This is a genomic window from Stappia sediminis, assembly GCF_009826895.1.
Classification (GTDB): Bacteria; Pseudomonadota; Alphaproteobacteria; order Rhizobiales; family Stappiaceae; genus Hongsoonwoonella; species Hongsoonwoonella sediminis.
This window is the reverse complement of record NZ_WUMV01000007.1, coordinates 1-112932: the sequence shown is the minus strand read 5'-3', so window position 1 is coordinate 112932 and position 112932 is coordinate 1. Positions and strand designations below refer to the sequence as shown.

107 protein-coding genes, 1 pseudogene and 2 riboswitches are annotated in these 112932 nt (G+C 62.1%); of the genes and pseudogenes, 56 read left to right on the top strand and 52 right to left on the bottom strand.

Going from position 1 to position 112932, the window contains the following annotated elements; translation table 11 throughout:
- Positions 1 to 3: 3 nt before the first annotated feature.
- On the top strand, positions 4 to 1380 hold the full coding sequence (locus GR183_RS14870; RefSeq protein ID WP_160776448.1) for a TRAP transporter large permease: 1377 nt from the start codon (positions 4 to 6) through the stop codon (positions 1378 to 1380).
- Complete coding sequence (locus GR183_RS14865; RefSeq protein WP_160776447.1) at positions 1356 to 2762, top strand: DUF3422 family protein; 1407 nt, start codon at positions 1356 to 1358, stop codon at positions 2760 to 2762. The genes GR183_RS14870 and GR183_RS14865 overlap by 25 nt, the downstream gene beginning before the upstream one ends.
- A 97-nt stretch (positions 2763 to 2859) precedes the next feature.
- On the opposite strand, the gene GR183_RS14860 is transcribed toward GR183_RS14865, so the two are convergent.
- Together GR183_RS14860 and GR183_RS14855 are read right to left on the bottom strand one after the other, a co-directional pair.
- Positions 2860 to 3261, bottom strand: coding sequence for a c-type cytochrome (locus GR183_RS14860; protein WP_160776446.1), 402 nt, complete (start codon positions 3259 to 3261; stop codon positions 2860 to 2862).
- A 357-nt stretch (positions 3262 to 3618) separates the two neighbouring features.
- A complete protein-coding gene (locus GR183_RS14855; protein WP_160776445.1) occupies positions 3619 to 4557 on the bottom strand; it encodes a LysR family transcriptional regulator in 939 nt (312 codons plus the stop codon).
- Positions 4558 to 4771: 214 nt separating this feature from the next.
- Here GR183_RS14855 and GR183_RS14850 point away from each other — a divergent pair, with 214 nt between their 5' ends.
- From GR183_RS14850 to glcF, 4 genes are read left to right on the top strand one after another with little or no spacing between them, the layout of a single operon-like run.
- Positions 4772 to 6268, top strand: a complete 1497-nt coding sequence (locus GR183_RS14850; RefSeq protein ID WP_160776444.1) for an FAD-linked oxidase C-terminal domain-containing protein — start codon at positions 4772 to 4774, stop codon at positions 6266 to 6268.
- Positions 6268 to 7485, top strand: coding sequence for a glycolate oxidase subunit GlcE (glcE, locus tag GR183_RS14845; RefSeq protein WP_160776443.1), 1218 nt, complete (start codon positions 6268 to 6270; stop codon positions 7483 to 7485). The genes GR183_RS14850 and glcE overlap by 1 nt, the downstream gene beginning before the upstream one ends.
- Positions 7486 to 7536: 51 nt before the next feature.
- On the top strand, positions 7537 to 7902 hold the full coding sequence (locus tag GR183_RS14840) for a DUF4870 family protein (protein WP_160776442.1): 366 nt from the start codon (positions 7537 to 7539) through the stop codon (positions 7900 to 7902).
- A 27-nt stretch (positions 7903 to 7929) separates the two neighbouring features.
- A complete protein-coding gene (glcF, locus tag GR183_RS14835; protein ID WP_160776441.1) occupies positions 7930 to 9252 on the top strand; it encodes a glycolate oxidase subunit GlcF in 1323 nt (440 codons plus the stop codon).
- A gap of 14 nt (positions 9253 to 9266) precedes the next feature.
- On the opposite strand, the gene clcA is transcribed toward glcF, so the two are convergent.
- The 5 genes from clcA to GR183_RS14810 all read right to left on the bottom strand — a co-directional run bounded on the left by clcA (position 9267) and on the right by GR183_RS14810 (position 14340).
- Positions 9267 to 10616, bottom strand: a complete 1350-nt coding sequence (clcA, locus tag GR183_RS14830) for a H(+)/Cl(-) exchange transporter ClcA (protein ID WP_160776440.1) — start codon at positions 10614 to 10616, stop codon at positions 9267 to 9269.
- Between the two features lie 138 nt (positions 10617 to 10754).
- On the bottom strand, positions 10755 to 11216 hold the full coding sequence (locus GR183_RS14825; protein WP_160776439.1) for a c-type cytochrome: 462 nt from the start codon (positions 11214 to 11216) through the stop codon (positions 10755 to 10757).
- A 312-nt stretch (positions 11217 to 11528) separates the two neighbouring features.
- Entirely contained in the window at positions 11529 to 12341 is an 813-nt protein-coding gene (locus tag GR183_RS14820; RefSeq protein WP_160776438.1) for a hypothetical protein, read from the bottom strand.
- Positions 12342 to 12641: 300 nt separating this feature from the next.
- Complete coding sequence (locus tag GR183_RS14815) at positions 12642 to 13349, bottom strand: L,D-transpeptidase (protein ID WP_160776437.1); 708 nt, start codon at positions 13347 to 13349, stop codon at positions 12642 to 12644.
- A 247-nt stretch (positions 13350 to 13596) separates the two neighbouring features.
- Positions 13597 to 14340 carry a DUF2927 domain-containing protein gene (locus GR183_RS14810; RefSeq protein WP_160776436.1) on the bottom strand — a complete coding sequence of 248 codons (744 nt, stop codon included), beginning with the start codon at positions 14338 to 14340 and terminating at the stop codon, positions 13597 to 13599.
- Positions 14341 to 14571: 231 nt separating this feature from the next.
- Between GR183_RS14810 and GR183_RS14805 the strand changes: the two genes are divergently transcribed.
- The 6 genes from GR183_RS14805 (at position 14572) to GR183_RS14780 (ending at position 20010) form a co-directional block, all read left to right on the top strand.
- Positions 14572 to 15294 carry a protein phosphatase CheZ gene (locus GR183_RS14805; protein ID WP_160776435.1) on the top strand — a complete coding sequence of 241 codons (723 nt, stop codon included), beginning with the start codon at positions 14572 to 14574 and terminating at the stop codon, positions 15292 to 15294.
- A gap of 152 nt (positions 15295 to 15446) precedes the next feature.
- Positions 15447 to 16085: a DNA-3-methyladenine glycosylase I gene (locus tag GR183_RS14800; protein ID WP_160776434.1), complete on the top strand. Its 639-nt coding sequence runs from the start codon at positions 15447 to 15449 to the stop codon at positions 16083 to 16085.
- Between the two features lie 184 nt (positions 16086 to 16269).
- Positions 16270 to 17268 (top strand): TRAP transporter substrate-binding protein, encoded by a 999-nt coding sequence (locus GR183_RS14795; RefSeq protein ID WP_160776433.1) that lies wholly within the window; start codon positions 16270 to 16272, stop codon positions 17266 to 17268.
- A 63-nt stretch (positions 17269 to 17331) separates the two neighbouring features.
- Positions 17332 to 17850: a TRAP transporter small permease gene (locus GR183_RS14790; RefSeq protein WP_160776432.1), complete on the top strand. Its 519-nt coding sequence runs from the start codon at positions 17332 to 17334 to the stop codon at positions 17848 to 17850.
- Positions 17847 to 19121, top strand: coding sequence for a TRAP transporter large permease (locus GR183_RS14785; protein ID WP_160776431.1), 1275 nt, complete (start codon positions 17847 to 17849; stop codon positions 19119 to 19121). The genes GR183_RS14790 and GR183_RS14785 overlap by 4 nt, the downstream gene beginning before the upstream one ends.
- 19 nt (positions 19122 to 19140) lie before the next feature.
- A complete protein-coding gene (locus GR183_RS14780) occupies positions 19141 to 20010 on the top strand; it encodes an isocitrate lyase/PEP mutase family protein (protein WP_160776430.1) in 870 nt (289 codons plus the stop codon).
- A gap of 260 nt (positions 20011 to 20270) precedes the next feature.
- On the opposite strand, the gene GR183_RS14775 is transcribed toward GR183_RS14780, so the two are convergent.
- From GR183_RS14775 to hisS, 4 genes are read right to left on the bottom strand one after another with little or no spacing between them, the layout of a single operon-like run.
- On the bottom strand, positions 20271 to 21701 hold the full coding sequence (locus GR183_RS14775; RefSeq protein ID WP_160776429.1) for an amidase: 1431 nt from the start codon (positions 21699 to 21701) through the stop codon (positions 20271 to 20273).
- Between the two features lie 36 nt (positions 21702 to 21737).
- A complete protein-coding gene (gene hisG, locus GR183_RS14770; protein ID WP_160776428.1) occupies positions 21738 to 22700 on the bottom strand; it encodes an ATP phosphoribosyltransferase in 963 nt (320 codons plus the stop codon).
- 7 nt (positions 22701 to 22707) lie between these two features.
- On the bottom strand, positions 22708 to 23817 hold the full coding sequence (locus GR183_RS14765; protein ID WP_160776427.1) for an ATP phosphoribosyltransferase regulatory subunit: 1110 nt from the start codon (positions 23815 to 23817) through the stop codon (positions 22708 to 22710).
- A 1-nt stretch (position 23818) separates the two neighbouring features.
- A complete protein-coding gene (hisS, locus tag GR183_RS14760) occupies positions 23819 to 25453 on the bottom strand; it encodes a histidine--tRNA ligase (RefSeq protein ID WP_160776426.1) in 1635 nt (544 codons plus the stop codon).
- Positions 25454 to 25758: 305 nt separating this feature from the next.
- Here hisS and GR183_RS14755 point away from each other — a divergent pair, with 305 nt between their 5' ends.
- The 4 genes from GR183_RS14755 to GR183_RS14740 all read left to right on the top strand — a co-directional run bounded on the left by GR183_RS14755 (position 25759) and on the right by GR183_RS14740 (position 30212).
- A complete protein-coding gene (locus tag GR183_RS14755; protein WP_312846843.1) occupies positions 25759 to 26829 on the top strand; it encodes a glycosyltransferase in 1071 nt (356 codons plus the stop codon).
- 14 nt (positions 26830 to 26843) lie between these two features.
- Positions 26844 to 28349 (top strand): glycosyltransferase family 39 protein, encoded by a 1506-nt coding sequence (locus GR183_RS14750; protein ID WP_160776424.1) that lies wholly within the window; start codon positions 26844 to 26846, stop codon positions 28347 to 28349.
- A 73-nt stretch (positions 28350 to 28422) separates the two neighbouring features.
- The gene (locus GR183_RS14745; RefSeq protein WP_160776423.1) at positions 28423 to 29211 is read left to right on the top strand and encodes a ChbG/HpnK family deacetylase; all 789 of its coding nucleotides are present in this window, start codon (positions 28423 to 28425) and stop codon (positions 29209 to 29211) included.
- 311 nt (positions 29212 to 29522) lie between these two features.
- Positions 29523 to 30212: a Crp/Fnr family transcriptional regulator gene (locus GR183_RS14740; RefSeq protein WP_160776422.1), complete on the top strand. Its 690-nt coding sequence runs from the start codon at positions 29523 to 29525 to the stop codon at positions 30210 to 30212.
- 68 nt (positions 30213 to 30280) lie between these two features.
- Here the strand turns inward: GR183_RS14740 and GR183_RS14735 are convergent, their stop codons facing one another.
- Both GR183_RS14735 and GR183_RS14730 read right to left on the bottom strand, forming a co-directional pair.
- On the bottom strand, positions 30281 to 30622 hold the full coding sequence (locus GR183_RS14735; protein WP_160776421.1) for a hypothetical protein: 342 nt from the start codon (positions 30620 to 30622) through the stop codon (positions 30281 to 30283).
- 80 nt (positions 30623 to 30702) lie between these two features.
- On the bottom strand, positions 30703 to 31143 hold the full coding sequence (locus tag GR183_RS14730) for an Rrf2 family transcriptional regulator (protein WP_160776420.1): 441 nt from the start codon (positions 31141 to 31143) through the stop codon (positions 30703 to 30705).
- Between the two features lie 97 nt (positions 31144 to 31240).
- On the opposite strand from GR183_RS14730, the gene GR183_RS14725 reads away from it, so the two are divergent.
- From GR183_RS14725 to GR183_RS14715, 3 genes are all read left to right on the top strand, one after another.
- A complete protein-coding gene (locus GR183_RS14725; RefSeq protein ID WP_202396117.1) occupies positions 31241 to 31702 on the top strand; it encodes a group III truncated hemoglobin in 462 nt (153 codons plus the stop codon).
- Positions 31695 to 31913 (top strand): hypothetical protein, encoded by a 219-nt coding sequence (locus GR183_RS14720; RefSeq protein ID WP_160776419.1) that lies wholly within the window; start codon positions 31695 to 31697, stop codon positions 31911 to 31913. Before GR183_RS14725 ends, GR183_RS14720 begins: the two co-directional genes overlap by 8 nt.
- A gap of 217 nt (positions 31914 to 32130) precedes the next feature.
- The gene (locus GR183_RS14715; RefSeq protein ID WP_160776736.1) at positions 32131 to 32550 is read left to right on the top strand and encodes an acyl-CoA thioesterase; all 420 of its coding nucleotides are present in this window, start codon (positions 32131 to 32133) and stop codon (positions 32548 to 32550) included.
- A 354-nt stretch (positions 32551 to 32904) separates the two neighbouring features.
- A riboswitch (SAM-I-IV-variant riboswitch) is annotated at positions 32905 to 33011 on the bottom strand.
- Positions 33012 to 33025: 14 nt separating this feature from the next.
- Here the strand turns inward: GR183_RS14715 and GR183_RS14710 are convergent.
- The 4 genes from GR183_RS14710 to groES form a co-directional block, all read right to left on the bottom strand.
- Positions 33026 to 34339: an MFS transporter gene (locus GR183_RS14710; RefSeq protein WP_160776418.1), complete on the bottom strand. Its 1314-nt coding sequence runs from the start codon at positions 34337 to 34339 to the stop codon at positions 33026 to 33028.
- 159 nt (positions 34340 to 34498) lie between these two features.
- Positions 34499 to 34711 carry a SlyX family protein gene (locus tag GR183_RS14705; RefSeq protein ID WP_160776417.1) on the bottom strand — a complete coding sequence of 71 codons (213 nt, stop codon included), beginning with the start codon at positions 34709 to 34711 and terminating at the stop codon, positions 34499 to 34501.
- 161 nt (positions 34712 to 34872) lie between these two features.
- The gene (groL, locus tag GR183_RS14700) at positions 34873 to 36510 is read right to left on the bottom strand and encodes a chaperonin GroEL (protein ID WP_160776416.1); all 1638 of its coding nucleotides are present in this window, start codon (positions 36508 to 36510) and stop codon (positions 34873 to 34875) included.
- A gap of 228 nt (positions 36511 to 36738) precedes the next feature.
- The gene (gene groES / locus GR183_RS14695; protein WP_160776735.1) at positions 36739 to 37026 is read right to left on the bottom strand and encodes a co-chaperone GroES; all 288 of its coding nucleotides are present in this window, start codon (positions 37024 to 37026) and stop codon (positions 36739 to 36741) included.
- A 410-nt stretch (positions 37027 to 37436) separates the two neighbouring features.
- On the opposite strand from groES, the gene GR183_RS14690 reads away from it, so the two are divergent.
- A complete protein-coding gene (locus GR183_RS14690; RefSeq protein WP_160776415.1) occupies positions 37437 to 39038 on the top strand; it encodes a TadE/TadG family type IV pilus assembly protein in 1602 nt (533 codons plus the stop codon).
- Positions 39039 to 39062: 24 nt separating this feature from the next.
- On the opposite strand, the gene GR183_RS14685 is transcribed toward GR183_RS14690, so the two are convergent.
- The 3 genes from GR183_RS14685 to GR183_RS14675 all read right to left on the bottom strand — a co-directional run bounded on the left by GR183_RS14685 (position 39063) and on the right by GR183_RS14675 (position 41560).
- Positions 39063 to 39641: a hypothetical protein gene (locus GR183_RS14685; RefSeq protein WP_160776414.1), complete on the bottom strand. Its 579-nt coding sequence runs from the start codon at positions 39639 to 39641 to the stop codon at positions 39063 to 39065.
- A 112-nt stretch (positions 39642 to 39753) separates the two neighbouring features.
- Positions 39754 to 41226 (bottom strand): sigma-54-dependent transcriptional regulator, encoded by a 1473-nt coding sequence (locus tag GR183_RS14680; protein ID WP_160776413.1) that lies wholly within the window; start codon positions 41224 to 41226, stop codon positions 39754 to 39756.
- Positions 41227 to 41353: 127 nt separating this feature from the next.
- Positions 41354 to 41560, bottom strand: a complete 207-nt coding sequence (locus GR183_RS14675; RefSeq protein ID WP_160776412.1) for a heavy-metal-associated domain-containing protein — start codon at positions 41558 to 41560, stop codon at positions 41354 to 41356.
- Positions 41561 to 41830: 270 nt separating this feature from the next.
- Between GR183_RS14675 and GR183_RS14670 the strand changes: the two genes are divergently transcribed.
- Positions 41831 to 43297 carry an EAL domain-containing protein gene (locus GR183_RS14670; RefSeq protein ID WP_160776411.1) on the top strand — a complete coding sequence of 489 codons (1467 nt, stop codon included), beginning with the start codon at positions 41831 to 41833 and terminating at the stop codon, positions 43295 to 43297.
- 138 nt (positions 43298 to 43435) lie between these two features.
- On the opposite strand, the gene GR183_RS14665 is transcribed toward GR183_RS14670, so the two are convergent.
- The 8 genes and pseudogenes from GR183_RS14665 to GR183_RS14630 form a co-directional block, all read right to left on the bottom strand.
- Positions 43436 to 44812, bottom strand: a complete 1377-nt coding sequence (locus GR183_RS14665) for a M16 family metallopeptidase (RefSeq protein WP_160776410.1) — start codon at positions 44810 to 44812, stop codon at positions 43436 to 43438.
- Between the two features lie 30 nt (positions 44813 to 44842).
- Positions 44843 to 46303, bottom strand: coding sequence for a M16 family metallopeptidase (locus GR183_RS14660; RefSeq protein WP_312846835.1), 1461 nt, complete (start codon positions 46301 to 46303; stop codon positions 44843 to 44845).
- A gap of 165 nt (positions 46304 to 46468) precedes the next feature.
- Positions 46469 to 47200, bottom strand: a complete 732-nt coding sequence (locus GR183_RS14655) for a hypothetical protein (RefSeq protein WP_160776409.1) — start codon at positions 47198 to 47200, stop codon at positions 46469 to 46471.
- A 112-nt stretch (positions 47201 to 47312) separates the two neighbouring features.
- A pseudogene (lspA, locus tag GR183_RS21995) lies at positions 47313 to 47834 on the bottom strand (signal peptidase II); the annotation flags it as partial.
- A 1-nt stretch (position 47835) separates the two neighbouring features.
- Entirely contained in the window at positions 47836 to 50823 is a 2988-nt protein-coding gene (ileS, locus tag GR183_RS14645) for an isoleucine--tRNA ligase (RefSeq protein WP_160776407.1), read from the bottom strand.
- 365 nt (positions 50824 to 51188) lie between these two features.
- Positions 51189 to 52184, bottom strand: a complete 996-nt coding sequence (locus GR183_RS14640; protein ID WP_208999864.1) for a DMT family transporter — start codon at positions 52182 to 52184, stop codon at positions 51189 to 51191.
- Positions 52184 to 53197: a bifunctional riboflavin kinase/FAD synthetase gene (locus GR183_RS14635; protein WP_160776406.1), complete on the bottom strand. Its 1014-nt coding sequence runs from the start codon at positions 53195 to 53197 to the stop codon at positions 52184 to 52186. The genes GR183_RS14640 and GR183_RS14635 overlap by 1 nt, the downstream gene beginning before the upstream one ends.
- A 128-nt stretch (positions 53198 to 53325) precedes the next feature.
- Positions 53326 to 53781, bottom strand: a complete 456-nt coding sequence (locus GR183_RS14630; protein WP_160776405.1) for a MaoC family dehydratase — start codon at positions 53779 to 53781, stop codon at positions 53326 to 53328.
- Positions 53782 to 54076: 295 nt separating this feature from the next.
- Between GR183_RS14630 and GR183_RS14625 the strand changes: the two genes are divergently transcribed.
- Positions 54077 to 54460, top strand: a complete 384-nt coding sequence (locus tag GR183_RS14625; RefSeq protein WP_160776404.1) for a response regulator — start codon at positions 54077 to 54079, stop codon at positions 54458 to 54460.
- 97 nt (positions 54461 to 54557) lie between these two features.
- On the top strand, positions 54558 to 55235 hold the full coding sequence (locus GR183_RS14620; RefSeq protein ID WP_202396116.1) for a protein phosphatase CheZ: 678 nt from the start codon (positions 54558 to 54560) through the stop codon (positions 55233 to 55235).
- Between the two features lie 16 nt (positions 55236 to 55251).
- On the opposite strand, the gene GR183_RS14615 is transcribed toward GR183_RS14620, so the two are convergent.
- Entirely contained in the window at positions 55252 to 56124 is an 873-nt protein-coding gene (locus tag GR183_RS14615; RefSeq protein ID WP_160776403.1) for a TIGR01459 family HAD-type hydrolase, read from the bottom strand.
- 161 nt (positions 56125 to 56285) lie between these two features.
- Here GR183_RS14615 and mutL point away from each other — a divergent pair, with 161 nt between their 5' ends.
- The gene (gene mutL, locus GR183_RS14610) at positions 56286 to 58148 is read left to right on the top strand and encodes a DNA mismatch repair endonuclease MutL (RefSeq protein WP_160776402.1); all 1863 of its coding nucleotides are present in this window, start codon (positions 56286 to 56288) and stop codon (positions 58146 to 58148) included.
- A gap of 3 nt (positions 58149 to 58151) precedes the next feature.
- Here the strand turns inward: mutL and rsmD are convergent, their stop codons facing one another.
- A complete protein-coding gene (gene rsmD, locus GR183_RS14605) occupies positions 58152 to 58712 on the bottom strand; it encodes a 16S rRNA (guanine(966)-N(2))-methyltransferase RsmD (protein WP_160776401.1) in 561 nt (186 codons plus the stop codon).
- Positions 58709 to 60283: a pseudouridine synthase gene (locus GR183_RS14600; protein ID WP_160776400.1), complete on the bottom strand. Its 1575-nt coding sequence runs from the start codon at positions 60281 to 60283 to the stop codon at positions 58709 to 58711. The genes rsmD and GR183_RS14600 overlap by 4 nt, the downstream gene beginning before the upstream one ends.
- A gap of 476 nt (positions 60284 to 60759) precedes the next feature.
- On the opposite strand from GR183_RS14600, the gene GR183_RS14595 reads away from it, so the two are divergent.
- The gene (locus GR183_RS14595) at positions 60760 to 61200 is read left to right on the top strand and encodes a nucleoside deaminase (RefSeq protein WP_202396140.1); all 441 of its coding nucleotides are present in this window, start codon (positions 60760 to 60762) and stop codon (positions 61198 to 61200) included.
- Positions 61201 to 61287: 87 nt separating this feature from the next.
- Here the strand turns inward: GR183_RS14595 and GR183_RS14590 are convergent, their stop codons facing one another.
- Both GR183_RS14590 and GR183_RS14585 read right to left on the bottom strand, forming a co-directional pair.
- A complete protein-coding gene (locus GR183_RS14590) occupies positions 61288 to 62334 on the bottom strand; it encodes a permease (protein WP_160776398.1) in 1047 nt (348 codons plus the stop codon).
- Between the two features lie 173 nt (positions 62335 to 62507).
- Positions 62508 to 62822 carry an ArsR/SmtB family transcription factor gene (locus GR183_RS14585; protein WP_160776397.1) on the bottom strand — a complete coding sequence of 105 codons (315 nt, stop codon included), beginning with the start codon at positions 62820 to 62822 and terminating at the stop codon, positions 62508 to 62510.
- Positions 62823 to 62976: 154 nt separating this feature from the next.
- On the opposite strand from GR183_RS14585, the gene GR183_RS14580 reads away from it, so the two are divergent.
- Positions 62977 to 63321: an antibiotic biosynthesis monooxygenase family protein gene (locus GR183_RS14580; RefSeq protein ID WP_160776396.1), complete on the top strand. Its 345-nt coding sequence runs from the start codon at positions 62977 to 62979 to the stop codon at positions 63319 to 63321.
- Positions 63322 to 63333: 12 nt separating this feature from the next.
- On the opposite strand, the gene GR183_RS14575 is transcribed toward GR183_RS14580, so the two are convergent.
- From GR183_RS14575 to GR183_RS14555, 5 genes are all read right to left on the bottom strand, one after another.
- Positions 63334 to 64137, bottom strand: coding sequence for an MBL fold metallo-hydrolase (locus tag GR183_RS14575; RefSeq protein WP_160776395.1), 804 nt, complete (start codon positions 64135 to 64137; stop codon positions 63334 to 63336).
- An 82-nt stretch (positions 64138 to 64219) separates the two neighbouring features.
- A complete protein-coding gene (locus GR183_RS14570) occupies positions 64220 to 65080 on the bottom strand; it encodes a patatin-like phospholipase family protein (protein WP_160776394.1) in 861 nt (286 codons plus the stop codon).
- 16 nt (positions 65081 to 65096) lie between these two features.
- Positions 65097 to 66107 carry a fatty acid desaturase gene (locus GR183_RS14565; RefSeq protein WP_160776393.1) on the bottom strand — a complete coding sequence of 337 codons (1011 nt, stop codon included), beginning with the start codon at positions 66105 to 66107 and terminating at the stop codon, positions 65097 to 65099.
- Between the two features lie 229 nt (positions 66108 to 66336).
- The gene (ubiA, locus tag GR183_RS14560; protein ID WP_160776392.1) at positions 66337 to 67260 is read right to left on the bottom strand and encodes a 4-hydroxybenzoate octaprenyltransferase; all 924 of its coding nucleotides are present in this window, start codon (positions 67258 to 67260) and stop codon (positions 66337 to 66339) included.
- Positions 67261 to 67339: 79 nt separating this feature from the next.
- On the bottom strand, positions 67340 to 68635 hold the full coding sequence (locus tag GR183_RS14555; protein WP_160776391.1) for a GGDEF domain-containing protein: 1296 nt from the start codon (positions 68633 to 68635) through the stop codon (positions 67340 to 67342).
- Between the two features lie 193 nt (positions 68636 to 68828).
- On the opposite strand from GR183_RS14555, the gene purD reads away from it, so the two are divergent.
- The 3 genes from purD to GR183_RS14540 all read left to right on the top strand — a co-directional run bounded on the left by purD (position 68829) and on the right by GR183_RS14540 (position 72233).
- The gene (purD, locus tag GR183_RS14550; RefSeq protein WP_160776390.1) at positions 68829 to 70109 is read left to right on the top strand and encodes a phosphoribosylamine--glycine ligase; all 1281 of its coding nucleotides are present in this window, start codon (positions 68829 to 68831) and stop codon (positions 70107 to 70109) included.
- A 118-nt stretch (positions 70110 to 70227) separates the two neighbouring features.
- Entirely contained in the window at positions 70228 to 71145 is a 918-nt protein-coding gene (locus GR183_RS14545; protein ID WP_160776389.1) for an alpha/beta fold hydrolase, read from the top strand.
- Positions 71142 to 72233: a phosphotransferase family protein gene (locus tag GR183_RS14540; protein ID WP_160776388.1), complete on the top strand. Its 1092-nt coding sequence runs from the start codon at positions 71142 to 71144 to the stop codon at positions 72231 to 72233. The genes GR183_RS14545 and GR183_RS14540 overlap by 4 nt, the downstream gene beginning before the upstream one ends.
- A 9-nt stretch (positions 72234 to 72242) precedes the next feature.
- On the opposite strand, the gene GR183_RS14535 is transcribed toward GR183_RS14540, so the two are convergent.
- Positions 72243 to 72839 (bottom strand): DUF6101 family protein, encoded by a 597-nt coding sequence (locus tag GR183_RS14535; protein ID WP_202396115.1) that lies wholly within the window; start codon positions 72837 to 72839, stop codon positions 72243 to 72245.
- Between the two features lie 275 nt (positions 72840 to 73114).
- Here GR183_RS14535 and GR183_RS14530 point away from each other — a divergent pair, with 275 nt between their 5' ends.
- The 6 genes from GR183_RS14530 to lpxK all read left to right on the top strand — a co-directional run bounded on the left by GR183_RS14530 (position 73115) and on the right by lpxK (position 78668).
- On the top strand, positions 73115 to 74458 hold the full coding sequence (locus GR183_RS14530; RefSeq protein WP_160776387.1) for a TldD/PmbA family protein: 1344 nt from the start codon (positions 73115 to 73117) through the stop codon (positions 74456 to 74458).
- Complete coding sequence (locus tag GR183_RS14525; RefSeq protein WP_244313760.1) at positions 74445 to 75239, top strand: 3'(2'),5'-bisphosphate nucleotidase CysQ; 795 nt, start codon at positions 74445 to 74447, stop codon at positions 75237 to 75239. Before GR183_RS14530 ends, GR183_RS14525 begins: the two co-directional genes overlap by 14 nt.
- A 30-nt stretch (positions 75240 to 75269) precedes the next feature.
- Complete coding sequence (locus GR183_RS14520; RefSeq protein ID WP_160776386.1) at positions 75270 to 75512, top strand: DUF4170 domain-containing protein; 243 nt, start codon at positions 75270 to 75272, stop codon at positions 75510 to 75512.
- Between the two features lie 65 nt (positions 75513 to 75577).
- Positions 75578 to 76267 carry a lysophospholipid acyltransferase family protein gene (locus tag GR183_RS14515; protein ID WP_160776385.1) on the top strand — a complete coding sequence of 230 codons (690 nt, stop codon included), beginning with the start codon at positions 75578 to 75580 and terminating at the stop codon, positions 76265 to 76267.
- Positions 76267 to 77595 (top strand): 3-deoxy-D-manno-octulosonic acid transferase, encoded by a 1329-nt coding sequence (locus tag GR183_RS14510; RefSeq protein ID WP_160776384.1) that lies wholly within the window; start codon positions 76267 to 76269, stop codon positions 77593 to 77595. Before GR183_RS14515 ends, GR183_RS14510 begins: the two co-directional genes overlap by 1 nt.
- Entirely contained in the window at positions 77595 to 78668 is a 1074-nt protein-coding gene (lpxK, locus tag GR183_RS14505; RefSeq protein ID WP_160776383.1) for a tetraacyldisaccharide 4'-kinase, read from the top strand. Before GR183_RS14510 ends, lpxK begins: the two co-directional genes overlap by 1 nt.
- On the opposite strand, the gene GR183_RS14500 is transcribed toward lpxK, so the two are convergent.
- Positions 78634 to 78855, bottom strand: a complete 222-nt coding sequence (locus GR183_RS14500) for a DUF2093 domain-containing protein (protein WP_160776382.1) — start codon at positions 78853 to 78855, stop codon at positions 78634 to 78636. The genes lpxK and GR183_RS14500 overlap by 35 nt on opposite strands.
- Before the next feature lie 65 nt (positions 78856 to 78920).
- Positions 78921 to 79367: a MerR family transcriptional regulator gene (locus GR183_RS14495; RefSeq protein WP_312846833.1), complete on the bottom strand. Its 447-nt coding sequence runs from the start codon at positions 79365 to 79367 to the stop codon at positions 78921 to 78923.
- Between the two features lie 85 nt (positions 79368 to 79452).
- On the opposite strand from GR183_RS14495, the gene GR183_RS14490 reads away from it, so the two are divergent.
- Entirely contained in the window at positions 79453 to 80112 is a 660-nt protein-coding gene (locus GR183_RS14490) for a cation efflux transmembrane domain-containing protein (protein WP_160776380.1), read from the top strand.
- Between the two features lie 6 nt (positions 80113 to 80118).
- Here GR183_RS14490 and GR183_RS14485 read toward each other — a convergent pair whose 3' ends face one another.
- The 5 genes from GR183_RS14485 to GR183_RS14465 form a co-directional block, all read right to left on the bottom strand.
- A complete protein-coding gene (locus GR183_RS14485; protein WP_160776379.1) occupies positions 80119 to 81912 on the bottom strand; it encodes a monovalent cation:proton antiporter-2 (CPA2) family protein in 1794 nt (597 codons plus the stop codon).
- A gap of 145 nt (positions 81913 to 82057) precedes the next feature.
- Positions 82058 to 82774, bottom strand: a complete 717-nt coding sequence (locus GR183_RS14480) for an aldolase (RefSeq protein ID WP_160776378.1) — start codon at positions 82772 to 82774, stop codon at positions 82058 to 82060.
- Positions 82775 to 82875: 101 nt separating this feature from the next.
- On the bottom strand, positions 82876 to 83493 hold the full coding sequence (locus GR183_RS14475; protein WP_160776377.1) for an HAD-IA family hydrolase: 618 nt from the start codon (positions 83491 to 83493) through the stop codon (positions 82876 to 82878).
- A gap of 12 nt (positions 83494 to 83505) precedes the next feature.
- Positions 83506 to 84930 carry a metalloprotease TldD gene (tldD, locus tag GR183_RS14470; protein ID WP_160776376.1) on the bottom strand — a complete coding sequence of 475 codons (1425 nt, stop codon included), beginning with the start codon at positions 84928 to 84930 and terminating at the stop codon, positions 83506 to 83508.
- Between the two features lie 195 nt (positions 84931 to 85125).
- Positions 85126 to 85617, bottom strand: coding sequence for an invasion associated locus B family protein (locus tag GR183_RS14465; protein WP_312846842.1), 492 nt, complete (start codon positions 85615 to 85617; stop codon positions 85126 to 85128).
- 603 nt (positions 85618 to 86220) lie between these two features.
- Between GR183_RS14465 and coxB the strand changes: the two genes are divergently transcribed.
- The 8 genes from coxB (at position 86221) to GR183_RS14430 (ending at position 92872) form a co-directional block, all read left to right on the top strand.
- Positions 86221 to 87162, top strand: coding sequence for a cytochrome c oxidase subunit II (gene coxB / locus GR183_RS14460; protein WP_160776374.1), 942 nt, complete (start codon positions 86221 to 86223; stop codon positions 87160 to 87162).
- A gap of 71 nt (positions 87163 to 87233) precedes the next feature.
- Complete coding sequence (gene ctaD, locus GR183_RS14455; protein WP_160776373.1) at positions 87234 to 88832, top strand: cytochrome c oxidase subunit I; 1599 nt, start codon at positions 87234 to 87236, stop codon at positions 88830 to 88832.
- 104 nt (positions 88833 to 88936) lie between these two features.
- Positions 88937 to 89884 carry a heme o synthase gene (locus GR183_RS14450; protein ID WP_160776372.1) on the top strand — a complete coding sequence of 316 codons (948 nt, stop codon included), beginning with the start codon at positions 88937 to 88939 and terminating at the stop codon, positions 89882 to 89884.
- Positions 89881 to 90039: a cytochrome c oxidase system small membrane protein gene (locus GR183_RS21690; RefSeq protein WP_512700726.1), complete on the top strand. Its 159-nt coding sequence runs from the start codon at positions 89881 to 89883 to the stop codon at positions 90037 to 90039. Before GR183_RS14450 ends, GR183_RS21690 begins: the two co-directional genes overlap by 4 nt.
- Before the next feature lies 1 nt (position 90040).
- Positions 90041 to 90682: a cytochrome c oxidase assembly protein gene (locus GR183_RS14445; RefSeq protein ID WP_160776371.1), complete on the top strand. Its 642-nt coding sequence runs from the start codon at positions 90041 to 90043 to the stop codon at positions 90680 to 90682.
- 49 nt (positions 90683 to 90731) lie between these two features.
- A complete protein-coding gene (locus GR183_RS14440) occupies positions 90732 to 91604 on the top strand; it encodes a cytochrome c oxidase subunit 3 (RefSeq protein WP_160776370.1) in 873 nt (290 codons plus the stop codon).
- 94 nt (positions 91605 to 91698) lie between these two features.
- A complete protein-coding gene (locus GR183_RS14435) occupies positions 91699 to 92091 on the top strand; it encodes a DUF983 domain-containing protein (RefSeq protein WP_160776369.1) in 393 nt (130 codons plus the stop codon).
- Entirely contained in the window at positions 92081 to 92872 is a 792-nt protein-coding gene (locus GR183_RS14430; RefSeq protein ID WP_202396113.1) for an SURF1 family protein, read from the top strand. Before GR183_RS14435 ends, GR183_RS14430 begins: the two co-directional genes overlap by 11 nt.
- A 339-nt stretch (positions 92873 to 93211) precedes the next feature.
- Here the strand turns inward: GR183_RS14430 and GR183_RS14425 are convergent, their stop codons facing one another.
- Entirely contained in the window at positions 93212 to 93697 is a 486-nt protein-coding gene (locus tag GR183_RS14425; RefSeq protein WP_160776368.1) for a peroxiredoxin, read from the bottom strand.
- 128 nt (positions 93698 to 93825) lie between these two features.
- Positions 93826 to 94665, bottom strand: coding sequence for a protein-disulfide reductase DsbD domain-containing protein (locus GR183_RS14420; RefSeq protein ID WP_160776367.1), 840 nt, complete (start codon positions 94663 to 94665; stop codon positions 93826 to 93828).
- Positions 94666 to 94929: 264 nt separating this feature from the next.
- Here GR183_RS14420 and GR183_RS14415 point away from each other — a divergent pair, with 264 nt between their 5' ends.
- From GR183_RS14415 to GR183_RS14390, 6 genes are all read left to right on the top strand, one after another.
- Positions 94930 to 95526 (top strand): YqgE/AlgH family protein, encoded by a 597-nt coding sequence (locus GR183_RS14415; RefSeq protein WP_160776366.1) that lies wholly within the window; start codon positions 94930 to 94932, stop codon positions 95524 to 95526.
- Positions 95527 to 95703: 177 nt separating this feature from the next.
- Positions 95704 to 97110 carry a threonine synthase gene (gene thrC, locus GR183_RS14410; RefSeq protein ID WP_160776365.1) on the top strand — a complete coding sequence of 469 codons (1407 nt, stop codon included), beginning with the start codon at positions 95704 to 95706 and terminating at the stop codon, positions 97108 to 97110.
- Positions 97111 to 97112: 2 nt separating this feature from the next.
- Positions 97113 to 98399 carry a M16 family metallopeptidase gene (locus GR183_RS14405; protein WP_160776364.1) on the top strand — a complete coding sequence of 429 codons (1287 nt, stop codon included), beginning with the start codon at positions 97113 to 97115 and terminating at the stop codon, positions 98397 to 98399.
- 19 nt (positions 98400 to 98418) lie between these two features.
- Positions 98419 to 99075, top strand: coding sequence for a GNAT family N-acetyltransferase (locus tag GR183_RS14400; RefSeq protein ID WP_160776363.1), 657 nt, complete (start codon positions 98419 to 98421; stop codon positions 99073 to 99075).
- Between the two features lies 1 nt (position 99076).
- Positions 99077 to 102007 carry an EAL domain-containing protein gene (locus GR183_RS14395; RefSeq protein ID WP_160776362.1) on the top strand — a complete coding sequence of 977 codons (2931 nt, stop codon included), beginning with the start codon at positions 99077 to 99079 and terminating at the stop codon, positions 102005 to 102007.
- 63 nt (positions 102008 to 102070) lie between these two features.
- Positions 102071 to 103165: a flavin monoamine oxidase family protein gene (locus GR183_RS14390; protein WP_160776361.1), complete on the top strand. Its 1095-nt coding sequence runs from the start codon at positions 102071 to 102073 to the stop codon at positions 103163 to 103165.
- A 28-nt stretch (positions 103166 to 103193) separates the two neighbouring features.
- Here GR183_RS14390 and GR183_RS14385 read toward each other — a convergent pair whose 3' ends face one another.
- From GR183_RS14385 to ispH, 4 genes are read right to left on the bottom strand one after another with little or no spacing between them, the layout of a single operon-like run.
- Positions 103194 to 104099, bottom strand: coding sequence for a diacylglycerol/lipid kinase family protein (locus GR183_RS14385; RefSeq protein ID WP_208999863.1), 906 nt, complete (start codon positions 104097 to 104099; stop codon positions 103194 to 103196).
- Positions 104100 to 104158: 59 nt separating this feature from the next.
- On the bottom strand, positions 104159 to 104641 hold the full coding sequence (gene rnhA / locus GR183_RS14380; protein ID WP_160776359.1) for a ribonuclease HI: 483 nt from the start codon (positions 104639 to 104641) through the stop codon (positions 104159 to 104161).
- A complete protein-coding gene (locus GR183_RS14375) occupies positions 104625 to 105590 on the bottom strand; it encodes a homoserine kinase (RefSeq protein ID WP_160776358.1) in 966 nt (321 codons plus the stop codon). Before GR183_RS14375 ends, rnhA begins: the two co-directional genes overlap by 17 nt.
- Positions 105591 to 105595: 5 nt before the next feature.
- Complete coding sequence (ispH, locus tag GR183_RS14370; RefSeq protein WP_160776357.1) at positions 105596 to 106603, bottom strand: 4-hydroxy-3-methylbut-2-enyl diphosphate reductase; 1008 nt, start codon at positions 106601 to 106603, stop codon at positions 105596 to 105598.
- Positions 106604 to 106829: 226 nt separating this feature from the next.
- Between ispH and GR183_RS14365 the strand changes: the two genes are divergently transcribed.
- The 6 genes from GR183_RS14365 (at position 106830) to gcvPB (ending at position 112782) form a co-directional block, all read left to right on the top strand.
- Positions 106830 to 107384, top strand: a complete 555-nt coding sequence (locus tag GR183_RS14365) for a hypothetical protein (RefSeq protein ID WP_160776356.1) — start codon at positions 106830 to 106832, stop codon at positions 107382 to 107384.
- A gap of 113 nt (positions 107385 to 107497) precedes the next feature.
- Positions 107498 to 107585: riboswitch (glycine riboswitch) on the top strand.
- Positions 107586 to 107758: 173 nt separating this feature from the next.
- Positions 107759 to 108907, top strand: coding sequence for a glycine cleavage system aminomethyltransferase GcvT (gcvT, locus tag GR183_RS14360; protein WP_160776355.1), 1149 nt, complete (start codon positions 107759 to 107761; stop codon positions 108905 to 108907).
- 66 nt (positions 108908 to 108973) lie between these two features.
- Positions 108974 to 109345 carry a glycine cleavage system protein GcvH gene (gene gcvH / locus GR183_RS14355; protein ID WP_160776354.1) on the top strand — a complete coding sequence of 124 codons (372 nt, stop codon included), beginning with the start codon at positions 108974 to 108976 and terminating at the stop codon, positions 109343 to 109345.
- 4 nt (positions 109346 to 109349) lie between these two features.
- Positions 109350 to 109850 (top strand): OsmC family protein, encoded by a 501-nt coding sequence (locus GR183_RS14350; protein WP_160776353.1) that lies wholly within the window; start codon positions 109350 to 109352, stop codon positions 109848 to 109850.
- Entirely contained in the window at positions 109850 to 111196 is a 1347-nt protein-coding gene (gcvPA, locus tag GR183_RS14345; protein WP_160776352.1) for an aminomethyl-transferring glycine dehydrogenase subunit GcvPA, read from the top strand. The genes GR183_RS14350 and gcvPA overlap by 1 nt, the downstream gene beginning before the upstream one ends.
- Positions 111193 to 112782 (top strand): aminomethyl-transferring glycine dehydrogenase subunit GcvPB, encoded by a 1590-nt coding sequence (gcvPB, locus tag GR183_RS14340; RefSeq protein WP_160776351.1) that lies wholly within the window; start codon positions 111193 to 111195, stop codon positions 112780 to 112782. The genes gcvPA and gcvPB overlap by 4 nt, the downstream gene beginning before the upstream one ends.
- Positions 112783 to 112932 lie beyond the last annotated feature (150 nt).

The following is a 112932-nucleotide window of genomic DNA, read 5'->3' as shown; positions in this document are numbered from 1 at the left end:
TCGATGAGTGCTGTGGAACTTCTCCCGCTCTTCATGTTCGTTGCGCTGGGGCTATTGCTTTTCACCGGTTTTCCGGTCGCCTTCACGCTCGGCGGCATCGGTCTCGCCTTTGCCGTTATCGGCGACATGGCGGGTGTCCTGAACTGGGCACGGCTCAATGTCCTGCCGAACCGTATCTTCGGCCAGACCATGGAAAACCCGGTCCTGGTCGCCATTCCCATGTTCATCTTCATGGGCACGATGCTGGAAAAATCGGGCGTCGCGAAGGATCTCCTGAACTGCCTTCAGGTGCTCACGCGCCGCGTGCCGGGCGGCCTTGCGCTCTCCGTCACGCTGATGGGCACCATCATGGCGGCGACGACGGGCATCATCGGCGCTTCGGTGGTCATGATGACGCTGCTGGCCTTGCCCGTGATGCTGGAGCGCAATTACCACCTGCCGCTCGCTACAGGCACCATCGCGGCCTCGGGAACGCTCGGCATTCTCATTCCGCCGTCCATCATGCTCGTCATAATGTCCGACCTCATGTCGATCCCGGTCGGAACGGTCTTCATCGCGGCCGTCGTTCCGGGTCTGCTTCTTTCGGCGCTCTACTGCGTTTACATTCTCGGGCTTTGCACCTTCAAGCCGCATCTCGCCCCGCCGCTGCCCGAAGACATCGGGCCGAAATCGCGCGGCGAGTTCTGGTTCATGATCGTGCGCAGCTTCGTGCCGCCGGTCATCCTGATCGTGCTCGTGCTCGGTTCCATCTTCCTCGGCTTCGCAACGCCCACGGAAGCCGCCGGCGTCGGCGCTGTCGGTGCGACGCTCCTTGCGATATTCAACCGCAAGCTTTCGCGGGACGTGCTTGTCGACGTCAGCCACCGTTCGGCGCTGACGACGGCCATGCTCTTCGGCATATTCCTCGGTGCCACCTGCTTTTCGCTCGTCTTCCGCACGCTAGGCGGCGATCACGTGATCGACGAGTTCATCGCCTGGGCGGGGGTCGGGCCTTGGGGCATCCTCTTCGTGCTGATGGGGATGATCTTTTTCCTCGGCTTCTTCTTCGACTGGATCGAGATCACGCTGATCGTGCTTCCCGTTTTCGGGCCCATCGTCTCGAGGCTTGATTTCGGCACCCATCTTGCCGGTTTTGAGAATGTCGGCGAAGTCGCGCTCATCTGGTTCACGATCCTGGTTTCCACGAACCTGCAGACTTCCTTCCTGACACCGCCTTTCGGTTTCGCGCTATTTTACATGAAGGGCGTGGCGCCGCCGGAAGTTCAGATCCAGCACATTTACCGCGGCATTGTGCCCTTTGTGCTCCTCCAACTCATCGGTCTGGCCTTGTGCATGCTCTTCCCCGGCATCGTGCTATGGCTGCCGCAAGTGCTGTTGTAGCGGTGGAAAAAGGGGCGCTGCCGGCAGGTTTTGCGAAGAGGGCGCAAGTTGTGACGGAAACGGACAAGGATGCCGAACGGCCGGGCGGTCTGCCCGCCTTCGAGGCGCATCCCAATCGCGATCTCGTCCTGGGCGAAGTCCATGCGCGCCCCTTTCGCATGGTGGAAACGCCGCGGGTCTTCCTGCGCTACGGCTTTACGACGGATGAAGAGGCGACGGCGCGCGACAGGGAGTGGTTCTCCGGCTTTTGCCGGTCGCATGGTGCCCCCGTGCCGGATGCGTCCGCGCGATATCATGTCATAGACCTGCAGACGGGAGCGCTGCGGTGGGAGCGGCACGGCGAATTCACCACCTACACGTGGGACGGTCCGGGCCAGGGCGTGACGGGCGTGTTCGATGCGCCGCGCGGTCACCCTTTCGGTGCCGGATTTCGCGCGCCGGGGCCGCAGATCGTTGCCGCAAGGCTTGATCTCGTGCGCGTGGAGGATGCCGATTTCGAGCCGCTGATCGAGCGTTTCGACCGCACGAGCCTTGCCGTTTCCAGCATTCACGGAGACGCCGCGCGCATCGTGACGGATTTCCGTCAGGACAAGGACGGCATGACGCGTATCCTGATCGTGGACGACCGTTTGCGGCCTCATCAGGCGGGCGCGCTGGCGCAGCGCCTGCTGGAGGTCGAGACCTATCGCACATTGGCCTTGCTGGGTCTTGCGGAGGCCAACCGCCAGGCGCCGAGCGTGGCGCGCATAGAGGCCGGCCTTGCCGATATCGCTGAGAAGATGCGCTCCAGCGAAGGGGTGGAAACCAACCGGGTTCTTCTGGACGACCTCACTCGCCTTGCCGCTGAGCTTGAAGCCGGGGCGGCGGCAAGCGCCTATCGCTTCGGCGCAAGCCGGGCCTATGAAGCGATCGTCGAGCAGCGCCTGCTTGCCATTGAGGAAAGCCCGGTTGAAGGCTATTTCACTTTCCACCAGTTCCTGAACCGGCGGATGGCGCCCGCCATGCGCACCTGCCGGACGCTGGAGGAGCGGCAGGCAAATCTCTCGCGCAAGCTTGCCCGTGCGGCGACGCTTCTCAGAACCCGTGTCGATGTGGAACTGGAGCGCCAGAACCGGGACCTGCTGGTTGCCATGAACCGCCGCGCCCGTTTGCAGCTGCGTTTGCAGCAGACGGTCGAAGGCCTCTCCGTGGCGGCCGTCAGTTACTATGTCGTCGGCCTGATCTCCTATCTCGCCAAGGCGGCCAAGGAGAGCGGCTTGCATCTGCCGTCAACTGAGGTCGTGACCGGCATTTCCGTACCTGTCGTCGTCATCGCCATCTGGATGATGGTCAAGCGCATCCGCGCCCATCACTCCGATCCGGAAAAGGACGACAGCTCCTGAAAATAGCTGTTCTGCGCCTTGCACGGATGGTGATCAAAGAAAAAAAGCCGGGCGCGGGCCCGGCTCCTTTCAATCGGCAAATCGACGGTGCGACGGCTCAGTTGGATTCCGCGCCGTTTGCGTCGAACTGCTCGAGATAGGCGATGACGTTGTTGACGTCCTCTTCCTTCTTCAGCCCGGCGAAGGCCATCTTCGTGCCCTTCACGGTGCCGCGCGGGTCCATCAGGTAGACCATCAGGGTCTCTTCGTCCCAGACCTTGCCGCCTTCGCCGAATTCCATCATGCCCTTGGAATACTTGTAGTCGCCAACGGTCGCGACTTCCCGGCCGACGACGCCGTTCAGCACCGGGCCGACGCGGTTCTTCGCCTTCTCGCCGACCATGTGGCAGGCCTTGCACTTGCGGAAGACCTTCTCACCGGCCGCCGCATCGCCCTCGGCATGCGCGCCGGAGATCATTGCGACGACGGCGGCGCCCGCGATCAGCATCAGTTTTTTCATTACGTTTTCTCCCATTCCTCGGGTGGTTCGCAATTGCCGGGATGTTTCCCCGGCAACTTATCCCTCGAATTGCGGCAGCAAGCCAGTGATGTGAATTTGAAACACGCCTCATTCTGGCAGCTGTCTCCAGAACGTGCTTCAAATTCGAAAACCACACTGGCAACACAGATTCACCAGTCGCCCTTTTGAATCCGAAGTTCGTTCGGAGCATGGCGCGAACAGGACGAACTTCAAACTCGGGTGACTGGCACACCGGCGGACAACATCTCTAACACGCCGTCCCTAGTGAAGGGCAAGCGATGTCAATTTGTCGCACGCTACAACACATCGGCGTTATTGAGGGCCTTGTCGGAGGCGTTACTCAGCGGCATCCGCCATGCTGAGCCACTCGCTCAATCCCTCGTCCCAATAGGGCGAGGGGCCGTAGAGGCCGGCGAGGAAGTCGATGAAGACACGCACCTTTGCGGGCAGGAACCTTCGGCTTGCGTAAACGGCGTAAAGCCCTACGTCCTTGGACGCGCGATAGGCCGGCAGGATGATGCGCAACTTGCCGTCGCGCAGTTCCGGGCCGATGTCCCAGGTAGAGCGCAGGGCAATGCCGGCGCCCGAAATCAGGGCCTCGCGCACCACTTCGCTGGAGTTGGTTCGGATCGGCCCGTTGGTGCGCACGATCTCCGTCCCGTGCGGCCCCTGCAGACGCCACGGGTCCTGATTCTGCGCGGCAAGGGAGACGTGCTTTTCGCAAAGTTCGGCGATCGTATCGGGCTCGCCGTGGCGGGCGATATAGTCGGGGCTAGCGCATAAAACCCGGTGAATGGGAGCAAGGCGCCTTGCGACAAGGCTGGAATCGGCAAGCTCCGCAATCCTGATCGCAAGGTCGTAACCGTCGCCGACAATGTCGACGAAATCGTCCTCAAGGTCGAGGTTTATGGAAAGCGAGGGGTTTTCGGCAAGGAAGGCTGGAAGGTGCGGGGCGATGTGCAGGCGGCCGAAGGAGGTGGGTGCCGTCACGCGCAGGGTTCCGCGCGCCAGCGCCGACTTTCGGGTGACGAAGGATTCCGCCTCCTCGATCGACGCCAGGATCGCGATAACCCGTTCGTAGAAGCCCTGGCCTGCTTCGGTGAGTGCGATCTGCCGGGTCGTGCGCTGCAAGAGGCGGGTGCCGAGCCGTTCTTCAAGCCGGCGCAGCCGCTTGGAGACGACGGCGGGTGAAAGGCCCATTTCCCGGCCTGCCGCCGACATGCTGCCCGCCGATACCACGCGGGCGAAAATTTCCATGTCCGTGAATGCGTTCATTTTCAACCGTGCGGAAAGAGTGAATGGTCACCTTAGGGGATTTCGAAAGCTCAGGGAATTTGTCAAGATCATTCGTACGAATTCGACGAGATGATGCTCGATAATTTTCGCCGGTACTCATGCGCTCAAGATCAGCCTTCCGATTGTCCATATGCGCCATCCCCGTTAAATACGAGGGAACCAGGAAAACGGTTCATATCGGGAGGGATCGGCCATGAGCGGCATTGCCATGCCCAAGCCGTCGGATGCCGTATTGGCAAGACGGCGCGAGATTGTCGCGGCGCTCAGCGAGATCGTACCGGGCGAGGGCGTGATCGACGCGGATACGGAAATGCGCGCCTATGAGACGGACGGGCTGACGGCCTACCGCCAGCTTCCGCTTGTCGTCGTCCTTCCCGAAACGGTCGATCAGGTCTCCCGCATCCTGCGTTACTGCTATGAAAACGACGTCAAGGTCGTGCCGCGCGGCGCGGGCACCTCGCTTTCCGGCGGCGCGCTGCCGCTTGCCGACGGCGTGCTGCTGTCGATGATGAAGTTCAACCAGGTGCTTGAGATCGACTACGAAAATCGCGCCGTCGTCGTTCAGCCGGGCGTGACCAACCTCGGCATTACGCGCGCGGTGGAGGAGGAGGGCTTCTATTACGCGCCCGATCCTTCCTCGCAGATCGCCTGTTCCATCGGCGGCAACATCGCGGAAAATTCCGGCGGCGTGCATTGCCTGAAGTATGGGCTGACGACGAACAACGTGCTCGGCCTCCAGATGGTGCTGATGACGGGCGAGGTGATCCGCATCGGCGGCAAGCATCTCGACAGCGAAGGCTATGACATGCTCGCCCTCATGACGGGGTCGGAGGGCCTTCTCGGCGTCGTTACGGAGGTGACGGTGCGCATCCTCCAGTCGCCGGAAACGGCGCGCGCCGTCCTCATCGGCTTTCCCTCGAGCGAGGACAGCGGCAAATGCGTCGCCGACATCATCGGCGCGGGAATAATTCCGGGCGGCATGGAGATGATGGACAAGCCGGCGATCCACGCGGCGGAGGATTTCGTCCATGCCGGTTACCCGCGTGAGGCGGAGGCCCTTTTGATCGTCGAACTTGACGGGCCGGAGGCGGAGGTCGACCACCTCCTGTCGCGCATCGAGGAAATCGCGAAAGCCAACAAGGCGGAGACGATCCGCGTTTCGAATTCCGAGGAAGAGCGCATGACCTTCTGGGCGGGCCGCAAGGCGGCGTTCCCCGCGGTCGGGCGCATTTCACCGGATTACCTTTGCATGGATGGCACGATCCCGCGAAAGGAACTGCCGAAGGTTCTTGCCGGCATGCGGGCATTGAGTGAAAAGCACGGCCTTCGCGTCGCCAACGTCTTCCATGCGGGCGACGGCAATCTCCACCCGCTCATACTCTATGACGCCAACAAGCCGGGCGAGCTTGAGGCGGCGGAGGCTTTCGGCGCGGATATCCTGAAGCTTTGCGTCGAGGTCGGCGGCGTGCTGACGGGCGAGCATGGTGTCGGCATCGAAAAGCGCGACCTCATGGGCGAAATGTTTTCCGAAGACGATCTGAAGCAGCAGCAGCGCGTCAAATGCGCGTTCGACGAAAAGCACCTGCTCAATCCTGGCAAGGTGTTTCCCACGCTGCACCGCTGTGCCGAACTTGGCCGCATGCATGTGCACAAGGGCAAGCTGCCTTTCCCGGACATTCCGAGGTTCTGATGGGCGAAACGCTTAAACCGCGCGATGAAAAGGACCTCGTCGAAGCCGTGCGCTGGGCGATCTCGGAAGATCATCCTCTGGAGGTGATCGGCCAGGGTTCGAAGCGGGACCTCGGACGCCCGGTTCAGGCGGGCCATGTGCTTGACCTGTCCGCAATTTCGGGCGTGGAAACTTACGAACCGGCGGAGCTTGTCCTGACGGTCAGGGCCGGCACGCCGATTGCCGAAGTCGAGCGTCTGGTGGAAGAACACGGCCAGGAACTCGCCTTCGAGCCGATGGACTATGGCCCGCTCCTGGGCCGCGAGCCGGGCCTTGGCACGATCGGCGGTGTCGTCGGTGCAAATCTTTCCGGTCCCAAGCGCCTGAAGCATGGGGCCGCGCGCGATCATATCCTGGGGCTTCAGGCCGTTTCCGGGCGTGGAGAGGTGTTCAAGGCCGGCGGCAAGGTGGTGAAGAACGTCACGGGCTACGATCTTCCCCGTGCCCTTTGCGGCTCGTGGGGTACGCTTGCCCTTGCCACCAGCGTCACCTTCAAGGTGCTGCCGCGCGCCCAGACGGAAGCCACCGTTCTTCTGCCCGGCCTTTCTGACGCGGAAGCCGTAAGATCCATGACGCGGGCCATGGGCTCCTCGGCGGAGGTGTCGGCAGCTGCCCACCTGCCGCGGGAGGCTGCCGAAAAGATCGGTGTCGACGGCTTCGACGGCACGAAAGACGCAACGCTCCTGCGGCTCGAAGGGTTCGGTCCCTCCGTCGACTATCGCTTCGATGCGCTCAGAAAGCTTTTCGGCGACGCGATTGCGGCCGAACGGTTGGAGGCGGACGTCTCACGGGCGCTTTGGCGCGCGGTGCGCGACTGTCTTCCCTTCGCCGGCGATGATGCGCCGGTGTGGCGCGTGTCGCTCGCACCCACGGCCGGGCCGGCCTTCGTTGCCGATCTCTCGCGGGTTCTCGCGTTCGAGGCGTTTTACGACTGGTCGGGCGGGCTTGTCTGGCTTCGTCTCAAGGACGGCGATCCCCAGGCGGAAGCGTTGCGCGAAGGTGTGAAACGCGCCGGCGGCGGGCATGCCACGCTCGTTCGTGCCAGCCATGCGGTGCGCACAAGTGTGCCTGTCTTCGAGCCCCAGCCGAAGCCGCTTGCCGGGCTGTCCCGCCGCCTCAAGCAGCAGTTCGACCCCTCCGGCATCCTCAATCCCGGGCGCATGGCGTCCGGGCTTTGAGGTTATCTCTTTCCTGACGTAAAGATAGGGCGTTCAAACGGAGGGAATGACATGAGCATGCAGGAAGAAAATGTATCCGCAAGCTACGTGGAACCCGGCGGCAAGAACGTAACGCTTATCTACATTCTCTATCTTGTCGGCTTCGTGGTCGGCCTCACGGCGCTTGTCGGCGTCGTCTTCGCTTATATGAACCGCGACAAGGTCGAAGGCTGGATCAACAGTCACTACACGTTCCAGATACGCACCTTCTGGCTGGGGCTTATCTTCGGGCTCCTGTCGTTCCTGCTCATGTTCGTCGGGATCGGCTTCATCCTGATGGTGGTGGCCGCCGTCTGGGTGATCGTGCGCTGCGTGAAGGGCCTGCAAATGGCAGGCCGCGGCGAACCGGTGCCCGATCCGCTGACCTGGCTTTTCTAGTTCAAAAAGAAGATCGGACGGTTTTCGATGCAGACAAACTTCTCGCTCGCGCAGCTTGCCGACCCGGATGTGGCGGAATCGGAGAAGATCCTGCGCAAATGCGTGCATTGCGGCTTCTGCACGGCAACCTGCCCGACCTTCGCCCTTCTGGGCGATGAGCTCGATTCCCCGCGCGGGCGCATCTACCTCATCAAGGACATGCTGGAAAACGACAGGCCGGCGGATGAAAAGACCGTCAAGCATATCGACCGCTGCCTGTCGTGCCTGTCCTGCATGACCACCTGCCCCTCGGGTGTGCATTACATGCATCTGGTCGACCATGCCCGCGCCTATATCGAAAAGACCTACAAGCGTCCGCTGTCGGACCGTCTTGTGCGAGAGGTGCTCGGTTTCGTCCTGCCCCATCCGGGGCGCTTCAGGCTTGCGCTTTTCGGTGCTTTCCTTGCCCGTCCCTTTGCCGGTGCCTTCAAGGCGCTGGGCGGGCCGATGAAGCGCCTGGGCGCGATGCTGGAGCTTGCGCCTTCGCGCATTCCCGGCCGCTCGGCCATGGAGGCGCCGGGCGTCTTCAAGCCGGAAAGGCAGGAGCGCAAGGGAAGGGTGACGATCCTTTCCGGCTGCGCGCAGACGGTGCTCCAGCCCTCCATCAACGAAGCGACGATCCGTCTTCTCAACCGCGCGGGTTATGAAGTGACCCTGCCGGAAGGCGAGGGGTGCTGCGGCGCGCTGGTCCACCACATGGGCAAGGAGGATCAGGCGCTGGACGATGCAAGGCGCAACGTCGATGCATGGACGCGGGAGATCGAGGGAGAAGGGCTGGACGCCATCCTGATTACCGCTTCGGGCTGCGGCACGACGGTGAAGGACTACGGCTTTATGCTGCGCGAGGATCCGGCCTACGCGGATAAGGCCACCAGGGTCTCGGCCCTGACGAAGGACATAACGGAGTTCCTCTCCGGCCTGGAGCTTGGCGCGCCCGCGCGCGATGGCGCCATGACGGTTGCCTATCACTCGGCCTGTTCCATGCAGCATGGCCAGAAGATCACGCGTGAGCCGAAGACGCTCCTGAAGGCGGCGGGCTTCACGGTGAAGGATGTTGCAGAGGGCCATCTGTGCTGCGGTTCCGCCGGCACCTACAATATCCTCCAGCCCGATATTGCGCGCCGCCTGCGCGACCGCAAGGTCGCCAATATCGCGAAGACGAAGCCGGACCTCATCGCCACCGGCAATATCGGCTGCATGACGCAGATCGGCGGCGGCACGGACCTTCCGATTGTCCATACGGCCGAGCTGCTCGACTGGGCCTATGGCGGGCCTGCGCCGGAAGCGCTTGAAAAAGCGGGACTGGCTTAGGCCATAAACAGGCGTTATTTCGTCGTGTCGTCGAATCCGGGGATGACCGGCGACTTTTCCACTTCCGGCGGCCCGGCAATGCCGGCTTTTGCCAGCGTGCGCTCCAGCAGGACTTCATAGATCGGCCGGCCTCCCAGTTTTTCGGCGAAAACGGTGGCGCAGGCGCAGGTGATCAGCACGGGAAGCAGCAGTTCGTAAGCGCCCGTCAGTTCCAGCACCAGCACGACACCGACCATCGGCGCGCGCACCGATGCCGCGAAAAGCCCGCCCATCGCGGCGATCGCGAAGGCCTTGGGCAGTTCGCCTGCGTCCGGCAGGACGAATGCGAGCGCCGTTCCGCCGGCAAGGCCGAAACAGGTCGCGATTGAAAGCATCGGCGCGAAGATCCCTCCCGGCACGCCGGACGCGTAGGAGATCATTACCCCCGCGAAGCGCAGCATCGTCAGGCCGATCAGCAGAAAGAATCCGTGCCTTGCGGCAGCCAGGCTTTCGATCAGCGTTTCGCCCCCCTTCGTCGCATCGGGCGCCAGGATCATCAGTGCGCCGGACACCGCGCCGATCGCCGTTGCCGGCAGCCACCATCTGCCCGGCGGCAGGTTCGCGAAAGCGTCGAGGGTCGCCACCAGCGCGCGGTTGAAGAAGACGCCCAGCCCTCCCAGCATGACACCGAGCATGATGAAGCCGGGAAGCAGGTAGACGGGTACGGTGCTTGCGCTGATTACGAGCGAGGGGCCGACGCCTGCGATCCATTCGGTCACGACGGCGCTCGCGGCCGAGGCGGTGATGACCGCGACATACGTCCGGTAGCCATAGGGAAATTGCCGGCGTGTTTCTTCCACGATGAAAAGGATCGCGGCGAGCGGTGCGTTGAAGGCCGCTGCAAGGCCCGCGGCAGCACCTGCTGCGAGCAGGCCCTTGCGGTCTCGTTTGTCCAGGTTGAAACGCTCGCTGATCGCAGCCGCGCTTGCCGCCCCCATGTGGATGGTCGGCCCTTCGCGCCCGAGCACAAGCCCGGCGCCAAGCGAAAGCGCCCCGCCGAAGAATTTGGCGACGAGCACGCGGGCGGCGCGCATCGGGCGCAGGCCCTCCATCGCCCCTTCGATTTCCTGAATGCCGCTTCCGGCAGCTTCCGGCGCCACCTTCCGCACGATCGTGGCGGACGCAAGGGCGGCAAGAGCCGCGAGGATCATGCTTGCGGGCAAAAGCAGGGAAAGCGGCGTTCCGTCCTTCCGCAGGCCCGGCGCGATATGGAGCAGGCCGTCCACGGTCAGGTGGAAGGCCGTTCCGATCAGGCCGGCCGTCAGGCCCAGGCAGAGCGCGAGCCCGAAGTAAAACGCATCGGTGGGCTCGCGCGTCTCATCCATGGGCGGTTGCCCGCCGGATAAGAGATGAAGAAAATCTGGTCACCTTTGGAATCCCGGACGAGGCCTGACATTCAAGATGCCGTTATGGCAACTTTGCTGCCTGTAAGGCAAGCGGGCCGGTTCGGGACCTGTTGGCGATCAGCCTTTCTTCTGGCGGTAGGTTTCGTGGCAGGACTTGCAAGCGCCGCCAAGGTTTTGCAGTTCGCCCGCGAGTGCCTGCCGGTCGATCGAGTCGACAGGCGTATCCGCAAGCGACTGGGCGGCGGCCTGAAGGGCGGATGCCTTTTTGGAAAAATCCTCGAAATTTTCCCAGATCGCAGGGGTCGCCTCGCTGTCGCCTTCAATGCTTCCTTCCGGGAAGAGCGATGCAATTTCGGAGGCGTGTTCGGCAATCCGCTTGCCTGCGGCGCGTGCGGCATGTGCGTCCACCTCGCCGGATTTCACCATCTGCGCAATCGATTTCATCGACTTTGCGATGCCGGACATGAGGTCCATGCGTTCTTTCACGATGCCGGTCGCATCCTTGTGGGCGTATGAAACCCCACCGCCGAGCGCGAATACGACGGCAAGCGCGGAACAAAGGGCCAGTCCTTTTTTCATGCGGCAATTCTCCTCAGGCCGTTGGAAGGCGATCTATACTTCGTCGAGTACTTTCAATGAAGATTGGGCGTTTTCGTGACGAGAATCCGCCCCGGCATCAATGCTTTGAGCATTGCCTCTTCGCCAGGCCCGTTTCAGGGCCTGCAGGTTGTAATCTAGGATTGGAAGATGCCTTCGGCTTCCCGAAGTTTGCTTTTGCGGGTCACAATGGCTTGATTCCCCCCGGTTGTTCCCGCCTTGAGGGAATCGCGCCGGAAGGTACAGGGCCCGTCCGCAGGATAATTCGTTCCGGCGCGTGGCTTGAAGCTTGTGTCAGTATTTTGAAAGATACATGCCTGCGGCCTGAATCACCGCCCGGCATCTCACGGTCATGCCGTTGACCGATACCGGCATGCGGCCGTCCGCCTCGGATGCGCCAAACAGTTCGTCTGGCTGGCAAAGCAGCAGAACCGATTCACCCTCCTGGGGATAGGGCGTCTGCATCACGCCCGATCGGGCGTCCGTCCACCTGCCGCTTGCCGTGGCATCACCCTGGAGGACGGAGAACAGCACCGCGATTATTATGTTGAGGCTGATCATGGCGACGGAAAGGGGGGAGGAGAGCGTTGCCTGCACGCGGCTCCACATGGTTCGCCCTTCGCCTTCACTGCCGGTATCGCCGGCCGGGGGGGAAGCGGCTTCGATCGCGCATGCGGCGCTTTCGCCAAGGTCGAATGCCGCGCGTGCGCGGATATCCCTTGCCCGGCGCAGGGGCGCCGGCCGGTCTTCCGCCGGGCAGGTCCGGGTGAACTTCGGAACGTAGCCGACCGAAGGCAGGCGGATTTCCACCGCCTCGGGTTTGGCGGAATAGTGCTGTCGCAAAAGGCTGCGCAATCTCGACGCATTCACTCTGACGATCGGGTTCGAACGCGGGTTGAATTCGCTTGTCTGGTCGAAGACCTCGAGCGCGATCGTCATTTCCTTGAGGCCGCTGGAGCGGCCCAGCAATGTTTCCTCCACCAGGTATGTCACAAGGCGGCTGATCTTGCGGGAGCGGGCGAATGTCGGCGATGCCAGCAACCGCTGAAGAGCGTCGCGAACCTCGGGTTCGGAAGGCGGTCCACAGGGGTCGAGTTCGTCTTGCATTCGCATTCTCCAAGCCGGTGAAGGTCCGGCGAAATCGATCGTATCCAATTTTCCGGCGGGGGTGACGCAGCGCTACGTGTCTTTACGTATGCGTGTAGCTACACGTATTCGCATGGACGCTTTTTGCGAAACCTTGGCCGCCGCAATCCCTGCCGTGGTATCCCGCTGCAGGCACTCCGTGACATTACGAAACGGAATAATATCGATTCACGAAGAATATTCAATTGCCGCGCCGGCCTGTCACGGGCGGGCGCGGCATGTTTTGGCTGCGAAAGCAGACGTTGGGGAAGGCAACTTCCGTTAAATCACAATGACTTTTGTCCCGACTCCCACCCGCTCGTAAAGTTCGATAACGTCTTCGTTACGCATGCGAATGCAGCCCGAGGAAACGGCCCTTCCGATGGTCCATGGCTCGTTGGAGCCGTGGATGCGGTAGAGCGTTGATCCAAGGTAGAGCGCGCGCGCGCCCAGCGGGTTTGCCGGCCCGCCTTCCATGTGGACGGGCAGGATCTGGCCCTGCTTGCGTGCGCGTTCGCGCATTTCGGCGGGCGGGCGCCAGTCCGGCCATTCGGTTTTGCGCGTCACCTTGTGGGTTCCCGCCCATTCGAAGCCGGGCCGCCCCACGCCAACGCCGTAGCGTCGGGCAAAGCCGTCGCTCTGAACGAGGTAGAGGTAGCGGGTGTTGGTGTCGACGATAATCGTGCCCGGCGTGTGCGGCCCGTTGTAGGCGACCGTCGTCGGCAGGAAGCGCGGGTCGATCGCGGGCGGACGGGCTCGCTGTGCGGCTCTTGCGTCCGGCTGGTAGCGCGTGCGCTGGATCGGGCGCTGGGAGATCTGCGGGCGCACCTGCCCGCGCCGGGGGCTCAGCTGCAGGACCCAGGGCTCGGTCAGGTCCGGGCTCAGGATCAGCGGCGGCGGGCTCGCGCGCCGGTAATCCGCGCTTGCCGGCGCGGCAAAGGCTAGTGCTGCGAAAAGGCCCGCGAGGGCGAATGTGACTGTGCGCTGCATGGACGTACTCGCTACATGTCGTCGGAACGGATAACGGCCTGACTGTACATATTCCGCCAAAACGCAGGTTTTTCGACGACAGGAAAATGCGCCAGGCAGGTGCCGTTAGAGCGAACTCTAGGCATTCGAGGCGTTTTAAAAGTGAATCGGTAACCAAACTTCGGGGCGAATTGGTTTCTTGGTTAGCGAGCGGTTTGCGAACATGGTTGACGGTTTGCAAACGTGCCGAAATCGCGTGCGCCTCGCCTCAGTGGACGTAGCGGCGCACCTCGCGCACGATCGCCGGCAGGAGCACCGCGACCTGATCCTGCGTCATTCCCGGCTTTATGCGCGGGTGGTAGAGCATGTTCAAAAGGAACTTGTCGAAGGTGGTGAAGCGGCTGTGCCTCGAGCGGTCGTTGAAGACGGAGTGGGCGAGTTCCGCGTCGTCGTTCATGGGGCCAAGGCCCTGCAGCAGTTCCTCCACAAGGCAGCGGCGGAACAGGAAGTCTCCTTCGTCGGAGACGATGACGGCCGTGGAGCGGGAAATTCCCTTGCCGTCGGAGACGACGCGCACCAGGCATCTGCCGGGAACGTCGGCGCGATGATCGCCGTAGACGTCGCGGCGTACCACATCCTCGTACTGGTCGCGGTCGACGACGTGAACGTGAAAGTTCGCCTCGTCCGGGTCGCGGGTGACGCGGGTCGAAAGTCCGTGTATCTGCGAATTGAGCTGGCGGATGAATTGATGGATGACGGGCTTGCGGTTCTTTCGCGCTTCGTTGTGCACGTAGAAGCTGACCGTTCCGGTGTATTTCTTGACCAGGTAGGGCTGCCAGCTCCAGGCCCTGTATTCCAGCCCGAAAACCGTCTTCATGAATCCGTCGATCAGTTCCTCCGTGGAGAAGGAATAGTTCGCCGATGCGGCAACGGCCGGTGCGGCCGGTACGCTGGCGACGAAGAGAGCGAGGAGGATCAAAAGACGAAGGAGCGGCGTCTTTCCGTTCGGCACGTTCTAAGGTCCTGGAGGGCCCCTTCGGGGGCACTGTCTGCGATGTTCCATCGGCAAGTTTACACGAAACCTTTCACGCCTGGATAGCGTTGGGTTGAGTGCTTGATAGCGCGAAATTCCCGTGCAGGGAACAATTCCTTAAACCCTCGCCATTATAAAGCTTTGCAATTTCAAGAAGGAGCGCGACCGGCAAAGGTCGCTTGCCAACGGGTAGGTGGGGGTTTTCAGGATATGACGGCGATCAGGAGGGCCTTTCGGGCAGAAGCGCTCTTGTCCGCACGCGAGCGGGCGGTTGACGCGGGCGGCTCGGAAAACGCAGAGAATTTTCGCGAGCTTATGACGGAAATCGCCGAGATCAAGGAGTTGATCAGGCCCGTCGACGAGCTTGGCGAGCATATGATCGAGAAGTTCAAGTCGGAGCTCGGCGAAGCCGTCAAGCTCAAGGCGGAGCTTGACGCCATCTACGATGCGATCGGCGAGACCAAGCGCGAGATCGCGACACTTCACCGCACGACCGGCAGCGAAAGCCAGGAGATGTGCCGCGTCACGGACGAGCTTGACGCCGTTGTCCTCGGCACGGAAGGCGCAACGGAGAATATTCTCGCGTCCGCCGAATTCATCGACGAAACGGCCAGTGTTCTGAGCGCACGCCTCCAGGGTCAGGACCAGCAGCTCGTCAACGACATCCAGGAACGCGTTATCCAGATTTTCGAGAGCTGCAATTTCCAGGATCTGACGGGCCAGCGTATCACCAAGGTCGTCAGCGCGATGCGTTTCATCGAGGAGCGTATCATCAAGATGATGGAGATCTGGGGCGGCATCGAAAGCTTCAATGGGATCGAGCCGGACGCGATGCCCTCGCGCGAAGGCGATGCGGCACTTCTCAATGGTCCGTCGCTCGAAACCGACGAAGGTGTTGCTTCCCAGGACGATATCGACGCGCTGTTCGCCTGACGGCGCGTCCCCGCCCGCGCCTGACGGTCGGTGGAAGGGCTGCCCATACTCTTGCCACGGCCCGGCAGGGTGTATAGAACAAAACAGAAACATATGGGAACCGAGGTGCGACGGCCGTCGCCCGGTCCCTTGAAGATTTGCTGGAGGAAGGCATGGCAGGCGGCGAGGACGGGGTCCTGATCGGCGATGACGGCAAGGCACGGTGCTTCTGGCACGGCAACCTGCCGGATTATTTGCGGTATCACGACGAGGAATGGGGCCGGCCCGTCACCGATGACATAAGGCTTTTCGAGAAGATCTGCCTTGAGGGGTTTCAGTCGGGCCTGTCGTGGCTCACCATCCTGAGGAAGCGGGAGAATTTCCGCGCCGCCTTCGCCGGGTTCGATTTTTGCAAGGTTGCCGAATTCGATGATGCGGATGTGGAGCGGCTTTTGAAGGATGCCGGCATCATTCGCCATCGCGCGAAGATCGTCTCCACGATCAACAATGCGCGGCGCGCCCGCGAACTGGCGGACGAGCGAGGTTCGCTCGCCGCCTATTTCTGGAGCTTCGAGCCCGACCCTTCCGAGCGCCCGGCCGCGATGGACCGCGAAACGCTTCGAAATCTTGCCAAAACGCCGACGTCGACCGCCCTTTCGAAGGACCTGAAGAAGCGCGGCTGGAGTTTCGTCGGCCCGACGACGGCCTATGCCTTCATGCAGGCCATGGGGCTCGTTAACGACCATCTTGAAGGGTGTTGCGTGCGCCAGCAGGTGGAAGCCGAAAGGCAGGCGTTGAAGCGCCCGTCCTGACGTTACGTGCGAATGTGCGGGATATAGTTGGCGAACGGTTGCGGTTCACTCGATAAGTCGTATTTAATCGTGTTCCCTTGGGGGCGGCGCTGCCTGCCGGGTGCGTCCGGTCCGCCGTCCTCGGTGAAGAAACGTCACGATGTCCATCACGATGTCCATCAAGACGTTCAATCGGGAGGAAACGATGAAAATTGGCCGTCTTATCGTCGGCGCCGTTGCCGGGCTTGCCTTGTCCGTCACAGCGGCCCTTGCCGAAAAAACCACCCTGCGCATTTCCCTGCAGCTTCCCATGAAGAGCCACCTCGGGCAGAACCTGCAGCTTTTCAAGGATGAGGTTGAGAAGAACTCCAACGGTGACATCACCGTGGAGATTTACGATTCCGCCCAGCTTTACAAGGATAACGAGGTTCCCCAGGCCGTCGGCTCGGGCGCCATCGAAATGGGCGTTGCCTCGCTCACCCGTTATGTGGGCGATATTCCCGCCGTCGACGTCTTCTACATGCCGTTCCTTCTCAATTCGGAGGAACTGGTGCGCAAGGCGGTCGCGCCCGACAGCCCGGTGCGCGGGCCGATCGACGCCGCGATCGAGGAAACGGGCTCGAAGGTGCTCTGGTGGCAGGCCTACGGCGGCGTGGTCCTGCTCTCAAATGGCGGTCCGGTGAAAACACCGGAAGACGTCAAGGGCAAGAAGGTGCGCGTCTTCGGCAAGACGCTCGGCACGTGGATCGAGGCGGCCGGCGGCGCGCCGACGCTCATTTCCGGCTCCGAGCAGTATATCGCCTACCAGCGCGGCACCGTCGACATCGGCATGACTGGCGTATCGGGCGTCAAGAGCCGCAATCTGTGGGAGGTGATGGACACGATCACCGTCACCAATAATGCCGATATCGAGTTCATCGTCGTCGTCAACAAGGACTTCTGGGAAGGCCTGCCGGAGGAGCACAAGGAGATCATTCAGGCGGCGGCTCTCAAGGCGGAAAATACGGTTCGCGACGAAATGAGCAATATCGAAGCCGCCGCTTTTGATGCCGCCAGGGAAAACGGCATGACGGTCTACGAGCCTACGGAAGAAGAGATCGACGCCTGGAAGGCGGCTGCGCAGCCGGTCTACGACCAGTATCTTGCGGCCTCGGGCGATCTGGGCGCGAAGATCCTGGAAGCTGCGCGCGGCTTCCAGAACTGACCTTCCTGCGGGTGCGGGCGGTCCGGTCGGGCCCGCCCGCGCCGCCTTTCATCGAGAGCTTTCATGTTCCGCATTATCGACCGGCTTTCCGCGGCTCTCGGGCAGTTTGCGGCGTGGGCCTATTTCGCCACCGCGCTCATGCTCGGCTACGAGGTCTTCATGCGCTATGTCTTCATCGCGCCCACCATCTGGGCGGAAGAACTGTCGCGCCTGTTTCTAGTCTGGGGAACGTTCGCCGGCGCGGCCATACTCGTTCACCGTCGCCAGCACATCGCCATTACGGTGCTGACGGATGCCCTGCCGCCGCGCCTGAAACATCTTCAGCAGGTCGTCGTGCTGCTGTTCATCGCGTTTATTGCCGCCGTCACCGTCTGGTACGCCTTCGATATTGCCGCGGATTCGTTTACGCGCGGCCGCACCACCGGTTCCATGCTCGATGTTCCGGCCTGGTGGAACGAGGCGGCGATCCCCGTTTGCTTCACGCTCTTGAGCCTTCAGGCGCTTGTAGAGGCGCTCCGCGTCGCGTTCGAGGGGCCTGCCGATACGCCGCCCGAGACCACTGAAAGCGGGAGCCACGCTTGACCACGGTTTTCATTCTCCTTGCGCTTTTCGGCCTGCTCCTGATCGGCATTCCGGTCGCTTTCGCGCTCGCCGGTCTCGGCTTCGGTCTGCTTGTCGTCGGCGGCTTTTCCCCGCTCATGCTGCCCCAGGGCCTTCTTTCGGCGGCGGACAGTTTCGTGCTTATCGCCGTACCGCTCTTCCTGCTGATGTCGAATGTGCTTTTGAAGGGCGGCGTCGGGCGGGATCTTTTCGCCGCCGTCCAGTCCTGGGTCGGGCACTGGCCGGGCGGTCTTGCGGTCGCCACCATCCTGTCTTGCGGCATCTTCGCGGCGATCTCGGGTTCTTCCGTCGCGACTGCCGCCACCATCGGCACGGTCGCGATCCCGGAGATGACGGCGCGCGGTTATCCGCGCCGTTTCGTGCTGGGCCTGCTTGCCGCTGGCGGCACGCTTGGCATCCTCATTCCGCCGTCGATCCCGATGATCGTCTTCGGCGTGATTACCGAGGAATCGATCATTTCGCTCTTTCTCGCGGGCGTCGGGCCGGGCCTTATCCTGATCGTGCTTTTCGTCCTCTATTCCATGGTCTTCGCGCGTTTCGCGGCCGATTACGAGCCAAGCCCGAAAGCCGGCTGGGACGAGCGCTGGAGCACGCTTCGCCGCGCCTCGCCGACGATCCTTCTCGCGGTTCTGGTGATCGCGGGCATCTACGCCGGCGTCTTCACTCCCACGGAGGCTGCGGCGATCGGCTTTCTCGGTGCGCTCGTCGTCGTCGGTGTCGTGCTTAGGACGCTCGACTGGCCGAAGCTGCGTGACGCCGTCATGGAGGCGATGACGACGACGGTGGCTATCCTTCTCATCATTGCCGGGGCCAAGGTCTTCGGAAAGGCGATCACGCTCTACCGCATCCCTCAGGACATCTCCGTCTTCCTGACCGAACATGTGTCGAGCCCTGCCTTCTTCGTGCTGCTGGTGGGCCTCGTGCTTCTGGTGATGGGTCTTGTGCTCGAAGCCCTTTCGATGATGCTCATCATGGTGCCGGTTCTCTCAGGCGCGCTTTTCGCGCTCGGCATCGATCCGATATGGTTCGGCGTCTTCTTCGTCATCATGGTGGAATGCGCCCTCATCACACCGCCGGTCGGGCTGAACCTTTACGTGATACAGGCCGTGGGCCGGGCGAAGATGGGGGAGGTTTCCTCGGGCGTCTGGCCGTTCCTCGTTCTCATGCTTGCAAGCGTCGCCTTGATATACCTTCTGCCGGATATCGCGCTCTATATTCCCTTCAAACTCTGACCAACCTGGAAGTTCAGTCATGCAAAGCCCCGCCGCACGCCTGCGCGCCCATCTCGAGAAGCCCGGCCTCACCGTCATGCCCTGCTGCTATGACGGCCTCTCGGCGAAGATGATCGGGGAGGCCGGTTTCCCGGTCACCTTCATGTCCGGCTTCGCCGTCTCCGCCGCTAGGCTCGGCTTGCCCGACACGGGGCTGATTTCCTATGGCGAGATGGTGGATCAGGGCCGCAATGTCTGCGCGGCCACCACCGCGCTCGTCATCGGCGATGGCGATACGGGTTACGGCAATGCGCTCAACGTCAAGCGCACGGTGCAGGGTTACGCGCGCGCGGGTTTCGCCGCGGTCATGATCGAGGATCAGGTCGCGCCCAAGCGCTGCGGCCATACGAAGGGCAAGCTCGTCGTCGACCGGGTCCACGCGGTCGATCACATCAAGGCGGCAGTCGACGCGCGTGAGCAGGGGGAGGACATTCTCATTCTCGCCCGTACCGATGCCCGCCACGGTCATGGCCTCGACGAGGCGATTGCCCGCGCCCAGGCCTTCAGGGAAGCGGGTGCCGATATCCTCTTCGTCGAAGCGCCCAAATCGCGCGAGGAGATGGAGACGATCTGCCGCGAGGTGCCCGGCTGGCACATGGCCAACATGGTGGAAGGCGGCGAAACGCCGATCCTGCCCCCCGCCGAACTGCAGGAGATCGGATATCATCTGGCCGCCTTTCCGCTGACGATCCTTTCAGCCGCCATGAAGGCGATGCGCGATGCGCTGGAGGCCATGAAGGCCGGGCGGCATCCGCAGGAGATGCTGCTCGATTTCGCGGAACTGCGGCGGCGCGTCGGCTTCGATGCCTATTACGAAGAAGAGCAGCGTTACGCCGACCGGCGGGATTGAAGGGCGTCGCGGCAAATATGGGGTGATCCGGTTGCCAGCCGGTGTCGTAGACGGGTTCGGAAAGTCCAGGGCCCGGGGCGTCTATCCACGTTGCCTCGTCGGGCCCGCCCGCAGGGCTTTCCAGCCGGTTCCGAAGTGATGATCCTTGTTCCCTGTGGCGGGGCCGGCCTTTGAAAGCGAAACTTCAGGCTGTTCCGGAGTTGCCGATTGCCTCGACAAGCCGGTTTGCCCAAGACCGCTTCATCTGAAGCGGTCTTTTTTTATTCGGCGATTGCCGGCTTGTGCGGCAGCCAGTGTGTCGCCCGCTCGTAGGCGTTGGCGATTTCTAGAACCTTCAGGTCCGCGCGCGGACGGCCAATGATCTGGATGCCCATCGGCAGGCCGTCTTCAGAAAATCCGGCCGGCATGGATATCGCCGGCAGGCCGAGCAGGCTCACCGGCACGACCACTTCCATCCAGCGGTGGTATGTGTCCATGGTCCGTCCGGCGATTTCCTTCGGCCAGTCGAGATCGACATCGAAGGGGAAGACCTGCGCCGACGGCAGGATCAGGAAGTCGTGTTTTTCGAAAAGCCGCAGCATCGCCCGGTGGAACGCGCTGCGCACGGCTGAAGCCGCCTGAATATCTTCAAGCGCAAGGGCCTTGGCGCTTTCGACTTCCCAGATCGCTTCCGGCTTCAGGTGCTTTCGCTTTTCCGGATCGTCGTAAAGCGGCCCGATCCGCCCCGCCACTCGCCAATGGCGAAGCGTCACCCAGGCTTTCCAAACGCTTTCCAGGTCGAAGCCCGTCGATACGGGATCCACTTTCGCCCCCATCGTGTCGAATATGCCGAGCGCGGCGTGGCAAAGCTCCAGCACTCCCTCTTCGAAGGGCAGATGCCCGTCAAGATCGCCGAGCCAGCCTATCCGGCTGCCCTTGATGCTGGAGTCAAGCGCGCCCGCGAATTCCGATCCGTTCCCGTCGAGCGATTGCGGCGCGCGCGCGTCATATCCCGCCTGCACCGACAAGAGCATGGCGACATCGCGCACGCTCCTGCCCATCGGGCCGTCAGTGGCCATGCCGTCAAGGAAGATTTCCGGTGCCGGTCCGGACGGCACGCGGCCATAGCTCGGGCGAAAGCCGATGACGTTGTTGTACCCGGCCGGGTTCCTGAGCGAGCCCATCATGTCGCTGCCGTCGGAAACGGGGATAAGTCTTGCCGCAAGGGCGGCGGCCGCGCCCCCGCTCGACCCGCCGGCGGTCTTCGTCGGGTCGTACGGGTTTCGCGTCGGGCCGAACACCGGGTTGTAGGTGTGGGAGCCGAGGCCGAATTCCGGCGTGTTCGTCTTGCCGATCAGGATGGCGCCGGCATCGACCAGCCGGTCCACCATGATGGAATTCTCAGTCGGCCGGAAATCCCTGAAAATCGGCGAACCCAGCGTCGTTGGAATTGTCTTCGTCGCCGCGAGATCCTTCACCGCCATGGGCACGCCGTGCAGCCAGCCCCGGCACATGCCCTGGTCGAGTTCGCGGTCTCGCTCGTCCGCCTCCGCGATCAGGTCTTCGCGCTCGCGCAAGCTGACGATCGCGTTGATCTTCGGATTGACCGCCTCGATCCGGTCAAGAAAGGCGATCATCACTTCCCGGCAGGAAAACAGGCGCGAGCGGATGCCTTCCGACAGAGAAACGGCTGAAAGCTCCGTGATATTCATGTCATTCCCTATGCGTTCCCGATGGACGATTGCTCGTCACGACACCTTTTCGTGCAGGGGATCGTAAAGGGGATTCTCCGTTTCGAACACATAGTCGAGTGTCACGACATTCACATGCGTGGCACCCAGCGCCTTCAGCATGGCGGCGCATGCCGGAACGTCGCGCGCCGGGCAATGCAGCACCAGCGGCGCACCTTCGTCGCCGAAGGGCGTCGTGCATCCGAACTCCATCGCGGCCTGTTTCGCTGCCGCTTTCGGATCGGGCAGAACGGCACGTATTTCCTTGGTTTTCCGGGCGATTTCCTCCGCCGCCACCTGATCCAGGATCGCACGCGCCGCCGCCAGCGCCCCGTCGCACCAGGTCGCCGTCAGCGACGCGACGAGGTGCGCCTGCGAGCGCAGCATGACCCCGTCGTCGGGTATCTTCAGGTTGTTGGCCTTCAGCGTCGAACCTGTCGAAGTGATGTCGACGATCATTTCCGCCGCACCTGCCGCAGGGGCGCCTTCGGTAGCACCCGCACTTTCCACGATCCGGTAGTCGGCGATGCCGCTTTTCGCGAAAAACGCCCGCGTCAGGTTCACGTATTTCGTGGCAACGCGAAGCCGTCTGCCGTGGCGGGCGCGGAAATCCGAGGCGACATCGGAAAGATCGGCCATCGTCGAGACGTCGATCCAGGCGGTTGGAAGGGCGATCACCACATCGGCGTGGCCGAAACCGAGAGCGGTCACCAGATGCGTCTTCTCGTATGGAGCGGAAATGTTCTCCTCGACGAGATCGATACCGGTGACACCCATGTGCACCGAGCCGTCGGCGATTTCCCGCGCGATTTCGGAGGCCGAAAGAAACGCGATCTCGACGTCGGGAAAGCCCTTCAGCGTGCCGCGATAGTTGCGGTCGCCGCCGGGCCGTTCGATCGTCAGGCCCGCACGGGCGAAAAAGGCGTGGGTGTTGTCCTGCAGCCGGCCCTTGGAGGGTATGGCGATGGTGAGTTTCGTCATGACGCCCTCAGATCCGATCGAGCCAGATGGAAAAACCGACCGCCGGGATGCTCATCGAAGCTCCCAGAAGCTCAAGCAGCCTGTCGTAGCGGCCTCCGCCGACGATCTGGCCCTTGTCCCGGTTCCTGGCGTCATGCACCTCGAACACGAAGCCGGTGTAATAGTCGAGCCTGCGGCCGAAATCGGCGGAAAAGCTGATGGGGACGGATGCGGCCTTCGTACCGTCCAGTGCCTCCAGTCGTGCTTCGAAGTTGCTTAAAGGGGCTGCGAGATCGATGCCCGTATCGGCTGAAAAAGCCTTCAGGCTCTCTATTGCCGCATCCGGCGCGCCGGAAATATCGAGAAACCGCTTGAGGGTACTTGCCGCTTCATCGGCAATTCCCTCGCGGCTTGAAAGGGCGGCCTGTTCCAGGAAACGCTCTGCGATTTCTCCTGCCGTGCGCCCGCCGACGGTGGCGATGCCCGCGATGGAGAGCAGATCCTCCACAATCGCCTGCGCGGCTTCCGGGTCGGAGCCTTCAAGCGCTGCCAGCACGCCCGTGCGCGCGCCATCCTCGCCGTCGCGCGCCTGACCTTCCATGCGCGATATCGCCTGATCGAGCTGATCACGCTCGCCGAAGAGGTCGCGCAGCCGCCGCTTCCAGACGGCGGGGAGGCCGAGACCGTCGATCACCGCTGTAAACAGCGCTTCGTCGCCGATCCTGACCGAAAGGTCGTCGGCCCCCATCTCGCCAAGGCCGTCGAGCGCGAGCGCCAGAACCTCGGCATCGGCGTTCGCGCGGTCCGTGCGGCCGATATCCTCCACGCCGGCTTGCAGAAACTCGCCGGTTCCGCCCGGGCGCTGGCGGAAAACCGGGCCGCCGTAGCAATAGCGTGCTGCCGTTTCCGCCTTGTTTTCCGCCACATGCGCGCGGCAGACGGGGATCGTGAAATCGGGACGCAAGCAAAGATCCCGTCCGTCCTGATCGGCGCTGAGGTAAAGCCGGCGGCGGATATCCTCGCCGGTGAGATCCAGGAAGACGTCGGCCGGCTGCAGGATCGGCGGGTCGATGCGCGTGTGTCCGCGCGTTTCGAACAGCGAAATCAGCTTGGCGAGACGGTCTTCCGCAGCACTCATGTCAGTTCCCCGCCTTTGCCCGGTCTTCGGCCTGTTCGGCAAGCATGGCCTTCACCCGCTCCACAAGCTCGGCCTCTTTCACGGTGACCTGCGCCGGGCGGCTTTCGCGCCAGGTAACGTTGTCGGTAATCTCGCCGGAAAGCCGCTTGCCCTCGATCAGGTCCTTGATCTGGATTTCGCCTGCCTCGCGCTCGTCCGAGCCCTGGATGATCGCCAGCGGACAGCCGCGCCGGTCGGCGTATTTGAGCTGGTTGCCGAATTTCTTCCAGTTGCCCTGATACATCTCCGCGCGGATGCCGTTTGGATAGTCGTCCGATCTATGATCGCGAAGCGCTTGCGCCATCTTCTGATATCGCCCGAGAGCTTCGGTGTCGCCGTCCATGACGGTGACGAGCACGGGCGGCACCACATCGTCGGTCCCCAGTTTGCCGAGGTTTTTCAAAGCTGTGGCAAGGCGCGAAACGCCGATCGAAAAGCCCGTCGCGGGAACGTCGCGCCCGGTGAAACGCTTGACGAGCCCGTCATAGCGCCCGCCGCCGCCGACGGAGCCGAACTGCACGACCTCGCCCTTCTCGTTCGTCACGTCGAACAGAAGCTCGGCCTCGTAAACAGGGCCGGTGTAATATTCGAGGCCGCGCACGACGGAGGGGTCGATTAGAATTCTGCGCGAGCCATAACCAGCGCTTTCTGCAAGGCTCGCAATTTGTAAAAGCTCATTTAGCCCTTCTTTTGCCAATGGGTTATCACGTACGGAATGTAGTAAAGTGAGGCACGTTGTCCTGTTGTCTGTGAAATATTCTTCGCCATCGATAGACCATGTCTTCATGTCGCCGAGATCGCGATCAGAACCACCCTTGCTGGTGGGTAAGCCGTGCGTTACTCCGGCGGTGAACTTCATCACCGTATCAACTTGTTCGTCATCGAGCCTTGCGCCTCTAGTGAAGTCACCTTTTCCTTCTTCTCCGCCATCCCAGCGCCCGTCGCCAAGCAGTAGGCGCACGCCTTCCGGCCCGAATTTGTCGAGCTTGTCGATAGCGCGCAGGACGGTCAGGCGACGCTCGGCGTTTTCCTCGCCGCCAAGGCCGATTGCCTCCATCACCCCATCCAGAACCTTGCGGTTGTTTACGCGGATCACGTAGGCGCCACGGGCGATGCCGAGCGCTTCCATCGTGTCGGCGGCCATCATGCAGATTTCCGCATCCGCCTGAACGCCGGCAGCGCCCACCGTGTCGGCGTCGAACTGCATGAACTGGCGGAAGCGGCCCGGCCCCGGCTTTTCGTTCCGGTAAACGTAACCGGCACGGTAGGTGCGGTAGGGTAGCTGGATTTCGTTTATGTTTTCAGCGACATGGCGGGCGAGCGGGGCCGTGAGGTCATAACGCAGGCTCATCCACTGCTCGTCGTCGTCCTGCACCGAAAAGACGCCGGCGTTCGGCCGGTCGGTGTCGGGCAGGAACTTGCCGAGGCAGTCGGTATATTCGAAAGCGGGCGTCTCTACGGGATCGAAGCCGTAACGCTCGAAAACCGTCCTGATTTTCGACAGCATTTCGTCGGTCGCGCGGATGTCCGCGGCGGAGCGGTCGGTAAAGCCGCGCGGCAGGCGGGCTTTCAGCTTGTTGTTCTTCACTTTTGCCATCGGCTTGAATGGTCCGTTCCGGCAGTAAACAGTTGTGGCGTATTTGCTGCGGGTTGTCCTAGACGAAACCTGTTGAACGGGCAAGGCGGCGAGAAGGCTTGCATTGGCGCGCTATCCGTCTATGTTCCGCGCGGAATTCTATCAGCCGCCACATTCCCGGGCATATCTTGCGGCAAAAGCGGTCTGAGACGCGGCAAGCTGGAAAACGGAAACCGATGCTGGTGAGTGCGAAAACTTCCGCCGGAGCGGACGAGCAGGCGGGCGAAGGCCCCCGCGTTGCCGACCCCCGCGTTGCCGATCTCAGCATCGTGCTGCCGACCTATAACGAACGCGAGAATATCTCCGAGCTGATCCGCCGGCTGGATACCACGCTTGGCGATATCGCCTGGGAAGTGATCGTCGTCGACGACAATTCGCCGGACGGCACGGCTGAGCTTGCGCGCGATATCGCGGCCCACGACCCGCGCGTGCGCGTGATCCGCCGCATTGGCCGGCGCGGGCTTTCGGGCGCTTGCGTCGAAGGGATGCTCGCCTCATCCGCCAAATTCGTCGCCGTGATGGATGCCGACCTGCAGCACGACGAAAGCCTGCTGCCGCGCATGTACAACCTGCTGAACAGCGATGAGGCCGATCTCGTCGCCGCCAGCCGCCACGCGCAAGGCGGCGATGTCGGCTCCGGTCTTTCGAAAATACGCGCCTGGGGTTCGGATTTCGCAAATTCGCTGGCCCGCGTCTTCTTGCACGTGCGCCTGTCCGACCCGATGAGCGGCTTTTTCATGATCCGCCGTGAGGAAGTCGAAAGGCTTGCGCCGAAATTGTCCGCACAAGGCTTCAAGATCCTTCTCGACCTTGTGGCAAGCGCCAAGGGGAGCTTACGCATCAAGGAACTTCCGTTCACCTTCCGCAAGCGTCTGCATGGCGAAAGCAAGCTCGATACGCTGGTTGCTTTCGACTATCTGGGCCTGCTCGTCGCCAAGCTTTTCGGCGATCTCGTTTCCGTGCGTTTCCTCATGTTCGGCATGGTGGGGGCGTCCGGCGTGCTGGTGCATCTGGCCGCGCTTAAACTGGTTCTGGACGGGCTCGGCGTGCCGTTCATCTCCGCCCAGACGATCGCGACATTCGTGGCGATGACATGGAATTTCTTCCTCAACAATCGCCTGACCTATCGCGATCGCAGGCTGCGCGGGCTTTCCGTCATTCGCGGACTGCTCACGTTCTACGCCGTCTGCAGCGTCGGCGTTCTCGCCAATGTTGGCGTCGCCAACCTGATCTTTGAAAATCAGGCGGTGTGGTTCGTCGCCGGTGCCGCCGGTGCCGCCATGGGCGCGGTGTGGAACTATGCCGCAAGCTCGGTGCTGACCTGGCGCAGGGTCTGAACGTGGGGGAAGGGGTGCGTGAGCCGCAGCCGGCTTTGCCGGTCTGGCTGAGGCCGGGGTTTCTCGTCCTCTTCGTGTTGGTGCTGACTGGCATTCGCCTTCTCGTTGCCGCCAACGCCGGTCTTGCCGAGGACGAGGCCTATTATCGCCTGTGGGGCTTGTCGCCCGCCTTCGGCTATTACGACCATCCGCCGATGATCGGCTGGTGGATCGCGGCAGGTCAGGCGCTCTTCGGCGATACCGCCTTCGCGATACGCGTGGTTTGCGTGCTTTCGGCGGCCATTGGATCGCTCTTTCTCTGGCGCACGGCCGATATCCTGTTCGGGCGGAAAGCCGCCGGCTGGTCGGTGCTTTTCTTCAATGCCACCATCCTGATCGGGGTCGGCAGCGTGATCGCCACGCCCGACGCGCCGTCCGTCTTCTTCTGGGGTTTGTCGCTCTGGGCACTCGCGGAGTTGGTTCGGTCCGAAAACGCGAACTGGTGGCTCGCGATCGGGTTTTTCGCCGGTTTCGGCCTTGTTGCGAAATATTCGGTCCTGTTTCTGGGCGCGGGCATCGTGCTCTGGCTTTTGTTGATGCCACAGGCGCGGCGCTGGCTGAAGAGCTGGCAACTATGGGCAGGCGGCATTCTGGCGCTCGCTGTTTTCGTTCCCGTGATCGTGTGGAACGCCGGTCATGAATGGGCGTCGTTTCACAAGCAGTTCGGCCGGGCGGTGCCCGAGGGCTGGACGCTGAAGTACCTTGGCGAGCTCGCCGGCGCGCTTGTAGGCTTGCTCAATCCGCTGATTGCCGTTCTCGCCGCTGCCGGCGCGGGCCGCGTCATCTCGCGCACCTGGGCTGGGGATCAAAAGGCCGGCCTCGTCCTGCTCACGACCCTGCCGTTCCTCGCCTATCTCGTCTTCCATGCCTTTCATGCGCGCGTTCAGGGCAATTGGCCAGCGCCGATCTTTCCGGCTTTCGTGATGATGGCAGCCCTTGTCGCCGCCGATCCGCCGTGCGCGGACGCCGGTTTCTGGCGCAGGTGGACCGCGACCGCAGTTCCGCTCGGTCTCGTGGTGTCGCTCCTCGTTCTCGTTCACGCCGTTCATCCGCTCACGGCTGCGTTCGGGCGCAAGGACCCGACGCAGCAGACGCGCGGTTGGGACGCGGTGGCGAACCAGCTTTCCGAAATCGCGGAGCGCGAAGGGGCCGGCTGGATCGCGACCGATCGGTATTACCTCAATGCCGAACTCGCTTTTTCGCTGCGGGGCGGATTGCCCGTCGTCCAGGTGAACGATCGTATCCGCTACGTCATGCAGGTGCCACAGCCGGTGAGCCTCGTGACGTCGCCGGCGCTCTTCGTCGCTCCGGCAAAGCGCGATCCGGGCCTTGAGCGACTGCTGCGGCGCTTTGCGCGGGCAGAGCAGGTCGCGACCGTCCCGCGCAGGGTCAAGGGCGTCACGCTCGAAAATATCGTGGTCTACCGCGTGGAAAGCCCCGATAAGGACCCGCGAGACCCGGTCTATCCGCTTCCGCTCTGATTTCGCGAAGAAATTCCGGGTCAGGCACCATTCCCGGATTGCGCTTCACAACACTTTCCCTAAAGTCTGCCCGATGAAGCGCATTACCCTGACCTCAGTTGAATACGGCCTCTCCTTCGGCGTCGACCGGGCGATCCGGGAACTGGCGGTGGCCGGGCATCTGACCGCCATCGGTTGTCTCACCGTATCCGACCTTTGGTCGCGCGAGTATCTGCCGCTTCGCGACGAACTGGACGATGCCGGCCACAAGACGCTCGTCGGCGTGACGGTTTCGATGACGAACGGCTGGGATCCGGTCTCCATGGAGGCTTTGCGCTATTTCGACAAGGGGTTTCCGAAAGTGCGCTGGTATGCGTGGCGAAGCCGCCTGCGCCTCCTGCCGGATGAGACGCTGTTTGCCGAGGTTTCGGGGCAGATCCAGCGTTTCGAGGACTATTTCCAGCGCTCGCCGGATTTCATTTTCGTTCAGGACGGCTTGTTGCGCTTTTCGCGTTTTGCCCGCATCGTCATGGATGTGGTGGAAGCGCGGAAGAACCGTCCGGCCATCGTCTCTCCCTTTGTCGAGGATCGCCCGGCACTCAGGTTTCGCAGGAAACTCGAAAAGCGCGGCCTGAAGGTGCTGCCGCGCGGGCGGGACCTTCCGTTTCCCGCCGGCCCGGAAGAGCTGGGCGAGCATGTCTGGAGCGGCTTCAACGGGCTTTACGATCAGGCGGTCGTGCTTTGCACGCCGGCGATTGCCGATGACCGGTTGCGCCGCTTGGAGCCGCCGGCGAAGATCAGGTCGCGCGAAGTCCAGAAAAGCTTCCTGGAAAGCGACCGCTTCGACGTATTGCTCATTGAGAAGGACATTTATCTTTTCTGACGCGCTAGTGCGCTTTCCACGAAAGCGGGATCGCTTTCGTGACCGGAATTCGCTCCAGATCCCTAGAAAAAAAGAAAGGCCCCGCGGGGACGAGGCCTTTCAGGAGGGGAGGTCAGGACACCGGGTGGTCTGGGAGGAACGGTGTCTATGCCTTTCAAGATAAGCGATGGTCTGGCCCTCACCAGTGACGAAGATCACAATAATGGCTTTGGCATCGGCGAATTCGCCTTAAGATGATGCCAGGTCGAGGTTTTAATCCCGATAGTTGAGGCGGGTGCGATGCCGGAAAACCGTCGCAAGGGGCAGGATCGATGGTCGAACTCAGGCAGTTTCTGGAAAACAGCTTTTCGCTCGAAGGGCTGTCGCATGACCTCGCGGAAAAACTTGCCAATCTCGCGCGTCCGCTCTCGGTGAAGGCGGGGGCGACGCTTTTCGAGGCGGGCGATCCCGGCAACGGCTGTTACGCCATTCTCGAGGGATCGCTGAAAGTATCGATGCTGAGCGTGGAAGGCGACGAACAGCTTCTCGCCGTCATGGGCCCGGGCGAGATCGTCGGCGAACTGGCGCTTCTTGACGGGCGCGCCCGTTCCGCGACGGTTTCGGCGCTCAAGCCCAGCCGGCTCGCGTTTATCGAAAAGCATGCCTTCGAACGGTTCGCCGACGAAAACCCGGCTGTCTACCGCCACATGCTGTCGATCGTCGGCAAGCGCCTGCGCCAGGCCAATGACGTTCTTGCGGCGCGCTCCTTCCTTCCGTTGCCTGGCCGGGTGGCGCAGACGCTCCTGCAACTGGCTGAAAGTTTCGGAAAGCCGCTTGAGGATGGCCGCGTGCTCATCCACTACAAGCTTTCGCAGGCCGATATCGCAAATATGGCGGGCGCCGCGCGTGAAAACGTCAGCCGTGTGCTCAATGACTGGAAGCGCGCGGGAACCATCAGCCGCATTTCGGGATATTACTGTCTGGAAAGGCCGGAGTTCCTGGAGCAGGCGGCAACGCTGTGACGCATGGGGCCGGAATCGAAAAAGCCCCCTTCGCGGGGGCTTTCCGAGAACCGTAATCAAGAAGGCTCTTAGTAGTATCGGCCGCAGCGCTTGACCGAGCGCCAGACGTGACGGCCGTGGTAGTTGGACCAGCGCTTCACCTTGTAGTAGCGGCAGTGCCCGCCGTAGTAGCCGTGGCCGTCCCAGCCCCAGCCGCCATAGTACCAGTTACGGTGACCGCGATGGCGCCTGTGATGGCGATGGCCGTGCCGGCCGCCGACCTTGATCACTTCCGCCGTCTCCGAGGCCGTGGCCTTGGCCGGGGCAAGAGGAACGCCGGCCGGGCTCATGGCCGAAGCGCTCAGGGACGAACCGGTGACACCGGCAATCAGTAGAGTTGCAAAAGCAATCCGTGTAATCGTCTTGTTCATCTTCTCTCTCCTTCAGTTGTCGGGGCGTTGTGCCCGAGAAAGAACTTAGGAGAGTTTTCGATTTCTATACGTGATCAGAGTCACGCTTTGACTTTTTCGCGATTTTGGGCGCGCGCGGCCTGTGTTCCTGCGAGAAGACTGGCCAAAGTGTGCTGGTTCAGGGAGTCCAGAAAGGCATCCGCCGCTTCCTTCATGGCCGGCTTCAGGGCGCAGCGCGGGAGATAGGCGCAGACCGTCGGGCCGGCCTTGAGACAGTCGACGACCGCCTGATCGGGTTCCATCTCGCGGACGACATCGCCGATCAGAATGTCTTCCGCCCGCTTGCCGAGGCGAATGCCGCCGCCGCGGCCCCGGCTCGTCTCGACGAGGCCGAGCCGGCCGAGCTTGGCAACGATCTTCATGACGTGCGAACGGGCGAGGCCGAGATGCTCGCTCACCATCTCCACTGTCTGCGGCGTGTCGCTTTGCCCAAGGTACATCAGAATTCGCAAGGAGAAATCGCTGGATTGATTGAGACGCATGGCAGGGTCCCGCAAAATATTCACCGTATGTATTGCTTTTAGCGGTAAAAGCTGGCAATTAAAAGATGCATAAGAAATGCATATTAAAGAGTGCCCCATGATCGACATTCGCCCTGCGCCGAAACGCGAACCCGCCCACCCGGCGATCGACGCCGAGGGTATCTCGCGCCTTGTCGACGCCTTCTACGCCCGCGTCAGGGCGGATGCGCGCCTCGGCCCGATATTCGAGGCAAGGCTCAAGGGGCGTTGGCCGGAACACCTTAAGAAGATGAAGCTCTTCTGGCACTCGGTGCTTCTGAAAAGCGGTGCCTACAAGGGCAAGCCGGTGGAAAGCCACAGGGCGCTTGAGAACGTTCTGCCGGAGGATTACCGGCAGTGGCTTGCCCTGTTTCGCCCGGTCGCGCGGGAAATTTTCGAGCCGGAAGCGGCTCGCGCGGTGATCGATGCGGCGGAGCGTATTGCCGAAAGCCTGTGGCTCGCGAGCTTTGGCACGCCCGGCGTCATGACGCCGGACTGGATGAAGACGTCTGGCAAGGAGAGGGAAATTCGCCATGCTTAAAGCAGTGGTTCTGATCGCGGAAGCGGGCGTCTTCGTATGGTTTGCGGCCTTCACTCTCATGCTGGCATCGATGGCCAGGGAATCCCTTACCATGCCAGAACCACGGCTCGATGCCGTGGGCAGATCCCTTATCGCGAACGCGAGGGCGGCACTTGCCACCGGCGTGGTGGTTCTTTGCGGCCTTGCCGTTTGGGAGTTCGGCCTCGTCTGAATTTCGCTCCAAAGGAGAATTCGACATGATGAAGTCCAGCCGCATCGCACAGATCCTGCCTGCGCTCCTCATCTGGGTGGCGGCGCCCATGCCGCTCTGGTTGTTGATCGTGATCTCCTTTCTTTTGCGGTGAAAAGTACGGGTGCTGCTTCGGCAAAGCCACTCCAAGCCTTTCGCGCTTGCGCGCATGCCGGTATCGTTTCGCCATGAGGCAAAGATGGAGGGCGGCGTGAGCGAGGCATTGGTCGAGGAAGAACAACCGCGTGGCGATCTGACGCTGCGCACGATGGCCATGCCCGCCGACACCAATGCCGCCGGCGACATCTTCGGCGGATGGGTGCTTTCGCAGATGGACCTTGCCGGCGGTATCGCGGCGGGCGAGAGGGCGCGCTGCCGGGTCGTCACCATTTCGGTCGATGCGATGAAGTTCATCCGCCCGGTGCATGTGGGCGATGTGCTTTGCGTCTACAGTGAGATCGGCGAAATCGGGCGTTCCTCCATGAAGATCCGCATCGAGGCCTGGGCCCGCCGGCACCGCTACGACGAGCGAGAGAAGGTGACCGAAGCGATCTTCACCTTCGTCGCGGTCGACGAGGAGGGCAGGCCTAAGCCCGTCGCCCCTGCCGAAACCGGGTAGAGGCCTCGCCATAACGTTTGAGAAGGTCTGCGAAGAGCCTTTCGTCCACAGCGCATCGGCATCCGCTTTCCCACAAGCCGAGAAGCGCGCGGATGCGTTCTTCCCTTTCCGTGGACGAAAGTCCCGGAAGGTGGAGCGGCAGACCGCCGAAAACCTTTATCGACAGCAAGTGATCGAGGACGAATCTTTCAAGTGCTTCTCCGGCTGAATTCCTCTTAGGAAGGGAAGCTTCCGGCGTATCGGTGACGCCTACTTCCGAAAAGGAATCGAACAATGTGTGGTCGAGTCTCGACATTAAAAAATCCTCCGTCGGTTTCCCGAGGAGGACTGGCGCAAGCTGGGCCATGTAGACCCGTTCGACCGCTTGGTTGCCGGAGTTCCGGCCACATCCCTTTGCGGAAACCACCTTGCCCGGCCGGGGCAGGTTGGCGAGGGCGCCAGCCCTTCTCCTGATGATGGCGCCCTGATGCCATACTCAATCCTCGGAGGCAAGCCTTCCGTCCCGCTTTTCATCCGCTGTTTCTGTTTCCATCTCGCTGAGAAGCTCCTCGCGCTCCTCCTCCGCGCGCGGGTCCATGGCGAGCGTTTCCGGCGTCGAGAAGCGCACGCCTGACGGCATGGAGATGAATTCTTCCTTGTTTTCGGGTGCCACGGCAGCGCGTTGCGTCATGCGCCAGATGGTGAAGCCGACGATCGCAAGATGGGCAAGCGAGGTGACGTTGAAGAGGCCGCCCGGCTTCGTGAGGCTCATGAGGAGTGCGGCGGACAGCGGGCCGACGATCGACCCGGCACCGAAAAGCATCAGCAGGCCACCGGATGTCTTGAGGAATTCTCCCGGCGGCGAATGGTCGTTCGCATGTGCCACGATCACCGGATACATGGAATAGATCATGCCGCCGAAAGCGGAGATGAGCGCGATGGTGGCGGCCGCCGACAGGGAACCCGCAAAGCTGAGCGCGGAGCCGATGATGCATGCGACGCCGGTGAGCCCGGTCAGCACGATGCGCCGGTCCATGCGGTCGGAAAGCATGCCGACGGGTATCTGCACCAATGCGCCAACCAGGAGCGCCAGCGACATCATCGTGGCGATTTCGGTGACGGAAAGCCCGATCTGGCGCCCATAGACGGCGCCGAGCGTGCCGAACGCGCTGTTGGACATGCCGGCAAGAAAAACGCTGACGACGGCCACCGGGGAGTTGCGCCACAATGCACGCGGGTCGAGGCGCGCCTGGGCGAGCGGGACCGGGGCTGCCGCCGTGGAAAGGGCGGTTGGCAGCAAAGCCATGGAATAGATGATCGAGCCGATGACGAAGAACAAGAACCCCGCGGGGTCGCCGAGGGTCAGAAGCATCTGCCCGGCCGTCGTGGCGCCGAGGTTGATCATCGTGTAGAGGCCGAATACGCGGCCGCGGGTTTCGGGCGTGGCGCGTTCGCTGAGCCAGCTTTCCACCACCATCGCGGCGCCTGCGAAACAGAAGCCGGAAATCGAGCGCAAGGGAATCCACACCAGGGGATCGACGATCAGAAGGTTCAAGAGAACGGCGATCGCGGCCAGCGAGCAATAAACGCCGAAGGTCCGGATGTGGCCGACGCGGCTGACGATCGTCGGGGTCAGCACGCACCCGGCGATATAGCCCATTGCCCACCCCGTCCCGAGCAGGCCGAGAGATGTATCGGAAAAACCTTCGATGGAACCGCGCAAGGGAAGCAGCAGGCCCTGCAACCCCCCGGCAAGCAGCAGAAGGGCTGAGCCGAGGAGGAGGGCGGCGATCGGCAATAAATGGGTCATGCGGTCGATGAATTCTATTTGGCCGGACGGCGATGATGCGCATCATTTCGTTTCGCGACCATAGCCGGAAATCCTGTGGGGATTAAGAGGCGGCCGGCGCATATGCACCGTTGACGCCGGGTTGAGCCGGATATTGGTTTCGCCAGATCGGCATTCGCCTCAGTAATGCGGCGGCTTGCCGATCACGTGACCCGGTTCGACCAAATCGCCGATGTCATCCAGTTTTTCCGTCAACTCCTGCACCTTGCGCGTCAAACGATCGATCAGGTCCGCTTGCGCGGTCACGACTTCATTCAGTTCGTCGACCGTTCGCGCATTGTGGGCCAGTTGCGCTTCCAGGTCGGTCAGGCGGGTTTCCAGGTCTGCGGACATTTTCGTCATCCAGGATCGGGCGAATGAAACGAGAAAAGGCGGCCCGAGGCCGCCTTTTCGAGAGTATCGCTTTTTGGGCTGATTAGAAGCCCATGCCGCCCAGCGAAGTCGGCTGTTGCCGCACTTCGCCACTTTTGATGATGGGCGGCTTTATAGGCTTCTTAGAAGCCCATGCCGCCCATTCCGGGATCCGGCATTGCCGGGGCCGCGGATTCCTTCTTCGGAAGCTCGGCGACCATGGCCTCGGTGGTGATCAGGAGGCCGGCGATGGAAGCCGCGTCCTGAACCGCCGTGCGCACGACCTTGGTCGGGTCGATGATGCCGGCCTCGACGAGGTTGACGAACTCTTCCGTCTGGGCGTTGAAGCCGAAGGAAGCGTCATCGTTTTCCTGCACCTTGCCGACGACGATCGAGCCTTCGACACCGGCGTTTTCCGCGATCTGGCGGATCGGAGCCTCAAGCGCGCGGAGCACGATCTTGATGCCGGCCGCGATATCGGAGTTGGCGGAGGAGAGGCCTTCTGCAGCCTTCTTCGCGCGAAGAAGAGCCGTACCGCCACCGGGAACGATGCCTTCCTCGACAGCCGCGCGCGTTGCGTTCAGCGCATCGTCCACGCGGTCCTTCTTTTCCTTCACCTCGACCTCGGTCGCACCGCCGACGCGGATCACCGCGACACCACCGGCGAGCTTGGCAAGACGCTCCTGCAGCTTCTCGCGGTCGTAGTCGGAGGTGGTTTCCTCGATCTGAGCCTTGATCTGGGAAACGCGCGCCTCGATCGCTTCCTTGGCGCCCGCACCATCGACGATGGTGGTTTCTTCCTTGGTGATGTTGACCTTCTCGGCGGTGCCGAGCATGTCGAGCGTCACGTTCTCAAGCTTGATGCCAAGGTCTTCGGAAATGACGGTGCCGCCCGTGAGCACGGCGATGTCTTCCAGCATGGCCTTGCGGCGGTCGCCGAAGCCAGGAGCCTTGACGGCGGCGATCTTCAGGCCGCCGCGCAGCTTGTTGACCACGAGGGTGGCAAGCGCTTCGCCTTCCACGTCCTCGGCGATGATGAGGAGCGGACGGCTGCTCTGCACGACCGACTCAAGAACCGGCAGCATGGCCTGCAGGTTGGAAAGCTTCTTCTCGTGGAGAAGGATGTAGGGCTTCTCGAGATCCGCCACCATCTTTTCGGCGTTGGTGACGAAGTAGGGCGACAGGTAGCCGCGGTCGAACTGCATGCCCTCGACGACCTCGAGCTCGGTCTCGAGCGACTTGGCTTCCTCGACGGTGATGACACCCTCGTTGCCGACCTTCTGCATGGCTTCGGCGATCATCTCGCCGATTTCCTTTTCGCCGTTGGCGGAAATCGTGCCGACCTGAGCCACTTCCTCAGACGTGTTGATGGTCTTGGAGCGGCCTTCCAGATCCTTCACGACGGCCTGCACAGCGAGGTCGATGCCGCGCTTCAGGTCCATCGGGTTCATGCCGGCGGCAACAGCCTTGGTGCCTTCCTTCACGATCGACTGGGCAAGCACGGTCGCGGTCGTGGTGCCGTCGCCGGCGACGTCGTTCGTCTTGGAGGCGACTTCGCGCACCATCTGCGCGCCCATGTTCTCGAACTTGTCCTCAAGCTCGATTTCCTTGGCCACCGAAACGCCGTCCTTGGTGATGCGCGGTGCGCCGAAGGCCTTGTCGATAACGACGTTGCGGCCTTTCGGGCCGAGCGTGACTTTCACGGCATCGGCGAGGATGTCGACGCCGCGCAGCATGCGGTCGCGCGCGTCGGTCGAAAACTTAACTTCCTTGGCTGCCATCTTACAGGTCTCCTGATTTGTCTCTTTCGCGCTTTTGTTCGGCTCTCTTTCGGGCCAATCGGGTCAGAAACCAGACGGCAGCGATTCCGGCTGCCAGAAGCAGCAGGAAGTGCCAGGGTTCCGTGACGATCGGCGAACCGGGAGAGCCGGGCATGGCAAGCGCTCTAAGATCATTGGCCGGAGCATATCCTCGTTATTCGGATCGTATCGATCCGAACGGAATATGCCTTAGCCGACGATGCCCATGATGTCGGCTTCCTTCATGATCAGAAGGTCTTCGCCGTCGATCTTGACTTCGGTGCCGGACCACTTGCCGAACAACACCCGGTCGCCGGACTTCACGTCGAGCGCGACAAGTTCACCCTTGTCGTTGCGGGCACCGGGGCCCGCGGCGACGATTTCGCCTTCCTGCGGCTTTTCCTTGGCGGTGTCGGGAATGATGATACCGCCGGCCGTCTTCTCCTCGGATTCGACGCGGCGGACGACAACGCGGTCGTGCAACGGACGAAACTTCATGACTAGCCCTTCCTTCGACACACGTGCGCCTGGCGGCGGCACGATGGTGGAATTTTCGTTCTTGGTGATACGCAGTTCGATCTGCACGGCGTTAGCACTCGGCGAGGGTGAGTGCCAACGATGGGCCGGATTTAGGATGCGTGGCATCGCGTGTCAATGCCGCAGCGACGGAAAGATGTCCTCGACCGCGCGCCCGGACCGGGAGCGGCAAGCGTGTCTCGGTATATTGAGAGACGTTCCGGACTGCAAGGCGACCGGTCAAAGGCGCCGGGGTACCGTTAATGGACTTGCATCATTCGGTCGGCGAAATGTTCAAAGGTTATTATCCAATACATCCATTTTCATGAAATTAAACCGATTGGAAACCTGCCCTCCCTAGTGTCCATGCGGAATTAGGGGGCCATTCAATTATGTTTTCGAAGCTGGCGAACGACCGCCGCGGCAGCGTGGCGATCATTTTCGGCCTGACGGCCATTGTCATTTTGATGGCGGCGGGTTTTGCCATCGACATGGTTCGCGCGGTGCAGACCAAGGCGAAGGTTCAGGGCGCCGTCGATTCCGCGGCGCTTGCCGCGAATTACGACGCGAACAGCAAGTCCGACGCGGAGATCATCGCCTCGACGAAAAAGTACCTGGAGAGCATTGTCGATCTGCCGGACGGCTACGAGATGACATCGGATGTCACCCTCGCCGACGGGAAGGTGATCGTCCACGCCAACGTCAATCTACCCACATATTTCGCCAAGTTTGCCGGTATCAATCATCTGGATATCGGCATCGAGAGCGAAACCGTCGTCGGCAAGACGTCTTTCGACGTCGTGATGGTGCTCGACAATTCCGGCTCGATGCACGGCAGCAAGCTGCACACGCTCAAGACGGCGGCGGAGGACCTCAGCGAAAGGCTTTTCGAAATCAACGAGAAAAGCGACAAGCCTGATCGTGTGAAGATCGGCCTCGTGCCATTTACCGCATGGGTGAACGTCGGCGCCGACAAGCGCTCGGCCTCCTGGCTCGACCGGGAGGGGCGATCGCCGATACACTGGAACGGTTTCGCGACGCGCAGCGACGGGACGCCGGATCCTGCGGAATTCGATTCAAGGCACTTCTATAACGGGCGCCCGAGCCGCCTGACCTTGTTCGATCAGCTCAAACATACCGACTGGCTGGGCTGCGTGATGGCGCGCCCGGTGCCTTATGATGTCACGGACACGCCGGCGTCGGCTTCCGTTCCTGCCACGCTCTACGTTCCGGAATTCGCCCCCGACGAGCCGGACGACAATTGGCGTTTCCAATACAGGCACTATGACAACACCTGGACCAACGACGAGCACGGCGCGTGCCGCGACGGTCCGGACCCGACCGATGCGGTCGATGCCCAGGAACGGCTGTGCAAATATCTCGATCAGCCCAAGGCCTACGGCAATACCTATACCAAGGGGCCGAACTACAATTGCAAGAGCGAGCCCGTCACAGCGCTGACGACGTCGAAGCGCGAGGTCAGCAACGCGATCCGCGACATGAAGGCGAACGGCAATACGAACATCCACCAGGGGATCGTCTGGGGTTGGCGCGTGCTCTCGCCGCAGGAGCCCTTTACGGGTGGGCGCGAGATTCCGGATGAAAACAGCGATGAGGAACACAAGCGCTTCATGATCGTCATGACGGATGGCGCGAACACCTATGGTTCCGCGAATGGAACGCACAACAACACCCGGTATGAAGCCTATGGCTTCGGCACCGAGGAGCGCCTTGGGGAAGGCGTCGATCAATATTGGGAAATCGCCGAAGAGATGGACGATCGCACGCTAAAAGCCTGCGAGAACGCCAAGAAAGACGGTGAAATCGACATCTTCACCGTCGCGTTTCAGATTACCGATCAGAATACCAAGAATATGATGCGGCGCTGCGCGACCCGTTCGGATATGGCCTTCAGCGCCGATTCAAACAGCGATCTTATCCGTGTGTTCGAGCGTATCGCCGAGGAGATCACCAAGCTGCGGCTGAGCCGCTGATGCGCTTTGGGAAGGGCGGCCGCATTATTGCGCCGCCGGCTCCGCCTCGATCGTGAAAGGCAGGCGGATTTCGCCGCTCTTGTCGGAGTTGGTGTCCCGAAAGCGGGTCACCAGAATGTAGTCGCCGTCGGTCAGGCCTTCGAAACGAAAGCTCAGGCTCGTCTGGAATTCGCGCAAGGGATTACGCGCTTCGGCCGTCACCCTCGCGAAATCCGCCTGCTCGGCCAGCACCTGGCCGGTGTTGTTCAGGATCTCGAAATCGACGGCAAGCTCGACCTCGTAAACGCCGTCCGTCTCGCGGTAACCGTAGCCGACCGGTTCGGCATAGACGTTGATCGCATCGCCCGGCCCGAAGGTCGCGCCCTCGCGCGGCTCGAACGCCCCGTAGCCTGCCGCCGGTTCCTTGACGAAGCGGGCGTCGGTAAAGCCCATCGGAGAGGCGGCCCACGCCACGTCCAGTTCGTTCATCGATGCGGTAAGCTCGCTTGAGGGCGCATCGACTGAAGCCTGCGCACGCGCAACGGGATTGACCACGCAGATCAACGTCGCCGCTCCCGCTCCCACGGCGATTGTGCGCCACCAGGATTGGCTTTTGATTGTCATTTTTAACGCCCCGCAGACCGCATAGTGTTTTCAGTTGGTTATGCGGCGCACCATATAGACCGGTAGCGGTAAAACCACAACATCGATGATGCGTTGCAGTAAACGGCGTTGCTCAGCTTGCGAGCCGTTCGCTCCAGGATTGTTTCTTGCGGTAAATCGTCGACGGGCTGATTTCCAGCGCCGCGGCGGCCTGGGAGATGTTGCCGTCGAAAGCGTCGAGCGCCTGTTCGATGATGCGCCGTTCCTGCGCCCAAAGCGGCTCGATCGGCGCACCCGGGTGTATGAAATGCCGCTCGACGGAATTTCGGGAAGATGGTGCGCGTAACCCTTCGTTCGGGATGCCGTCGGTAACGAGATAGCCGGGCAGCATGCCCAGGCGCACGGTGACGCCGTCGTTCAGCACCACGATCTGGCGAATGGCGTTTTCCAGCTGGCGGACGTTGCCGGGCCATGGATAGGCGACAAGCCGCTCTTCCACTGCGGGCTCGAAGCGCGCGAAGGTGCGTTTTTCCTCCTCGCAAGCCAGGCGAAGAAAATTCGTGGCGAGCGTGAGTATGTCCCGCCGGCGTTCGCGTAATGGCGGCAGATGAACCGGCAGCACGTGCAGACGGTAGAAGAGGTCTTCGCGGAAGCGGCCTTCGGAAACTTCCTTGTGGGGGTCGCGGTTCGTCGCGCAGACGATGCGCACGTTCACGGTGCGGCCACGTGTTTCGCCGACGCGCTGGACGTCCCCGGTTTGGATGAAACGCAGCAGCTTGGACTGCAGGGCGAGGCTCATCTCGCCGATCTCGTCGAGGAAGAGCGTTCCCCCGTCGGCAAGTTCCGCCGCACCGGCACGGGCGTCATTGGCGCCGGTGAAGGCGCCGCGCACGTGACCGAAGATTTCGCTTTCCATCAATTCGGCGGGTATCGCGGCGCAATTGATCGCGATGAAGGGTTTCGCCGAGCGTGACGACAGGTTGTGAACGGCGCGCGCGCAAAGCTCCTTGCCGGTTCCCGATTCCCCCGTGATGAACACGGGCGCATGCGAGGGCGCGATCCGCTCGATCTGGTCGTAGATTGCCCGCATGCGATCGGACGTTCCAACGAATCCTTCGAATTCGGGCTGCGTATTCCCGATGCCGCCATTCGCTTCCGCCGGCTCGGAACCTGCCGCGCTGCGTGCGTCGGCCGGCCGTTGTGCGGGCGCAGGCACGGTCCGGCAAAGGAGCATGTCGATCCTGCCGGCAAGGCCTTGCGGATCGAAAGGCGGCGTCACGAAGTCATGCGCTCCGGCTTCCAGCACGGTCAGCATGCGCGTGAGCGAGCCTTCCTTGCCTACCGCGATCATGACCGAATGCGGGCACTGGGAGGCAAGCCGTCCAAGCTGCTCTTCGCTGTCGAGGCCGCTCACGTCGACGAAAAACACATCCGGCCGCGTATCTCCGCATGCCGCGAAGAAGCGCCTGCGGTCGTCGAACGCGACGGGTTCGGCGCACGGGCGTTTCATCGCGTCCGTCACCGCGCGGCAAAGCCCGGTCGCCGCGCCGTCAAAGTCAAGGACCGCCACGTTTATGGTCCGATCCGCGCCATGGATAGCCTCCATGCCCGCGATTCCCCCTTTTTCCCGCACGGCCCATGCGGGCCGTACTGATTTGATGTTCAACCTCTATTTGCTTCCAGCATGGTAAACAAAGTGTTGATATCGAGGGGAGGTGCGGCGTTTCGCGCCCTCAGGGACGGCTTTCGACGTCGTAGCCGGCATCCTCGATTGCCGTAACGAATTCAGCGGCATCTCTATCGGTGGTCAGGGAAACCGCTCCGGTTGCAAGGTCGACGGAAACGCCGGCCTGCGGGTCTACCCCGGCAACCGCCTTTTCAACCGAGCGTATGCATTTTTCGCAGCTCATCCCGTCCACATTGAAGGTGATCGATTTCATGAGGCCATGCTCCCGTTACAAATGTGCTAGGCTTCTGCGTAAGGCCTCCCGTTGCTGGAAGGTCAAGGGGCTGTTAGCGGGGCGATCACCAAATTGTGCTGGCGAATCAACGACCAAACCGGCCCAAGTATGGGTGCGGGCGTTAACAGTCTGGTGATGCATGGGACGAATCACCGTAATCATACGATGACCGCAGGTCATGGACCCACAATTCCGAAGGTATTCCGTGACCTAAGCCATTCTGGATTCAGCCGAGGCCACTGAAAATATATGGCGCGCGTACCGAACAGTTTCGTATTCGTTTGCATGGCGATCATTGCCGTGTCCGGTGGAGCCGTGCTCGTGGTTCAATTCGGGCGGCCGCTGGTCGAGGCGCTTTCGCTTTCCGCTACCATCCTTTGCACCATGGCGGTGGTGCATCTGGTTTTCGCCCGCGCCCGCGAGCGCGGCGAGACGGGTGAGGCCGTGGAACGCCTTGAAGAGCGGATGCAGGAAATCGACGAGGACGTCGGCAACCTCGAGGGAAGGCTGACGGGGGTTGAAAGCACCATCCCGCGCCGAACCCGCGAGGAGATCGATCCGCTATTCGCCGAGGTCGAAGTACTGGGTGCCCTTGTGAAGCAGATGGCGGAAGCCATGGCGGACATGGAAACCCGCATAGAGGATCAGGACCGGCGCATCTCCCTGCCGAGTGAGCCGGAAGTCGCGCGCGTCGCCCATTTCGCCGAACCGCCGCGAGAAATCGGATACCACGGTGCGTCGGGCAACGAGGTGCCGGGCGAACGGCAGCGCCGGGTTGGCGAGCCGGCCCCGCGGCAGCACGGGTTCGCCCATGAGCAGGGGGTGCAGGGCGGCTATTCCGCGCGCGAGGATCATCGCGGATCCCGGCAGGACGGTTTTCCTCCCCAGCCGGATGAGCATTATCGGACGCCGCGCGGGCGGGCCCAGCCCGATCCGGCGATGCGCCAGACGATCCGAGACGCGCTGGAAGCCAATCGGGTCGATCTCTACCTGCAGCCGATCGTCATTTTGCCGCAACGCCGCGTGAAGTATTACGAAGCCTTGAGCCGTATTCGCGACGAGGACGACACGGTGATCACGCCGGCCGAGTTCCTGCCGGAAGCGGCGAGGGCCGGGCTGATGCCCCGGATAGACAACCTCGTGCTGTTTCGCGCCATCCAGATTCTCAGGCGCCTTTCGAGCCGCAATCGCGAGGCGGGGCTTTTCGTCAACATCTCGGCGGCGACGCTGGTCGACGAGACTTTCTTCCCCGGTTTTCTGGAGTTCGTTCGCAGCCAGAAAGGCTTTGCGGACATGCTGATCTTCGAGTTTACCCAGGCCGATGTCGCCGAAATGGGAATTCTCGAAATGGAAAGCCTTGCAGCATTGGCGGACCTCGGCTTCCGCTTCTCGATGGACCATATTACCGATTTGAAGATGGATTTCCGCGATCTGGCCGACCGGGGCTTCCGGTTTGCCAAATACAATGCGGATCGCATGCTCGGCCATGCCGGCCTCGGGCAGGGCGATATTCACCCGGCCGATTTCGGCGATCTCCTCCAGCGCTTCGGTATCGAGCTTATTGTCGATCACGTGGAGGCGGAGGCTCAGGTGCTCGATCTTCTCGACTATCACGTGCGGATCGGGCAAGGCCTGCTCTTCTCGCCGCCGCGTCCGGTACGGCCCGAAGTCCTGCAGTCGAACGCAAATCGCGTGACGAGGCGCGCCGCCGAATAAAGGGCAGGCGCCGGCCCTCCTGCTTGGCGGGGGCATTCAAGGCATTAGGACCAGGATATAAGAAAATGCCGCGCAATGATTTTTGCGCGGCATTTTGTTTTTGCGTTGTCGAGGAAGCCGCAGACAGGGGCCTTCCGCTTACGCCCCGTTCGGCCCGACGGTGATGATGGTCGGCGTCTTGCCGGCAAGCAAGCGTCTGGCGACCGCCTTTACCTGGTCGAGAGTGACCTCCTCAATCATCTGGTTGCGGTTCTTGATGTAGTCGATCCCGAGGTCCTCGATCTGAATGCCAACCAGCTGGTTGGCGATCTTGGAAGAAGAATCGAAGCGAAGCGCATAGGAGCCGGTGAGATAGTCCTTCGCCTTCTGCAGTTCGTCGGGCGTCGGGCCTTCGTCCGCCATGCGCCTGAACTGCTCCTCGATGATCGACAGCGTTTCTGCGGCTTTTTCGGCGCGTGTGCCGGTGGCGGCCATCAGCATCCCCGAGTGATCGCGGGAGATGAGGTAGGAACCAACCGAATAGGCAAGGCCGCGCTTCTCGCGAACTTCGTCGTAAAGCCAGGAAGAGAAGGTTCCGCCGCCGAGAATGTGGTTCATGATGAAGGCGGGGATAAAGTCCGGGTCGCTGCGCTTCAGCCCCGGCAGCCCGACGCGGATTGAGGTTTGCGGGACGTTGAGTTCCACGGTTTCCGTCATGCCGGTTTTCGGCTGTACGTCCGGAATTTCCTTGAGGTCGGCTTTCTCCGGCAGGCTTGCGAACACGTGGTCGAGCAGCGGCTTCAGCGTTTCTGCATCGATCGCGCCCACCACGGCGATCTTCAGGTTGTCGCGGGCGAACATCCGCTGCTGCAGGGCACGCAGGTCTTCAGGCGTCAGCTTGGCGACCGTTTCCTCGGTTCCATCCGAAGGCTTGCCGTACGGGTGATCCGGATACACCGTTTGCGACCAGACACGCCCGGCAATCGCGTCCGGGTCGTTCTTTTCGCGGCGGATGTTCGCAATCAGCTGCGTCTTCATCCTTTCCACGGCTTCCGTATCGAAGCGAGGCTCTGAAACGGCAAGGCGCAGCATCTCGAACGCATCGTCGGCGTTCAGCGAGATGGTACGCATGGAACCGTAGAAATCGTCGCGACCGTCTTCGAACGAAAGCCGCATGACAAGGTCTTCCAACCGTCCCTGGAACGCGCGCGCATTCAGGTCTCCCGCACCTTCGTCCAGCGTTGCCGAAAGCAGGTTGCTCAAGCCTTCCTTGCCGTCCGGGTTTTGGGAGGAACCGCCCTTGAACGCGAATTCGACCGCGATCAGGGGAACGGTGTGATCCTCCACCAGCCAGGCGGTGATCCCGGCGTCGGTGGTAATTTCCTGGATCTCCGTCGCCTGGGCGAGGCCTGGCCAGAGGCCGGCAAGCGCAAGGCCGGCAAGACCGGCAACGGCACTTTTGAAGGGGTGCTTCCCGCTGGATCGGCGTTGGCCGGAACCGGGCCTTTCAGTCTCGAAACGGGCAAGAAAATTCATGACAAGCATCTTTCCGGTAAAACTGGGCGATCAGGACTTCTGGCCGGTTGCAGCCGTGTTCGCTGCGCCGGATGCCGTTTCCGGCCCTTTCAGGAAGGCGGTCACGGGCGACCCGGCGAGATACTTGCGCGCCGCCGCCTGCACGTCTTCCACGCTCACCGAGGCAAGGCGCGCGGGCCATGCCTGCACTTCCTCCACGGTTCCGCCGGTCGTCAGCGCGACGCCGAAAATCCGCGCCATGGTCGCCTGGTTGTCCTGCGCGTAGATGGTGCTGGAGAGGAGGCTCTTCTTGGCCCGTTCCAGTTCTTCTCCGCTCACGCCATTGTCGATGACGTTTTGAAGCACCGCGCTCGTGGCGGAGGCAAGTTCATTGAGCGTCGTGCCGTCGCGCGGGACCGCGTAGATCATGAACCTTGTGTCGTCCAGCGCGCTTGACTGGTACCAGCTGCCGGCAGCAGCGGCGACGCCGTCTTCCACCACCAGCTTTTCGTAAAGCCGGCTCGTGTTGCCGCCGCCCAGGATCTGGGCGAGTACGTCGATCGCCTCGGCGTCCGTGCCTTCAGCGGTGTTGTAGCTCGGCACGAGCCAGGCCTGGCGCATGTTGGGCTGGTTGACCTGCGGATCGCTCAGCGTGACCGTCTGTTCGCCCGGCACGGTCTGCGGCTCGGGTCGGGACCGCTCGCCCGGCTCGGCGCGGCGCTCCAGCTTGCCGTAGGTTTCCTCGGCAAGCGCCTTCACCTCGTCCGTCGTAACGTCTCCCGCGACGATCAGGATCGCGTTGTTGGGCGTGTAGTAGCGGTTGTAGAAGTCGATCGCATCCACCTTGTTCAGCGCTTCGATCTCGTTCTTCCAGCCGATCACCGGCACGCCGTAGGGGTGGTTCACGTAAAGCATTGCGTCGAGCGTTTCGCCGAGCTTCGAACCCGGATCGTTTTCCACGCGCTGGCGGCGTTCTTCCAGCACGACCTCGCGTTCGGGCGCGATCACCTCTTCGGTAAGTACCAGATTGGCCATGCGGTCGGCTTCGAACGTCATCATCGTGCCAAGGTGCTCCTTGGCGACCCGCTGGAAATAGGCGGTGTAGTCGTTGCTCGTGAAGGCGTTTTCGCTGCCGCCGATCGCGGCGACCATCGCGGAGAATTCGCCGGCCGGGTGGTTCTTCGTACCCTTGAACATGAGGTGTTCGAAGAAATGCGCGATGCCGGACTTGCCGGGCGCTTCGTCTGCCGAGCCCACCTTGTACCACACCATATGTGTCACGACCGGTGCGCGGTGGTCGGGTATCACGATGCCTTCCATGCCGTTCTGGAGGGTGAAGGTGGCGATGTCGCCGCCCACCCGGATGTCCGCGAAGTCGGCGGAGGTTGCGGCGGCCTGCGGATCTGCCAGTGCGGAAACGGTCATCTGCGCCGTTGGGGCCGCCGCTGCAACAACCAGGAATACGGCTACACGGACATGTCGTCCCAATGCCTTCAGGCTATGGCTCTTCACGGGTTCCTCCACGGGGTAAGACGGGCCACTCTTTCCCCAGATATAGGCCGGAAAGGGGCAGCCAAGCGTGAACTTTTCGTAAGATTTATCCGGGCTGGCGAACCGGATGCGAAAAAGGCCCCGAAACGGGGCCTTTCCTGCATGTTGCGGTGTGATAACGCACAATCAATTGACCGGAGTCCGGCGCGATTCCTCGTCCCATGTGTCGGCCGTCAGCGGAGCTTCCTGTTTCTTTTCAGGCGCCACCAGTTCGCCATCGCCCGCAGGCGTGGAATATTCGACCGGCGGGTCGATCAGGTAACGTCGCACCGGCTTGCCGTCCGGGCCGAAAAGAGATGTCGTGTCCACTTCATCCTCGGGCTTGGCGAAGCCATTCTTCAGCTCCTCGGGCGTCAGGCGTTCGCCGTCGGCTTCGGCGGCTTTATCCCGTTCGTCTTCGATGTCGCGGTTTTTCTTGCCGGCAAGTTGCGGCAGGCCCTTCTGCTGCTCGGGCGTCAGGCGCACGCCAAGCGGGCTTGTGGCATAGGCGGCGCGAACGCGCGCGAGATCGTCCTGATTGTCGGTTGGCCAGTCGGCTGCCGTCTGCGGGCTTTCCGGCGGCGGCAGCGGGCTTTGCTCATCCGCCTTGCTCGGCATGGCCAGCGGTGCGCGCGGTGCGTATTCGATCGGCTTTTCGTTCGGGTCTACAGCACCGAGACCCGCCATCAGGCTTTTGACCAGCGCTTCGTCCGGCAGCACCTTCTCCTGGCCGTCGTTGAAGCCGTCGGAGCCGGTCGTGCAGGCGCCCAGCAGTCCGGCAAGCGCGATGGCGACGGGTAGCGCCGCCAGTCGGCGGGGCGTTCCCGTGCCTGGCTTTCCGTCCGTCAATCTACCGCGGGCATCAACGCGTTTCGTCATCGTCATGTCCTTGTCGGCTCGCCGTTTCAGTGCCGTTCGAAAGGTCTTTTTCGCCATCGGCATGCAAAATGGATGAAGGAATCGCTTCCCCCAATTCCCCACGCTCTCCATGGGGCGACATTGCGGCGTCTTTAGGGCCGCCGGCGAAACTGTCATACAGGAGACCGGCCACTCCGGCAACGATCCACACGTCCGCCAGGTTGAAGACGTACCAGGAGAATGTGCCGATGTGAAAATGGAAGAGATCGGCCACCGCGCCGTACGCCAGCCGGTCTATTCCATTGCCGATCGCGCCTGCGACAATGAGGCCGAGCGAGATCGCCGCCACCTTGCCGGAGGTGCGTGCCCCCCATACCCAAAGGAGGACGGTCGCCACGACGGTAAAGGCGGCGAGCAGGATCTGCCCCGTCGCCGATCCTTGCTGGAAGAGGCCGTAGGAGATGCCGTAGTTCCAGACCATCACGAGGTCGAAGAAGGGCAGCAACTCGACACTCCCCCTGAAGGGGAGGCCGAAGCCGTGGATCATCCACAGCTTGACGGCCTGGTCGAGGCCTGCGCCGCAAAGGGCGATCGCTCCGACAAGGGGGCTTCTTGCTCCCCAGAAAAGCGGTTTTCCCTTTGAATTCAGCGTCATGTCAGGCCGGGGCGTGGGCTGCGTCCCACTCGCGAAGGGCATCCGCATCGCGCGGCGTGACGTCCGGATACTGCGGATCGGAGCCAACTTCTGGCAGGATCTTCCAGGACCGCGCGCACTTGATGCCTTCGGCAAGTCCGGGCACGACCGCGACCCCCTTCACGTCGGGCAGGGTGAAGGCGCCTGCGGGCGCGGGCCGCTCCGTCAACGTCGCCTGGCTGGTGATGGCGATCTCCGCCATGTCGACGCCCTCAAGGGCTGCCATCAAGGCCGGATCCGTGACATGGACGGTGGGGTGCGCTTCCAGCGATGCGCCGATGCGTTTTTCCCGCCGCTCGATCTCGAGCGCCCCGGTGACGACGCGGCGCACGGTGCGGATCCTGGCCCAGCGGGCGCCCAGTTCGTCGTCGCGCCAGTTCGCCGGAAGCTCGGGAAAGAGCTCCATGTGGACGGACGATTTCTCGTCACCGTTGCGCTCAAGCCACGCCTCTTCCATCGTGAACGGAAGCACCGGGGCAAGCCATACGGTCACGCAGTTGAAGAGCTTGTCGATCACATAAAGCGACGCCTTGCGCCGGGTTGAAGACGCCGGATCGCAGTAAAGCGCGTCCTTGCGCACGTCGAAGTAGAAGGCGGAAAGCTCCACCGTCAGGAACGTCAGGAGGTGGTGTACCAGCTTCTTGAAATCGAAGTCCCAGTAGGCGCGGCGCACCATCTCGTCCAGTTCGGCAAGCCGGTGCAGCATCAGCCGCTCCAGTTCCGGCATGTCGGCAAGCGGGACGTCCTCTCCCTCGTAGTGGGTAAGCGTTCCCAGCATCCAGCGCATGGTGTTGCGCATCTTGCGGTAGGAATCGACGGTGGTCTTCAGGATTTCCGGCCCGATGCGCTGGTCTTCCCAATATTCGACGGATGCCGTCCACAGCCTCAGGATATCCGCGCCATATTGCTTGATGACGTCCTGGGGGAAGGTCTGGTTGCCGAGCGATTTCGACATCTTCCGGCCCTGCTCGTCCATGGTGAAGCCATGGGTCAGCACAGCGTCGTAGGGTGCGTGCACGCGCGTGCCGCAGCTTTCCAGCAGCGAGGACTGGAACCAGCCGCGATGCTGGTCGGAGCCTTCGAGGTAGAGCACGTAGTCCTTGCCGCCGAGGCCCTGGCGATGCGGCTTCAGGTCGTCGCGCTGTTCCAGGCAGAAGGCGTGGGTGGAGCCTGAATCGAACCACACGTCGAGGATATCGCGCACCTGCGTCCAGTTTTCCGGATCGTTGACGAGCCCGCCGAGGAAGCGCTCCTTCGCCCCGTCGGCGAACCAGGCATCGGCACCTTCCTCCGTGAACGCGCTCTTGATGCGGCCGATAAGCTCGTCATTGGCGGCAAAGTCGGGTCCGGGCGCGAGACGGCCGTCTTCCTCGTTGCGGAAAACGGCGATCGGCACGCCCCAGGCGCGCTGGCGCGAAAGCACCCAGTCGGGCCGGTTCTCGATCATGGAGCGCAGGCGGTTCTGCCCGCTTCCCGGCACGAAGCGCGTCTCGTCGATGGCCTTCAGCGCGCGGGCACGCAGCGTGTCGCCATCCCCGCCCTCAAGCGTCTTGTCCATATGGACGAACCACTGCGGCGTGTTGCGGAAGATGATCGGCTTTTTCGAGCGCCATGAATGCGGGTACTGGTGCTTCAGCCGGCCAAGGCCGATCAGGTTGCCGCTTTCCTTCAGCGCCTCGATCACGCGCTTGTTGGCGTTGCCCTTCTCGCCCTTGTGGGTGATCACTTGCGCTCCTTCGAAGCCGGGAGCCTCGGGCGTATAGGTGCCGTCGTCGGCGACGGTGAAGGGGATTTCGGACGAGATGCCGCGCGCTTCGATATCCGCGCGGTTCGCCATCCAGATCTCGAAGTCGTCGGCGCCGTGGCTGGGTGCCGTGTGGACGAAGCCCGTGCCCGCGTCGTCGGTCACATGGTCGCCGTCGAGCAGCGGCACATCGAAATCGTATCCGCCAAGGTCCATGTCACGCAGCGGATGGGCGCAAGTGATGCTGGCCAGCTCGTCCGCGGAGACCGGGCGCACGTGCTCGTAGCGCTCCACGCGCGACTGCTCGAACACCGCTCCCGCCAGCACGTCGGCCAGGATGAGCATGTCGCCCTTCTGCACCCAGTTGTCTTCCGGCAGATCGTCCTGGGTTACCTTGTAGAGCCCGTAGTGGATCTTGGATGAATAGGAGATCGCGCGGTTGCCGGGGATCGTCCAGGGCGTCGTCGTCCAGATGACGACGGAAGCTTCCAGCAGCTCTTCGGCTGCGCCTGCATCCGTGCCGCCGCATTCGACGACCGGAAATTTCACCCAGATCTGGTCGGAGGTGTATTCGTGGTATTCGATCTCCGCTTCCGCCAGTGCGGTCTTTTCCACGACCGACCACATAACGGGCTTGGAGCCTCGGTAAAGCTGGCCTGAAGTGGCGAATTTCATGATCTCTTCGGCGATCAAGGCCTCGGAATCGAAGTTCATCGTCAGGTACGGGTTATACCAGTCGCCCTCGATGCCGAGCCGCTGGAACTCCTCGCGCTGCACGCCGATCCAGTGGTTGGCAAAGTCGCGGCATTCCTTGCGGAACTCGTTGATCGGCACCTCGTCCTTGTTCTTTCCCTTGGCGCGGTACTGCTCCTCGATCTTCCATTCGATCGGCAGTCCGTGGCAGTCCCAGCCGGGCACATAGTTCGAATCCCAGCCCTGCATCTGCATGGAGCGGGTGACGATGTCCTTCAGCGTCTTGTTGAGCGCGTGGCCGATGTGGATATTGCCGTTCGCGTAAGGAGGGCCGTCGTGGAGGATGTATTTGTCGCGCGACGTCGAGGCTTCGCGCAATCGGCGGTAAAGGTCCATGGCCTTCCAGCGCGCGATGATCTCGGGCTCCTTCTTCGGCAGCCCCGCGCGCATCGGAAAATCGGTCTTCGGCAGGTAAAGCGTTTCGGAATAATCGCGCGTCGTCGTTTCGGTCATGTGTCGGAATCCGCTGGGTGGACCGCCGTTCCGGGCGGTCGAAAGTCTGGCTGCGCCCTGGGCGCTGATCAAGCGGCCGCGGGCTCACGAAAGGTGGCGCGGCCGATGTGTCATGCGTTTCGTCCCGGTCTTTCGAAGGCGCGTTATGGCGCCTTACGCGAAAGCCGGGCCGGTAATTCGCGGCACAAGGTTCGGTATGGCCGGGTTTCTGTCAGCTTCGCGCAAGGGTTTGCGTCCGCGGTTCGAATTGCCTGAAACGTTCGGGCACGGGTTTTAGCAGCGGGTTCGGTTCGAATAAAGCCCTGCTTTGAGCGCCTGTCGCGATTAAGCCCGGTTCGGCGACTTTGGCCGGGCCGGATCGCAGCTCATGCGATGAATTCGTCATCCGCCGTGGCGCCCGTGCGGTTTCCGCTTGCGCGCGTGTTTTCGCGCAAGGATATGCGCTCGCGATGGGTTATGTAGAGGCCGCAGCCGACGATGATCGCGATGCCCGCCCATGTCAAAGCGTCCGGAAAGTCGCCGAACACCAGAAATCCGAACAAGGTCGCGGTGATGATTTCCAGATAGTTGAAAGGCGCGAGCACCGAAGCGGGCGCCAGCGCGAAGGCGCGTACGATCAGCCCGTGCGCGAAGAAGGAGATCGCGCCGATAACCGCAATCAGGCCGACCGCGGGCAGAGGCGCGGGCACGAGGATGGCGCTTTCCACGTCGAAGATGACGGCCAGAACGGCCAGGGCTCCAAGCACGAGCGCGCCGCCCGCTCCCGTGGTGAACTGGATGGAAAGCATAGACCCTTCGCCGGAAAGCCGCTTCGTGAAAAGCAGATAGAGCGCGAAGAGGAACGCCGTGCCGAGCGGAAGGAGGGCGACGGGGCCGAAGGCATCGAAGCCGGGCCGGATGATGAGCATTGAGCCTGCGAGGCCGACGAAGATGGCGATCCAGCGCCGCGCGCCGACGTGCTCCTTGAGCACGATCGCCGAAAGTGCCGTCAGGATCATCGGCTCGACGAAAAAGATGGCGATGGCATCCGCCACCGGCATGACCTTGAGCGCGGTGAACAGAAGCACCAGCGCACCGGCCAGGAACACGCCGCGCAGGAGATGCGGCCAGGGCCGCGATGTTTTCAGCACGGCGAGGCCGGGTCCGATGGCCGCCGTCAGGAAGGCGAAAAGCGCTTGAAAGACGAAGCGCCCGAGCGCGATTTCGAGCGGAGGCAGGGTGGCGGTCAGATATTTCGCCAGCACGTCCATCAGCGGGACAAGGAACATCGCACCCGTCATCAGCGCGAGGCCGCGCAAGGTGTCCTGTTGAAGGGACGCCTCGGATGCAGCGCTTGAAGGATCCGATGAAGTTGAGCCCACTAAACCGATGCTCCGTCAAAACCCATTTCGCCCAAGGCAAGGTCGAGCGGGCTCAGCGGCTGGAGAGACTGGATCGCCGCACGGGCTTCCGCGCTGTCAATGTCCATCTGCGCAATCAGCGCCTCGGCACTCTCGAAACGTCGTTCCTCGCGAAGGTAGGAGACGAGTTCCACCTCCAGTTCATGCCCGTAAAGATCGCCCGAAAAATCGAACAGATGCACTTCGAACAGGGGTTGGCCGTTGTCGAAGGTCGGGCGGCGGCCATGGCTTGCGACGCCGTCATGCGCCGTTCCGCCGTGCTTCACCCGGACCGCGTATATGCCGTGGGCAAGCTCCGCTTCCGGCGAAAGCGTGAGGTTGGCGGTCGGATAGCCGAGGTCGCGCCCGCGCTTGTCGCCGTGCTGCACCTTGGCCTCGAAGAACCAGCGGTAGCCGAGAAGCGCGTTGGCAAGTGCCACGTCGCCTGCGGCAAGTGCTTCGCGGATGCGGCTTGAGGACACCGTCTCGCCGTTTTCGTCCGTTTCCGCTTCCACGATCGTCACTCCGAAGCCGTCGGCCACGCCTGCCGCCTTCAGGAAATCCGGCGTGCCTTTTCGTGCCTTGCCGAAGTGGAAGTCGTAACCGGTTACCGCGTGCACGATGTGAAGCGAATTCTGGAGCACATCATCGACGAAAGCCTGGGCTTCAAGCCCTGCGAATTCGCGGGTAAACGGCAGCACCACCATGCCGTTGAGGCCGAGCGCGCGCATGACGCGGGCCTTGGCGGCTTGCGGCGTCAGCCGGAATACGGGTTTCGACGGGTTGAAGAACGTGCGCGGATGCGGCTCGAACGTCATGGCGAAGGCCGGAACGCCGCGCTTTTCTGCCTCGCGCATCGCGGTCCCAAGCACCGCCTGATGGCCCCGGTGCACGCCGTCGAAATTGCCGATCGCGACCACGCCGCCTCGAAGCGCTTGCGGAAAGGCCGATAGTTCGGTGACGGTCGTAAAATCGGGTGGCGGCGCGGCTGTCATTTGGGCTGGGGCCTTGGGATAAGTCTGACGGTATTCTTGCCATCATTGTTCATCGCAATGAAAGCGCGCGGACCCTGCCCATTCCCGCGCCAAAGGTCAAGTTGCCGGCACGACATTAACGGTGACCCTCAGCCTCGGGAAAACTCCTCCTCGTCCGACGCGCGCGTCGGTACCTTCACCATTGCCTCGCCTTCCAGCACCACCGTGCCGCCGACGGCGCATATGCAGGAAAGGCGTGCCCGATTGCCCTTTTCGATAAGCTCCGTGACCTCGACCGTTACCGCAACCTCGTCGCCGATCTTGACGGGCGCCTTGAAATTCAGGGTCTGCGAGAGATAGATCGCGCCGGGGCCTGGCAGCCTTGTGCCCAGTACGGCGGAAATCAGGCTCGCAGTATAAAGCCCGTGCGCGATGCGCGTGCGAAACGGCGTCTTTGCCGCGAAATGTTCCGAAAGGTGGATCGGATTGCGGTCCCCCGAAACCTCGGCGAAGCCCACCACATCCGAAGAACTGACCGTTTTCGTCACGCTTTCGTGCATGCCCACACTCAGGTCCTCGTAAAAGAGCGTCCGCAGTTCCAGCATTTCATTGTCCTTGGTTTGGGCCTTCATTCGCATGCATAGGGTCAAGCAAGGCTACAGCCCGCATAAAACAGCGGCAATTCGGCCAATGGACGAGGGAAGCAGCCGCTTGCGGCCGCCCTTCGGTTGCAAGCGGATGATTTCCCCGCGCGTCATTAACGGAGTTTTCAGGGCCTTCTCCTAGATTGCCCTTCGTGTGGGGAGGTGGGGACACGGCTGGTGTCTTCCTCCTAATTCGGCAAGATGACGCTCAAAGCCCCGGTTAAGGGGCGGGCATAATGGCTGTATGGAGTAGACGATGGCCCTTGATCTTCAGATGCCGGTCCTCGTTGTGGACGACTACAAGACGATGATCCGCATTATCCGAAATCTCTTGAAGCAGCTCGGCTTCGAGGATGTAGACGACGCAGCGGACGGCACCGAGGCGCTGGAAAAAATGAAGCAGCGCAAATACGGGCTGGTGATTTCCGACTGGAACATGGAACCGATGACCGGCTACGAACTCTTGAAGCAGGTTCGCGCCGACGCCGGCCTCTGCAAGACGCCGTTCATCATGGTGACGGCGGAATCCAAGACCGAAAACGTGATCGCGGCCAAGAAGGCGGGCGTGAACAACTATATCGTGAAGCCGTTCAACGCGCAGACGTTGAAGGGCAAGATCGATGCGGTCTTCTCCGAGTAGGGCTTCGGTCCCGGTTGACACGGCGCATCGTCCGCGCGGCGGCGTGCGGCCGGCCGCGACGGACGCGGTGTAGGCGGAGCCTGAAGGAGGGGGACAGATGGCGGCAATACAAAAAGAAAACGTCGCGCGTCTCATTGAATTCCTGGAAGAAAGCCGAGCACGCAAGGACGACGTGACGTTGAACGACGTCATGGGCCTTGCGGAAGTCATGGCGCGGTCCATGAAGGACTATATCGACGCGGTGCAGCCGGCGGTCACCCAGGAATTGATGGAGATTTCCGACGAAATCTGCCGCATGAAACAGGAAATCGTCCAGCTTCGCGCGACAGACATCAAGGAAAACCGCATCCCTGAGGCGGGGCGCGAGCTCGACGCTATCGTCGAGGCGACGGAAAGCGCCACGCATACCATCATGGAAGCGGCGGAAACCATAATGTCCGCCGATCCGGACGACGCCGACACCTATCAGGTGGTCGTCCAGCACAAGATCATGGAAATCTTCGAGGCCTGCGCCTTCCAGGACATCACCGGGCAGCGGATTTCCAAGGTCGTCGGCACGCTGAACTATATCGACGAGCGGGTGAATTCCTTCGTCAAGCGCTTGCGCATGGATGAAGTCGAAGACGCGCCGCTCGAAGAGACGGCGGAAGAAAAGCGCCGGCGGGAACTCATCCTGCACGGGCCGCAGCACGAAGGCGAGGGCGTTTCCCAGGAAGACGTCGACGCCATGCTCGAGGTCTTCGCACAGGACGATATCGACAAGCTTTTCGGCTGAGCGCTGCGCTTTCCCGTTACCAGGCGAGTTTCGGCAGCGCCGCGCGCGCTGAAAGGCCCTCTTCGGCGAGCCTGCGGCGGATCAGGTTCTCGTCGGGGTCTTCCGTCGGGCCGAAGTCGGTGGCGTGAATGCCCCCCGATATGAAAAGCACATCGATATCCTGCGATACCGCACCGCGAATGTCCGTCGGCAGACCGTCGCCGATCGCCAGCACATCGCGCTTGTCCATCAGCTTGCCTGCCTTCTCGGAAAGTTTGGCGAGCGCCGCGTCGTAGATCGGCGCATGCGGCTTGCCGAGGATCTTCACCTCGCCGCCGAGGTCCTCGTAAAGGCGCGCCAGCGCGCCCGCGCACCAGATCAGCTTGTTGCCCCGTTCCACGACGATATCCGGGTTGGCGCAGATCATCGGCAGCCCGCGCTTGGCGAGCCTCGTCAGCATGCCCCGGTAGTCGTCCGGCGTTTCGGTCTCATCGTCGAAAAGCCCGGTGCACACGACCGCGGTTGCTGCCAGTTCCGCGCCGAGGCGCACATGCGTGCCTTCGTATAGCGGCAGGTCCCGCTTTGGGCCGAGGTGCAACACGTTCGCATCGCCGAGCGCGTCTAGCTGCTGACGCGTCACGTCGCCGGAAGTCACGATCGCGTCATAGGCGTCATGCGTGATGCCGAGCGTCGCCAACTGGTCGAAGACCGGGGCGGCGGGTCGCGGCGCATTGGTGATCAGCACGACCGTCCCGCCGCGCTCCTCGCGGAAGCGGGCGAGTGCGTCCCTCGCGTGGAGGAAGCCCGTCACCCCATTGTGCAGCACGCCCCACACGTCGCACAAAAGGCCCTTGTATTCGCCGGCGATCGACGAAAGGCCGGAAATGAGAAGGGGGCTTTGCGCATTCATCGGTCAGGGTCTCTTTCGGGCGGAAATTGTCTGATAAGGTATGGCGGTTTCGCGGGAGATTCGCGTATCGCGGCGGACCATATCCGATAGCCTCCGCAAAGGGAATTCGCAGGTGGTGCAGGTGACAGAGGATCCCTCGTTCTGAAAACGGTGACAGTGCCATGAAAATCCGCCAATTGAGCGAAGGCGCGGTCAACCGCATCGCCGCGGGCGAAGTTATCGAGCGCCCGGCAAGCGCGGTCAAGGAGCTGGTCGAAAACGCCATCGACGCGGGCGCTTCCCGCATCGAGGTCGTGACGGCGGCCGGCGGCAAGTCGCTCATTCGCGTCACGGATGATGGCGAAGGCATGGGCGCGCAAGATCTTTCGCTTGCGGTCGAGCGTCACTGCACGTCGAAGCTTGCGGAGGACGATCTGTTCGACATCCGCACGCTTGGCTTTCGCGGCGAGGCGCTGCCGTCGATCGGAGCGGTTTCGCGTCTTTCCATCCAGACCCGCCATGCTGGCGACGAGCACGGCTGGCAGGTCACGGTCGAAGGCGGCGCGAAGTCCGGCCCCGCGCCTGCCGCGCAGACGAAGGGCACGCGGGTCGAGATCCGCGATCTTTTCTTCTCCACGCCGGCGCGCTTGAAGTTCCTGAAGTCCGACCGGGCGGAGACGGCGGCGATTACCGAAGTCGTCAAGCGGCTTGCGCTCGCCCATCCCGAAATCCGCTTCCAGATGGCGGGGCCGGAGCGCCAGACGGCTGATTATGCGGCCGCGCGCGGCGAGGGTGCGCAGGAAGCGCGCATCGCCCAGGTGCTGGGAAGGGATTTCGTTGAAAACGCCATGCGCATCACGGCGGAGCGCGAGGGCGTGCGGCTGGAAGGGCTTGCAGGGCTTCCGACCTATCACCGGGCGAATTCGCTCTCGCAGTTCTTCTTCGTCAACGGCCGGCCCGTGCGCGACAAGATGCTGCTGTCGGCGCTTCGCGGGGCCTATGCGGATGTGCTTGCCCGCGACAGGCATCCCGTCGTCGTGCTTTTCGTCGATATCGAGCCGAAGCTGGTCGACGTCAACGTGCATCCCACCAAGGCGGATGTGCGCTTTCGCGACGGCCAGCTCGTGCGCGGCCTCGTCGTCGGCGCGATCAAGAAGGCGCTGGTCGATGCCGGCCACCGCTCATCCACCAGCAATGCCACTGCCGCCGTCGATATCCTCGCGCGTTCCGCGCAAGGAAGGCCCGCGTTTTCCGGCATCACGCCGCAGCGCCCCGCGCAGGCGGCCTCCTTCGACTGGCAATCCTCGTCTTTCCGCCCGTTCGAGGGTGGGGCCGAGGCGAACGCCGCCGCCCCGGCCTTCGCCGCCCCCGCTTTCGAGGAAGCGCAGTCCGGCTTCGGCGGGTTCGCCGCCCCTTCTGCGGACGCCCGGGCGAACGACGCAGGCGTGCCTGAGGAGACGCAGGACCTGCCGCTCGGTGCCGCCCGCGCCCAGGTGCATGAAACCTACATTATCGCCCAGACGGAAAGCGGCATCGTTATCGTCGATCAGCACGCCGCCCATGAGCGTCTCGTCTATGAGCGGCTCAAGGCGGCGCTTGCGGAAAAGGGCGTCGCCCGCCAGATCCTGCTGATCCCGGAGGTGGTGGAGCTTTCGGAGGATGATGCCGCGCGGCTTGTCGAGCGGGCGGAGGATCTCGAAGCCGTCGGTCTCGTCGTGGAGGCGTTCGGGCCGGGCGCCGTTGCGGTGCGTGAAACTCCGGCGCTTCTGGGCGATCTCGACATCCGGGGGCTGATCCACGATCTCGTCGACGAGATCGCCGAATGGGACAGCGCGGTCGGCTTGCGCGGTCGGCTCGATCATGTGGCCGCAACCATGGCCTGCCACGGGTCGGTGCGCGCCGGGCGCCGCATGCGGCCTGAGGAGATGAACGCACTTTTGCGCGAGATGGAGGCAACGCCCCTGTCGGGCCAGTGCAACCATGGCCGCCCGACGTGGATCGAACTCAAGCTCGGCGATATCGAGCGTCTGTTCGGGCGGAAATGAGCCTTACTCTGCCTTGAAAAACACGACCTGGCTGTCGCCGACGGTGCGCCGGTCGATCTCGCGAAAGCCGGCCGGCATGTCGATATCCGCCTTCGCGTCTTCTTCCAGAACGCAGATTGCGCCGGGCTTCAACCAACCGCCGTCGCGGGCCGAAGCAAGAGCCTTTTCGCCCAGGGCCTTTCGGTAGGGCGGATCGGCGAAGACGAGATCGAACGGCTCGATCGTGCCTGCGGCACCGAGTTTCGTCGCATCGCGGCGAAATATTTTCGAAACGCCGTTGAGGCCCATCGCCTCCATGTTGCGGCGGATGACGCCGCGCGGCTCCACAGCTTCTTCCACGAACAGGCAGGATTTCGCGCCCCGGCTCAATGCCTCGAAGCCGAGTGCGCCCGAGCCTGCGAAAAGGTCGAGTACGCGCGCATCCCCGACAGGGTCCGCTTCATCGAGGCCATGGGCCAGGATGTTGAAGATCGTCTCGCGCAGCCGGTCGCTGGTGGGCCGCGTCGCCTGCCCCTTTGGGGCGGCGATGGCAGCCCCCTTGAAGCGGCCTGAAACGATCCTCATTTGCGTGGGCCGCGGTTTGGACGATGCGGCCCCTTGCCCCTGCCGCCCTCATCACGCTTGAAGCCGGGGCGCTTTGCGCCTTCGTTGCGTTTCTCCTGGTTCTTGTCGGGCAGGATTTCGCCTTCCTCGCCCCAGATGCGGCGCTGCGGGCGCGGGGCCTCGTCGCGCTTGGGGCGCGGTTTCTCCACCGGGTCCTTGGTGAAGCGGAAGCGGCTTCGTGGCGAGATTTTCCTCGGCCGTTCGGCGGTCGCGGCCGCGCGCGGACGCTTCGGTCTCGCTTCGCCTGCCTCCCGGTTTTCGCCTCCCTCGCGTCTTTCGCCCCGCTCGAAGCGCCTTTCGCGGTCCGGCCCGCCGCGGTTTGGGCGATCGCGATTTGGGCGTTCACGATGCGGACGGTCGGTGCCGGAGCGTTCGCGGTCCGGGCGGTCACGGTTCTGCCGGCCTCGTTCGTTCCTGTCCCGCTCGTTCCGGTCGCGGTTGTTCCTGTCCCGGTCATTCCGGTCCCGGTTGTGGCGTTCGTCCCGGTCTTTCCGGCCGCGCGATGAAACGGCGCTGCGGCCTTCCTTGGCGCTCATCCATCCGCCGGACGACTTGCCCTTCTTGTCGCCGCGTTTCTGGTCCGGCTTGCCCTTGCGGCCTTGCGTCTCGGTTTTCTGCTCCGGCTGGTTCAGGATCGGCGCGTCGAAATCCGCGCCCGATTCATCCGCAAGCCGGGGGCCGAGCTGGTCGCGAAGCACGCGGCCGCGTATCTCGCGGACCTCGCCTTCGGCAAGATCCATCAGGTGGAACGGGCCGAAGGAAACGCGGATAAGCCTGTTCACGGAGAGGCCGAGGTGCTCCAGCACCTTCTTGATCTCGCGGTTCTTGCCTTCGCGCAGGCCGATCGAAAGCCACACGTTGTCGCCCTGCACGCGTTCCAGCACCGCTTCGATCGCGCCGTAAAGAACGCCATCGATGGCAATACCGTCGGCAAGGGCGTCGAGCTGCTCCTGGTTGATCTTGCCGTAGGCGCGCACGCGGTAGCGGCGCAGCCATCCGGTCGCCGGCAGTTCCAGGACGCGGGCAAGCCCGCCGTCGTTGGTGAAGAGAAGCAGGCCTTCGGTGTTGATGTCGAGCCGGCCGACCGCCATCACGCGCGGCAGGTCGTCGGGCAGCCTGTCGAACACGGTTTCGCGCCCTTCCGGGTCGTGCGTCGTCGTCACCACGCCGCGCGGCTTGTGGAAGAGCCAAAGGCGCGTGCGCTCGCGGCCGGGCAGCGGCTCACCGTCCACCAGAACCTTGTCGCGTTTGGTCACCGTCGTTGCCGGCGTCGCCAGAACGGTTCCGTTGACGGAAACCCGCCCTTCCTTGATCCAGTCCTCGGCCTCGCGGCGCGAGCACAGCCCGACGCGCGCCATCACCTTGGCGATGCGTTCGCCCTCGAACGTCGAGGTCTTCTCCGGCGCAAGCGACGGCTTGGGTTCAGGGCGCGGATTCTGCTTGTTGCGCGGCTTTCCGGAGTGGCCGGAATGCGGGCGGCGGGCCGGCTTGCCTCGCGGCGCTGGCCTGTCTGGTTTTCTCTTGTCTGTCATGGCGCGCGTCATAGCAGAGCGCGGGGCGAAACGGAACGCGAGATTTGCGCGGCCATCGCTTATTCCGCGCAATTCAGCCATGCGGAAAGGGAGGGGTTTCAGAGGCGGGAACGAGGTTGTGGGGATTCCATAACCGTTCCTCTGTCGTCGCCAGGCGAAGACGCAGTGATCCATTCGCCACTGAAAATTTGCGCAAGCACTGCATGGGTGCGCGGGTCAAGCCCGCGCATGACGACCCGAAAGCATCTTGCTTGCATGATCAGTGGGGGCATACGGCCTCCCCTCCGTCATCGCCGGGCCCAGACCCGGCGACCCACGGGTAGTGCCTCACGGCAGAGCCTGTGACCAAGGGCCGTTTGAAAAAGCAGCCGCTCCGTTTCCGTGAAACAAAGCCATTGCCGCACGAACGGATCGCCGTGCTATCTTCGCGCGCGATGACAAAACTCTTGAACCCCCGCCCGGACCTCTCCGGCTTCATGGATCTTGCGCTCAATGAGGCGAAAGCGGCGCAGGCGCGTGGCGAAGTGCCGGTAGGCGCCGTGCTGGTAAGGGACGGCGAGGTGATCGCCGCGGACGGGAACCGCACGCTCGAGCTTGACGATCCGACGACCCACGCCGAAATGCAGGTGATCCGCGCGGGCGGTGCGGCGCTCGGTTCGCAGCGCCTGTCGGGGTGCGATCTTTACGTGACGCTTGAACCTTGCCCGATGTGTGCCGCGGCGATTTCGTTTGCCCGCATCAGGCGGCTCTACTTCGGTGCGGGCGATGCAAAGGGCGGGGCGGTGGAACACGGCGTGCGCTTCTTCGCAAGCTCCACCTGCCATCATGCGCCGGAGGTTTATTCGGGCATCGGCGAAAGAAAAGCGGCGTCGCTCCTGAAGGATTTCTTCAGGGAACGACGCCAAGTTGAGGGTTAAGGCACCCATCAAGCATATCCCTTCAAATCGGAATTGGATTTGGCGACAGGGATAAGCTCGATCCATTGATCCGGCCGGAAAGCCGGATCAGAAAGAAAGGCTCATCTGGTAGATGAGGCCCGCGCTGAAAGCCCCGACGAGCGCGAAGCCGATATAGGCGAAGAACACCGGCAGGCGTGCAAGCGCGAAGACGGCGATGGCCGCCGGGACGGACGTAACGCCGCCGGCGACGAGGAAGGCCATGCCGGTGCCCGGCGCCATGCCCTGGCCGATCAGCCCGCCGACCAGCGGCAGGGCGGCGTAGCCGTTCAGATATGCGGGAATGCCGACGACGGTTGCGGCCGCGATTGTCAGCAGGCCGCCGTCGCCAAGCAGCCGGGCAACGAGATCCGCCGGCACATAGGTCAGCATGATGCTTTCCAGCAGGAAGGCGAGCGCCAGCCATTTGCCGAGGAAAAGGGTGTTCTTCAGCCCGTTGTCGGCGAACTTCTTGCGCCTGCCGCCGTCCGTCCAGAACGACCATGCGACATCCTTGCGCGAGCGCACGCCCGAAGCACAGCAGCCGCCGTTGCCCACTTCGTCGCGCAACGGGGTTTCGAAACCGCCGGCGCGCTGGAAAAGCAGAATTCCGTATCCGCCCAGAAGGCCGACACTGATCGCAGCCGTGGTCTTTGCGATCGCGAAGCCGGTGCCGAGCGTTCCCGCCGTCAAGACGAACATGGTCGGATCCATGATCGGCGAGGCAAGCCAGAACGCCATCACGGGGGCAAGCGGCACGCCCATGGAAAGAAGGGCGGCGATCAGCGGAATGACGCCACAGGAGCAAAAGGGCGACAATGCGCCGGTAAGTGCCGCCACAAGCACCATGATCGCCGTGTTCTTGCCGGTAAAGGCGCGCGCGATCAGGTTGTCGGCTCCGGTTGCCGCGGCATAGGCGGCAATCAGGATCGATGCCGCCAGATAAGGCGCGATGTCGATCAGTTGCTCGATGGTGAAGCCGATGGTCGGTATGACCTGGGCAAGATCGAAAATACCCAAAGCTAAGAGTGCGCTTCCGCCGATCAACAGCGCCCCGTCGGGTTTCGGCAAGCGAAAACGAGGCGTACTTGGTGTGAGTGCCGTTTGGTCGCTCATGCTCGGTTCATCTCCATTCTCCGATATTTCGAGGAATATCGGAATTTCAGAGCATATTCCGTCGAAACGCCGCCGTTTCGACGACGAGAATATGCTTCACCTATTGAATCTGAAGCGATTTCCTGTTGCGAAAGCGGTGCCGCTTTCGCGGAAAACGCTGAGGCTCAAAAAAATCAGGCGGCATCGCCCTGGCGGGCGTCCGTTTCGTCCGCGCAGCATTCCTTGGTCAGATAGTCCACAAGGCCGTGCATCTGATCGTAGTTTGCCCTGCAGATCAGCGTTGTGCCCTGCCGTTCCTGAATGACGAGGCCCACGAGGACGAGTTTTTGCAGATGATGCGACAGCGTGGAAAGTGCGCCGCCCACACGCTCGCGCAGGGCCGAGACGGACAGGCCGCCTTCGCCCGCGCGCACGAGCGTGCGGTAGATGTTCAACCGTGTCGGATTGCCGAGGGCTTCAAGCCGCGCTGCTGCATCGTCAAGTGTCATGACGCATGAAATAACTCATTTGAAAGGTAGATTCAACGGTATTTCGAAAAATATTGGAATAATGTCATTCGAGCGAACGTGAATGTAATTGCCCCATGGCAGGGATATTGTCGCTCTCTAAATCACCGAAACGCATCGATAGAAAGGTCGCCCCATGATCGCCGTGATATTCGAAGTCGTGCCGAAGCCCGAGCATCGGGCGGAATATTTCGATATTGCCGCCGACCTGAAACCGATCCTCCAGAAGATTGACGGGTTCATTTCGATCGAGCGTTTCGAAAGTCTGATGACGCCGGGCAAGATCCTGTCGCTGTCGGTCTGGCGCGATGAGGAGGCGGTCAAGGCGTGGCGCAACACCATGGAGCACCGCAAGGCGCAAGCCATGGGCCGCAACAAGATCTTTTCCGATTACCGGCTGCGTGTCGCAAGTATCCTGCGCGACTACGGGCTTGAGGAGCGCGAGGCGACGCCTGCCGACAGCCTCGAGGTTCACGGCTGACGCCGCGGCGGGTCAATTGCCCGGCAGCACCAGGAACGTCGGTGCCGCCGGCAGGCCGGCCCGGCTTGCGATATAGGTCGGGTTGTCGGACATGTTGACGATGTAGCCCGATTCCGCCATGCGGCCCGCGAAGGACTGCAGCGAACCGTAGCGGAAGACGTGCATCGGGATCACCATGCGCGGGCCGATAGATTTCAGCACCTCGATCATGCTCTGGTGGGAGAGCGTCGCCGATCCGTCGACGGGTACGAAGACGATGTCGATCTGGCCGAGGCGGGTCAGGTCGTTTTCCGTCAGCCGCTGGTGCAGGTGGCCGAGGTGGGCGATGCAAAGGTCCGCCACCTCGAAAACGAAGATCGAATTGCCCAAAAGATTCGTCTCGCCGTCCCAGCCGCGAGTGTTGGTCTGGATGTTGCGGATGCGCACGTCCTCGATCGTCTTGTCATGATCCATCGGCCCGCCTTCGGGATTCCATCCAAGAAGCACGTGCTCGATCTCGGAGTCCGGATTGAAGGTGAAATGCGTCCCGTGCGCGCCGTTCATCGTCACCACATGCGGAATCATCACTGGCTTGTAGGCACCGCTGTAGTCCGTCGCGATTCGGATGCCCTTCGGCGTCTCGATCTCGAAGGTCGAATGGCCGAGGTAGGTTATGCGGACCTCGTCCGGCGCAAGTGCGGCCTTGACCACCGGCAGCCTGTCCAGGGGTGCATCGGCCACAAGTTGGCAGACGGCCGAAGCGGGGATAACCAGAAGCGGCGCGAGGAACAGCGTCGCGATCGCGTGCCGGATAGTTGACGTTAGGAGACGGAGCATGCGGAGACCCTCCCTTGGACCCGATTGAGGGTAGTGTCCGAAGCGGGAGCTTCAAGCGGCAAGGCAAGCCTTGAAGGAATTCTCAGGCTTTCTTTTTTCCGTCTGCGGATTTTTCGATTGCCTTGATGGATTTCTCGATCTGCGTCTTCACCGTTTCGCGGATCGGCTGAGCGGTATCCATGATTTTGCGGGCCTTCAGGAAGTCCAGCACCCGGAAAGCCTCGATATCCGGCCGCACCAGGATGTCCGGACGGCGGCTCTTCAGTTTCTCCGCCACCACCGTCTGCATCAGGATCTGGGTGGCGCCGAAGAGCGAGTCGCCGGCACTTGGATGCGGCGTCTTTCCCCGCGAAACCGGTGATCCGACCACATCCACGGCGACGACGATATCGCAGGCTTGCGGCAGCGCGTCGAAGGGGAGCGGATTGACCACGCCACCGTCGATCATGATGCGGTCCTGAATGGTAACCGGCTTGAAGAGAGCGGGGATTGCAATCGACGCTGCAACGGCGGAATGAAGCGGGCCGCTGCGTAAATCGACCTCACGGCAGCCGTAGAAGTCGGTGGCAAGTACCGCGAGCGGCACCTTCAGTTCCTCGAAAGTCTGAGGGATCGCATCGCCGACGAACACCTCCAGGACCCTTAGTGCGTCGAACTGCATTACCCCGCCGGCGCCGAAAATATCGGCAAAGCGCTTCGGCCTCAGCTGCCAAAGCCGGGCAAGCGCCGCATTGCGGTCGCTAAGCGTTTTTTCGGTGTAGTCCCTGATGTCGTCGCCCGACATTCCGCCGGCGTAGGCAGCGCCGATTAGTGCGCCGATCGAGGTTCCCGCGATCGCGTGCGGCTTTATGCCGAGATCGTCGAAGGCTTCGAGAACCGGGACATGAGCAAGCCCGCGCGCGCCGCCGCCGCCAAGCGCAAGTCCGATTCTGGGTGAAGCCATTTTCGCAAGCTCTCTTTCAGGTTTCCTCTTGCCCCGATGCCGGGCATCTGCGGCTTTGATCCATCGCTTGAAGCGGGCTGACCCGCGAGGTCTTGAAGTCGCCTTTTACGTGATCCCACCAGTAACCGAAGTAGGATTTTTGCGCGCGCGAATGAAAAACATCCGGCGCCGCGTCGTGCAGGGCCGGCAGTCTCGTCCAAGCGACATTGGGGAAAGTGTGATGTTCGTTGTGATAACCGGTGTTGAACAGGATCCAGTTGATCGGTCCATAGGTTGAGCGGGTAGGTGTTTCGTTATCGTTGCCTGCGTGCTCGCTGAGCGACTGGCCGAGGTTCGTGATCCCGAACTTGCCGAGGAACAGCGACAGGGCCCAGACATGATAGAGCCAGCCCCAGAAGCCGAACAGGGCGAAAATGATGATGTTTGTGCCGATCGACCACGCAATAAACAGTCTTTTCTGCCAGAAAGGCGCCTTGGTGGAGGGAATGTGACGCTCGCGATCCTTCGCAACGCGCCCCGTCAGGCGCTGGTAGGCGCGAGGGAAAATCTCGTCGCTGATTATGAAGCCGAAGGGGAGCAGATGGACGAACAGGGTTGCGCCCGTCATGAAGCGCGCAAGCCGCGGACTTCCATCAATCAGCATCGTGCGGGCTTTGAAGGCACAGAGATCCTCGTATTCGTAGTCCCGCTCATAGTCGCCGATGTAGGGATGGTGGCTCGATATATGCTCGTGCTGATAAGTAAGTTGCTTGCCGAAGGAAGTGAGGATCGTCTCAAGCCCTAGATCGAAGGCCAGTTTTGTCCGGGGCCCGCGGAAGATGAGCTTGTGGGCTGTTTCGTGCACGAGAGCACCGGTCGCGTGGATGATGATCTGACCCGGGATGAATGCGGCCAGGAAAACGATCAGAAGATTCGTGTCGGATACGGCCCATGCCACGCTCCAGTGAAGGGCGAGAAGGATGGGCAACGCCAAGGCAGTGCGCGGTTCGGCGCCGGCAAGCTCGCGAAGCTGGGGATGTTCTCGCATTGCCTGCTTGCGCATTTGAAGATGGCGGCGCGATTGCGCGGAGATTCCGCCTTTTGTCTTCTCTTCTGAAGAATTAGAGGGTGTTTCGCGCGAAAATTCCGTCGAGAACGCTTCGCTCATGTTTCTCCGCCTTCCCCGATAACCTCTTCAGAGTTTGCGTAATAGCGCAAAGATTACGAAGAGGAAATTCGAAGAAGGAGCAAGAAGGAATTTCGTCGCATCGTATCGACTAGGCGGAAATCAGCGCATCCGCCACATATCCGGCAAAAACGATCCAGCCATAACGGGTGTTGGAGCGGAATAGCTTAAGGCACTGGTCGGGATCGTCGATTTCCAGCCGAATAATCTGCCAGAACAGATGGATGGCCCCCAGGGCGATCCCGGCGAATGCGGCGGGGCCGGCGTCGGCCAGTGAGGCGGCTGCCGCGAAAAGCGCCGTTGCCCCGGTGTAAAGAAGCACCAGTGCGGGTTTCGTCCGCTCGCCGAAAAGGCGCGCCGTCGATTTCACGCCGACGAGCGCGTCGTCTTCCTTGTCCTGATGGGCGTAGATCGTATCGTAGCCGATCGTCCACAATATCCCGCCGAGGTAAAGCAGGATCGGCGTCCAGTCGAGGCTGCCGAAGACTGCCGCCCAGCCCATCAGTGCGCCCCAGGAAAAGGCAAATCCCAGGAAGAGCTGCGGCCAGTTGGTGATCCTCTTCATGAACGGATAGATCGCGACCGGAAGCAGGGACACGAGCCCGAGAACGATCGTGAAACGGTTGAAGCTCAGCAGTACCGCAAGGCCGACGAGCGCCTGGAGGATCAGAAACACTTTCGCCTGCAGCGGCGTCACCTGGCCGGAGGGGATCGGGCGGGAGCGCGTGCGCGCGACTTTTAAGTCGATATCCTGATCGACAAGATCGTTGTAGGTGCAGCCGGCCCCGCGCATGGCGACCGCGCCGATCAGGAACAAGACCAGATGCACGGGATTGGGAAATGCGCTCTCGCTTGCGACGGCGGCAAGGCCTGCCGACCACCAGCACGGCCAAAGAAGAAGCCACCAGCCGATCGGCCGCTCCCAACGCGCGAGCCTGGCGTAGGGGCGAAGCCACTCAGGGGCATGGGTGTCGACCCAATGGCCCTTTACCGCATCGGCGACGCGTCCGTTCATGCTCAGTCCTTGCCTGCGACCCAAATCTCTTCCGGTGATAGGAGGTTTGGGCCGCGAACGGAAGGGGGAACGATACTGGTCACGTTACGGGCTGAGTCGCCAGGATCATTTGCCCCTGTTGGACCCCGTCATTGCCGCAAACCCGGTTGCGGCCCTCCTGCTTGGCCTTGTAAAGCCGCGCATCGGCGGTTTTGAACAAGGATGTCAAAGCATGCCCGTCATCCGGCCCCGCGGCGACGCCAATGCTCACGGTGACGTTTGAACCGCTTTCGGTGTGTACGGTTTCGGCGATCCTCCGGCGCAGGCGGTTAGCCATGGATAGCGCGCCGTCTATCGGCAGGCGCTCGCAAACCACCACAAACTCCTCGCCACCGTAGCGAAACAGGTGATCGTCGCCGCGCAGCGCGCCTGCAAGAATTTCGGCGACATCCTTCAGGACGACATCGCCTGCCGAATGCCCCAAGGTGTCGTTGATTTCCTTGAAGCGGTCGATGTCGATCACCATGAGGCTGACCGGATAACCCCGGCGGATGTTCTTGTCGATCACGCGAGGCGCCTCGACGTCGTATCGCCCGCGATCGTAGACGCCTGTCAGATGATCGCGCGCGGCGGCCTCCAGAAGCTGTTCGTAGCGCTCCCGATACGTGAGGACGTGAAATACATCGGAGGTGCCGAGGCTTTCGCTTTGGGGCAGCGTTGTTCTGCTGACACGCATGTAGATCAGGAAGAAAGCCGAATAGACGATGGCTGCCGCCATTTTCGCGATCCAGCCGCCGAAAAGCACGTCGACCGGCGCGCCCGATACGTAGCGAAGCGCAAAGTAGAAGCCAAGCTGGTCGAATGTGAGCATGACCATCCCGCACAAAAGGAAGCGCAATGCCGGGTGTCGGCGGAACCAGCCGCCGAGGCGCTCGTATAGAAGGATGATCCCGACGGAATCGAAGAAAAGCAGCGTGGTGCCCCAGACCATCAACCATCCCATCTCGTCGATGAAGGAGAAGTTCGGTGAGCGGCCTTCGATCAGCGCTAGGGTTTCGTGATTTCGCAGGATCATGACGAGGCCGACGATCAGGAAATTGCCGATCAAGAGGCCGTAGATCGGCTGACGGACGACCGCGGCGTCTTCCTTGATGTAAAGCAGAAGGATCATCAGCAGTTTGCCGGAAAACAGCACGGAAGATCCGGGCGATATCACGCCGAAGGGCAGCGCCACGTAAAACACGCTGGCGAGGTAGGTTTCGAGGAAATGCATGACGCCGAGCGCGCAGAAAAAAACGCCGAGGCCGATCTTGTGCCGGGCTTCCAGCAACGACACCATCACGAAAAAATAAAGGGATGCTTCGCCGAACAAGAGAAATGCGTTGGTGAGTTCCATAAAACCGCCGTTGAGGAAAGATTCAATATCCTGAAAGTCGTAAGACAAATTCCTTAACGAAAACCATGCGGCAATCCTTATGCGCCGCATGCTGTCGCAAGCTGCGTTTACGGGTCGAACGATAAATGATAGAGCGCCCCGGTAGGCTTTATGCTCTGTTGCTCCTGCGACAGGCAATCAGGGGGCGAATTCCATGAACATCCTGCTGATCGGGTCTGGTGGCCGGGAGCACGCGCTGGCCTGGGCGATCGCCAATTCGCCGCTCACGGACAAACTTTTCGCCGCGCCGGGCAATCCCGGAATCGCCGAGGAAGCCGAAGTTGTAAGGCTTGATCCCGCAGACCATGGCGCGGTGGTCGATTTTTGCAAGAACATGGAAATCGATCTCGTCGTCGTCGGTCCGGAGGCGCCGCTGGTCGAGGGTGTTGTAGACGATCTGGCCGTTGCCGGCATAAAGGCGTTCGGCCCCGGCAAGGCGGCAAGCCGGCTGGAAGGCTCCAAGGGATTCACGAAGGATCTTTGCGCACGGGCGAAAATACCAACGGCGGCATATCGGCGTTTCAGCGATGCCGCTTCGGCGCGCGAATATGCCAGGGCACAAGGCGCGCCGATCGTCGTCAAGGCGGATGGTCTGGCCGCTGGCAAGGGCGTGACGGTCGCAGCCACGCTCGATGAGGCGCTTCAGGCGATCGACGAGTGTTTCAGCGGTGAGTTCGGCGCAGCCGGTGCGGAAGTGGTCGTGGAGGAGTGTCTTAGCGGGGAAGAGGCGAGCTTCTTCGTGATCTGCGACGGTGAGACGGCGTTGCCGCTCACCACCGCTCAGGACCATAAGCGGGCCTTCGACGGCGACGAAGGACCCAACACCGGCGGCATGGGCGCATATTCCCCGGCCCCGATCATGACAGAGGCGCTGGTGGATCGGACCATGCGCGAAATCATCGAGCCGACGGTACGGACCATGGCGGCGGACGGCATGCCGTTCAAGGGCATCCTATATGCCGGGCTGATGATCACCGACGAAGGGCCGAAACTTATCGAATACAACATCCGTTTCGGCGATCCGGAGTGCCAGGTCATGATGATGCGGCTGAAGGACGACATCGTCACGCTGATATTGGGGGCGGTCGACGGGACGCTCGACAAGATGAGCGCGCGTTGGCATTCCGACGTCGCGCTGACGGTTGTGATGGCAACGCAAGGCTATCCCGGTTCTTACGAAAAGGGCAGCGAGATCAAAGGCCTTGAAGAAGCGGGGCAGTCCGAGGGCGTGAAAATCTTCCATGCCGGAACCAGGCGCGAAGGTGAGCGTATCCTCGCAGACGGCGGCCGTGTGCTCAATGTCACGGCGATCGGGAAAACCGTTGGCGAAGCCCGCGACCGCGCCTATGCGGCGATCGAGAAGATCGACTGGCCGGAAGGGTTCTGCCGGTCCGATATCGGCTGGCGGGCAATTCAGCGCGAAAAGCAGAACTGATCCGCACAAGGCACTCTCTTGCTCCTGCCGGACTTGCCTGGTCCGCGGAGCCGTTCCATCCTTGCGGGAAGGTTCGGGCAATCGGTCGGCGAAGCCCGGTGGGGAGGTGCACCCGGAAATGCAAGACGATAGGCTGAAGGATCTGTTTCCCGGCTTCCAGACAGAAACCCTGCATGTGGAGGGTGCGGAAATCTTCTGCCGGATCGGCGGAAACGGGCCGCCTCTGCTTCTGCTCCACGGGTTTCCGCAGTCCCACGCTATGTGGCACACGCTCGCGCCGCGCCTTGCACAGGACTTCACGGTCGTCGCAGCGGACCTGCGCGGTTACGGCGCATCGTCCGCCCCGCCAGGCGACAGCGGCCACAACGCCTATTCCAAGCGGACCATGGCGAATGACATGATCTCCGTCATGCAACGGCTGGGATATGCCAAATTCGCCATCGCCGGACACGACAGGGGCGGGCGGGTCGCCTACCGCATGGCGTTCGATCATCCGGAGCGACTTACGCGCGTTGCCGTTCTCGATATCCTGACGACATACGATTATTGGCAGCGTATGGACTGGCAGCGCGGCCTGCGCATGTATCACTGGCTGTTCCTCGCCCAGCCGCACCCGTTGCCGGAGCGCCTGATCGCCTGCGATGCGCGCAACTATCTGGAACACACGCTTGCGGGCTGGACCAAGGCCCGCTCTCTCGACCCCTTCGGGGAAGCCGCACTCGAGCATTATCGCGCGTTCTTCATCGAACCGGCGAGGATCCATGCGCTTTGCGAGGACTACCGCGCAGGCGCGACGGTGGACATGGAGCACGATACGGCCGACAGGGAGGCCGGCCGGAAGATTTCCCTCCCGCTTCTTGCCGTTTACGGGGCAGCGGGCTTTGCCGGTGGCGAGCGCACGCCCGGCGACGTCTGGCGCGACTGGGCAAAGGATGTGCGCGAGGCGGCGGTGGATGCGGGCCATTTCCTTGTCGAGGAAAATCCGGATGCCACCTATGAGGCATTGCATCCCTTCCTGATGGAGGACGTATCTTGAGCGGACGGATCGACCGTCAGGAGGCTTTTTCCGGCACCAAGGAAGTGCCCGCGGCACTTTCGTTCGACAGGGAAAGGCTGCAATCGTATCTGGAAAGCGAAATCGCGGATTTCGAAGGGCCGGTTGAAGTCCGTCAGTTCAAGGGTGGTCAGTCAAATCCGACCTACCTGGTGGCCACGCCCGGGCGCGACTACGTGCTGCGCCGCAAGCCGCCCGGCAAGCTTCTGCCATCCGCACATGCGATCGACAGGGAATACCGGGTGATGTCGGCGCTGGGCGCTGCGGGTTTTCCCGTGCCGAAAACCTTCCTTCTGTGCGAGGCCGAGGGCGTGATCGGCACAGCCTTCTACGTCATGGAAAAGGTGAACGGGCGTATCGTATGGGAGCCGTCCGTGCCGGGTGTAGACACGACGGAGCGGTCGGCGATCTACCGCGCGATGAACGAAACGCTCGCCAGGCTTCACCGGTATGAGCCGGATGCGATCGGCCTTGGGGATTTCGGGAAGCCGGAGGGCTATGTCGCGCGGCAGGTCGCGCGCTGGTCGAAACAGTACCGGGCGTCGGAAACGGAAAAGATCGATGAGATGGACAAGCTCATCGACTGGCTGCCGAAGAACCTGCCGCCCGAAAACCCTGCCCGCGTCGTCCATGGCGATTTCCGGCTCGACAACCTGATCCTGGCAACCGGCCAGCCGCGCGTGCTTGCCGTGCTCGACTGGGAACTTTCGACGCTCGGCGATCCCGTGGCCGATTTCACCTATCACTGCATGCAGTGGGAAATGCCCGCGATGCCTGACGGGTCCGGGATAGGTTCTCTCGAAGGGCTGAATCTCGCAGCGCTCGGAATACCTTCGCTCGATACCTATATCGGCTGGTATGAAGCAGCGACTGGCTTTGCCGTACGAGACCGGCTCGATTTCTACTTCGCCTATAATTTCTTCCGTATCGCCGCGATCCTGCAGGGTATCGCAGGGCGCGTGCGTGATGGTACGGCGGCGAACGAGAATGCGGCGGCGATGATCCGCCAGATTGGCCCCCTGGCCCGGACGGCATGGCGCTTTGCACGCCAGGCGGGGGCGGGAGGCTGAAAACCGGAATCAGTTGCGGGCGATGATTTCGCGCTCGCCGGCGAATACGGCCGGGCGATATGAGCGGTTGCCCGGTTTGCGGCGCACGAGGAAACGCGGACGGCGGTTTGTCAGTGCCGCGACCCGGCGGCGCGCGGCCGGCCGTTCCACGCTCTTCGACGGCCCGGCTTCCGCAACGATCTCGATGGAGCCGTCCGGCTCGACGGCAACCAGAGGAAGATCGAGAGCATCGGCCCAATCGCGCCAGTAGCCTGCCGCGGCTTCAACGCTTTCGCTGGACATGAGCTCGACACAGAGCGCCGGATCGCGATGGTGAAGGCCAATGGAAACGGTGAGCACTTCCGGCGCTGTGCCGGGCGTCACGCGGGCATAAACGCCGGTGAACGTGTTCGTCGGCAGAACCACGGTCAGCGGAAGCCCGGCGAGCTTGCGCTTCATGACAACCGTATCGCGGTCGATATAGACCTCGAAGGACGTTTTCTCGCCTGATCGTGAAAGAGGTTCGTTTCTGGCGGTGAACCGGTGGGGCAACCGATGGGGATCGAGCCCATCGACAAGGCTCGATCCCGGATCGGTGGCGTCCTGCATAGCTGCTTGACGTCTCAATTCGCCTCTCCATCGGGCCCTTGGTCCTTATCGGGGGTTTTTATCGGGCCTCTGATGAAACCGACTATACGGGCCGCCTGTGCGGATCAGCTTAACAAACGAGGTTAAATTTCTCTGATTTCAAAGAGGGTTAGGGAAATGTGACTAAACGTCATTTCCGGCCGTTAACCTTTTCCGGAAACGGCACGGGACCGTTGATGGTTTGCGCAGACGCCTTGCCTGCGGAGCTTCGGCTACCTAAAGACGACATCAAGACACGAAGAAAGGAACGGCGCATGAGCGAACTGGTCGATCAATCGGCTCTGGAAGAGCGTGCGGGAAAGCTGGTTGAAGCTGCTCGGGCGGCAGGCGCGGATGCCGCCGACGCTGTCGCCGTTTCGGCGGTGTCGCTGTCCGTCGACGTGCGCGAAGGCAAGGTCGAGGAAAGCGAACGCGCGGAGGGCGATGATTTCACCCTTCGCGTTTTCGTCGGCAGGCGGGTGGCGAGCGTATCGGCCAACACTCTGGGCGATGCGAAGGAGCTTGCCGAACGCGCGGTCGCCATGGCCAGAGTCGCGCCGGAAGACCCTTACGCCGGGCTTGCGCCCGAAGAGGACCTTGTCCGGGACTTCCCCGTCCTCGAACTGCTTGACGGCACGCAGATGTCCGTCGAGGCGCTGACGGAGCGGGCACTTGCCGCCGAAAGCGCGGGGCTGGACGTTACAGGTGTGTCGAAATCCGGCGGCGCGAGCGCATCATGGCAGCTTGCGGGCCTCGTTCTTGCGACGAGCCATGGGTTTTCCGGCTCCTATCTCACATCGCGCCATGGGCTGTCGATGACCGCCGTCGCCGGAGAGGGCACGACGATGGAGCGCGACTACGACTACGATTTCCGCACCTTCTTCGAGGATCTCGAAAAGGCGGAGGATATCGGCAAACGCGCTGGCGAGCGGGCGGTGCGCCGGCTCAACCCGCGAAAACTTTCAAGCCGCACGTGCGACGTGCTTTACGAGCCGCGGGTGGCGCGCTCGCTGGTCGGGCATTTTTCCGGTGCCGTAAACGGAGCGGCCATCGCCCGCAAGACCAGCTTCCTGAAGGACGCGATGGGCAGCCGGGTTTTCGCCGATAATATTCGCATTACCGATGATCCGCGAAAGCCGCGCTCGCCTGCGACGCGGCCATTCGATGGCGAGGGATGCGTGGCGAAACCCTTGACCATGGTGGAGGGCGGTGTCCTGAAGCACTGGTTTCTCGATCATGCGACGGCAAGGGAAATGGGGCTCACGTCCAACGGACGGGCGCTGAGGGGAGGGGCCGGACCTTCGCCGGGGGCGACCAACCTCACGCTCCATCCCGGCGCCAGAACGCCCGAGAAAATGATGAAGGACTTTGGCGAGGGCCTTCTCGTCACCGACCTTATCGGACACGGCGTGAACGGGATAACCGGTGACTATTCGCGGGGCGCATCCGGGTTCTGGGTCGAAAACGGCGAGATCGCCTATCCGGTGAGCGAGATCACGATTGCCGGAAACCTGAAGGACATGTTCGCGCGCCTTGAGCCGGCATCGGACCTCGATGACCGCTATTCGGTGGCCGCGCCCAGCATTCTGATTACGGGGATGACCCTTGCCGGCCAGTGAAACGATGACGAGCGATCTTGAGCTTCTCGAACAGGCGGCGCGGGAAGCGGGCGATATCGCGCTCAGGTATTTCCGCCGTGATCCGAAGCGCTGGACGAAGGAAGGCGATTCCCCGGTATCGGAAGCCGATATCGCGGTCGACCGGCACCTGCACGATATGCTCACCTCAAGCCGCCCGGATTATGGCTGGCTGTCGGAAGAAACGCGCGACAACGAAAAGCGGCTTTCGCGAAGCCGCGTCTTCATCGTCGATCCGATCGACGGAACGCGTGCGTTTCTGGCCGGTACGGACGAATGGACCGTTGCCATTGCGGTCGTGGAGCGGGGGCGGCCGGTCTACGCGGCTGTCTATCGACCCGCGGGCGACGAGATGTACCTGGGTGCGCTCGGCAAGGGGGCGACGCTCAACGGGCAGCGCATAAGAGTATCCGCGCGGCAAGACCTTTCCGGCGCACGCTTCGCCGGGCCGAAATCCGTATCGAAGCACGCGGAGATAACGGAACGCGGTGTAGTCTACGCCGGTTACATCCCCTCCCTTGCCTATCGGCTTGCGATGGTTTCCGACGGACGCATCGATATCGCCTCGGCACGCGGGCGAGCGTGCGACTGGGATCTTGCGGCTTCCGATCTTTTGGTGCAGGAAGCAGGCGGCTGCCTGACGGATCTGGAGGGTGCGGCCGCCATCTACAACAAGCCCGATGTCCGCCACAAGGCCCTTGTCGCGGGTCCGTCGGCGCTGGTCGATCCGTTGCGGCCGATCCTGAAAAGCGTCATCCGGTAAGTGCGCCGAACCGAGCGATGGAGTGAACGAATGAGTGAAGCGGAAGAGCCCAAGCAGCTTTTGCATCTCGTCTTCGGCGGGGAGCTGGAAAAGGTCGACGAAATCAGGTTCCGAGACCTTGAGGATCTCGATATCGTCGGCATCTATCCGAATTACGCGAAGGCTTATGCAGCCTGGAAGGCCAAGGCGCAGGCATCCGTCGACAATGCCCACATGCGCTACTTTATCGTACACATGCACCGTCTGCTTGATCCGGAAACGGAAAACGACTGAGGTTCGGGCGCGTTGAACGCAGCACCTAATGAAGATTGCCAAGCCGGGCATCGGGATCCGTCGGCATGCTGAAAAAATTCGGCTCCTCTCCGTTCGTGCAGAATGTCGTGGGTGCCGCGCTCGCCAATTATCTTCTTGCGGTTCGCAAGACGAGCAGCTTTCAGATCGATCCGCCGGATTTCTATGAAAAGGTCCTGCCGGACCTGCCGGTGATCGTAGCCATGTGGCACGGGCAACATTTCATGATGCCTTTCGCGCGGCCGGACGGCTGGGACGTGCGGGTGATGATCTCGCGGTCCGCCGACGGAGAAATCAATGCGATTGCTGCCCGCCGCCTCGGCCTCGGCCTTATCAGGGCGTCGGGTGCGCAAAAGGCCCATCAGGTGAAGAAGCGCGGCGGCATGCGCGGCTTCATAGAAGCGATGCGGGCGCTCAGGGAAGGCGGCAGCGTTGCCCTGACCGCGGATGTGCCGAAAGGCCCGGCGCGCGTCGCGGGCCAAGGCATTGTCCAGCTCGCGAAGCATTCCGGCCGACCGATCGTTCCCATGGCAATCGCCACCAGCCGGCATATCGACCTGAATTCCTGGGACAAGGCCTCCATCAACCTGCCGTTCAGCCGGGCGGCGCTTGCCATCGGCGACATGATCCACGTCGGACGAGAGGATGACGACGAAGCGCTGGAGCGCGCACGTAGCGAAGTCGAAGAGGATTTGAACCGCACGACCGCAAGGGCCTACGAACTGGTGAAACGGTGATGGCGGGCGGGCGTCCATCGCAAGCCTCCAAGCGCCGGACCGCGCCTGAAGACATCCCTTTCGCGATTTATGAAGGGTTTGGCCGCCTTGTCGGCCCGCTGCTTTCCTTTCTGCACGGGCGCAGGGTCGCGCAGGGCAAGGAAGACCCGGGAAGGCGCGATGAACGTTTCGGCATCGCCAGTCATGCCCGCCCGGAAGGGAGCCTCGTATGGGTGCATGCGGCAAGCGTTGGCGAGACGAACGCCATTCTTCCGGTCGTCCGCGGTCTTGTGGAACTGGGCCATGCGGTGGTCCTGACAACGGGCACGATCACCTCGGCGGAAGCGGTAAGGGATCGGCTGCCGCCTGGCGCTGTCCATCAGTTCGTGCCCTATGACGCGCGGCCCGGTATCGAGCGGTTCCTGAATCATTGGCGCCCGGAACTCGCCGTCGTGGTCGAATCCGAAATCTGGCCCGCCACCATTCGATGTCTCGAAAGGAAAGGCATTCCTTTCGTCATCGCCAATGGCCGCATGTCGCCGAAATCGGCCGCGGGCTGGCTCAAGGTACCGCGATTGGCACGGCATCTGTTTGCCGGAGTGGATCTATGCCTCGCGCGGTCCGAAGAAGATGCCGGGAACTACAGGCGGGTTGGCGTGAACAATGTCGAAATTGCAGGCAATCTCAAGTTCGACGGCTCGCTGCCCGAGGCCGATCCGCAAGCGCTCGAAGGCTTCAAGGCCGCGATCGGCGGGCGGCCGGTCTGGTTCGCCGCAAGCACGCATCCGGGCGAAGAGGAGCAGGTGATCGCGGCCCACAAGATGATAGCGGTCGACCATACGAGGCTCCTGACGCTTATCGCCCCGCGCCATCCCGCGCGTGGTGATGCTGTCCGCTCGATTATCGAAGAGGCCGGTCTTGCCGTGGCACAGCGCAGCCGAAACGAACCCTTGTCGGGCGATACGGACATCTATCTGGCGGATACCATCGGTGAGATGGGACTTTTCTACCGTCTTGCGCCAGTGGTCTTCATGGGCGCTTCACTTATGCCGCTCGGCGGCCACAATCCGCTGGAACCGGCGCAATGCGGCGCGGCCATCCTCACCGGCCCGAGTTTCCCCGACCAGAAGGACGTGTATGATCGGCTGATTGCCGAAAGAGGGGCAGTGGTCGTGAACGGGCCTGACGAACTTGCGCGCGAAGTCTCTCATCTGATCCACGAACCCGAAGACGCCAGCAAACGGGGCGCGGCTGCCGAGCGCGTCGCCCTTGAGGGCAAGGGCGCTGTGAAACGCACCCTAGAGGCCCTGCGGCCTTTTCTGAGGCGAACCGAGGCCGAGCACCGATGATGAGGGGGCTCAGTAAGGCGCCTTCGTTCTGGTGGCGCCCCCGGCCGGACTGGAAAGCCTTGTTGCTTTGGCCTTTCGGCGCGATCTACGGGGCGATAACGGCGCGACGAATGCTGAAGCGTTCCGGCGGCTCGGTGCCCGTCCCGGTCGTCTGTGTCGGCAATTTCGTGGCAGGCGGCGCCGGCAAGACGCCCTTCAGCCTCGCATTGGCGGCAGAACTGGCGGGCCATGGATATTCCCCCGTTTTCTTGCTGCGCGGCTATGGAGGCAGATTCAAGGGGCCGGTTCTTGTCGACAGGAGGATCCATTCCGCCCTGGATGTTGGCGACGAAGCCCTGCTTCTGGCGAAGCAGGGACCGACTGTCGTCTCCCGCGACAGGCTTGCGGGCGCCGCGTTCGCCGCAAGCCATGGCGACATCGTCATCATGGACGACGGATTTCAGAACCCGAGCCTTCGAAAGGATTTTTCGATCGTGCTTGTCGATGCGGCAACAGGCACCGGCAATGGTTTCTGCTTGCCCGCCGGACCGCTGCGTGCGCCATTGCGCCGGCAGATCGTGGCTGCATCCGCGCTTGCGGTGATTGGCGAGGGGGAAGCCGCGAAACCTGCGGTGCGCCTTGCTTCACGCAAGGGATTGCCGCTCTTTCATGCGCGCCTTGAAACGAAGCCCGACCCGGAGTTGGAAGGCGCGCGGGTTCTCGCCTTCGCCGGAATTGGGCGGCCGCGAAAGTTTTTCGAAAGCCTTCGCGCACTCGGTGCGGAAATCGCTGTCGAAAAGCCGTTTCCCGACCATCACCCCTATTCTCATGCCGAGGCCGAAGCGCTGCTGACAGAGGCGGACGACAAGGGACTGCTGCTTGTGACGACCGCCAAGGACATGGCGCGGATCCAGTCGCTTGATGGCGAATTTGCGCGTTGGCTCGCAGGCCGTGCGCGGGTCCTCAATGTTGAAATGCGGATTGAGGAAGCCGACAGGTTGTGTGAGCGTATAGAAGAGGCCGCGCGTCGAAAAACTCTGAACACCTCGCGGCCAGGGTTCAGGCGTTCCGGTGGCACTCCTGGTAGCGCTTGAGGGCCGAGGCCGCATCCACATAGGCTTCCTGGCGCGAAACGCTCCAGTATTTCAGTTCGTCAATCGGAATGGCCTGACCGGTTACGGCGCATCGCACGAAAGTACCGGGCGATTCGATCTGAAAATCGCCATCCAGATAGCGAATGCGGGCCTCGCTTGGCATTCGGGGCTTTTCGAAACGGTTCATCTTCTGCGCCAGCCGATTTGAAACAACTATCCGGTAGATAACGCTTCGGCGCAGGAATTACCAGCTTACGCGCCCGTCCCGCCGTCTTTTCCCGATGCCGGGAGGTTCTGCGACGGCCCGAGCGCCTCGAGGATGCGGCAGGACGTGACGCTCTCTCCATCGCAGCGGTCTATCATACGAGAGAGCGTTTCGCGCAAGGCGCAAAGCTGCTCGATCCGTCGGTCGACAAGCTGAAGCTGCTCACGGGCGATCCGGTCCACCGGGCCGCAGGAAGCGTCTTCCTCTTTCGACAGGCGCAGGAGTTCGCCGATCGCGTCGAGCGCAAAGCCCATTTCCCGTGCATGGCGGATAAACGCCAGGCGGTCGCGGTGAAGCCTGCCATAGCGGCGTTGCCCACCTTCCGTGCGCGGCGGGGCGGGGAGCAATCCCCGGCTTTCGTAATAACGCACGGTCTGTACGCTCGTCCCCGTTTCCCGGGCGAGAATGCCGATACCGACGAGATTATCGATCACGAAATTCATCCTTGAACCTACAACCACTATAGGGAATAGGGTCGTGGAAACCGGATTTCAAGGCTTCAGGAGTAAACCGCCTTTCATGTCAGGCCATTGCTGCTCTTCCGACGTTCGTTTTGACGGTGTGAGCCGCGCTTACAAGCGCGCGTTGCTTGCCGTGATCGCCATTAACGGCGCCATGTTCGTCACCGAGCTTGCCGGTAGTGCGGCGGCGGGGTCGCAGGCGCTGCAGGCCGACTCGCTCGATTTTCTGGGCGATACGATGACCTATGCGATCAGCCTTGCCGTGATCGGAAAGTCGATACGTGTTCGCTCGACCGCGGCGATCGCGAAAGGGATTTCCTTGAGCCTGATGGCCGCGTTCGTCTTCGGCGCGACGATATGGCGGGTCTTCTGCCTCGGTTTTCCCAGCGCCCCCATCATGGGCAGCATCGGAATGCTGGCGCTTGCCGCCAACCTCGCAAGCGTGCTGATCCTGCTCAGGTACCGGGATGGAGATGCGAACGTGCGCTCCGTCTGGCTTTGCAGCCGCAACGACGCGATAGGCAATGTCGTCGTTGTCGCTGCGGCAGGCGGCGTCTTTGCGACGCAGACCGGCTGGCCGGACGTGTTGGTGGCGGGTTTGATGGCGGGGCTTTTCCTCTGGTCTTCCGTCTCGATCCTGCGGCAGGCATTCGAGGAGTGGAGAACGGGCGGCAACACTGCCGACGTCGCTGTGCCGGAACATGGCCACAGCCACTGAGGGGGGCTATTCGCCTGCTTCGCGCTGATTACCCGTTGTCGTGCCGCGTGAGCGGGGAGTGACCTGGTGCAGCTTGTCGGAGCCGGCGAACATGCCTTCGCGCATCTGCAGTTCCAGCCGTTCCTCGTCGCGCCGGCGCACGTCCGCTTCGATCTCCAGTATGCGGTCATGGTCGATCCCGAGTTCTTCAAGAGCGGCACGGCTGAAGGCAACGCCTGATTCGAAGGTCTCGCGGATCTGGTAGTCGACGCCCATACGCTTGAGGTCGAGTGCGTGAGCGCGATCCGTCGCGCGGCAAAAGAGCTTGGCGTCGGGAAAGCGGGCACGAATGAGTTCGATCGCTTTCGCCATGACCTGGTCGTTTTCGATGCATAGCGCGATCAGGACTGCATCCTCGCCCCCGGCGGCCGCGAGGACGTCGGGGCGCGTCGCATCGCCGTAAAACACCTTGTAGCCGAGCTTGCGGGCATAGGCGATGCGTTCCGGCTTCATGTCGATCGCCGTGATCGTGATGTCCTCGGAAGTCAGCATCTGCGCCACCACCATGCCGAAGCGCCCGAAGCCGACGACAAGCACAGTCGGGTTCGCCGCGCTGAACTCCTCGATGAAATCCGTCTCCACCCCGCGTTTTTGCAGCCGGGCGGCAATCATGTCGTGGCCGGCGCAGGCAAGCGGGGTGAGAAGCATCGTCAGGATCACGACCGAAATCAGCAACATTGCCGAAGATTGGGCGAGGACCTCGGCCGAAATCGCCGCCGTGAAGAGCACGAAAGCAAATTCGCCGCCCTGCGGGAGGGTAACGGCGATCTTGAGAGCATCGGAATTGGAGGAGCCGAAAATACGCGCCAGCACCCACAAGAGCACGCCTTTCACGGCCATGACGAGAATGACGCCGAACCCGACCAGCAGCCAGTTTTCCGCAACGAGGCGAAGGTCGAGCGCCATGCCTATGGCGATGAAGAAAAGCCCCATGAGGAGCGAGCGGAAAGGCTCGATATCCGCCTCGAGCGTGTGGCGGAAGCTGGATTCAGCCAGCATGACGCCCGCCAGGAACGCGCCAAGCGCCATCGACAGGCCGGCGGCATGCATGATGCCGGCACTTCCCAGGGCAACGAGAAGGGCCGCCGTCAGCATGACTTCTCTCGCCCGGGAGGCGGCGAGAAACGAAAAGAAGGGCGTAAGCAGGTAACGCCCTGCAACGATCACCGCCGCGACGGCGGCAATCGTGGTGCCAAGCTGACGGAGGACCTCGTTCGTCGACGACGGCCCGATAGACGGTGCAAGGATCGGAATCAGCGCCAGGAGCGGAACGATCGCCATGTCCTGCAGGAGCAGGATGCCGAAAGAGCGTTGGCCATAGGCTGTCGACAGTTGCCCGCGCTCTTGCAGAATCTGCAGCGCGAATGCGGTGGAGGAAAGGGCGAGGCCGAAGCCTGCGATTATCGCCGGGCTGCGGGAATAGCCCGCCATAAGCAGGATACCGGTCAGTACAGCCCCGCTCGCCAGCACCTGACATGTGCCGAGGCCGAAAATATCGCCCTTCATGCGCCACAGGCGCGCGGGCTCAAGCTCAAGCCCGATGACAAAAAGCAGCAGGACGACACCGAGTTCGGCGACATGCAGGATTTCCTGCGGATCGCTGATGAGATCGAGCACGAAGGGGCCGATCGCGATGCCGGCGGCAAGAAAACCGACGACGGAGCCAAGGCCGAGCCGCTTGGCAAGCGGTACGGCGACAACGGCGGCGGCCAGGATGAGAATCGCTTCGCCGAAGAAGGGAGGTGCCGATTCCGTGGCCAATTCAACCTCTGAGCCTGTTAACTGCTTCTCCGCCAAGCTTAGCCTGAACGCCGCGGAGGCTCCACCGGCCGCATCCGGGTGCTGAACCGGAAAGGCGAAGTGAAGTGTAATGCAAACGATGGCAGTTTCGGTCGTCCTGTTTCCGTCAAAGGCCGATTACACGCCGCATCGCGTTGAAATGGGCGATCGCCTGCACTTCGAAAACCTGCATGAACTGGCGCGAGGTCTCGCGCACGACGTCGTCGGGAATGATCTTGAGCGACTTGCCCGTCGATTGGGCCAGAACCTGCTGGCGGGCGGCGCGCTCAAGATAATAGAGGTCGTCGAAAGCGTGGGCGACGCTCGGGCCGCCGACCACCACACCGTGATTGGCGAGGAAGATGATATCCGCATTCGGGTCCTGCTTGGCCTGTTCGGCGATGCGTTGTCCTTCTTCCTCATCGAGCGCGATGCCCCCGAACTGGTCGTCATAGGCTATGCGTGCGAAATACCGGCAAGCGGTCTGATGTGCCATTTCCAGGCGGCCGTTGTCCAGCATCGTGAGGGCCGTGGCATAGGGCATATGCGTGTGCAGGATGCAAAGGTGGCGCGGGTTGGCGCGGTGGCTTGCGATATGGATGTTGCGGGCCGTGGCCTCCACTTCGCCTTCGCCTTCAAGCACCGTTCCCTCGCCGTCGATCAGCATGAGATCTTCAGGTTGCATCTGCGACCAGTGAATGCCGTACGGATTGATCAGATAGCGTTCCTCGCCGCCGGGTATCGCGACGGAGAAATGGTTGCAGATGCCTTCGTTCAGGTCGAAGTGGGCGGCAAGCCGCAGAACCGCGGCCAGTTCACGCCGGTACTCGGCGACATTCGCCATCGGGCGCCTCCGGGTATTGTCATATGAATTCGAACCAAGATGTAATCCATGACCGGATCAAGGGAAAGGGCGCAAGCCCTCAGGCGCGTTTTCCTCGAACTCTACAAGATGCCGTGGTCCTTGAGCGTTACCCTCAACGCGGCAGCATCCCTGAAGAGATGCGCATGCATGCCGGCATCTTCGGCGCTTTTCACGTTCTTCTCGCTGTCGTCGATGAAAAGCGTTTCGCGAGGGTCGTGTCCGTATCGCTCGCAGACACGTGCGTAAAGCTCCGGCGTCGGTTTGCGCGCGCCGAACTCCGCCGAAACATGCGCGTTCTCGCCGAAGATATCGAAGGCTTCGGGCGCGCAAACCGGAAAGGCTTCCTTCAGCATGATGCCGTTGTTGGTAAGGAGGATCGTGTCGACCAATTCAACGACTTCGCTGGCGATCGCAAGAATTTGCGGCTTGGGGCGCATCATGGCCTTGAGTATGCCGGTCCATGCGTCCCGGTCGATCTCATGATCAAGGAGGCGGCTCATCTCGGCGAGATAAGCGTCGCCATTGTCGGGATCGCCGGCTTCCGCCCGTTCCTCGAAGTCGGAGTGGTACAAGATACCGTCGATTTCGCTAGCCGGACGGCCCGTCAGGCGGGCAAGGGCCTCGAGCCTGACCTGCGTATCCCAATCATAGAGAACGCCAGCCATATCGAAGATGACGAAGGCGATCTGCGAAGCCATCGCCACTATCCCTTAAAGCGCAGTGCCGCCAATAGTCATGGCGTTGATGCGCAGCGTCGGCTGGCCGACGCCGACGGGGACGCCCTGACCTTGCTTGCCGCAGGTGCCGATGCCAGGATCGAGCTTCATGTCGTTGCCGATCATTTCCACGCGGGTTAGCGCATCCGGCCCGTTGCCGATAAGCATTGCTCCCTTGATCGGCGCGCCGACCTTGCCGTTTTCTATCCTGTAGGCTTCCGTGCAGGAGAAGACGAACTTGCCGGAGGTAATATCCACCTGGCCGCCGCCGAAGGAGACGGCGTAGATGCCGTCTTTCACGCTCGCCAGAATCTCATCGGGTCCATGCTCGCCTGCAAGCATGATGGTGTTCGTCATTCGCGGCATCGGAATATGCGCGAAGGATTGTCTGCGTCCGTTCCCGGTTGGCTTCATGCCCATCAGGCGCGCGTTCTGCCTGTCCTGCATGTAGCCGGTCAGGATGCCGTCCTCGATGAGAACCGTGCGGTTCGTCGGCGTTCCCTCATCGTCGATGGTAAGCGACCCGCGCCGATCCTCGATGGTGCCGTCATCGACGATGGTGACGCCCCTGGAAGCCACGCGCTCGCCCATCAGCCCCGCGAATGCGGACGTTTTCTTGCGGTTGAAATCACCCTCAAGGCCATGGCCGACCGCCTCATGCAAGAGAATGCCGGGCCAGCCCGCCCCCAGAACGACATCGAATGCGCCAGCGGGAGCCGGTATCGCTTCCAGATTGACCAGCGCCTGTCGCAGCGCTTCGTCCACCGCGGCCTGCCAGCGACCGGTGGCGATGAATTCGCCATAGCCCGCACGGCCGCCGAAGCCGTAAGAGCCCGATTCCTGCCGGTCGCCGTCACCGGCGACGACGGAGACATTGAAACGGACGAGGGGACGGATGTCGCGCACGCGGTGTCCGTCGGCGCGCAGGATGTCTACGACCTGCCAGCTTCCGGCAAGGGATACGCTGACCTGGCGCACCCTCGCATCACGCGCCCGGGCATAGGCGTCGACTTCCTGAAGCAGGCGCAGCTTTTCCTCGAAAGCGGGAGAGCCAAGGGGGTTTTCATCGCTGTAGAGACGGGCGTTCGTGCGCTGCGGCGCTGCGGCGTAGCTGCCGCTGTGGCCGGAAGAAACCGCCGAAACGGCTTCCGCCGCGCGTTTGAGGGCGGCTTCGGAAATATCGCCGGAATGAGCATAGCCGGCCGCCTCGCCCTTGACCGCGCGAAGGCCGAAGCCCTGGCTGGTATCGAAATTGGCGGCCTTGAGCCGGCCATTGTCGAAAACGAGGCTCTCCGACTGCTTGTACTCCAGGAAAAGCTCGCCGTCGTCCGCACCTTCGAGCGCATTGGCGGTGATCGAACGTGCGGTCTCTTCCTTGAGGCCGCTTTTTTCAAGGATGTCGTGGACGGAATCGCTCATTTCACTTCTCTCGCAAGGAGGCGCCTTTGTTTTACATTCCATCGGCGCAAGTCATCCAGGTGGACGCATTTGAAGATAGGGGCGTTGGGTGGCATTGCCCACCCGAACGTGGTGGACGAAGCGGTTCAGGCATTGAAAAGGCCGCCTGGCGGGTGGTGCCGGCGGCCTTCCTGCGCACCCGGAGGCGACAAGGCCTCAGGGCAGGGCGGCAAAGCCATCCTTGAAGCCTTTCAGCGAAATCGGGATGCCGATCCCTTCCTCGGGCGTCTGAAAGATGATGAATGTGGCAAGGTCGCCGCCTTCAAGTTTCGCAACAAGGTCCTTTTGCAGGATCACCTCCGCAATACAGCCTGTCGGCAGGCAGCGCACGAAGCCTGCCCGTCCAATGTCCGCATCGTCAACGCGAAGTCCGAGGCCGGAGGGAAGCAGGACGCCGAGCGGTGCAAGAACCCGCAGGATATGGGTCTCCTGATCCGCCGTCTTCAACACGATAACGGACAGGCCGACATTCTCCCGGTCCTCCGCCGTCACGTTCTGGATCAGCGCGCATTGCTCGCCCTGGGAGCCGGGGGGCGTGTCGCACCGCATCTGCCAATCGCCGTGGACAGCGCGAACTTCGCCCTGCGCGTGGGCGGGAAGCTTGGCCGTGCCTACGATTGCGGAGAGCGCGACGAGGCCGCTCGCGATAACGCGGACTAACGGGATACGGCCTTTCGGTGCTTTGACCGGGCTTGAATTTCTGGAGGGCACAGGCTCTTCTCCGTTGTGGAAGCATCCGGCGCGTGCAAACCGGCGGATTCGCACTCGGCCGTTCGTAACTCTAATCGCCCCTTGATTCGGCAGCGTGCACTATCGATGCGCCTTTTTCGACCTTCGCAGCGCCTATTTCAAGGCGAATTCGCACTTTCCGGCGCTGACCGGGAGGTAGAAAGGGCATCCCGCAGCGAAAACGCAAGGTGGCCACGCCGCTCGCACTCGCTTATCCTTGTCTTTTGCAAGAATTCCGTCCAAAGGACGTAATGAACATGAATTTCGGCCGTCGCGTCGAATAGACCGTTGCGGTTCTTCGTGGCTTGTGGTTTTTCAGGCGCGAAAATGACCTTGGTCAAGCATCGGATGCGGCGTTTCGCCGCTGTGCAAGCTCAAGGTCGTGCGGTATCAGCCGGAGTGGGTAATATACTGCGGCGAAATTGCGGCCACGCCGAACGGTCCGATCAGACGGTCCCGGGCAGGGCGGAGGCCGATATCCGGCGTGGCAAATTCGAACGACAGACCAGGCCGGTCGGGCCGATGGGTCAGGAAGGGAGCGTAGACGTGACGAAACTGGTCAAACGTCTCATTGCGGGGGCTGCCGGCATCGCGGGCCTCGCCGGGCAGGCGGCCGCATCGGAGCCGTTGCCGTGGCAGACAGGACTTCAGCCCGCCGCAACGGGCGTCATGGCGGATATCCGCTGGTTCAATAGCTTCACGCTGGTGATCATCACTTTGATTACGCTTCTGGTGCTGGGCCTGCTGATTGCCTGCATCGTACGTTTCAACCACCGCTCGAATCCGAAGGCGTCGCGCACGTCGCACAACACTCTGGTGGAGGTCGTGTGGACGGTGGTGCCGATCCTCATCCTCGTCGTGATCGCGGTTCCCTCCTTCCGGCTCCTGTTCAAGCAGCTCGAGATTCCGGAATACGACATGACGGTCAAGGCGACCGGATATCAGTGGTACTGGGGTTACGAGTACACCGACGAGAACATGAACGGCCTGTCGTTCGACGCCTATCTCGTGGAAGACGGGGACCGCCAGGCTTTCGCGGAAGAGCATGGCGTGCAGGTTTCCGCCGTGCCGCGCCTGCTCGCGACCGACAACGAGGTCGTGGTTCCGGTAAACAAGACGGTACGCGTTCAGGTCACGGCCGCGGACGTTCTGCATTCCTTCGCCATGCCAGCGTTCGGCGTGAAAGTGGATGCGGTGCCGGGCCGCCTCAACGAAACATGGTTCCGTGCCGAGAAAACCGGCATCTACTATGGACAGTGTTCGGAGCTTTGCGGCATCCGCCACGCCTTCATGCCGATCGCCATTCGTGTCGTCACGGAAGAGCAGTTCGCCGCTTGGGCCGAAGCCGCACAGGACGACCTCGAGCAGGCGAACAAGCAACTTTACGCGGCGATCGCCGATGGCAAGGCGGCGAAGGCCGCCGAGGCCGAGGGCGCCGGCGGCATCACGGTCGCCAACCGCTGACGCAATTCGGGATTTGAGGGCGGCGGCCCGTTCTGCCGCCCGATCGAGGAATCGAACCAGGGAGTTCATTCATGGCCACTGCGACCGATACGCATGGCGCGCATGACCATCCGACGGGATGGGTGCGCTGGGTCTATTCGACCAACCACAAGGACATCGGCATCCTTTACCTTTGCTTCGCGATCTGCGCGGGCATCATCGGCGGTATCCTGTCCATCGGCATCCGCATGGAACTGCAGCAGCCGGGAATGCAGATCTTTTCCGATCCGCATGTCTTCAACGTCTTCACGACGGCCCACGGCCTGATCATGATCTTCTTCATGGTGATGCCGGCGCTTATCGGCGGCTTCGCCAACTTCTTCGTGCCGCTCATGATCGGTGCGCCGGACATGGCGTTCCCGCGCATGAACAACATCTCGTTCTGGCTGCTTCCGCCGGCCTTCCTGCTTCTCCTGCTATCGTTGTTCGTAGAAGGGCCTCCGGGCGGCAACGGCGTGGGCGGCGGCTGGACGGTCTATCCTCCGCTTTCGACTTCCGGTCAGCCCGGCCCGGCGATGGATCTGGCGATCCTTTCGCTGCATATCGCCGGCGCGTCGTCGATCCTCGGCGCGATCAACTTCATCACCACGATCTTCAATATGCGCGCACCCGGCATGACGCTGCACAAGATGCCGCTTTATGCCTGGTCCGTGCTGGTCACGGCGTTTCTGCTGGTCCTCTCGCTGCCGGTGCTTGCCGGCGGTATCACCATGCTGCTGACCGACCGCAATTTCGGCACGACGTTCTTCGATCCTGCCGGCGGCGGTGACCCGATCCTGTTCCAGCACCTGTTCTGGTTCTTCGGTCATCCGGAAGTGTACATCCTGATCCTGCCGGCCTTCGGCATCGTCAGCCACATCATCTCCACCTTCTCCAAGAAGCCGGTGTTCGGCTACCTGGGCATGGCCTACGCCATGGTCGCGATCGGCGTCGTCGGCTTCATCGTGTGGGCGCACCACATGTTCACCGTCGGCCTCGACGTGAAGACGCAGGCGTATTTCGTCGCCGCGACGATGGTGATCGCTGTGCCGACGGGTGTGAAGATCTTCTCCTGGATCGCGACGATGTGGGGCGGCTCGATCGAGTTCCGCACACCGATGCTCTGGGCGATCGGCTTCATCTTCCTGTTCACCGTCGGTGGCGTCACGGGCGTGCAGCTTGCCAACGCCGGCCTCGACCGTGCGCTGCACGACACCTATTACGTGGTGGCGCACTTCCACTATGTGCTCTCGCTGGGTGCGGTGTTCGGCATCTTCGCCGGCTGGTACTACTGGTTCCCGAAAATGTCGGGCTATATGTACAATCCGCTGGTCGCCCGCATCCACTTCTGGGTCACCTTCGTGGGCGTGAACCTGGTCTTCTTCCCGCAGCATTTCCTGGGTCTCGCCGGCATGCCACGCCGCTATGCCGACTACCCGGATGCATTCGCGGGCTGGAACGCCGTGTCGTCCTACGGCTCCTACATTTCCGCGTTCGGCGTCCTGATCTTCCTGTACGGGATTTTCGAGGCTTTCTCCAAGAAGCGGGTCGCGGGCGACAATCCTTGGGGCGAAGGTGCGACGACGCTGGAATGGACGCTGCCTTCGCCGCCGCCGTTCCACCAGTACGAAACGCTCCCGCGCATCAAGTAAGCCGCGGTTGCGCAACAACACGGGCGGCGCCGGAGTACGCATTGCGATCCCGGCGCCGCTCGCCGCCCGACACCGGAAACCGAACGACTGGGAAATTTTACGGCATGTCGCTTGCTGATGCACAAGGGCAGATGATCGACGAAACCGCATGGTCCGGCGGACACGGCGGGGTTAGCGACTATTTCGCGCTTTTGAAGCCGCGGGTGATGTCGCTCGTCATCTTCACAGCGCTTGTCGGCATCGTGCTCGCGCCGGGTGGCATACATCCGGTGCTTGCCGCCACCGCATTGCTCTGCATCGCCATCGGCGCGGGCGCTTCCGGCGCGCTCAACATGTGGTACGACGCGGATATCGACAGTGTGATGTCACGCACCAGAAACCGGCCGATCCCGGCGGGCCGCGTGACGGGAAGCGAAGCGCTTGCCTTCGGGCTTACGTTGTCCGGCTTTTCGGTATTCGTTCTCGGGCTGCTGGTGAACTGGTTCGCGGCCGCACTCCTCGCCTTCACGATCTTCTTTTACGTCGTCATCTACACGATGTGGCTGAAGCGCTCGACGCCGCAAAACATCGTCATCGGTGGGGCGGCAGGCGCTTTTCCCCCGGTTGTCGGCTGGGCGGCGGTCACGGGCTCCGTCAGTCTGGAGTCGCTGGTTCTCTTCCTCATCATCTTCATGTGGACGCCACCACATTTCTGGGCGCTTGCGCTCTTCAAATCGGGCGACTATCAAGCGGCGAACGTGCCCATGATGCCTGTGGTGGCTGGTGAAAATTCCACTCGAAATCAGATCTTCGTCTACTCTCTCGCGCTGGCTCCCGTCGGGGTTCTGCCTTGGTTGATGGGTTTCGCCGGTTTCGCATATGGGGCGGTGTCGGTCGCACTTGGCGTCGCGTTCATCATCTTTGCCTATCGTGTCTGGACGACGCGTGAGGGAGATGCGGCGCGCAGGGCTTCTATCCGGCTGTTCTCATTTTCCATCCTCTATCTGTTCCTGCTGTTTGCCGTGCTGCTTGGCGAGCATCTGGTGACGGCATTCGTTTCGGGGCTGGCATGATGGCGGAAGATGGAATCCGGCTGACGGAAGAGCAGAAGAAACGCCGCCGGGCGCGCAATATCGCGATCGGGCTCGCGATCGGAGCGCTCGTTATTCTCTTTTACCTGGTTACGATCGTGAAGCTCGGACCAGGTGTTGTGAACAGGCCGCTTTGACATGAGCGAGGAAAGCAGACGGCACGACAGCGGGAATGCTCAGCGCGAGACGGGCGGCAGCGGCTTGCGGCGCCGCAACCTGGCGGTAGCCGTGGTCATGGGCGGTGTCTTTGTGTCTATGGTGGGCGCGGCGTTCGCTGCTGTTCCGCTTTATCAGCTCTTCTGCCAGGTTACGGGCTACGGCGGCACCACGCAGCGCGCCGAAGGAGAGTCCGAGCGCATCATCGATCGGGAGATCACCGTGCGTTTCGACGCCAACGTGAACCCGAAGCTGCCGTGGACGTTCAAACCGCTTCAACGGACCGTCAAGCTCAAAGTGGGTGAAACGACCCAGATCGCCTATAGCGCGGAAAACGAAGGCGATAGAAATACTGTCGGGACCTCGGTATTCAACGTCACTCCGTTCGAAGCAGGCTCCTACTTCAACAAGATAGATTGTTTTTGCTTCACCGAGCAGCCTCTCAAGCCCGGTGAATCGGTGGAAATGCCTGTCGTGTTCTTCATCGATCCTGCGATCGATGAAGACGATACCCTTCGCCACGTGAAGGAGATCACCCTTTCGTACACGTTCTATCCGGCGGAGGAGACCGACGATGCGGTCGCCTCGCGGCCGGACGGGGAACCATCCAACAACAAGCTTTGACTTCGGCTGGCCGCCCGGCCGCCACACGGACAATCGGGGGAAGAGACCCATGGCCCATACCAAGAACCACGACTACCATCTCGTCGACCCAAGCCCGTGGCCGTTCATCGGCGCTATCGGCGCCTTCATCATGGCCATCGGCGCGATCGGCTGGATGAAGTATGCCCAGGAAGTGCCTTTCGAACTGTTCGGCATAAACCTGGCGCATTGGGGCCTGTTTTTCGTCGGTCTGATAATCGTTCTCTATACGATGTTCGGCTGGTGGCGTGACACGATTCACGAATCGCAGGCGGGTGACCATACGCCCGTCGTGCAGCTTCACCTGCGCTACGGAATGCTGCTTTTCATCGCCTCGGAGGTAATGTTCTTCGTCGCGTGGTTCTGGGCTTTCTTCGACGCCTCGCTCTTCATAAGCGAGCCGATCCAGGTCGGACGGCTTGAAGCGACGGGCGGGATCTGGCCGCCGGAAGGGATCGAGGTGTTCGACCCCTGGCACCTGCCGCTTCTCAACACGCTGATCCTGCTGACGTCCGGCACGACGGTCACCTGGGCGCACCATGCACTCCTGCACAACGACAGGCAGGGCCTGAAATGGGGCCTCACCTTCACCGTGCTTCTGGGCCTGCTCTTCACCATGGTCCAGGCCTATGAATATGCCCATGCGGCCTTCGCGTTCTCCGGCAATATCTACGGCGCGACATTCTTCATGGCGACGGGCTTCCACGGCTTCCACGTCATCGTCGGGACCATTTTCCTGATCGTCTGCCTGATCCGGGCGGCAATAGGGCAGTTCACGCCTGAAAAGCACTTCGGCTTTGAAGCCGCGGCCTGGTACTGGCACTTCGTCGACGTCGTTTGGCTGTTCCTCTTCGCAGCCGTCTATGTCTGGGGAAGCGCCGGCGCGATTCCTGTATCGCACTGACCAGGCGGGTGAAGCGTTTACAGCAGGGGGTCGCCATGCGCGGCCCCTTTCTGTTAGGCGAGATGAGGTCCATACTGCGGAAACGAGGTTAGCCATGTCCGAGCAACGTCAGGAAGACAGGGCTCTCTACCCGCCGCTCAATCCACTGAAAACCGGCTGGAAAGGGCGCTGCCCTCGGTGCGGGCAGGGAAAGCTCTTCAAAGGCTTCATCACGCCGGTCGAGCGTTGCGCGAATTGCGGGCTCGACATGCGTTTTTCGGACTCCGGCGACGGCCCGGCGGTGTTCATCATCATGATCGTCGGATTCCTGATCGTCGGCGCAGCTCTTGCTGTTGAATTCACGCTGATGCCGCCGATATGGGTGCATATGGTCATCTGGCTTCCTCTGACCGTCATTCTGGCCATCGGGCTCCTGCGCCCGCTCAAGGGTCTGATGATTGCCCAGCAATACAGGCACAGTGCCCAGGAGGGGCGCATTGACGACTGAAACGATCCGGCAGGCGAAGAGGCCGGTCTGGCGGCAGGTGCTGTGGCCGAGCATCGCGGCGACTATCGCGTTTGCGATCCTCGTTTCGCTCGGTAGCTGGCAGGTCCAAAGGTTGGCCTGGAAGGAAAACCTTATCGAAAGCGTGAAAGCGCGCCGCGATCGGGAGCCGGTTCCGGCACCAGGGCCCGACCATTGGCATTCCTTTGACGAAAACCGTTGGGATTATACGCCAGTCACGCTCACCGGCCGCTTTCTGCCCGGCGAACTCTACTATTTCATCTCCCTGTCAATGCCGAATGGGCCTTATTCCGGACCGGGGTATTTCGTCTTCAACCCGTTCCTGACGGACAAGGGATGGGTGGCAATGGTGAACCGCGGTTTCGTGCCGCAGGACAGATGGCTGCCAGCACAACGGCCCGCGTCTTCCGCCCCGCCGGAAGGAGCGGTTACGATCGAGGGGCTGTTAAGGCGGCCCGAACACCCGAATTTTCTGTCCTACGAACCCGACCTTCAAAAGCAGGTCTGGTTCGTTCGCGAGCCGGAACGCATGGCGCGGTCGCTCGGCGTCGAAAATCCGGATATTGCGCCTTATGCTGTCGATCTCTTTGCCGACAGTGCCGAACCGGACGCCCTGCCTCGCGGGGGAGAGACGATCGTTTCCTTCCGCAACAACCACCTGCAATATGCCGGCACCTGGTTCGGCCTCGCCGCGGTATTGCTGGTAGTTTATATCGCTTTTGTCAGGAGCCGTTTCCGTCAAATGAAGACCGCTGATACCTAGGGTCAGGACCTATTAAATTGAGGAAAATGGTATGAGCCAATTTGGTTGGATACGAGGAGCAAAAACGCAGGAAACCGTCTGGTTTTCAAGGCTTTTCGACAAAGTAGCCGGCCAAATCGGCCATATCTGTACAGACACCGAAACGGCTTCGACCTGCCTTGTCGAAGCGCTTGGCCGGGTAGTCAACCCGCCCCGCGCCCTTCTCCTAGCATCTCTTTGCCGTTTCAGGTGCCATTTCCGTCAATTTAATAGGTCCTGACCCTAGGGTCTGGAAGGGATAGGCCCGCCGTGGAGCGGGCCCTCCGGCCATAGCGCTGTTTTCAACTCAAGGCCTGGCCTTCAAAGTTCTTCCAGGATCGAAGCAGCGCCGGAAACGCTGGCGCTTCCGGGCGCGTCCTCCACTTTCAGCGTCTGGACGATGCCGTTCTTGACGATCATGGCGTAACGCTTCGAGCGGATGCCGAGCCCCGCCGCGGTGGCGTCCAGCTCCATTCCCACAGCTTTCGTGAAATCGGCGCTTCCATCGGCGAGATAGAGGATCTTGCCTTCGCCGCCGCTTGCCTTCGCCCAGGCGTTCATGACGAATACGTCATTGACCCCGACAACGGCGATCGTATCGACGCCCTTAGCCGCGAACTGGTCGAAGTTTTCCAGAAAGCCCGGTAGATGGTTGTGGTGGCAGGTGGGGGTAAATGCACCGGGAACCGCGAACAACACAACCGTTTTGCCGTCGAAGATTTCACCGGTCGAAATCTCCGAGGGTCCATCGGCCGTCATGGTCTTGAACTTTGCGTCCGGCAGTCGGTCTCCCGCCTTGATGCTCATAGCGATACCTCCATCGTTGCCACTGTTTTCCGGCTTGTGCCGGCTTTGGATGGTGATAGTGCCGCAAGGGCGGGACGTCGAGGGGGAATTCCCGCTGCTTGCACTTGAACACGATATGCAAGAAAAAATCAGTTGCTGACAGGAAACCGGATCTCGGTGGAGTGTTCCACTGCCTGATCGCCGTCGCGAAGGACGAGGGTGAGCGGGGCGACGCCGTCTTTCTTCACAAGCCCGTTGGTCGAAAGCTCAAATGTAGCCCTGTTTCCATCGCGGCTTTGTAGCCTTGGCACTTCGATGAAGGATCCTTCCGCGCCTTCGGCGAAAAGGTCGATCTCACCGCCCGTTTCATCTACCTCGACATGGATTTTCAACACGCCCGCCTTATCGTTTTCCGCCGATCCGGCGTTCTCGATCGAAACAACTCGCGGAGCGGAATTTCCTTGTGGCCGGGGAAGCGAGAGTGTCGCCCGCGAGATCGCGAGGCGCATCGGGAAGTCCACTTCCCAGTCGGAAGCAAGGTTGAGACTGAGGTCCATTTGAGCCGGCACACAGATTTCCCTGCATATGCCAAAGAAGAGACCGGCCGCCAGTTCCAATGGGGCAGCCGTTTCCCTTGCGATCACTTCTATCGGCAGGATCACCTGGTCCCGATAGACGATCGATGTGGCATAGCCGTCGTCGTATCGTACAGGTGCCGGAAACCGCAGGCGCGCCTCTCCAAGGTTGGTGGACGCCGAGAAATCTGCCTGCGTTGGCACGCCGGCTTCACCTGGAAAGCGCCAATAAATGTGCCAGCCCGGCTCCATCCTGAACTCAAGCCCTGCGTCATAGTGACCGGGTTCTTCGAGCGCGCCACCTGCGATCAGCCGCACCTTGCCGCCCATAACCTCTACCCAGTCGGTCGATGCGGCATGAACCGGCGCGCCAAGCGCCAATGAGACCAGGAGTGCGGCCAGGAGATTTTTCATAGGTCGGGTTTCGCCTTTGCAACGATGTTCTGACGTTGTGTCAGGAAATAATATGACCACCAGATATTACATGATCGCCAGCCGGCTCGCTGCAACAACCCCACTCGCAGCGAATTCAGAACTTTGTGAGGCAGAGGCCATCGGATCGCCTGTCAAGAGTGATCGGTTGACTAGGCTCCTTTTCGTTAACACTTTGATGCCCTAAGTGTTAAATTCATGAACAGATGAATCGCATCGAATCACTGCTTGGGAGCGGGCGATTTAATGAACCAAAGCCTGGATGAGGAATTTCTGGACGGCCGGTTTCTCGTCGCCATGCCCGGCATGGAAGATGGGCGCTTCGCCCATGCGGTGGTTTATGTCTGCGCGCACTCCGAAGAAGGGGCGATGGGTATCGTCCTCAACCAGTCCGCATCGAATATCACCTTTGCCGATCTCCTGACACAGCTGGAGATCATAGACGACGGGGAGGCGATCCGGCTTCCTTCGCCGGCTGACAAGATGCTGGTCCATCGTGGCGGCCCGGTTGAAAGCGGGCGCGGCTTCGTGCTGCATTCCGACGATTTTTTCATCGACAGTTCGACCCTGCCGATCAGCGACGGCATCTGCCTGACGGCGACACTGGAAATCCTCAAGGCTATCGCGGAAGGGCGCGGGCCCGATCAGGCCATGCTTGCGCTCGGATATGCGGGATGGGCGGCGGGACAACTCGAAACGGAAATTCAGGCCAACGGCTGGATCATCGGCCCTGCCGATCCGTCGATCATCTTCGATCAGGACAACGAAACGAAATGGCAGCGCGCGCTTGCCCTCATGGGCATTGAGGCCGGCATGCTCTCAAGCGAGGCGGGGCACGCCTGAAAACAATCGCTTCCGGTTGCGGCAGCCGTAAATTCCGGACTCATTCGCCAGCATATTCGGCTCGTCCCGACCTTGCCGGAGCCCGCAGGGGGCGATAGGGTGCGCGATTGCGTCGACCAATCATGATTATGGCCGGAAAAAGACTGAAAGCCACGGCCACAGGAGGAATACGGCCCGGTGAAATACGTAAGTACCCGAGGCGAAGCGCTCGTTCTCGATTTCGCAGATGTGCTCTTGACCGGCCTTGCCCGAGACGGCGGCCTGTATGTACCCGAAGCCTGGCCGCGGCTGGACGACGCGAAGATCTCTGAAATGGCCGGACGGCCCTATGCGGATGTCGCGTTCGAGGTGATCTCCCCGTTCGTCGGCGATGCGATCGCTCCCGAAATCCTGAGGAGATTAATCGGCGAGGCCTATGCCGGCTTTCGTCACGAGGCCGTGACGCCGCTTGTGCAGATCGCGCCGAACAGCTTTGTGCTCGAACTCTTCCACGGACCGACGCTTGCCTTCAAGGACGTGGCGATGCAGTTCCTCGGGCGGCTGATGGACCATATCCTGACGGAACGTGGCGAGCGCGCGACGATCGTTACCGCAACATCGGGGGATACCGGCGGGGCGGCGATAGAGGCATTTCGCGGCCGGGACCGCACGGATGTCTTCGTGCTTTTCCCCGATGGCCGCGTTTCGCCGGTGCAGCGCCGGCAGATGACGACGCCGCGGGACAAGAACGTCCATTCTCTGGCCCTTTCGGGAACATTCGACGATTGCCAGTCGATCCTGAAGGAGATGTTCAATCACTTCGAATTCCGGGACCGGGTACATCTTGCGGGCGTCAATTCGATCAACTGGGCGCGGATCGTGGCTCAGGTCGTCTATTATTTCGTCGCGGCCACCGCGCTCGGCGCGCCTTATCGCAAGGTTTCCTTCACGGTGCCGAGCGGCAATTTCGGAGATATTTTCGCGGGCTTCGTGGCCAAGAGGATGGGATTGCCGATCGACCGGCTGGTAATCGCGACCAACACCAACGACATCCTCACGCGCACTTTCGAAAGTTCCGCCTACGAGATGCGTGGAGTGACGGCAACGAGCTCGCCGTCGATGGATATCCAGATTTCCTCCAATTTCGAACGCCTGCTTTTCGAAGCTTACGGGCGCGATGGCGCCGCGGTGCGCCGCCTGATGGAACGCTTGCGTCAGTCGCAAGGCTTCACCATCGACGATGGTCCCATGCGGGCGATGCGGGCGGAATTCGACGCCGGGCGCTGTCTTGAGGATGAAACGGCGCAGACAATCGCGAAAACGCTTGAGAAGAGCGGATATCTGCTCGATCCTCATACGGCGACAGGCGTCAAGGTGGCGGCGGAAAGGACGGATGGCAAGGTGCCGATGGTGGTGCTCGGCACGGCGCATCCGGCAAAGTTCCCCGACGCGGTGGAGAAGGCGTGCGGAATACGTCCCGAGCTGCCGGCGGAACTCGCCCACATCATGAACGATGAGGAACGCATGGAGCTTCTGCCCGCCGAGCAGGCGAGCGTCGAGGCTTATGTTGAAAAGAATGCGCGCGCCGTAAGGGAGGGAGTTTGACGATGGATGTGGAGGTCACCAGGCTTGCGAACGGTCTGACGGTCGTCACCGACAACATGCCGCATCTTGCCACTACGGCGCTTGGCGTATGGGTGCAGGGCGGATCACGGTCGGAGACCCTGTCGCAGAACGGGATCACCCATCTCCTTGAGCATATGGCGTTCAAGGGCACGAAAACGCGCAGCGCCCGCCGCATTGCGGAGGAAATCGAAGCGGTCGGTGGCGAACTCAACGCCGCGACGAGCGTCGAACACACCAACTATCACGCCCGCGTGCTGGCGGAGGATGTGCCTCTCGCGCTCGATATCCTTTCCGACATCCTTCTCAACTCAACCTTCGACGAAGATGAGTTGATGCGCGAAAAGCACGTTATCTTGCAGGAGATCGGCGCCGCGCATGATACTCCGGACGACATGGCGTTCGACCTTTTCCAGGAAACCGCATGGTCCAAACAGGCCATCGGCCGTCCAATACTGGGCACCAAGGAAACGGTGATGGGCTTTTCGCCCGCGGATCTGCGCTCCTACCTGTCGGAGCGGTATCGCGGGCCGCAGATGTTCCTTGCGGCTGCCGGCAAGGTCGACCATCGGGAAATCGTGGCGATCGCGGAAGAGAAGTTCGGCGACTTGTCCTCCCAGTCCGTCGCGGCGGACGCGTCGGCGAGCTACACGGGCGGGTCGAGCCGCGTGCAGCGCGATCTCATGGAGATTCAGTTGCTTCTCGGCTTCGAAGGGCGGCCCTACCGCGCGGATGATTACTATGCGGCCCAGGTGCTCGCCTCCATAATGGGCGGCGGCATGTCATCGCGCCTGTTCCAGGAAATCCGGGAAGAACGCGGTCTGTGCTACGCCGTCTACGCATTCCACTGGGCCTTCCGCGATACGGGACTTTTCGCCATTCACGCGGCGACCGGGGAAGAAGATATCGAGGAACTCGTGCCCGTGCTGATCGACCAGCTTTACAGGGCGAAGTCCGACATTACGGCCGAGGAACTCGACAGGTCCAAGGCGCAGATACGCGCGGGCCTGATGATGTCGCTTGAAAGCCCCGCCGCCCGGGCGGCGCAGATCGCACGGCAGATGATGATCCACGGGCGGGTGATGACGCTTGACGAGATCAATGCGAAGATCGATGCCGTAAGCCTCGACCAGATTTGCCGCGTCGCCGACGAGACCTTTACGGGTGACGCGCCGACGCTTTCCGCCGTCGGTCCGCTGGACAAGATCCCCTATCTCGAAACGCTGTCCGATCGCCTTGGCGTGTCGATGAAGCGCGCAGCCAGCGCATGAGGGAAGCGGGAGAGCGTCGATGGCTTTCTTTCGCTCGGTAAGCTATCCCGCCACGGAAACCGTCCTCACGGGCGAGCATGTTGTGCTGCGCGCTCCCTCGCAGCAGGATTTTGCCGCGTGGTCCAGCTTGCGCGAGGAAAGCCGGGGCTTCCTGAAGCCGTGGGAGCCGCAATGGCCGGCTGACGATCTGAGCAAGGCCTCCTACCGCCGGCGTCTGCGTCGATACTCGCGAGAGATGCGGGAAGACAGAAGCTACCCTTTCTTCGTGTTCCGGCGCAGCGACGGCGAATTGCTCGGTGGTGCGACATTGTCGAACCTGAGGCGCGGGGTCGCCCAATGCGCGACCCTCGGCTACTGGATGGGCGAGCCTTACGCCGGCAAGGGCTACATGAGCGAGGCGGTACGCCTCATCCTGCCTTTCGCTTTCGTGCGCCTGCGTCTCCATCGGGTGGAAGCGGCCTGCCTGCCGCGAAATGCGGCGTCCATAACTCTCCTTGAAAAAGTCGGATTCAGGCGCGAGGGCTACGCCCGCCGGTATCTTTGCATCGACGGGCAGTGGGAGGATCATATTCTCTACGCCCGGCTCGCGGATGATCCGGAACCGCAAATCGTCATGGCCGGAGCGCGGTCGCTGTTCGAACCTGACACGGGGCTTCCCGAAAAAGAAACCTTGTGACATGGCGGACAAGCCGATACTTCTGCGCAGCAGCCTGTTCTCTCGTTTGGAATCCGTCTTGCGTGCGCTCGCATCCGTTCTGATCGCCTTTCTGCTCGCCTTGGCGGCGACGCTTCCGGTCCGGGCTCTCGAAGCCATTCCCGTTCCGCTCGAAGCGGAGGCGATCGACCTCACCGACGTCGTTGACCGCTACCCGGATTTCGGACCCGGCCTTCAGGTTTCCACGGCGCCGGGTGCGGATGGGATCGTGCGCCGGATCGAAGTGAATTCACGCAATGACGAGAATACGAGCTGGGCGGTTTTCGCGCTCTCCAATCCGAGCGACGAGCAGATCGACCGTTTGATCGTTTCCCCCTTTTTCCGAATGGTGGGATCACGGTTCATATGGCCGGATCTCGGCGCGTCGCGGATAGCCTCCATCACGCCGAGCCAGGGGATCGCGCCTGAAAGGCAGGCAAGCCGGGAAGCGGATGTCTTCCTGATCACACTCGATCCCGGCGCGGTCGTGACCTACGTTGCGGAACTGCGCACGCCGGAATTGTCGCAGGTCAGGCTCTGGCAGCCGGATATCTACAAGGAAACGATCAACGCCTATACGCTCTACCGGGGCATCGTGCTTGGCATATCCGGGTTGCTGGCGCTGTTCCTGACCATCCTTTTCGTGGTCAAGGGAACGGTCATGTTCCCGGCGACGGCCATGCTTGCCTGGTCGGTGCTTGCCTATCTCTGTATCGATTTCGGCTTCTTGACGCGCGTTCTGCGCCTCGTGCCGGGCGAAGACCAGCTCTATCGCGCCTCCGCGGAAGTCGCGCTGACCGCGAGCCTGATCGTCTTCCTCTACGCCTATCTCAATCTCAACCGCTGGCACATCCGCTACAGCCATCTTGCGCTGAGCACCCTCATCATGGTGCTCGGCCTTCTTGGCGTCGCGGTCTGGGATCCGTCGGTCGCCGCCGGCATCTCCCGAATTTCGCTCGGTGTCATCGGTCTTTTCGGTTTCATCGTGATCGCCGTTCTTGCGCTGCAGGGCTACGAGCGCGCGATCATGCTGGTCCCGACCTGGGTTCTCCTGCTTTGCTGGATGGTCGGTGCCGGCATGACGGTGAACGGGTCGCTCACGAACGATATCGTGCAGCCCGCGCTTGCGGGCGGCCTCGTCCTTATCGTCCTGCTGATTGGCTTTACGGTCATGCAGCACGCATTCGCCGGCGGCGCGATCGCGCAGGGCCTGATATCGGACGTGGAACGCCGGGCGCTGGCGCTTACGGGCGCCGGCGATATCATCTGGGACTGGGATGTCGACCGCGACCGCATTTCCACCGGCCACGAGGTGGAAGACCTTCTCGGCGTCAAGCGCGGCCTTCTGGAGGGGCCGGCGCGAGACTGGCTGGATGTGCTGCATCCGCAAGACAGGGACCGGTTTCGCGCAACGCTCGATGCCGTCGTCGACCAGCGCCGCGGGCGCGTGTCGCAGTCGTTCCGCCTCAGGTCCGACGACGGGCACTTCCGCTGGTTCCAGCTGCGCGCACGGCCGATCATCGGGTCGGACGGCGAGGTCATCCGCTGTGTGGGCACGCTGCTCGATATCACGGATCAGAAGGTGGCCGAGGAACGGCTTCTGCATGACGCGGTGCATGACAATCTGACGGGCCTGCCGAACCGCGAGCTTTACATGGACCGTGTGGATGCGGCGATCTCGAGAGCGCGCGCGGAAGGCGCGGGCCGGCCATCGATCATCATCGTCGATCTCGACCGTTTCAGGCAGGTCAATGAATCTATCGGCCTGTCCGCGGGAGACAGCATCCTGCTTACCGTCGCCCGCAGGATCGGGCGGCAGTTGAAGCCGCAGGACAGTGTCGCCCGCCTTGGCGGCGATACCTTTGCGATCCTGCTTCTGTCGGAGCAGGCGGCGGATCGGATCGCCACCTTCGCCGACAACGTACGCAAGGCCCTGCGTTCTCCGGTAAGCTTCGGAGATCGCGAAGTGTTCCTGACCGTTTCCGTTGGTGTCGCCATCTACGAGGAGGGCCAGGCAAAGCCGGACGATCTCGTGAGCGATGCCGAAATCGCCATGAACCATGCCAAGCGGCTTGGAGGCGACCGTGTGGAGATTTTCCGTCCCACATTGCGGTCCGCAAGCGTCGGCGTCTCGGAACTCGAGACAGACCTCAAGAAAGCCCTTGAGACCGATGGCATCACCGTCTCCTATCAGCCCATCATCCGGCTGGAAGACCGTAGTATCGCGGGCTTCGAGGTTCTGGCGCGCTGGAATCATCCGACGCGCGGGGCGATCTCTCCGTCGGAATTCATTCCGGTGGCCGAGCAGAGCGGACTGATCAACGATCTCGGTCTTTTCGTGCTGGAGCGCGGGGCACGCCAGCTTGCCGAATGGCAGCGCAAGTACCGCATGCCGGCGCCGCTCTTCGTATCCGTCAATATTTCCTCGCGCCAACTGCTGCGCCAGGACCTGATCAACGACGTCAAGGCCGTGCTGTCGCGCGCGCAGCTGATGCCGGGCACGCTCAAGCTGGAGCTCACCGAATCCGTCGTGATGAGCAATCCCGAATATTCCGCGAAGGTCCTGGAAAGGCTGCGCGAACTGGGTGCGGGGCTGGCGCTCGACGATTTCGGGACCGGCTATTCAAGCCTCAGTTATCTGCAGCGTTTCCGGTTCGATACGATCAAGGTGGATCAGTCGTTCGTCCGGCCGAACGGACGCAGCGCAAGGCCGGTCATCCTGCGTTCCATCGTGGCGCTGGGACATGACCTGGGAATGCAGGTGATTGCCGAAGGGGCCGAAAGCGAGTCCGACGCTCTGGAACTTTTCCAGCTCGGATGCGAATACGCGCAAGGGTTCCTGTTCGGCCAGCCGATGATGCCCGAAGAGGCGACGAAGCTTCTGCAGGCCGAAGCAACGCTGGAAAGCGCTTGATCTTCCGTGGAAAAGCCGGCGTAAGGCCTCGCGCCATCTGTTTTTCGCTCAGGATATAGATCCATGAAAATCGAGACGCTTGTCGCGGGCGGGGGCCTGAGCGGGCTGTTTCTCGCCCGCCTTCTGGATGCCGCCGGCCATTCATACCTTCTTGTCGAGGCGCGGGACCGGTTCGGCGGGAGAATATTGACGCACGCGCCCGATGGTCTTGCGCAGGGCAAGGGGTATGATTTGGGCCCCACATGGTTCTGGCCGCATCAGCCCAGGATATTGGGTCTGACCGGTCAGCTTGGCCTGCGCGTTTTCGAGCAGCATTCGGCGGGTTTGCTTGTGCTCGAAGAGGCTGACGGCTCGGTGCGCCGCGACCTTGACTTCTCCACCATGCAAGGGTCCCTCAGGCTGGATGGCGGTATCGGCCGGCTGATCGAAAAGATTGCCGGCGGATTGCCGGAAGACAGATTGGCGTTGAAGACGCGCCTTTCGGATGTGGTGCGTGGCACCTCGAAACTGATCGTAAAGCTCGACCGTGGCGAGGGAAGGGTAGATACGGTTGAATGCTCGCGGATCGTCCTTTGCATTCCGCCGCGCCTGATTCCGCAGGTCATTTCTTTCGAACCGGCGCTCGATCCGGGTGTTTTAGCGGCGATGGACGCCATTCCGACCTGGATGGCTGGACACGCGAAACTCGTCGCGCTTTACGACCGGCCATTCTGGAAGGAAGCAGGGCTATCGGGAGACGGGATAAGCCGGCGCGGGCCGCTCGTTGAAATACACGACGCGTCGCCTCCGGAAGGAGGGCCGCATGCGCTTTTCGGTTTCCTCGGCATTCCTGCCGCCATGCGCAATCTGCCGGCGGAGGAAATCAAGGAGGCTTCGCGAGTTCAATTGGAGCGCATGTTCGGGCCGGCTGCCGGACAGCCGATCGGGATAATGCTGAAGGATTGGGCTTACGATCCCTTGACGGCGACGCAGGCCGACCGCCAACCGCTTTTCGAGCATCCTTCGTACGGATTGCCGGAACCGTTGCGGAAGATTTGGGGCGGGGAACTAATGATCGCGTCGTCAGAAGCCGCACGGGAGCACGGCGGATATCTGGAAGGCGCATTGGAAGCCGCCGAGGCAGCTTTCAGGCAGATCGCCGAAGTTGAACGAGTTTGACAGGCAATTGTCTGAATCCAAATGACGATTACGGGCGTGGAACAATAATCGGCACGGTGTTTTGCACCGCTTCGACGACAAGCGGCGTCATACCGAAGGGGTCGCCGTCGATTTGAGCGGCGACCGGCGCCGAACTGCGGATTTCGGCATGGCTGACAGGGCGTGTTATCACGTTCCTGGCCTTGTGTATCCGGCCGAGAGCAAGAGCTATTCCCGCCCAAAGGCTTGCCGCGATATCGTCGCGCCGCAACGCAACCAGATGAAGGCCGGGCTCGGTCACGGCGGCTTCGGGACAGATGACGAAAGGGCCGCCGTAGCATTTCCCGTTGGTGATGACGGCAAGCCGGCAGCGGATCGTCTCGCCTTGCGTCAGCACCTCGATGTCGGAGCCCTTGCGGCCGGAAAAGGCGATCTTCAGCGCTGTCAGCACGTAGGCAAGCTTGCCGAAGCGGCGCTTCAGGTCGAGCGGGATCGCATGTACGACTTGCGCATCGACGCCGGCGGAAGCCATGAGGACGAAAGGATGGCCGTTCGCAAGGCCGTAGTGAAGCGGCTTTCTGCGGTCGGCAAGGATCATTTCGGCGATTCTTGCAGGCTTGAACGGCAGTTTCAGTTCCTGGGCAAGCACATTCGCCGTGCCGAAGGGGACAACGGCAAGGGCCGGAGGGTCGGCACGTTCGCCGAAGCCGGTGATCGCCTCGTTGATCGACCCGTCGCCGCCCGCGATCACCACAACGTCCGCTTTCAGCGTCGGGCCCGCGCATGTTGCGCCGATCTCGCCCGCGCGTCGGGTGAGCTGGATGTGCACATGATGCCCGCCGGTGCGTAATTTCTCGGCGATCTCCTCTAGCGTCCTGGCGTTGAAACCGCCAGCGGTGGGGTTCGCGATGATCAGGATCCGCCTTGCCTGGCCGGGTTCGACGGCCCCGGGCACAGTGTTAGCCCCTGCGCCAGGGCCCGTTGCCGCGTGAAGCCGGCCGGGGCCTGAGGGTTTCATGCCCCGTCCCCGGCGGTTTCCTTTTTCTGGAAGGGTTTCATGCCCCGCCGGGCAAGTTCGTCGGCGCGCTCGTTTTCCGGATGCCCCGCATGTCCCTTGACCCAGTGCCAGTTGACGTCGTGGCGGTTGCGGGCTTCGTCGAGCGCGGTCCAAAGGTCGGCGTTCTTGACCGGTTTCTTGTCGGCGGTGCGCCAGTTGTTGCGCTTCCAGTTGTGCAGCCACTGGGTGATGCCGTTACGGACATAGTTGCTGTCCGTATAAAGCTCGACCGTGCAGGGGCGTTTCAGCGCGTCCAGGGCCTGAATGGCGGCGGTCAGCTCCATCCGGTTGTTGGTGGTTTCCGCCTCGCCGCCGCAAAGCTCCTTCTCGTGCTCGCCATAGCGCAAGAGTACGCCCCAGCCTCCGGGACCGGGGTTTCCCGAGCACGCGCCGTCGGTGAAAATGGTGACGCTGCTATTGTCGTTATTCGTCGAGGCCATAAGCACTTACCGATCGCGCGTCGCGGTGGAAGCGCAGTTTCTTGAGGTATTCCGTCGGGTCCTTGGGCGTAACGAGCGCGCCTTCGGGAACGTTCAGCCAGTCGTGCAGCCTTGTCAGCAGGAACCGCAAGGCCGCGCCGCGCGCGAGCGTGGGCAATATGGCAAATTCCTCGGGCGTGAAATCGCGGACTGAACGGTAGCCGTTCAGCATCGCCCGCGCCTTGGTGACATTGAAGGAAAGATCCGCCTCGAAACACCAGGCGTTCAGGCAGATCGCCACGTCGTAGGCGAAAGCGTCCGTGCAGGCGAAGTAGAAGTCGATGAAGCCTGAAAGCGTGTCGCCGAGGAAAAAAACGTTGTCTGGAAAAAGGTCCGCGTGGATCACGCCCGAAGGAAGGTCGGAAGGCCAGACGGCTTCCAGATGCGCAAGCTCGTGCGAAAGTTCGCCGCCAAGGCCGGGCGCCACTTCATCGGCCCTTTCGAGTGACAGGTCGAGCAGGCCCCGCCAGTCACCCACCGAGAGGCTGTTTGCGCGCGTCATCGCGAAATCTGCGCCCGCAAGGTGGAACTTCGCAAGCCCCTCGCCAAGACCCGCGCAATGAACGGTACGGGGGCGCCTGATCCACATGCCGTCGAGAAATGTCACCATCGCCGCCGGACGCCCGGCAAGCTCGCCCAGCATCTCGCCGTTTCGCGCGACAAGCGGCGTGGGGCAGGAAATGCCCTTGCCGGCGAGATGGCGCATGAGGTTCAGGAAAAACGGCAGGTCGGCCGGATCGACGCGCTTTTCATAGAGCGTGAGGATGAAATATCCGGCTTCGGTGTGAACGAGGAAGTTCGAATTTTCAACGCCCTCGGCGATCCCCTTGAAGGCAAGAAGCCCGCCGATGTCGTAGCGGGCGACGAAGGCGGCAAGCTCCTCGTCGCTAACGTCGGTGTAAACGGCCACGGGCGTTACTCCGCCGCGGCCTCGCGCAAGGCGCGCGGCAGGTTGAAGGCGATATCCTCATCGGCGGTGCGCACGGTTTGCACATGCACGTCGAAGCGCTCGGCGAAAGCGTCGATGATCTCCTCCACCAGGATTTCCGGAGCGGAGGCGCCGGCCGTAATTCCAAGGCTTTCCGGTTCGCCGAGCGAAGCCCAGGGAATGTCGCTTGCGCGCTGCACAAGGACGGCGCGTGCGCATCCGGCGCGTTCCGCCACTTCGCGCAGGCGCTGCGAGTTGGATGAATTCGGCGCGCCGACGACGATCATGGCCTCCACATCCGGCGCCACCGCCTTTACGGCCTCCTGGCGGTTGGTGGTGGCGTAGCAGATGTCGTCCTTGTGCGGCGGAATGATTTCCGGGAAGCGTTCGTTCAGCTTTTCCACGATCGCCTTCGTGTCGTCGACCGAAAGCGTGGTCTGCGTGATCCAGGCAAGCGGGCCATGGCCGCTGGGCGCGAAGGCGGCGGCATCCTCGACCGTTTCGACAAGGCTGACGGAGCCTTGCGGGAGCTGGCCCATGGTGCCGATCACTTCCGGATGGCCGGCATGGCCGATCAGCACGATTTCCCGCCCGCGCCTGTGGTGAAGCTCGGCTTCCTTGTGAACCTTGGAAACGAGCGGGCAAGTGGCATCCAGGTAGAACATGTTGCGCGAGGCAGCTTCAGCCGGGACGGACTTCGGCACCCCATGGGCCGAGAAGATCACCGGCCGCTCGCGCTCCGCGTCCGGAATCTCGTCGAGTTCTTCAACGAAAACCGCGCCTTTGGCCTTCAGATCCTCCACTACGTATTTGTTGTGGACGATCTCGTGGCGCACATAGACCGGCGCGCCGAAACGCTTCAGCGCAAGCTCGACGATTTGGATCGCGCGGTCGACACCGGCGCAGAAGCCGCGCGGCGCGCATAGCTTGATCTCAAGCTTCGGCTTTTGGGCGGGGGAAGCCGATGCTTTGGCGCCGGGTCCGGCTGACGTCATCACGTGCCTCGGTTCGCATCCCTAGGGATGGCGCTGAACGGAAATCATGAGCTCAGCCGGCAATAGAAGTAACGTGCCCTCGGCTGTCAAGGGCAAGAGGGCGAACGTTGCGGCTCCGCGCTCGCCAAGGCCGGTTTGTCCTGATATAGACGGGACCCGTCGAGTTCAACGAAAAGCGTGGTTCAATCCGCCCATGAAGTGCAAAATCGCCGGTTCCTCCTTCCGAATGACTGTCCTTCTCGCCATGACGGGCCTTGGGCTTGCCGCTTGCGAAAGCGTTGGCGACATCGGATCGAAGATCGTAAGCGGCGGCGGGTCCAACGACAGCGTCGTGGATGTCGATGCGAGCGCCTTCGTCGCGCCGCCTTGGTGTCCGCCGATCAGCGTGGAGCGCAACAGATATCTTCTGATGAAGTTTCAGCGCGGCAAGGAGGATGACGCAAGGGCGCTCGAATATCAGGCCACGATCGAAAAATGGGCCACCGGCTGCAAGAGGGTCGGCGGCGAAACGCAGGTGAAAATCGGCGTGTCCGGGCGCGTGACGCCGGGGCCGGCGTGGGAAGGCGGCGAAATCCTGCTGCCGCTGAAGGTCACCTTGCGTGATACCGACTCGGAAGACGACAAGGACGAAACCGACATCATGATGGTGCCTGTGACGCTTGGTGCCGGCTCGCCGTCCGAAGTGTGGACCCTGGTCGAGAGCAGCATTACGCTCTCGCCGGATGCCCGGCCGAAAATTCTGGTTTCCCTTGAGGAAGAAGGCCGCCGCGGCCGCCGCTGATGTTTCTTGCGTGCCGGAGCTGATTGACTCGGACGCGCTCTAAGCCGAATATGCGCGCCAAAGCAGCGTTCCCGTTGTGCGCTGCTTGAACGGAGGAAAGGAATGTTCTTCCGAAACGTCCCGCGGGAGAGGCCGGTCCCAACCGGCGCCGAAGGAGCAACCGCCCCGGAAACTCTCAGGCAAAAGGACCGCAGGACGAGCAACGCTCTGGAAAGAAGCCGTCAGGGAAGTAGCATCCGGCGGCTCGCCGAAGGAGTAACCGCTGGGATTTGATCCCTTAAGGCGGGAAATCTCTCAGGTTGCCGGGACAGAGGGGGCACGGAAGGGCTTGACGGCCCGTTCCGTGGCGCGCCTCGAACCTGGACACCTGACGTATGGCAACCTCCGATAACGACAATCTCCTCGAAACGCCGCTTGCCGACCTGCACAAGGAACTCGGCGCGCGCATGGTGCCCTTCGCCGGCTATTCCATGCCGGTGCAGTACCCAAGCGGCATTATCGCCGAACACACCCACACGCGCGAATCCGCGGGCCTCTTCGACGTCTCGCACATGGGGCAGGCTTTCCTCGTCGGACCCGATCATGAGACGACGGCCAAGGCACTGGAAAAACTGGTGCCTTCGGAAATTCAGGGCCTCAAGAACGGGCGTCAGCGCTATACGGTCCTCCTCAACGAGGAGGGCGGTATAATCGACGACCTGATGGTCTCGCGTTCGGTCTCGGCGGACGATGACGGCCGTCTTTTCCTGGTCGTCAACGCCGCGCGAAAGGATGTGGACTATGAGGTTATCGCCAGAAACCTGCCCGACAACGTGCGCCTTGAAGTGATCGAGGACCGGGCACTGATCGCGCTTCAGGGGCCGAAGGCCGCCGAAGTCATGGCGGCACATGCGCCCAAGGCGGCCGATCTTGCCTTCATGGGCGCGTCTTCCCTGGAATTCGACGGTATTGACTGCCACGTCTCGCGCTCCGGTTACACCGGCGAGGATGGCTACGAGATTTCGGTGAAGGCGGGTGCGGCCGAGGCGATCGCCCGCGCGCTTCTTGCCGACGATCGCGTCAAGCCGATCGGGCTCGGCGCGCGCGATTCCCTCAGGCTCGAATCGGGCCTTTGCCTTTATGGCCACGATCTTGACGAGACCACATCGCCGGTCGAAGGGGCGATCACCTTCGTCCTGCAGAAGCGCCGCCGCGAAGCGGGCGATTTCCCGGGCGCGAACCGCATCCTTTCCGAGCTTTCGGGCGGGACGAAGCGCATCCGCGTCGGGATGAAGCTCGAGGGCCGCGCGCCGGCCCGTGAAGGGGCCGAAATCCGCAACGCGAAGGGCGAAACCGTGGGCACCGTCACCTCCGGCGGATTCGCGCCGACAGTCGGCGCACCGATTGCCATGGGCTATGTGGCGCCGGAATTCGCAAAGGTCGGCACCGATCTCGTGCTTGTCGTTCGCGGGCGCGAACTGCCGGCAAAGGTGGTCGACATGCCCTTTGTCGAGCAGCGCTACTACCGCAAGCCGAAATCCTGATTTTCAGTTTCAAACACCGCGCACTGGCGATCGCCGGCATGCGCCTTACAATCGAGGGGAATGACAATGAGCACCTATTACAGCGAAGACCATGAGTGGATCAGCGTCGACGGGGACGTGGCGACGGTCGGCATTACCGACTACGCGCAAAGCCAGCTTGGCGATGTGGTCTTCGTGGAACTGCCGGAAGCCGGCAAAAACCTTTCCAAGGGCGACGAAGCGGCGGTCGTGGAGTCGGTGAAGGCGGCATCCGAGGTCTACGCTCCGGTGGACGGAGAGGTCGTCGAGGCAAACGCGGCACTCGTCGACGAACCGGCCAAGGTGAACGAAGATCCGCAAGGCGCAGCGTGGTTCATCAAGATCAAGCTTTCGAACGCCTCGCAGCTTGAAGAGCTGATGGACGAGGCTGCCTACAAGGCCTACGTCGACGGCCTTTGATGCGATGGCGGGGCACCTCTACAGCGCGACCGTGACTTGGCGAAGGCAGGGCGATTTCGCGGAGAACAGCTATTCGCGCGGCCATGCCTGGAGCTTTGACGGCGGTATCGAGGTGCCGGCATCGGCGAGCCCGAGCGTTGTGCCGCTTCCGGCCTCCGTCAAGGCGGCGGTGGACCCGGAAGAGGCCTTCGTGGCGGCGATCTCAAGCTGCCACATGCTTTGGTTTCTCGACTTCGCGCGGCGCGACGGGTTGATCGTCGAAGCTTACGAAGACAAGGCCGAAGGAACGATGGAGCGGGTCGCCCGCGGCAAGCTTGCGGTCACCAAGGTGACGCTCAGGCCACAGGTTACGTTCGCGGGCGCCGAACTGCCCGGCGCGGACCGGCTTAAGGAATTGCATCACAAGGCGCATGAAGCCTGCTTCATCGCCAATTCAGTGACGAGCGAGATCGAGGTCGCCGAAGTGGCGCCTCGGCTCGCCAGAACTCCGACAGGGAGCCCGTAATGCGGTATCTTCCGCTTTCAGATAACGATCGTGCGGCCATGCGCGAGCGCGTCGGCGTAAAATCGGTCGACGAAATATTTTCCGATATTCCGAAGAAGGCCCGTGTCGAAGGTCTGCTGGACCTGCCGCGCCGACAGGGCGAATTGGCGGTCGAGCGCGACCTTTCCCGCCTTGCGGGCAGGAACGTTTCCGCATCCTCCGTGCCGTTCTTCGTCGGTGCCGGCGCCTACAAGCATCACGTTCCGGCGACCGTCGATCACCTGATCCAGCGTTCGGAATTCCTGACGTCCTATACGCCGTATCAGCCGGAAATCACGCAAGGCACGCTGCAGTATCTTTTTGAGTTCCAGACCCAGGTCGCCGAACTCACCGGCATGGATGTGGCCAATGCCTCGATGTACGACGGGTCGACGGGAACGGCGGAAGCCGTTTTGATGGCGCACCGCGTGACACGGCGCAAGAAGGCCGTGCTTTCCGGCGGTCTCCATCCGCAATACCGCGCGGTTGTCGAAGGCCTGTCCGACATGGCGAGCGACGAAGTGGTGAGCCTTCCCGCCGACCCGAACGGCACTGAAGACATTCTTGCGCAGATCGACAAGGAGACCTCCTGCGTCGTCGTTCAGTCGCCGTCCTTCTACGGTCAGTTGATCGACCTGAAACCCATCGCCGAAAAGGCGCATGAGCACGGCGCGCTCCTGATCGCCGTCTTCACCGAAGTCGTCTCGCTCGGCCTGATCGAGCCGCCAGGCGCGCAAGGGGCCGATATCGTGGTGGGCGAGGGCCAGTCGATCGGCAATCCGCTGACATTCGGCGGACCCTACGTCGGGCTTTTCGCGACGAAGCAGAAATACATTCGCCAGATGCCGGGCCGGCTTTGCGGCGAAACCGTCGATGCGGAAGGAAAGCGCGGCTTCGTGCTGACGCTTTCGACGCGCGAGCAGCATATCCGCCGCGACAAGGCCACTTCCAACATCTGCACCAACTCCGGCCTTTGCTGTCTGGCTTTCACGATCCACATGACGCTTCTGGGCGGCAAGGGGCTGAGCCAGCTCGCCCGGATCAACCACGCCAACGCGGTGAAGCTGAAGAAGGCGCTTTCCGCCCTGCCGGGTGTGGAGGTGATCAACAAGGCCTTCTTCAACGAATTTACCGTGAAACTGCCCAAACCTGCGGCGCAAGTGACTGAGGCGCTGGTCGCCAAGGGCGTTCTGGGCGGCGTTCCGGTCTCCCGTCTGGAACCGGGCAACAAGGATCTCGAAAACCTCCTCGTCGTCGCCTCCACCGAGGTCAACACGGACGAGGACCGCGCCGAATTCGCGAAAGCCCTCAAGGAGGTGCTGGCATGAGCATGAACACGCAAGGCCGTCCGACCTCCGCTGGAGACGCGGGCGAGGCGGCGCATACGACCTTTACCGGCAACAAGGGATTGGCGATGGAAGAGCCGCTGATCTTCGAGATCGGCCATCAGAACATCACCGGTGTCGACCTTGACGAACCGGAAGACTTCCAGACCGAGCTTGGCGACCACGCGCGGCAAGAGCGGATCGACCTGCCGGCACTGACCGAGCCTGAGGCGATGCGCCACTACGTGCGCCTTTCGACTAAAAATTACGCAATCGATTCAGGGCTTTATCCGCTCGGCTCCTGCACCATGAAGCATAATCCGCGCCTGAATGAAAAGGCCGCGCGGATGGCGGGCTTCGCCGATATCCATCCGCTGCAGCCGCTTTCCACCGTTGCCGGCGCTGTCGACCTCATGAGCGAACTCAGCCACTGGCTGATGACCATGACCGGCATGAGCGCGGTGGCGCTCAGCCCCAAGGCAGGCGCCCATGGCGAGCTTTGCGGGATGATGGCGATCAAGGCCGCGCATCGCGCCAACGGCCGCGACCCCAAGGTGGTGCTGGTGCCTGAATCCGCCCATGGCACGAACCCGGCGACCGCGGCCCTTCTCGGCTACAAGGTCGTGGCGGTAAAGGCGCGCGAGGACGGTACGGTCGACACCGAAGAGGTGAAGGCGAAGATCGCCGAGAACCAGGGCAATGTCGCCGGCATCATGCTGACGAACCCGAACACCTGCGGCATCTTCGAGCGTGACATCATCGAGATCGCCGAGGCGATTCACGCAGCGGATGCATACTTTTACTGCGATGGCGCGAACTTCCCCCCATCGCCCGAAAAGCGCAACCCGGCCGCCCCCGCGGCGCCGCCACGCCCAACCACCCGGCACAAGCCTTCCCCGCCGCCGCAGGGCGGCGGCGGCCCGGGTTCGGGCCCGGTGGTCCTGTCGGACCGGCTTGCGCCTTACGCTCCGCTGCCTTTCCTGCGAAAGGGCAAGGATGGCGCAGAGCTGGTGGAAACTGCTGAAGGCGTTGCGGAAGGCGAAAAGCCTTTCGGCCGGATGACGGCATTTCACGGCCAGATGGGCATGTTCGTGCGCGCGCTTGCCTATATGAAGAGCCACGGTTCGGACGGATTGAAGCAGGCTTCCGAAGATGCCGTGTTGAATGCGAACTATGTTCGCGTTGGCCTGGAAGACCTCATGAGCCTTCCCTTCGGGTCGCGCTGGTGCATGCATGAAGTCCTTTTCGACGACAGCTTCCTGAAGGACACGGGCGTTTCCACGCTCGACTTCGCCAAGGCGATGATCGACGAGGGATACCACCCGATGACCATGTATTTCCCGCTGGTGGTCCATGGCGCGATGCTGATCGAGCCGACGGAGTCGGAAAGCCGGGCCTCGCTCGACCTGTTCGTGGCCACGCTCCGCGATCTCGTCATGAGCGCGAAAAAGGGCGAAACGGAGCGGTTTTCCGGCGCGCCCTACCTTGCGCCGCGCCGCAGGCTGGACGAGACGCAGGCCGCAAGAAAGCCGGTCCTCAAGTGGGAGCGGCCATCGGCCACGGAAGTGCAGCCGGCCGCTGCCGAATAGGCCGCAAAACGGGTCGGAAAAGGTTCAAACAAGGGTAAATTGATATCCTGAGAAAGCCCCGGTGCAGATCACCGGGGCTTTTTTCGTTTCGGTGTGCTGCGGGAATAACCGTGCATTGGAAAAGCCAGGCCCGGGGAACTAATCCCCGGC

Excerpts from the sequence above, each read along its gene's own strand:
- coxB (WP_160776374.1), top strand. The coding sequence starts at position 86,221 with ATGGGTCAGGAAGGGAGCGTAGACGTGACGAAACTGGTCAAACGTCTC.
- GR183_RS14590 (WP_160776398.1), bottom strand. The coding sequence starts at position 62,334 with ATGAGCGACCAAACGGCACTCACACCAAGTACGCCTCGTTTTCGCTTG.
- GR183_RS14575 (WP_160776395.1), bottom strand. The coding sequence starts at position 64,137 with ATGCTCCGTCTCCTAACGTCAACTATCCGGCACGCGATCGCGACGCTG.
- GR183_RS14595 (WP_202396140.1), top strand. The coding sequence starts at position 60,760 with ATGGATCTTGCGCTCAATGAGGCGAAAGCGGCGCAGGCGCGTGGCGAA.
- GR183_RS14690 (WP_160776415.1), top strand. The coding sequence starts at position 37,437 with ATGTTTTCGAAGCTGGCGAACGACCGCCGCGGCAGCGTGGCGATCATT.
- clcA (WP_160776440.1), bottom strand. The coding sequence starts at position 10,616 with ATGGATGAGACGCGCGAGCCCACCGATGCGTTTTACTTCGGGCTCGCG.
- GR183_RS14685 (WP_160776414.1), bottom strand. The coding sequence starts at position 39,641 with ATGACAATCAAAAGCCAATCCTGGTGGCGCACAATCGCCGTGGGAGCG.
- GR183_RS14730 (WP_160776420.1), bottom strand. The coding sequence starts at position 31,143 with ATGCGTCTCAATCAATCCAGCGATTTCTCCTTGCGAATTCTGATGTAC.
- GR183_RS14425 (WP_160776368.1), bottom strand. The coding sequence starts at position 93,697 with ATGAGCATCAAGGCGGGAGACCGACTGCCGGACGCAAAGTTCAAGACC.
- GR183_RS14825 (WP_160776439.1), bottom strand. The coding sequence starts at position 11,216 with ATGAAAAAAGGACTGGCCCTTTGTTCCGCGCTTGCCGTCGTATTCGCG.
- GR183_RS14850 (WP_160776444.1), top strand. The coding sequence starts at position 4,772 with ATGAGCGGCATTGCCATGCCCAAGCCGTCGGATGCCGTATTGGCAAGA.
- lpxK (WP_160776383.1), top strand. The coding sequence starts at position 77,595 with ATGAGGGGGCTCAGTAAGGCGCCTTCGTTCTGGTGGCGCCCCCGGCCG.
- GR183_RS14420 (WP_160776367.1), bottom strand. The coding sequence starts at position 94,665 with ATGAAAAATCTCCTGGCCGCACTCCTGGTCTCATTGGCGCTTGGCGCG.
- gcvH (WP_160776354.1), top strand. The coding sequence starts at position 108,974 with ATGAGCACCTATTACAGCGAAGACCATGAGTGGATCAGCGTCGACGGG.
- GR183_RS14865 (WP_160776447.1), top strand. The coding sequence starts at position 1,356 with ATGGCTGCCGCAAGTGCTGTTGTAGCGGTGGAAAAAGGGGCGCTGCCG.
- glcF (WP_160776441.1), top strand. The coding sequence starts at position 7,930 with ATGCAGACAAACTTCTCGCTCGCGCAGCTTGCCGACCCGGATGTGGCG.
- ctaD (WP_160776373.1), top strand. The coding sequence starts at position 87,234 with ATGGCCACTGCGACCGATACGCATGGCGCGCATGACCATCCGACGGGA.
- GR183_RS14680 (WP_160776413.1), bottom strand. The coding sequence starts at position 41,226 with ATGGAGGCTATCCATGGCGCGGATCGGACCATAAACGTGGCGGTCCTT.
- GR183_RS14840 (WP_160776442.1), top strand. The coding sequence starts at position 7,537 with ATGAGCATGCAGGAAGAAAATGTATCCGCAAGCTACGTGGAACCCGGC.
- GR183_RS14530 (WP_160776387.1), top strand. The coding sequence starts at position 73,115 with ATGAGCGAACTGGTCGATCAATCGGCTCTGGAAGAGCGTGCGGGAAAG.
- GR183_RS14480 (WP_160776378.1), bottom strand. The coding sequence starts at position 82,774 with ATGGCGAATGTCGCCGAGTACCGGCGTGAACTGGCCGCGGTTCTGCGG.
- GR183_RS14475 (WP_160776377.1), bottom strand. The coding sequence starts at position 83,493 with ATGGCTTCGCAGATCGCCTTCGTCATCTTCGATATGGCTGGCGTTCTC.
- GR183_RS14675 (WP_160776412.1), bottom strand. The coding sequence starts at position 41,560 with ATGAAATCGATCACCTTCAATGTGGACGGGATGAGCTGCGAAAAATGC.
- tldD (WP_160776376.1), bottom strand. The coding sequence starts at position 84,930 with ATGAGCGATTCCGTCCACGACATCCTTGAAAAAAGCGGCCTCAAGGAA.
- GR183_RS14720 (WP_160776419.1), top strand. The coding sequence starts at position 31,695 with ATGCTTAAAGCAGTGGTTCTGATCGCGGAAGCGGGCGTCTTCGTATGG.
- GR183_RS14515 (WP_160776385.1), top strand. The coding sequence starts at position 75,578 with ATGCTGAAAAAATTCGGCTCCTCTCCGTTCGTGCAGAATGTCGTGGGT.
- GR183_RS14705 (WP_160776417.1), bottom strand. The coding sequence starts at position 34,711 with ATGTCCGCAGACCTGGAAACCCGCCTGACCGACCTGGAAGCGCAACTG.
- GR183_RS14350 (WP_160776353.1), top strand. The coding sequence starts at position 109,350 with ATGGCGGGGCACCTCTACAGCGCGACCGTGACTTGGCGAAGGCAGGGC.
- GR183_RS14365 (WP_160776356.1), top strand. The coding sequence starts at position 106,830 with ATGACTGTCCTTCTCGCCATGACGGGCCTTGGGCTTGCCGCTTGCGAA.
- GR183_RS14855 (WP_160776445.1), bottom strand. The coding sequence starts at position 4,557 with ATGAACGCATTCACGGACATGGAAATTTTCGCCCGCGTGGTATCGGCG.
- GR183_RS14870 (WP_160776448.1), top strand. The coding sequence starts at position 4 with ATGAGTGCTGTGGAACTTCTCCCGCTCTTCATGTTCGTTGCGCTGGGG.
- GR183_RS14445 (WP_160776371.1), top strand. The coding sequence starts at position 90,041 with ATGAGCGAGGAAAGCAGACGGCACGACAGCGGGAATGCTCAGCGCGAG.
- rsmD (WP_160776401.1), bottom strand. The coding sequence starts at position 58,712 with ATGAGGATCGTTTCAGGCCGCTTCAAGGGGGCTGCCATCGCCGCCCCA.
- ileS (WP_160776407.1), bottom strand. The coding sequence starts at position 50,823 with ATGACCGAAACGACGACGCGCGATTATTCCGAAACGCTTTACCTGCCG.
- GR183_RS14765 (WP_160776427.1), bottom strand. The coding sequence starts at position 23,817 with ATGAGTGCTGCGGAAGACCGTCTCGCCAAGCTGATTTCGCTGTTCGAA.
- GR183_RS14490 (WP_160776380.1), top strand. The coding sequence starts at position 79,453 with ATGTCAGGCCATTGCTGCTCTTCCGACGTTCGTTTTGACGGTGTGAGC.
- GR183_RS14510 (WP_160776384.1), top strand. The coding sequence starts at position 76,267 with ATGGCGGGCGGGCGTCCATCGCAAGCCTCCAAGCGCCGGACCGCGCCT.
- GR183_RS14805 (WP_160776435.1), top strand. The coding sequence starts at position 14,572 with ATGACGGCGATCAGGAGGGCCTTTCGGGCAGAAGCGCTCTTGTCCGCA.
- hisS (WP_160776426.1), bottom strand. The coding sequence starts at position 25,453 with ATGGCAAAAGTGAAGAACAACAAGCTGAAAGCCCGCCTGCCGCGCGGC.
- GR183_RS14715 (WP_160776736.1), top strand. The coding sequence starts at position 32,131 with ATGGAGGGCGGCGTGAGCGAGGCATTGGTCGAGGAAGAACAACCGCGT.
- GR183_RS14860 (WP_160776446.1), bottom strand. The coding sequence starts at position 3,261 with ATGAAAAAACTGATGCTGATCGCGGGCGCCGCCGTCGTCGCAATGATC.
- GR183_RS14450 (WP_160776372.1), top strand. The coding sequence starts at position 88,937 with ATGTCGCTTGCTGATGCACAAGGGCAGATGATCGACGAAACCGCATGG.
- GR183_RS14780 (WP_160776430.1), top strand. The coding sequence starts at position 19,141 with ATGCAAAGCCCCGCCGCACGCCTGCGCGCCCATCTCGAGAAGCCCGGC.
- GR183_RS14740 (WP_160776422.1), top strand. The coding sequence starts at position 29,523 with ATGGTCGAACTCAGGCAGTTTCTGGAAAACAGCTTTTCGCTCGAAGGG.
- GR183_RS14500 (WP_160776382.1), bottom strand. The coding sequence starts at position 78,855 with ATGAACCGTTTCGAAAAGCCCCGAATGCCAAGCGAGGCCCGCATTCGC.
- GR183_RS14520 (WP_160776386.1), top strand. The coding sequence starts at position 75,270 with ATGAGTGAAGCGGAAGAGCCCAAGCAGCTTTTGCATCTCGTCTTCGGC.
- groL (WP_160776416.1), bottom strand. The coding sequence starts at position 36,510 with ATGGCAGCCAAGGAAGTTAAGTTTTCGACCGACGCGCGCGACCGCATG.
- GR183_RS14775 (WP_160776429.1), bottom strand. The coding sequence starts at position 21,701 with ATGAATATCACGGAGCTTTCAGCCGTTTCTCTGTCGGAAGGCATCCGC.
- GR183_RS14405 (WP_160776364.1), top strand. The coding sequence starts at position 97,113 with ATGGATGTGGAGGTCACCAGGCTTGCGAACGGTCTGACGGTCGTCACC.
- groES (WP_160776735.1), bottom strand. The coding sequence starts at position 37,026 with ATGAAGTTTCGTCCGTTGCACGACCGCGTTGTCGTCCGCCGCGTCGAA.
- GR183_RS14710 (WP_160776418.1), bottom strand. The coding sequence starts at position 34,339 with ATGACCCATTTATTGCCGATCGCCGCCCTCCTCCTCGGCTCAGCCCTT.
- mutL (WP_160776402.1), top strand. The coding sequence starts at position 56,286 with ATGAAAATCCGCCAATTGAGCGAAGGCGCGGTCAACCGCATCGCCGCG.
- GR183_RS14415 (WP_160776366.1), top strand. The coding sequence starts at position 94,930 with ATGAACCAAAGCCTGGATGAGGAATTTCTGGACGGCCGGTTTCTCGTC.
- GR183_RS14545 (WP_160776389.1), top strand. The coding sequence starts at position 70,228 with ATGCAAGACGATAGGCTGAAGGATCTGTTTCCCGGCTTCCAGACAGAA.
- GR183_RS14390 (WP_160776361.1), top strand. The coding sequence starts at position 102,071 with ATGAAAATCGAGACGCTTGTCGCGGGCGGGGGCCTGAGCGGGCTGTTT.
- GR183_RS14400 (WP_160776363.1), top strand. The coding sequence starts at position 98,419 with ATGGCTTTCTTTCGCTCGGTAAGCTATCCCGCCACGGAAACCGTCCTC.
- GR183_RS14725 (WP_202396117.1), top strand. The coding sequence starts at position 31,241 with ATGATCGACATTCGCCCTGCGCCGAAACGCGAACCCGCCCACCCGGCG.
- GR183_RS14625 (WP_160776404.1), top strand. The coding sequence starts at position 54,077 with ATGGCCCTTGATCTTCAGATGCCGGTCCTCGTTGTGGACGACTACAAG.
- GR183_RS14440 (WP_160776370.1), top strand. The coding sequence starts at position 90,732 with ATGGCCCATACCAAGAACCACGACTACCATCTCGTCGACCCAAGCCCG.
- GR183_RS14555 (WP_160776391.1), bottom strand. The coding sequence starts at position 68,635 with ATGGAACTCACCAACGCATTTCTCTTGTTCGGCGAAGCATCCCTTTAT.
- ispH (WP_160776357.1), bottom strand. The coding sequence starts at position 106,603 with ATGACGTCAGCCGGACCCGGCGCCAAAGCATCGGCTTCCCCCGCCCAA.
- GR183_RS14585 (WP_160776397.1), bottom strand. The coding sequence starts at position 62,822 with ATGACACTTGACGATGCAGCAGCGCGGCTTGAAGCCCTCGGCAATCCG.
- gcvT (WP_160776355.1), top strand. The coding sequence starts at position 107,759 with ATGGCAACCTCCGATAACGACAATCTCCTCGAAACGCCGCTTGCCGAC.
- purD (WP_160776390.1), top strand. The coding sequence starts at position 68,829 with ATGAACATCCTGCTGATCGGGTCTGGTGGCCGGGAGCACGCGCTGGCC.
- GR183_RS14565 (WP_160776393.1), bottom strand. The coding sequence starts at position 66,107 with ATGCGAGAACATCCCCAGCTTCGCGAGCTTGCCGGCGCCGAACCGCGC.
- hisG (WP_160776428.1), bottom strand. The coding sequence starts at position 22,700 with ATGACGAAACTCACCATCGCCATACCCTCCAAGGGCCGGCTGCAGGAC.
- rnhA (WP_160776359.1), bottom strand. The coding sequence starts at position 104,641 with ATGGCCTCGACGAATAACGACAATAGCAGCGTCACCATTTTCACCGAC.
- GR183_RS14630 (WP_160776405.1), bottom strand. The coding sequence starts at position 53,781 with ATGCTGGAACTGCGGACGCTCTTTTACGAGGACCTGAGTGTGGGCATG.
- GR183_RS14665 (WP_160776410.1), bottom strand. The coding sequence starts at position 44,812 with ATGAATTTTCTTGCCCGTTTCGAGACTGAAAGGCCCGGTTCCGGCCAA.
- GR183_RS14395 (WP_160776362.1), top strand. The coding sequence starts at position 99,077 with ATGGCGGACAAGCCGATACTTCTGCGCAGCAGCCTGTTCTCTCGTTTG.
- glcE (WP_160776443.1), top strand. The coding sequence starts at position 6,268 with ATGGGCGAAACGCTTAAACCGCGCGATGAAAAGGACCTCGTCGAAGCC.
- GR183_RS14620 (WP_202396116.1), top strand. The coding sequence starts at position 54,558 with ATGGCGGCAATACAAAAAGAAAACGTCGCGCGTCTCATTGAATTCCTG.
- GR183_RS14655 (WP_160776409.1), bottom strand. The coding sequence starts at position 47,200 with ATGACGAAACGCGTTGATGCCCGCGGTAGATTGACGGACGGAAAGCCA.
- ubiA (WP_160776392.1), bottom strand. The coding sequence starts at position 67,260 with ATGAACGGACGCGTCGCCGATGCGGTAAAGGGCCATTGGGTCGACACC.
- GR183_RS14580 (WP_160776396.1), top strand. The coding sequence starts at position 62,977 with ATGATCGCCGTGATATTCGAAGTCGTGCCGAAGCCCGAGCATCGGGCG.
- GR183_RS14435 (WP_160776369.1), top strand. The coding sequence starts at position 91,699 with ATGTCCGAGCAACGTCAGGAAGACAGGGCTCTCTACCCGCCGCTCAAT.
- GR183_RS14745 (WP_160776423.1), top strand. The coding sequence starts at position 28,423 with ATGAAGCGCATTACCCTGACCTCAGTTGAATACGGCCTCTCCTTCGGC.
- GR183_RS21690 (WP_512700726.1), top strand. The coding sequence starts at position 89,881 with ATGATGGCGGAAGATGGAATCCGGCTGACGGAAGAGCAGAAGAAACGC.
- GR183_RS14820 (WP_160776438.1), bottom strand. The coding sequence starts at position 12,341 with ATGCAAGACGAACTCGACCCCTGTGGACCGCCTTCCGAACCCGAGGTT.
- GR183_RS14800 (WP_160776434.1), top strand. The coding sequence starts at position 15,447 with ATGGCAGGCGGCGAGGACGGGGTCCTGATCGGCGATGACGGCAAGGCA.
- GR183_RS14795 (WP_160776433.1), top strand. The coding sequence starts at position 16,270 with ATGAAAATTGGCCGTCTTATCGTCGGCGCCGTTGCCGGGCTTGCCTTG.
- gcvPB (WP_160776351.1), top strand. The coding sequence starts at position 111,193 with ATGAGCATGAACACGCAAGGCCGTCCGACCTCCGCTGGAGACGCGGGC.
- GR183_RS14670 (WP_160776411.1), top strand. The coding sequence starts at position 41,831 with ATGGCGCGCGTACCGAACAGTTTCGTATTCGTTTGCATGGCGATCATT.
- GR183_RS14790 (WP_160776432.1), top strand. The coding sequence starts at position 17,332 with ATGTTCCGCATTATCGACCGGCTTTCCGCGGCTCTCGGGCAGTTTGCG.
- GR183_RS14615 (WP_160776403.1), bottom strand. The coding sequence starts at position 56,124 with ATGAATGCGCAAAGCCCCCTTCTCATTTCCGGCCTTTCGTCGATCGCC.
- GR183_RS14735 (WP_160776421.1), bottom strand. The coding sequence starts at position 30,622 with ATGAACAAGACGATTACACGGATTGCTTTTGCAACTCTACTGATTGCC.
- GR183_RS14570 (WP_160776394.1), bottom strand. The coding sequence starts at position 65,080 with ATGGCTTCACCCAGAATCGGACTTGCGCTTGGCGGCGGCGGCGCGCGC.
- gcvPA (WP_160776352.1), top strand. The coding sequence starts at position 109,850 with ATGCGGTATCTTCCGCTTTCAGATAACGATCGTGCGGCCATGCGCGAG.
- GR183_RS14600 (WP_160776400.1), bottom strand. The coding sequence starts at position 60,283 with ATGACAGACAAGAGAAAACCAGACAGGCCAGCGCCGCGAGGCAAGCCG.
- GR183_RS14815 (WP_160776437.1), bottom strand. The coding sequence starts at position 13,349 with ATGCAGCGCACAGTCACATTCGCCCTCGCGGGCCTTTTCGCAGCACTA.
- GR183_RS14635 (WP_160776406.1), bottom strand. The coding sequence starts at position 53,197 with ATGACAGCCGCGCCGCCACCCGATTTTACGACCGTCACCGAACTATCG.